Raw genomic sequence first — 109,123 nt, 5'->3', positions numbered from 1 at the left:
GGGTGCCGGCCCTTCTTCTTGTCTGCGTCTGCGTCTGTGCCTGCGCCTGCGCTTCTTGTCCGTGCTTCTTGTCCCTGGTGAAGATCAGCCGGGCGGCGATGTCGCGCAGGCTCATCTGCTGGTCGCCGCCGTAGCCGAGCGGAACGTCCATCAAGGCATCGAGCCATCAAGCGGAACCACAGGTCGCGCTGGGTGGGCTTTCCGGGCTGGTGGACGACCCGGGGCACCGTGGCATCGGGGCGGCGGACAGATGGCTCTCCGAACATGTTTCTAACGAACTTGCTCGCTACGAACATGTTCGTTACCTTGGATCGCGTGACAGCACGACCCAGAACCCCCGTCAGCCGGCGCGAGCGCCCGGCGAAGCCCGCCCTGACCCGCGAAGGCATCGTCGCGACCGCGGTTGCCGTGATGCGGGCCGAGGGCCTCGAAAAGGTGACCATGCGCCGCCTGGCGCAGGAGCTCGACACCGGCCCGGCCTCGCTGTACGTGTACGTGCGCAATACCGCGGAGCTGCACGCGGCCGTCCTTGACAAACTGCTCGGCGAGGTCGACCTTGCCCCGGTCAGGGCCAGGGGCGACTGGCGCGCCCGGCTCGTGCGGGTCCTGTCCTCCTACACCGCGGTGCTGTTCGAGCACCCGGCGCTGGCCCGCTCGGCCCTGGTGGCGCGCCCGTGCGGCCGTCACTACCTGGCGCTGATCGAGGCGCTGCTGGCGCTGCTGGCCGAGGGCGACATTCCCGATGGCCGGGCGGCGTGGGGGGTGGACGTGCTGCTGCAGTTCGCCACCGCGACCGCGGCCGAGCAGGCCACCCGGCACGCAGCCCCCAACGCCCGGGATGAGATGGATGCGCTCATGGCCGCGGTGCACGACGTGTCCCCGCGTACGCATCCGCGCCTCGCGGCGCTCGGTGACGAGCTGTTCTCCGGCACCGGCGAGGCCCGCCTGGCCTGGGGCTTCCACGTGCTGATCAACGGAATCCTACAGACCGGCCGTCCGGACGCCCCCGAAGACCACTGACCGGAACCTCTACACCTGGCCGGAACCTCTACGCCTGACCGGAACCTCGTCGTCCCGCACCACGCCAGGAGGGCCATCATGACCACCCATCACCCCATCGCGATCATCGGCGGCGGACTCGGCGGCCTCACCCTGGCCCGCGTCCTGCACATGCACGGCATCGAGGCAGCCGTCTTCGACCTGGAGGCATCCCCGGCAGCCCGCACCCAGGGCGGCATGCTCGACATCCACGACGACTCCGGCCAGGAGGCGCTGCGCGCGGCCGGCCTGTACGGCGACTTCCGCGCCCTCATCCACCCGGGCGGCGAGGCCATGCGCATCGTCGCCCCCGACGGCACCGTCCGCATGGCGGCGGAGGACAACGGCGACGGCACCCGCCCCGAGGTCGACCGAGGCCAGCTCCGCGACCTGCTGCTGAACTCCCTCCCCGCGGTCACCGTGCGCTGGGGGAAGAAGGCCACCCGGGCCCGCGCGCTTGGCGGCGGTCGCCACGAGGTGACCTTGTCCGACGGCACCACCGTCACTACAGACCTGCTCGTTGGCGCGGATGGTGCCTGGTCGAGGATCCGCCCGCTGCTCTCCGACGTCAGGCCCGCCTACACCGGCATCTCGTTCGTGGAGACCGACCTGCTGGACGCCGACACCCGCCACCCGGCGAGTGCGGCGCTCGTCGGCAGCGGCTTCTTCATCAGCCTCGGCGAGTCCAGGGGCTTCCTCGCCCATCGCGAGATGGACGGCAGCCTGCACGTCTACACCGCGCTGAAGATCGGTGAGGAGTGGCTCGACACCGTCGACTTCACCGATCCTGAGGCGGCGAGGAAGGCCGTCCTCGCGCACTTTGAGAGCTGGGACGAGGGCCTGCGGGCGCTGGTCGCCGATGCGGACGGGGTGATGGTGCCGCGCCGGATCCACGCCCTGCCCGTCGGCCACCGCTGGGAGCGCGTGCCCGGCGTGACGCTGCTGGGCGACGCCGCGCACTTGATGTCGCCCTTCGCCGGCGAGGGCGCCAATTTGGCGATGCTCGACGGCGCCGAGCTCGGGCGGGCGATCGCCGCCCATCCAGGCGACACCGAGGCCGCCCTGGCCGCATACGAGAAGGCCCTCTTCCCACGCAGTGAGGCATCCGCCGCCGAGTCCGCTGCCAACCTGAACCTGATGTTCGGCAACGACCCCCTCCAGCATCTGCTCGACCAGTTCGCTTCCCACCACGCCTAGGCACCCCGCGCCGAACCACCGCACATCCGGCCGATGACCGCGCCATCGGTGTCCATCACGGTTTGCGAACTCGTCGACATCACGCTTCAGCGACACCGGGCGCTGTCGCCACTGCCCGACACGCGGTGTCGGAACTGCCGGTGGTGCCGACGACGAGGTGGCTGCGGTTCCAAGGTTCGTACTCGCGGTTGACGATGCCCTCCCAGCCCGGCAGACACAGGTCGGGGATGTCAACGGTCCGTGTGGCCGCGCGCCGGCGACCGCGCGTCGCGGGCTAAAAGGCCGGGGGACCAGCGGATTCGGCGATGCCGGTGAGTCCTTGGCGGGGGTTCTTCCGCCTGTGCGTATCCGCCGGCGTAGCCGACCGGGCCGAGAGGCTGCGTGGCCAGTCCGGAACGGACGATCTCCTGCTCGATGGGTTGTCGATATCAGGGACCGATGTGGATATGGGAAGCCCACAGGGCAGGGAAGTTGCCGAACTTCTGGCGGAGGTGTCGACAGGCATGGTGCAGTGCGGCAGCCGGCTTGCCGTGCTCGTCGAGGAGGTGGCCGTAGAAGCTGTCGGCGAGCTCCGCCCCGACGTCGTCCCGGATCGCCCACAGAGTGGCGACGACATGTTGATACCCGGCGAGTTGGAAGGCCGATCCGAGGTGCACGGCCTCGTCGGCAAGCCCGTCGGCGGAGCGTGCGGTCTCGCAGGCGGACAGGTAGGCCAGCTCGGCATTGTCGAGGCGCAGACCGGCGATCTCACCGATGTTGAACGGACGGGCCTGGTGGTCGTGGAGCAGGAGCCGACCGGCTGCCGGGTCGACCGGGTCGCTCAGGCCGTGGCACGCGAAATGCGCCCAGGTGTGCTCGGGCATTTCGGCGCGAACCCGTTCGCGGGTCGCCTGCTGACCGGAGAGCGTGGCGATCTGGCCGAACCGGCCGGCGAGTGCGACAGCCTCCTGACCGGCGAACGGGAGTGGGGGTGCGCCGGGGGTGTCGGACATCGCCACGGCGAGGATGCGGCGTTGACGGTGTGCCGGCGCCCGGCCGCGTGCGACGCGAAGCGCACGGATGGTCGGTGTGTAGGAGGAGATCACCCGGTCCAGTGCACAGTGCTCGCCACGTTGGGCAGCGTGGAGCGGGAGCAGGCTCAACAGTCCCGTTGGCACCCACCACATGCGCGGCCAGGGCCGGCCCGGCGCTGGTGACCCTGCGATGTCCAGTTCACGGAGCACCGGCTCCGTAATCGCGTCCCAGAGCCAGGCCAGCACGGACCCGATCTCGCTCTGCGCTCGCAGTTGAGCGTCGCGGTCCCGTCTGCGCCACGCGGTCCCCGACCGGGTCAGCGCGCTGAACATGCTGCCGACCGCGTGCCGGAGCGCGTCGGGGGTGGCGTGCGGGAGTTCGACGACGCGGACTCCGGCGGCGCTGATGATCAGTGCGTCCGACCGGTATTCACTGATGTTGGGCACGACCACAGGGCCAGGGCCGGCCTGCGCGATCAGGTCGGCCCACTGCGCGGGGCGCAGGTACTGATCGAAGCCGGGCCTGCCACGGATCTCCGCCACGATCTCGTCGAACTGGTCGAGCAGGCGCCGCCGTTGCAGGCCGAAGTCCTTCCCCGCTGGTTCCGCGGGGTCCAGCGCGTACAGCCGCGGCACCGGGCCCGTGCCGAGCAGGGGCTCATCGTCGAGTTGGCGGCGCAGCTTTTCGAACCGGTCGGCCAGGTCCCCGTCGTGCGCCCGCAACTCGGCCAGGTTCTCCCGCAGGTCGAACGTGTGGGACAGCAGGACTCCTCGGCCGCGTTCCAGCATCACCGCCGCGGCCTGCGGATCTCCGGCGTTCAGAGCACTCGCGGCGGCCCGGTGAGTCAGGCGTGCCCATCGGGACAACCAGTACTGCCTGGTGTCCGGATGCCGGTCGGCCGAGGCCAACCGGGTCATCAGGTCGACGCAGGCGGCGCTCAGCTCCGCTGCCTGCTCCCATGCACCGTGGCGTCCGGCCCAGGACGCGCACTCGTCGACGATCTCGAGCCGTGCCGACGGCGAACCCACCTCGACGCGCAGGGCCCGCCTCGCCAGGTCGATCGCCTCGGCCAGGTCGGCGCCGTCCTTCGCACGGTCATGTCTGGCGTGCAGTGCCTTCATCAGGACATAGAGGCGCTCGATCTTGTCCGGGTCGTCATCCGATGCCCGCTGCGCCGCCACGCGCGCGAGATCGACGGCTCGCACGAGGTCGTCAGCCGCGCGGACCACCTCGTACCGCTCGAGCAGCGCATGCGCGAGACTGGCCAGCGCCCGTGCGCGGCGCCCTGGCACATCGCTGGGCGCGGAGTCCAGCGCCTCCTGAGCAGCCTGGATCGCGCGGTCGATATCCGCCACGTTCCGGCTGCCGGTGAAGCGCCGGGCGAGCACGACCGCCAGGTTCGACAACGCGATGCTGCGGCTCGGGTCACCGGGCCGCAGCATCGCGACGACTCTGCCGACGGCCTCGACCGCCAGGTCCAGGTCCGCACTGTCCCGACTGCGCAGGTGGCGAAGCGCGTAGATATTGCCGAGATGGCTCGTCGCCTCCGCTCGGCGCCTGACGTCAGTGGCGGGAAGCAGGTCGAGGGCCTTCGTGGCGAGAGTGATCGCGTCGTCCAGGTCGGCGAGGTCTCCGGTCTGCTCGTAGCGGGTGGTCAACGCGCCGGCGAGGACAGCGGTGAGAGTCGCTCGGGTCTTTCCCTCGTCGGGACGCTCCATCAGGGACTGGCGCCGGTCGTCGGGGCTGAGGAGGGGCGTGAGTTTCGCCCGGCCGGCGTCATCCCCGCGCACCGCGGCCAAGGCGTCCGTGTGGCCGATTTCGAGGGCTTCGTCCAAGGCCGCTATGTCACCGGTGCGGTCGAAGACTGCGACAAGTGCGATGCCCAGGTGGACCCGTGTCGAGTCACCGCCGAAGAGGTCCCCGATCCCGGCGGCGATGGCGACTGCCTGCCGCAACGTCTCGACGGACGTCTCAAGGTCGGCGGCGCTGCCGGAGCGCTCGTACCGCGCGAACAGCAGTCTCCCGAGATTCGCCAGGAACATCTCCCCCCGCGGGTCGCCGGCGGGCATGCTCTCCACCACTCGGCGATTACCGGCGATCTCCGCCTCCAGGGCGGCCTCGTCGCCGGTGTGCTCCGAGTGCTCGTTCAGTTCCGTGATGAGGGCGGCCCGGTACAGGTACCGCTCCGAGTCGTCGGGCTCCGTCTCCGCCACCGCCCGTTGCGCGAGGCTGATCGCTTCTTGCAGGTCGTCCAGCCGCCCGGCGCGTTTGAAGCGGGATCGCAGAGCCGTGCTCAGGTTGAACAGGATCCGTGCCGGGCGAGGCTGGCCGGCTGGCATGGTGTCCACAGCGAGTCGGCCGACGACGACCGCTTCGTCCAGATCGGCTGGGTCGCCGTGCCTGGTGAACCGTGCCTGGAGGGCCTCGCCGAAACGGGACAGCAAGCGGGTGCGCTCCATGAGGTCGTCGGAAGCCAGGCGTATCGCCCCTCGGCACAGTTCGATCACCCGCTCGACGTCCGCGACGTCCTGAGCGTGATTGAACTGGTGCCACAGCGCATCGCTGATCGCCAGGGCGAGTCGGAACTTGCCCGGACTGCTGTCCGGCACAAGGCCGATGGACCGTTGTGCGGTGGTGATCGCCTTGGCCAGCGCTCTGGCGTCCCCGGCCCGGTCCAACGGAATCCACGAGACCTTGAGCAGGTCGGTCACCAGGACGGGGTAGCCCGGAGCATGGGCGGGCGCCGCGGTCACCGCCCGGCTGAGAGCGTCGATGGCCTCACCGAGGTCCTGCTGCTCATCGGTGCGTTGGAACCTGGCGAAAAGCGCCCTGCCCAGCCATGACAGGGCGGCGTGCCCCTCCGTCTCCTGCGCGGCCCGGCGCATCATCCGGATCGCCTCGTCCAGGTCGGCCGGCGTTCCTGACTGCTCGGCGCGGGTCATGAGCAGGCTTACCAGGATCTGCTCGGACTCCCGATCGGGGCGGCGACGGGAAGCCGCCGCCACCACCTGGTACCTCAACGCGGTGATCGCGTCCGACAGCAAACCGGGATCGCGGGTGCGCATCCACTGGCGGACAAGGCCGATCGCGTGGTCGTCGTCGATGCTCATCCGTGCTGCGCCTCCGGCTCGTCGGGTGCCACAGGAGCCACCTCGGGTCCCGCGTACTTCGCAGACTGCAGGAAATCCACCATGTCGCCGGTCGCCCCGAACCTGACGAGAAGTGCGGCACTGAGATCCGTCAGGTAGGCGCGGCGCTGCGGATGGCCCGCCGGAACGGTGTCAGCTACGAGCCTGAACTGGGTAATCGCCTCGTCCAGGTCGGCAAGACGTCGGTGCCACTCGAACCGGGACCGCAGGGCGCCGCCGAGGGTCAGGCGGATCTGCCGGAGATTCGGATTCCCCTCGCGCATCAGCTGGATCGCTCGCTGTGCGTGCGTGATCGCCTGGTCCAGGTCCGCCGGCTCACCGAACCGTCCGAACCGGGACTGCAGCGCGCGGCTCAGGTTCGCCAGCACCGCGGCGTGCTCAGGGCTGCCGGCAGGCGCCGCCGACACCGCCCTTCGGCAGGCGTCGACCGCCTCGTCCAGCGACGCGAGCTCCCCGGTGTCGGCGAAGCGAGCCTGCAGTGCGCTGCTCAGGTTGTTGAGATACATGGCGCGGCGCAGGCCGGGAGATGATTCCCCGTCGACCGCGAGGCGGAAGCAGGCAATCGCCTCATCGAGATCCGAGTGGGCCCCGGCACCGCCGAAGCGATCCATGAGCGAGGTACCCAGGTGGGACAGCATTCCCGCATGGTCCGGCTGCCCCGGCCGAGTCATCTCCACCGTCTGCCGTCCGATCTCGACGGCCTCGTCAAGGTCTGCGGAGTCTCCGGTCCGTTCGAACCGGGATCGCAACGAGGAACCCAAGTCGCAAAGGATCCGGTGACGTTGAGGATCGCCCTCGGGCTGTGCCTGCCAAGCGCCTCGGAGCATGCTGATCGCCTTGTCCAGGTACCTGGTCTCCTCGGTCCGGTCGAATCGCTCGATGAGGGCGGTCGCAGCCAGCAGGTACATGCGACCGGGCGGACGGCCAGGCACGGACTGCTGGAGCGTCTTGAGCTGCATGAGCTCGTACAGGAGCTCAGGGTCAGCGGTCGCGCCGTATCGGCGCATCAGGTCGTGCGCACGCGATAATTCGGAGTCCGTCGGTTCTCCAGTCACGCTACTGGGCCGGCGTTTCGGCGGTCGAGGAGACGGGACCGGGCCCGGGCCCGGGTGGGGCCACGTCCGGCTCCCCCTCTTCATCCCCTTGCGGAGCGTACCCGCGATGTCCGATCTCCTCATCGAACAAGGCGTTCTCATCAGGCGTCAGTCGTGACTTCTGGGTCATGCGGTCCCCTCCGGCGAGACTGCAGGCGAGGAGTCGAGAATCTCAGGGAGATCGCGCCACCTCAAGGGCAACGTCGCGGACGTCGAGGCCTACGACCGGGCCGTCACCGAGGCCGAAGGCCGCTTCCGCTGCCCAGCAACGACCGCGACGGTGACCACCTCGCCCTGGTCCACGACCGGCAGGTGCTGCGCGGGATCCTCTACGTGCTGCACGCGGACACCCAGTGGGAGTACCTCCCCGCAGGAACTCGGCTTCGGCTCCGGCATGACGTGCAGACGTCGGCTGCGAGATGGGAACAAGGCTGGTTCAGTCTGGGATGGCGGCGTCGACCAGGGCGGCGGCTACGGCGCGGGCCGCCGTTTCGGCGCTGGGATCGCGGTCCAGCCAGGCGCTGATCCCGGCGCCGTCGTAGAGCAGTACCAGCTGGTGGGCGAGTGGCTTCGCATCCTTGGCGCCTGCCTGCTGGGCGAGGTCGAAGAACAGCTCATGCAGCCAGGTGCGATAGTCCTGTGCGGCCTGCTCGACGACGCCGCCGGGTGGGGCGTCGGCACTCGCGCTGATGAACGCGCAGCCACGGAATCCCGGCTCGGTGAACGACAGACCCTGCACCTCGAACGCGCCGACCAGGCGCTCCTTCGGAGTGTCGTAACGGGTCTCGAGTTCGTGTGCCATGCGCTCGGCGGTCGCGGCGTGCCGTGCCTGCAGGTAGGCGCGGACCAGGCCGTCCTTGCTGCCGAATGCGCTGTACAGCGTTGCTTTCGCGACTCCGGCGTGCTCGATGACGCGGTCGATCCCGACCGACTGGACACCCTCGGCGTAGAACAGCTCATTGGCGGCGGCCAGCAGCCGCGCCCGCGCTGCCGCGCTGCGTGCCTTCGGTGACAGCACCTTCTCAGACATACCCGCATAGTAGCAGACAGGTCTGTCTGTCTTTGATTTGGTCGCGCCTTCCCATTGACATATCCAGACAGGTCTGTCTAGGTTGGAAGTGTTACCAGACAGACCGGTCTGGATGACAGTTGTGGAAGGTGCATCCCATGTCTGTGGAGCACGAAAACCTCGACCTGCACCCCATTACTGCCCTGGTCACCGGGGCTACGTCCGGCATCGGCCGGGCGGTCGCCAAGCGGCTCGCTGCCGATGGAATGTCTGTCGTCGTGGCCGGCCGCAACGCTCAGCGCGGCGCCGAGACCGTCAACGAGATCACCACCGCCGGCGGCCACGCCCGGTTCGTCGAGGCGGACCTTGAGGACCCGGCCGGCATCGACCGGCTCGCCGGCGAGGTCGGCGAGATCGACGTCCTGGTCAACAACGCCGGGCAAGCCGTCTGGGCACCGACCGAGGAGATGAAGGTCTCCGAGTACGACGCGATGTTCGCCAGCAATGTCCGCGCGCCCTTCTTCCTCGTCGCCGCGTTCGCCCCGGCGATGGCGGCGAAGGGATCGGGCAGCGTGATCAACATCGGCAGCATGGCCGGCAGCCTCGGCCTGGCCACCGGCGCCGCGTACGGCGCGACCAAGGCCGCACTGGCGTCACTGACGCGGGGCTGGACCGCCGAGTACAGCGGCCGCGGCGTCCGCTTCAACACCGTCGCCCCCGGCCCGGTCTACACCCGGCCCGAGGCCCGCGACCTGTTCGACGCGCTCGCCGAGACCACCGCGATGAAGCGCGCCGCCGAGCCCGCCGAGATCGCCGAGGTCGTCGCCTTCCTTGTCTCGCCGAAGGCCGGCTACGTCACCGGCGCGACCATCGCCGTCGACGGCGGCCGCACCGCCATCTGAACCTGTCTGCCCTGAGAGGCAGACGCTCATGAGCAACACCGTGTACGGCCTGAGCGTCGACGCCGCTGCCGACGCTGACGCCGAAGCCGAGAAACTCGCCCACTTATGGGCCGAGGCACTGGGGCAGGACGTCGCCCAAGGCGCGAGCCCCCAACTCGCCACACTCGCCCCGGACGGAGCCACCCCGCGGCTGAGCTACCACCAGGTCCCCGAGCCGAAGCCGGTGAAGAACCAGCCAAGCAGTACGCACCCGAGTCCGAGCGAACGCGTCCGCGACCAGGTCGCCCGGCAGCACAGAAGCCCAGGAGTTGAAATGAACAAGCCCGTTATTCTGATCACCGGAGCGCTCAGTGGCATCGGCCACGCCACCGCCGTCGCCTTCGCCAAGAAGGGCGCGAAGGTGGTCGTTGCCGGTCGACGCGATGACGCAGGCAAGACGCTCGCCGAGGAGCTTCGCTCTTACGGTTCCGAGGCCGAGTTCATCAACGCGGACGTCCGCAAGGAGGATGACATCCGCGCTCTGGTCGACGAGACCGTCGCACAGTTCGGCCGTCTCGATGTCGCGGTGAACAATGCCGGCACCGAAGGCAAGGTCGGCCCGATCACGGACCAGACCGCGGAAACCTACGCCGCGACGTTCGACACGAATGTTCTCGGCGTGATCCTGAGCATGAAACACGAAGTGCGCGTCATGCAAGGACAGGGCAGCGGAACAATCATCAATATCTCCTCGACCTACGGGCACGAGGGTGCGGCGGGAGCCTCCCTCTATGTCGGCAGCAAACATGCCGTCGAAGGCATCACCAAGTCCGTGGCGCTCGAGCTCGCCAAGTCTGGAATCCGCGTGAACGGCGTGGCGCCAGGTCCTACAGACACCGGCATGCTGACCCGTTTTACCGGCGTACCGGAGAACAAGGCGGCTCTGGTGGCGGATGTTCCGTTGGGCCGCCTCGGCCTCCCGAAGGAGCTTGCCGACGCGATCGTTTTCATGGCATCGGACGAAGCTTCATTCATCACCGGACACATCCTCAACGTCGATGGCGGTCACACCGCCAACTGACCTGCCCAGACGCGGAGGTCGCTCCGCAATCAGCAAGGTGAGGCGCGCTGCGCCCCCGCAGCGGTGGCGGCGGAGAACGCGCCATCCAAGAGAGCTGATGAGCCTCGCGGCAGCCCGGTTCCCTATTGGACAGACATGTCTGCCGAATATCCGAGTCGGCGAGAATCAGCCGCGTGCGCTTGGCGGCGCGGTGGGTGCAGAAAACCATGTCAATCGACATGATGATGGGCGGCGAGGGGATGCAGCAGCTACCGCGAGGAGGACCACATGACTACTCCCGAACAGAACAAAGCACTGGTGCTGGAAGCGTTCGACACGCTGTTCAACAAGCGTGACTACGCCGCCGCCGAACATTTCTGGTCCGAGCGCTACATCCAGCACAGCGCGCACATCGCACCAGGACGCGCGGGTCTGTTCGACCTGATCCGCGCGCTGCCGGACACCCTGCGCTACGAGCACCAGCTCGTCCTCGCCGAAGGCGATCACGTCATGCTCTACGGCCGCTTCAGCGGCAATGGCAGCCCCGCCGCCTCGGTGGCGGCCGACGTGGTGCGCATGGAAAACGGCAAGCTCGCCGAACACTGGGACGTCCTGCAGGATGAGGCGACCCACGCCGAGACCGCCAGCGGCCTGCCGATGTTCGGTGACCACTTCCCGCCCGACCGCTGACCGGCTCGGCCGCATGAGGTTTCCGCTCACGACGGCGATCGACCGCGGATCGTCGCGAGCCGACTCGCCTCGCTCAGGCAGGTCCTCTCCCTCCGAAGGCATGCCCAACCAGGCCCGCATTCCGACGGCGGGCAGGCGTACGAGCAACGCTTGGTGACTCTCGTGGTATCCGTGCTCGGTGCCGCAACGGCGCCGGCGGTGTGGGCGCCGCCACAGATCGTCGGCCTCTACAGGCGGGACACTCCCAGCACTCACCAGGCTTTCGAGCTGACGGCGCCGACATGGATTCGGCGCACAGCACGGGTGGAGGGAAAGAGCCAGTGCGCTTACGGCTCCGACGCGCCGCTGGACGGCAGCACGTACGCCTCCCTCTGGCATGCGCTCTGCCGCAACGGTCAGGACAGTTGATCGAGCAGTTCCTGACGGTGCGTGGTGGCCCACGCACCGAGATGGATGGGCTCTCGGCCGAGCAGGTCCTGGACCGTGCTGGTGGTGACCGCGGAGTAGTCCATCCGGCCCTCGTAGGTCTGTCGTGCCCAGATCAGCGTGCTGGCAGCGTACGCGGCGTCCATGTTGGCGGGCGCGGTGTTCAGCCCCGCGTCGATCATGCGCTGCAGATCGTCCGGGGTCAGGACCAGCGCGGGGATCTCCCGACCGAGGGCGGCGGAGAGGACCTCGGCCACCTCGGCGCCATTGAGGAGATCGGCGGACAGGTAGTAGTCCTTACCCGCATGCGTCTTGGGGCCTTCGGCCAGGACCTTGGCCACGACCGCCGCGATGTCGTCGTTGGCGATCCAGCCGACCTGCTTGTCGCCCATCGGCCACACCATCTGGCCGTCGCGCAGCCGGTTGATGCCCAGCAGGTTCTCCATGAACACATGTGGATGCACATTCGCCCAGGCCAGCTTGGAGCCTGCGATATAGCGCTCCACCAGTTCGTGCCACGCGAAGTGCGGGTCGGTCGACCGCCCGTCGCTGAACACGCCCAGGTGCACCAGGAAGCCGACACCGGCGTCCTCGGCGGCGTCCACCAACGTCTTCGTCTGGTGGTTCATCGCCGAGGTGTATCCGGTCATCAGGAATACCCGGTCGATGCCCTCCAGCGCGCCGGGGAAGGTGTCGGGCTCATCGAGATCGATGCGGACCGCTTCCTTCCCCTCCTCGTTCCACTGCTCGACGGCCGCCTTGCTGCGTGAAGCACGCACCGGAACCGCTTGGCCGGCGGTCGCCTCCAGAGTCCTCACGACCGCCGCTCCGGTGCGGCCGGTGGCCCCGAGGACCAGCGCCCGCGGGACGTCTGCGTTCCGCATCTGTCTCCCTGGCCTCGTACGACGGCGATCACCGAGGTGGCTGTGACGTGGTCCCGTGAGGGCTTCGGTGGTGTGCGCGGTGGAAAACTGCATCGAAGCCGGCCGTACGCCTATTACGGTCGACGGTGGCGCAGGAGGGACCAGCGCCCGGGTGAGCCCTGGAGCGCCGTCAGGGCGCGGGGCGCCTCAGCCGGCGACCGAGGAGGACGGCTCCTGCGCCCGCGATCAACGAGGCGGCGGCGATGCCGGTGAGGGCGGTCTCGGCCCTGGATCCGGTGTCGGCCAGCCCAGGCCGGACGGAATCGGCCGCCGTGGCGGCTTGGAGAACGAGGTCGGTGACCGCTTCGGGGTGGGCGATCATGGCCACATGGGAGGAGTCGATCTCCACCGTGTGCGAACCCGCGCGCTTCGCCTCGAAGCGTTCCTGGTCGGGGTTGATGGTCTGGTCCTGCTTCGCGACGAGGAACCACGACGGTATGTGTTTCCAGGCAGCCACCGTGGCCTTCTCCGAGAACGCGGTCGTTGCCACGGGCCGTTGGGTCACCGCCATGACCCGCGTGGTGCTCTCCGGCAGGTCGGCGGCGAAGACCTGATGGAGCTTGTCGGGCTTGAGGTAGAGGTCGGTCCCGCTGACGCCGCCGCCGACCCGGTAGGGAACGGACTTCGTGGCGGTGCCGAGTTCGCTGGGGAACCTGGCGGCCAGGGACATGCCGCTCTCGCCCACGTCGGGCATCAGTGCCGATACGTACACCAGGGACTTCACCCGGGGGTTGCCCGCGGCGGCCGAGCTGATCAGGGCGCCGCCGTACGAGTGACCCACCAGCACGATCGGACCCTTGATGCTGTCCAGCACGGAGGCGATGTAGGTGGAGTCGTTGTACAGCCCGCGTAGCGGGTTGGCGGGGGCGATGACGGTGTAGCCACGGCGTTCGAGCCGCTCGACGACCCCGTTCCAGCTAGAGGCGTCCGCGAACGCCCCGTGCACCAGCACGATGGTGGGTTTGGTCGCGGTCGTGGTCGTGCCACCGTCCGCGGCGGCAGGGGCTGCCACGGTCGTGCACAGGGCCATGGCGCACCCGGCCACGATGACGTGGTTGCGACGTATTCGGCGCGGTGAGCCGGGGACCGCAAAAGCTGCCATTTGGTTCTCGCCTTCCGTGAGGCCTACGGCATCTGAGTGTTCACCCATCCGCACCGCCAGGCGCGGCCACGCACTCCAACCAGGTCACAAAAGTGGGCTGTGGGAGTGAATGCCGCGGTCAACGGGTTTCCAAGGCCTACGTCGTGAGCTGTGTGTATTCCGACGACCGTCCAGGGCCGTGCGCAGAGCACTGGCTCGACTGGCTTTCCGACGCAGAAACCGTGCCACTGCGCGTACTTCCGTTCGCCTCGGGGGCAAGTCACTCACGGGATCCGGTCTCCATCAGCCCTGAGCCATCGGTCATCGCGATCCGTGCGGCATATTGAACATCTACCACGGCCCGTTCCTCAATCTGCACGATAGCCAGGCGCTGAAACTCAACCACCGCTACGAGCGTCACCGGGCAACTACCTGGCCCTTCTTGGGCCGGCGGCCGCCCTCGACTGCTACAAACGCTTCCGCAACCTCACCATGTAGGGCACGCTCCTACGAGCCTTGCTCTGCGAGTGTGACCTTCCGGCCGGTCCGTGCCGCCTCTCGGATCTTTTCCAGCATGCCGTGCCGCCGGACCGCGTGCCGGAAGGTGGGAACGCCGTCCGCGTCCGGTGCACGGCTCCCGGTGATCTGGTCGCGCAGAAGCGCGTACTCGTGGGCGACGTTGTAGGCGGGCTCGGCGGATCGCTCGGTCCATTGCGTCAGCGACCGCTGGTAGCGGGCGGGAACCGGAAGTTCGGTCAAGATGCCGTCGTTGCCTCCGGCGCCGTACAACCGCAGCTGCCCGCACCACCACTGAGCCTGGTCGGCCTTGACGACGAGATCACCTTCGGTGCCGTTGATCTCCCAGTGAAACTCGGTGGCGCGGGAAGTGCCGCCACGGAAGTGCATAGCGGCCACGGCGCCCGATTCGAGCAGACCGGTGACGGCGATCTGGTCCTCGGCACTCTTGGCCGCGACCGCCCCGCTCGTCACGTGGGTGACCTGGGGACGCAGGTTCTCAATAAGGTCAGCGGCACCGCATACTTCTCGCCTGCCGCACGCGCCGACTCGTCGCTGCTGGCGCTGAGCGCCCGCAACTCGTATCCGTCGAGCCCGGCCAGCGCCGGCACATGGGCGGTGGCCGCCCACCCGCCCCTCGCGCTCAGGCCTACGACACCGACACGAATCGGTCCCTGACGAGGGGAAACGGACGTCATATATACACCCCACGCGTTCGCGGCCGCCTGCTCTCCCGCCAACGATCAACAGTCATGTAGGACACGGCCTTTAGGGCCTTGGCGCAGGACCGCCGATTGGCGCTCTAATTCGCCATTGGGCGTGGGCATATCGGCTTCAGCTGATCTCCCCGAACTATGATGTTCGCGGCATCCGGGATGAACTCGGACCATCCGACCAGTCATACTTGAGAATGTCGGGAGTGGCGGCCATGGGCAAGTTGCAGGGAAAGGTGGCGGTCATCACCGGCGGCACCGCGGGGATCGGACTGGCCACGGCAAAGCTCTTCGTCAGAGAGGGCGCTTATGTCTTCATCACGGGCCGCCGCCAGAAAGAACTCGACGATGCCGTGAAGGCAATCGGCAGCAACGTATCCGGCGTTCAGGGTGACGTCGCCGAACTGGCGGACCTTGACCGCCTCTACGAGACCGTCAAGACAAAGGGGCGAATCGATATTGTTTGCGCCAACGCCGGTCTAGGTGAGTTCGCTTCGCTGGAAGACGTCACGGAAGAGCATTTCGACAAAATTTTCAACATCAATGTGAAGGGTGCGCTCTTCACGGTGCAAAAGGCCCTACCGCTATTGAACGATGGCGCTTCTGTCATTCTCATGGGCTCCGTTGCGAGCGTCAAGGGAACCTCCGCGTTCTCGGTCTACGGTGCGAGCAAGGCTGCCATCCGAAATTTCGTCCGAGGGTGGACAGTGGAACTGAAGGATCGCCGTATCCGTTGCAATGTCCTCAGTCCTGGCCCGATCGAAACGCCGCTTGTGGCGATGCAACCTCAAGACGCCATCGCGAAGATCGCGTCCACCATTCCGATGGGCCGTATGGGGGAGCCTGATGAAGTTGCCAAGGCGGCGCTATTTCTGGCCTCGGATGACTCCAGCTTCGTCACGGGAATCGAACTGTTCGTCGATGGCGGCAGAGCGCAAATCTAATACCGCAACGACGCATCTGATCTGTCGTTCAGTTCGCGGGGCCGTCGTGGCCACATGCCGGCGTAGAGCTTCAGATTCAGACCCACACCCCAAGACGGGGATACAGATGAGTGCCTGTCGAGTCGCGCAGGTGACTGCCATCGGCGGGCCGTTCGAGATCATTGATCGTGAAGTGCCACAGCCGGCCCCGACCAGGTACGGGTTGCATGGGAGGTACGGGTTGCACGGGTTGTCGTGCGCGTCGGCGGAATCTGCCACAGCCACAGTGTTTTCGTGACCGCCAAGTTCCCGCCCAGCTCAGAGTCCCAGGGGTGATTCTGGGAGGTGGGATTTCCTTTCTCTCCAAGGAGCCTGACCGATGGACGTGTCCTGCCAGTTCGCCACATCTCTGCACTCTCCCGAACACATCGCCGTCGCTGAGCAGTTGGGCTACCACCGCGCCTGGCTCCACGACACCCCCGCCCAAAGCCCCGACGTCTGGGCGATGCTCGCGCTGGCCGCCGAACGCACCCACCGCATCGGCCTCGCCCCCGGTGTCCTCGTCCCGACGCTCCGCCATCCGATGGTCAACGCCTCCGGCGCCGCCACCCTCGCCGCCCTCGCACCCGACCGAGTGGCCCTCGCCTTCGGCACCGGCTTCAACGGCACGCGCGCCCTCGGCGCACCCCCGGCCACCTGGTCCTACCTCAGCAGGTACGTCCGGACGGTACGCAGTCTGCTGCACGGTGACACCGTGGAATGGGACGGCGCTCCCATGCGCATGATGCATCCCGGCACGAACGCACCGCAGCGACCCATCGACATCCCTGTGCTGGTATCAGCTATCGGCCCCAAAGGTCTCGCTGTTTCCCACGAGATCGCTGACGGCCTGTTCACCGTCAACGGCGAAACTGCCCACGCCCACGAATTCACCTGGGCCGCCCTAGCCATCCACGGCACCGTCCTGAGCGAAGACGAACCACTCGATTCCCCCCGCGTCCGCGCCGCCGCCGGCCCCGGCAACGCACTGGCCTACCACGCCGCCTACGAATTCGGCGGCGACCCCACCACCCTCCCCGGCGGACAAGCCTGGCTCGATGCGATCACCGCCCATCCCCGCACCGAACGCCACCTCGCCGTACACGATCAGCACCTCACCGACCTCAACGCAGCGGACAACGCCGCCTGGAACGCCGGAAGCTGGCAGGCAATCACCTCCACCACCGTCACCGGCACCCCCGACCGCATCCGAGACCAGCTCAGCGCCTACGCACGAGACGGCATCACCGAAATCGTCTACCAGCCCACCGGTCCCGACATCCCCGGCGAACTCGAACGCTTCATCTCCATCGCCCGCGACGTATAGCTGAATTGCCGGTCATCGTGGGGACGGGGGGTGATCGCTTACGGTGATTTTGCGGGCCGCCGCGCACGCTAGAAGACGGCATCTCGCGGATGCTCTCTCGACCTGCGTATGTGGAACCGTAGGAAACCCTCGTCGTTCCAGTTCAGTGGGCATACGTGTCGTCAAGTTCAGTGCTTGGAACGGCAATTGATCGGTGGAACGAGGCTAGCTGTCAGGGGCCGGTCACGGGTGTGGGGTGCCGACGGAGTGCTGGGGCTTCCAGCCCCAGGTGGTGAGCATGCCGGGGGAGAGGGCGGCGGAATCAGGGGAGGACAGGGCGTGCCGGGCCCGTTCGAGCTGTGGCTCGTCGACCTGGCCCGTCGCCAGGATGGCGCCCCGGGTGCGCTCCCAGGTGTCGGCCCAGAAGCGATTGAGCGGACTGTCGGGGAGCAGCGGCGGTACGTGGATTTCGGCGGCCACCGAGTGCAGGCTCTCCTCCAGAAGGAAGTACGGGTACTCCGGTACCCAGGAGATGTCCGTGCCGATGGTCTGCCGTAGCGCCTGCCACATCGCGCGCATGACCACGGTGTACGGGGTGGCCGGCGCGGAGGCGGTGGTCAGATCGACGGCGTCGCTGAGCACCAGCACTCCACCTGGGACGAGCAGGGAAGCCAGGCCGGCGATCATGCGCCGCCAGGAGCGCAGATGCATCAGGACGAAGCGGGCGTGGACGAGGTGGAAGCGGCCGGGGTCGAAGTCCGGTGCGGTGATGTCGGCGGTCTGGACCACCAGCCCTGGTGGGTGGTCGGCCGGCAGGAGCCGGGTGTCCCGGTCAACGGCGAGGACGGAGGTGACACCCGCCGACTCCAGCAGCCACCGCGCTACGGTGCCGGTCCCGGCTCCGACGTCCAGGCAGTGCCAGCCGGGGCCGGCGCCCAGTGCCGTCAGCCGTGCCGCGGTCACCTCGTCGTAGGCGAGCGCACCCAGATCGATGCGGGCGGCCTCGCCGGTCTCCTCCGGGCGGAAGGCGTCCTCGCCGTAGCGCCCGGTATGCCCATGCCGCACCACTCCAGTATGACCGCGAGGGTCAGAGCTTGCCTGCCGTGGTGACTGGCGCTGGCGTGCGACCCGCCATCCGGATGGTCGGCCCGTTGGCGATGCGACCGATACTCAGGGCCCGTACGCGGCGGGAGGTCGCGCCTCGGGGGCCCCGGTCCGTACCCCGCCACCGGACCCCATGGATCAGTCTCGCCTGCCGGTTGCCGGCCTACCCACCCCGGCAACCGCAACCGGCAACCGGCAACACCCGTTCCAGCAGCGCCCATTGTTCATGCGACAGGTCCCCACGTGCCATGAACTTGATCATCCCGGGCTGACCTCACCCAGGCCAGCCAGTTCCCAGACCCGTGCTGGGGATTCCAGGCAACCTTTGGCCTGCTCAGTGGGCATACAACAGTCAAGGGGAGGGCAACAGCGCTGTTGCCTTGCCGGTGCGGCGTCGGCGTGGCCACCACGGCGGCGGTCCCGAGCCCACGATCCTCGGCTACCGCGCCGCAACGCCCGAGGGCCTGCTCCCGCTCGGCCGGGTCGTCGACCTCCCTCACACCCGGATCGTCGACCTCTCTCACACCCGGATCGTCATCGGCGGCTGTCTAGGCCCGGCGCGGACCGCGCAGCCCAGGCAGACTCCTGCGCTGGCGGTCCTCATGATCGTCGGGCGGCGATCACGTTGTCCTGGTCGACGTCAGGAGCTCGTGAGGATGACGAGCTGCTGGGTCGCCCGGGTCATCGCGACATAGCGGTCGACCGCTCCTTCGACCCCCTTACCGAACTCCTCCGGGTCGACGAGGACGACCAGGTCGAACTCGAGCCCCTTAGAGAGCTCCGGGGTCAGCGACCGGACGCGGGGCGTCGCTCGGAACGTGGGATCGCCGATGACGCAGGCGATCCCGTCGGCATGCGCAGCGAGCCAGGTGCCGAGGATCGCGTCCAGATCCGCAACAGATCCGTGGACGACGGGGATGCCGCTGCTGCGGATGGAGGTCGGCACATTGGCGTTCGGGAGCTCGGCTCGGATGACCAGCTCGGCCTCCGCCATGACCTCTTCCGGCGTGCGGTAGTTGATGCTCAGGGAGGCCACGTTGATCCGGTCGAGCCCGATCCGCTCGAGCCGTTCCTGCCAGGACTCCGTGAACCCGTGCCTGGCCTGGGCACGGTCCCCGACAATCGTGAAGCTCCGGGACGGGCAGCGGAGCAGCAGCATCTGCCACTCCGCGTCGGTCAGTTCTTGCGCCTCGTCCACGATGATGTGCGCGAACGGGCCGGCGAGCAGGTCCGGTTCGGTACTGGGCAGTGCGGTCTCGTCGACCAGGCTGACCCCGGCGTCCTCACCGCGCAGCATCGTCACCAGGCCTTCGCCGTCGTCACCGTCGGCGCCGGAGTCGGCCGCGGCGTCGATCAGGTTGTCGACGACCTGCGCCATGCGCTCGCGCTGGGCGGCGAGGATGGCCTCGTCCCGACGCTTGCGCCGTGCCGCCTCCGGGTCGCCGAGCCGCTGCCGTGCCGCGTCCAGGAGCGGCAGGTCGGAGACCGTCCAGGCCTGGGCGTCCTCGCGCTGCAGCTTCCGAATCTCGTCGATGCTGAGCCAAGGAGCGCACTTGCGCAGGTAGGCGGGTACCGACCACAGGTCGCCGACGAGGTCGGTCGGTTCGAGCATCGGCCACGCGCGGTTGAGGGTCCCGACCAGCTCCCTGTTCTGCTGCAGCGACCTGCGGAACAGGTCGGGCGAGACGTCGTCATCGCCGTCGGCGTCGCCGTCGTGCTTGTCCAGCAGGATCGTGACCAGTTCCGCCCAGATCTGGTCGCGCGCTTCGTTGTGCGGAGTACCTGGTTCCGGTGCGTCGAACGCCGCGGCCCAATCGTCGGCGCTCAGCCAGATGTCGGACCAGTGGGTCGAGACGGTCATCCCCTTGGTGGGCGGCTCTTCGTAGATGCCGACGGCAGGCTCTATCGCCTTCACCATGTTCGCGGACGACTTCAGACGGGCCACGTCCGGGTCGCTCTCGAGCGCTGCTCCGGCTCCCTCGGCGACGAGGTCCCGCACGGTGCAGGTCTGCACGCCCTCCTCTCCGAGGCTGGGGAGGACGTCGGCGACGTAGGCCAGGTAGGGCTGGTGCGGACCGACGAACAGTACGCCGCCCCGACGGTGACCGAGACGAGGATCGGAGTAGAGGAGGTGGGCCGTGCGGTGCAGGGCGACGACGGTCTTGCCCGTACCCGGGCCGCCGTCGACGACCAGAGCGCCGCGGGATCCCGCTCGGATGATGGCGTCCTGGTCGGCCTGGATGGTGCCAAGCACGTCGCGCATCCGGTCCGACCGATTGCTGCCCAGGCTGGCGATGAAGGCGGATTGGTCGTCGAGCGCGGCATGCCCTTCGAGCCCGTCGGCGGTGAACACCTCGTCCCAGTAGTCGCTGATCCGGCCGCGGGTCCAGCGGTACCTGCGGCGGCTGGCCAGGCTCATCGGGTTGGCGTGGGTCGCCGCGAAGAACGGTTCAGCCGCGGGGGAGCGCCAGTCGAGCAGCAGCCGACGGCCCGAGCTGTCGGTGAGGCCGAGTCGTCCGATGTACACGGGCTTGGCGGCGTCCGCGCTGACGATGCGCCCGAGGCACAGGTCCAGGCCGAAGCGACGCAAGGCGCGCAGGCGACCGGTCAGCCGGTGGATCTCCGTGTCCCGGTCCATCGCCGCCCGGCCGATGCCGCCGGGAGCCCTGCGCTCGGCCTCGAGGCGGTCGGACAGCTCGGCGATCGCTTGCTCGAGGCTCTCTGCGATGGCCGCGAAGTGTTGCTCGTCGCCGTCGATCAGCGCCGGATCGGCCTTGTGGGAGAGGCGGTCGGGAAGGTCGAACGCGGTGGTGGTCAGGGGGTTCATGTCATCAGCTCCGATCCGTGGTCGCTGCCGCGACGTTCGACGGCGCGCACACCCGCATCTCGGTGTCGAGTGCCCGCACCCGCAGTGCGCGTCCCACCACCGACTCGACTTCACTGCACGATCCATAAACCGACAACAGCGCACACACTTCGCGAATCTCTCATTTCTGCAGGTTCTGGCCTCGGCCCGCGATTGTGCCCCACGACCAGGGCCTTGCCGCAAGCCCCCCAGTGCGCTATAAGTTGAAAGTGGCAAGGAGTGGGTACTCCTCCCTGCCTTCCCGGCGCGACACCGGCTCAGGTCCGCGTCGGCGGTGGTGCCGGGCAGCGGGTGGGCCGCGGCGACCACCAGGCGGTTGTCGGCATCGATGTCGATGATGACCTGTACGTTTACGAGAGCCGGTAGTGACGTGAGGAGGCGCCGCCCTTCCGGTCGGGGACCGGGATCAACGGGCCGTCCTCGCTCCACAACCGTTCCAGCGCGTCGGCTGGGTGCAAGGCCGGTTCCAGGGCCAGAAGCGGCCGGTCCGCCAGCGGCAGGCGCCAGGGCCTGACACCATCACCGGGGCCGTTCCCGCCACGCTCGCGCACGACCCCCCAACTCACCGCGAGCTGACCCGACTTGGATGCAGGTCGATCTGATCCTGAGCCACCTGGGCGTCGGTGAAACCGGCCCCGAACCGGCACTCCCCTCGCCGACGTGCTGGGACGCGCAGATCCACAGGCATCCGCATGACCTGACCGAGTGGTGCACAGGCGGCACTTGATCCGCCACCTCTCCACAAGATCATTCACGCAACTGCGGTCAGAGCCCTGAAATTCCCCAGCCCTGTGCACCCTGCGCCGGACCCTGTTCGCCAGACGTGCTCTCGTTCCCCATCCCGTGGGGTGGGGAACGTCGGTGAGGCGAATGCGCCCGGCCGAGGGCGCGGGAGCGGGCCAGCCGCTCAGCCGTGCGGGCGGAGGTGGATCTCCAGTCCGTTCGTCCCGGGTGCCTCCACGCCCGGCAGCAGCCGCATGTCGCGGTCGTAGTCGCCGCCGACGAGCGACCGGAACGGGACCGGCTCGTCCGTGAAGAGCCCGTCGAGCCGTTGCCCGTACTCCCGCTGCGCCGCCGCGAACCGCTCCGTGGGCAGCTCGTTGGCGCCGTACACCGCGAACGGTTCGAGCGGCGCCATGCCGGTGAACCAGAACAGGCCGTGCTGCACCGGATGGAGGACGTCCGCGAGCCGCCCGTGGATGCCCCGGTCGGAGAACCCCGACTCCTGGGCGCCGATCGTCGCCGACACCAGCGCACGCCGCCCCGCCAGGGCGCCCTCACTGTAGGGCGGGCCGACTGCCGGGCCGTGAGCGAACCCGAAGGTGAACACCCGGTCGAACCAGCCCTTGAGTATCGCGGGCACGGAGAACCACCACAGCGGGAACTGCAGGATCACCGCGTCCGACCAGCGCACCTTCTCCTGCTCGGCCGCGATGTCGGGCGAAAGCCGGCCCGCCAGCGTGGCCCGCTCGTGGGCGGCCAGCACGTGCAGCCGCTGGTCCGCGGGGTGGTCGGGGACGTCGTCGGCGTCCAGCGCCGCCTTCCACTTCATCGCGTAGAGGTCGGACACCCGTACCTCGTGCCCTGCCGCGCGCAAGTGCTCGACCGCGAAGGCGGTCAGAGAGGAGTTGAGCGAATGGGGTTCGGGGTGGGCGCTGACGACGAGGATCTTCTTTTGCCGCTGCTGCTGCGGCGTGGCATCGGTCATGCCGTCACGTTCTCGCAGGCCCGGACGGGTAGCCAGCACCCCGTTCGGCCGGTGGACCCCCGGTCCTGGTACTGCGAGGACCACCCATACTTGAGCGCATGGACGGCGTGGACCAGATCAAGCAGACAGACGGCATAGCCAACCCCACCGAGAACGGCGACGGAATCGATCGCACCAGGAACGCCGACCGGATCGACGGGGTCGACGGGATCGGCGACACCCGGCGGGCACTCGGCGGCTTTCTGCGCGCCCGCCGTGGGCGCGTCGCGCCGGAGCACGTCGGGATCGCCGGCGGCGGCCGTCGGCGCGTGCGCGGGCTGCGCCGCGAGGAGTTGGCCCAGCTGGCTGGGATCAGCGTGGACTACTACGTACGCCTCGAACAGGGCCGGGCCACCCAGCCGTCCCCCGAGGTGCTCGATGCACTCGCCAGGGCGCTCGGCCTGGACGCGGCAGAGCGCAGGCACCTGGCCACCCTGGCCGGCGCCCGGCGCGAACCCGCGCCCAAGGCCCGGGTCAGCTCCGTGCTCCAGCGGGCCCTGGACGCCATGGCCGACCTCCCGGCCTTCGCTACGAACCACCGCCTCGACGTGGTGGCCTGGAACGGTCTGGGCGCCGAACTGATCGGCGGCCTGGGCGACCCGGGCCGCCGCGGCCGGAACAACGCCAGGTACCTCTTCCTCGACCCCGCCTCCCGGCTCGTCCACCCCGAGTGGGAGGACAGGGCAGCCGAGTCCGTAGGCCAGCTGCGGGTCTCCGCAGGGCGTTACCCCGACGACGCGGAACTGGCCGCACTCATCACCGAACTATCCGCGCACAGCGCCGAGTTCCGGCGAATCTGGGCCACCGGCGAGATCGTCATGTGCGCGGCGGGGCGCAAGCGGCTGCGGCACCCGGAGGCCGGTCTGCTCACCCTGGACTTCGAGACCCTGCACGTGCCGGCCGCGCCCAGCGAGACGGGCCTGGTGGTGCACGTGTTCAGTGCTGAGCAGGACAGCCAGGACGCCGTTGCCCTCGCCAGGCTGGCCGTACGGCTGTAACGGAGGCGTCCGGCCTGCCGAAGTCGGGCAGGGAGTCCCCAGGTGCGGCGGGCGGTGCGGATGTCGTTCAGTGGCTTGGTGCCGTTCGGGTTGGTCCTCGGCCTGGGCAACAGCTTCGGCCTCTCCGGTTCGGTGGTGGGGGAGTGCTCTCGGACGCGCTGCTGGAGGCAGTCGTAGCCGAGGGTGAGGACCTCGCCGGGGCGGCGGCCGGTGTCGGTCGACAGCCCGGTGGCAACCGGGTCTCGGTACTGTTCATCGCCTCCAGCTCGTCGCGGTGGGCGCACAGTTGGCGCAGCACCTCCTCGGGCAGGTCGCGGCAGGCCTCGGTGTCCTCCGGCTCGTCGGGCATTTCGTTCGGCGGGAGCGGTGAAGTCGGGTGGCATCCCGTCCAGCAACTGGCCTGACTCGGTGAGTACCAGGGTGCGTGGCCCTGGTGTCTCCTGTGCGACTTCGCGCGGTCTGCCGGTTTCGGCAGCGCGGAGTTTTCGACGGCATCATGCTCTTGGGGCCGCTGTCGTAGACCTCATCCCCGGTGCCCCAGCCCCTGTGATGTCAGGCGCCCAGGAGCCGTCCGGTCATCGTGCGGGCCAGTTCCGGCCTGGTCACGAAGCCGGTGAGGGTGTCCTTGCTGAGTCCTGCTGCCTGGCAGCGGTCCGGGGCGCACGTCCACGAGCGCGGAACGGACAACTCCCGGTAACCGGGCGAACCGTCCCGCGATCCGGCCCACGGCCTCCTCGAACGCCTCCAGCCATCGGGCGGGATCTATGCGGTGACCTGCGGCCACCATTGCCTCGTCTGCCTCGTCTGCCTCGTCAGTCCATACGACTCACGATGATCAACGGTGGCCGCACTCGTCTGCCCACCGGACCCGGCCACCAAAATCACGAGCTACGAACGTTCTGTGAGCAACTCCGCCAGGCGGTCGGCGAATTCGGTGAGCCAGTCCCGTCGTGCTCCGCCGCGGGAGATACGGAAGCCGTGGCGGCGGCCCCAGAACGCAGCCTGGATGGCATGGAATTGGGCCCAACGCTGGACGCGCTCGCGGTCGAGTTCTGCGGAGTCGGCGAAGACGTCCAGTACGCGGTGGACAGCCTTGCGCAGGTCGTCCGCTTCGAGGAGCGTCAGCGCACGTGACTTGAGCAGTGTGCCGCCGTCGTAGGCGGGGTCTCCTGCGTACCCCTTGGGGTCGACAGCCAACCACGGCTCGCGGCCGGCGCGCAGGATGTTCCGGGCATGGAGGTCGCCATGGATGAGGGTGTCCGGCTGGAGGCGGCCCAGTTCCCGGACGGTCGCCAGGGCGGCATCCAGCACATGGCGCGACAGCGTATGTGCCAGTTCCTCGGCGTCCTCGCGTATCTGCTCCTCCCAGGCGTCGGCCTGCTCTCGTAGCCGGGGCAGGCCGGGCGGTGCGGGGATGGCCAGGCGGCGATTGAGCCGCCCGGCGACTGCCACCACCTCGTCGCCGTCCTCAACCTCCGCCAGAGTCGATGTCTGAGCCCGCTCCAGCAGCATCGCGAACCGCTCGTCATCGCGCTCATGCAGCAGGACGGCGCCACACCCGGCCCACGCCGCCAATGCGTCCGGCTCATGGACGTTGCCGGGATGTGGAAACGACACCTTCAGCACAGCGGTTTCCTCTGCCCGCCGCCGCACCGGGACGATGAGGCCAACGCCCCCGTGCATGACCTCGCCATCCGGCACGCACCCCCAGCGTCCCCGCAACTCCGCCACGATCCCGGGCAGTTCGACGAGCCACGCCGCTCCGGCCTCCCCCTCGCGCTCGATGGTGCTCCGTGTGAACTCCTCTGGCATCGCGGTCATCCCGGCACCATACGCACCGGCCGCCGCAACCACCCAGCCCAAGCCGACAGCCACCGCCGCCTGGCAGACCTCCCACCATGAAGATCACGATCTGCGGCTGGAGTCTAGTGATCTGAGTCGGAGATTCATCGATGGTTGTAGTTGGTTGTATTTGGTTGTACGTGACTTGTGTGACTCGTCCTGGACCCAGGATTCCGCAGTTGTCGGTAACTGATGCCCAGCGGACTGTGCTTGAGGGGTGGGTGCGTCGGCGCTCGACGGCTCCGGCGTCGGCTGTGCGGTCGCGGATTGCGCTCGAGTGCGCGTATTGAGCACGCGAGGAAGGTGGACGTGGAGGTGCTCGGCGCGCTCGTACGACAGTCAGCCGCGGCCGGTCTGGGGGCCGAGGCCGGCGGCTGTGGGTGTGCGGAGATCATGTCGCCGCGACGGTTGACCCTGACGCAGGGGCAACCTCTCAGCATGGTCGGCATGACCACGAGAACCAGTGCGATCGAGGTCGCCGGACTGCGCAAGGCGTACGGCGACCATGAGGTAGTCGGCGGAGTCGACCAGAGACCTCACCAACGGACGATCACCGACATGCCGACTGGCGACGAAGGGGAGCGGATCGAGAGAGGCGACGACGGGGAGCGGATAGAGAGAGGCGACAGGACGATGCGGCACTTCACGGTCCACCACGACGGCGTCACGATCCCGGTATCCCGCGGTGGCCGGGGACGGCCGCTGGTCCTGTGCCCCGGCCTGAACTCGACGCAGGCCGACCTGCGCGACCTGACCGAGCTGCTGCGGCGCGACCACGACGTGGTGACCTTCGACCTCAGGGGCCATGGCCTGGCCTCGGCCGCCGACCGGTACTCCTTCGAGGCGTTCCTCGGCGATTTCGTTGCCGTGCTGGCGGAGCTGCGCCGCCTCGACCTGCCCGAGGCGCCCGTACTCGTGGGCTACTCGCTGGGCGCGGACCTGGTCGTGCACTACGCCTCCGAGTGCCCTGACGCCGTCGCCGGGCTTGTCCTCATCGACGGGGCGAACCCGTTGCCCGAACCGTTCATCACCGACGCTGACCTGGCGGAATTCCGCACGATGGCGGAGGACCTGGCGACCCAGCAAGAGGCCGAGCGGGCCAGGGGCACTGCGCGTCAGGTGTCGCTCACCGCACAGGACATCCACGACCTGAACCTCGAGATCGATGTGGTCCGGTCCGGAATCCTCGACCGGTACCGGAAGATCGACCGCCCCATCAGCATGATCATGTCGACCTCGATCGCCGGCGACAGCGACGAAGGGCGTGCACCGCGGCACAACCAGCTCTGGCACGCCGGCATCGAGCGACTCGTCCGCGAGCGGCCGCACATCTCCACGTCCTGGCTCGACGCCGATCACCGGCTGGTCTTCACCCACGCCCCGGACATCGCGGAGATCATCCGGAGCGCACATCACCCAGCCGGCAGGCCGATTTCTTGAACAACTCCCAGGAGACTGGTCCGATGCTGACCATCGGCGAGCTGGCGTCGTACGCCGGAGTCACGGTGCGCGCGGTGCGGCACTATCACGCCAAGGGGCTGCTGCCGGAGCCGGAGCGGGACCACTCCGGCTATCGGAGGTACGGCGCCGGCGCCGTGGTCGAGCTGATCAAGATCCGGACCCTCGCCGAGGCCGGGGTCCCGCTGACGCGCGTGCGGGAGCTACTACAGGCCGACGAGGAGAAGTTCGCCGCGGCGGTCGCAGACATCGACAAGCAGCTGCGGGCGGAGATCCGGGCGCGGCAGCGGCACCGCGAGCGGATCGCGCGCCTCGCCGCCGGGGACAACCTGGCCCTGCCCCAGGAGGTGGTCGAGTTCCTCGACCGACTGCGGGCGCTCGGGGTCGACGAGCGGATCGTCCAGGTCGAACGCGACGGCTGGATCCCGCTGGCCGCGCACTCACCCGAGCGAGTCCCGGAATGGATGGCACGCAAGCGAGAGCAGATCGCCGACCCGCAGCTCATCGACTTCTATCTCACCCTGGGCCAGGCACTCGACCGCACCGACGACGACCCAATGCTGGGCGAGCTGGCCGACAAACTGGCCGCCTACATCACGCAGATGGCCGACGAGCAGGGCGAGGACTACGTAGACGATGCCGACATCGAGCCACCGTTCGTCAAGCTGATGGACACCTTGGCGTTCGACTCCGCGCCGCCGGCCCGTCGACTGATCGAGCTGCTGAAGAAGCGAGGCTGGACGGGCTGGACCAAGCTTGAGCGCGTGGATCCCACACGGGGTGCGGCCGGAACACGGCAGGAAGACACTGTGGTGCAGCGTTCCCGGCGTGAGCGGTGACGGCGGGCGGAGGCATCCTCACCACGACGCGCCGGGACCACACGTACCGTGACGCACGCGAGGCCTTCTCTTGATTCAGTTGCCTGGTCGCTGCTGATCCTGGAAGGCCCACTCCGTCTCGCCCCCGCGCTACGCCGTGGACGCGGACACGGAGAGACGGCTCACCCAGGTCCCTCTACGCGACCCAAAAAAGATTTGGACGGCGATGTCGAGAACCCGTGACTGGCTCCGTCCCCGTAGTGAACGCGGCCAGAATGGGTCGCACCAGTACCGAGGAGAACCACGATGGCCAAGTACTTGCTGCTCAAGCACTACCGCGGCGCCCCGGCTGCGAACAACGACGTGCCCATGGACCAGTGGACGCCGGAGGAGATCTCGGCCCACGTGCAGTACATGAACGACTTCGCGGCCCGGCTCGAGGGGACCGGCGAGTTCGTCGACGGTCAGGCGCTCGCCCCCGAGGGGACCTGGGTCCGGTACGACGGTGAGGGGCGCCCGCCGGTCACCGATGGCCCGTTCGCCGAGACCAAGGACCTCATCGCCGGCTGGATGGTGATCGACGTCGACAGCTACGAGCGCGCCGTCGAGCTGGCCGGGGAGCTGTCGGCCGCCCCCGGGGCGGGCGGGAAGCCGATCCACGAGTGGCTCGAGCTGCGCCCGTTCATGGGCTCGCAGCACACCATCATGGAATGACCTCGTCGATGAACGAGGCCCTGATCCGGAGCCTGACGCCGAGCGTGCTCGCTGTCCTCGTCCGCCGCGGAGCCGACTTCGCGGCGGCCGAGGACGCCGTACAGGACGCGCTGGTCGAGGCGGTTCGCGTCTGGCCGGCCGACCCTCCGCGGGACCCGAAGGGCTGGCTGGTCACCGTGGCCTGGCGCAAGTTCCTCGACGCCACCCGGTCGGACGCCGCCCGGCGGCGGCGTGAGGACCTCGTCGACGACGAACCGGCACCCGGACCCGCGCCCGCGGTGGACGACACGCTCCAGCTCTACTTCCTGTGCGCCCACCCGTCGCTGACGCCGTCGTCCGCGGTCGCGCTCACGCTGCGCGCCGTCGGCGGGCTCACCACCCGCCAGATCGCCCAGGCCTACCTGGTACCCGAGGCGACCATGGCGCAGCGCATCAGCCGGGCCAAGCGCACCGTCGCCGGCGTTGGGGTCTCCCCTGCTCTGGGGGCACCTCCCGGCCGAAGGCTGGGGGAGAAGCCGAGAGCTCGGGGAAGGTTCGACCAGCACGGCGACGTCGCCACCGTGCTGCGCGTCCTCTACCTGGTCTTCAACGAGGGCTACTCCGGCGACGTCGACCTCGCCGCCGAGGCCATCCGGCTCACCCGGCAGCTCGCGGCAGCGATCGACCATCCCGAGGTGGCGGGGCTGCTCGCCCTCATGCTGCTCCACCACGCCCGGCGCGCCGCCCGGACCGCGCCCGACGGCAGCCTGGTGCCGCTCGCCGAGCAGGACCGCGGCCAGTGGGACACTGCGTCGATCGCTGAGGGCGTCGAGATCCTGCAGGCGGCCCTCGCTCGCGACCGGCTGGGCGAGTTCCAGGCCCAGGCCGCCATCGCGGCACTCCACGCTGACGCGCCCACCGCTGAGGAGACCGACTGGGTGCAGATCGTCGAGTGGTACGACGAGCTCGCGCGCCTGACCGACAGCCCGGTCGTCCGGCTCAACCGCGCGGTGGCCGTGGGCGAGGCCGACGGACCGCGCGCCGGCCTGGCGGCGCTCGCGGCACTGGACGACTCACTACCCCGCCACGCCGCGGTGGCGGCGTACCTCCACGAGCGCGACGGCGACCTGGCGGCGGCGGCACGGCTGTACGCCGAAGCGGCCCGAAAGGCACCCAACCTCGCCGAGCGCGACCACCTGACCCGCCAGGCCGCCCGGCTCAACGCCCGCGGGTGTAGCTGACGGGTCGCGCTCGGATTTTCCCGCAGCGTTTGGCGCGGCCCCGTGGCCAGAGCGGTCGCCTCACAGTGAGGAGGCGGGCCGAGAGCAGCTGCACGACGCGTTGCCGGCGGGGAGGCCCAGCGGCGACGACCGGCCTCGTTCCAGTCCCGCAGCCCGCGCCGGCAGGTCATGCTTGAGCCGAAGCCCAGCTCCTGCGGCAGGTGCTCCCACCGGATACCCGGTATGCAGCACGTACAAGATCCCGCACAGCACATCACGGTCAGACAACGGCTTGCGGCCCGGATAGCGGAAGCGCCGCTCACGCTGCGGCGGCAGTGGCGGCAGCAGCGGCAGTGGCAGCAGCGGCTCAAGGCGATCCCACAGCTCATCCGACACGATCCACGGCGGCATCCCCCCACCGGATCGAACGCTCAACTCCCGCGCCGGACACGGTGACCAGGACCGCTCCACCTCATTGCGTAAGCCCTTGTAACCGCGCCACAGCGTGACGCTTGGATCCAGAGGTTCGGACGGGCGGCGCCGGCACGAATGCGGCAAAGAATCCGGGGAAGGCCGGTACGAATCCCGCGAGGAACATCGGGGAATCTTGGGGGAGTTGTAGCGTGAGCCACGGCGATGAGCGACTGTTGCGGCGTCTGTGGCAGAGCGTCGACGGGGGTAGGGATGGAGCTGTCCGGTCTGACGCTTGCGGGCCGTTACCAGTTGCAGGAACTGCTCGGCCGCGGCGGCATGGGCGAGGTCTGGCTGGGGCGCGACTCTTCGGTGCTGCGACGCGATGTGGCCGTCAAGGTGATGCCGTCTCTTGTCGGTTCGGCGGCGGTGCGGCGTTTTCAGCGGGAGGCGTCCACTCTTGCCGGGCTCCAGCATCCCGGGATCACCGTGGTGCACGACGCCGGAGAGCACGACGAGTTCCTGTTCATCGTCATGGAACTGCTGCGTGGTCGCGATCTGGCCCGGATGCTGGCCGACCACCCGGGAACCTTGCCGGTCGGGCGGGTGCTGAACCTCGTCCGGCAGGCCGCCGGGGCTCTGGAGGCCGCGCACCGGTCCGGGGTTGTCCATCGTGATCTCAAACCGGGGAACCTCTTCGTGCAGCCGGGCGATCACCTGAAGATCTGCGACTTCGGGATCGCCCGCTCGGCGAACGCCTCGGTGGCGCTGACCACGGCCGGGGGCATTCTCGGCACGCCGCTGTACATGTCACCCGAGCAATGGCGCGGGAGAGACATCGACGCCCGCACCGACATGTACTCACTGGGCTGCGTCCTGTACGAGCTTCTTGCGGGGCACCCTCCGTTCTCCGCCGAGGGGTCTGTGTTCGCCGTGATGCACCAGCACCTGGAAGAGGTCCCGGCACCGCTGCGCGAGCTACGGCCCGATCTGCCGGAGCAGCTCACGGACCTGGTCTCGGCGCTGCTGGCCAAGGACCCCGCGGAGCGTCCGGACGCGCCGGCCGTGGCCGACCAACTGTCCGGGATGACCGATCATGCCCCCGGTGGTGAGCCGCCGGCCGTGTTCGGTCCCGCGTCCGCCGAGCCGACCGCCCGGCAACGCCCTGGCAGACAGGCCGTCCACGGTGAGCAGTACCGCACCCTGTCCGGCCACCGGAGCGAGGTCTACTTTCTGGAGTTCAGCCCCGACGGCCGCACACTCGCCACCGGGGGATGGGACACATTCGTACGGCTCTGGGACGTGGACAGCGGGGAACCACGCAACCCCCTTCCCATGGGCAGCAACCTCCGAGCGGCCGTCGCCTTCAGCCACGACGGCAGCACGCTCGCCACGGGGTGCGGCAAGTTCATGCGACTGTGGGACGCGCACACGGGCGACCAGCGCCTGACGCTGAAGTATCCGGGATGGGCCACGTCGGTCGCCTGCGTCGCATTCAGCCCCGACGACAGCACCCTTGCGACCGGCGGCAGTGACGGCGCGATCCGCCTGTGGGACGCGCACACCGGTGCACCCGGCCATGTGATGAAGTGGTCCGGAGGCTGGGTGACATCGGTGGCGTTCAGCCCGGACGGACGCAATATCGTCGGCGGCGGCGACGCCAAGACCACGCGCCTCTGGCACGTTCCAACGGGCCGGCTCCGCTGGAAGGTCTCCGGCCGGACCCCTTACACCAGCCTTGAGTTCAGCCCGGACGGTAGCGTTCTGGCGTCGGCCTGTGGCGACACCACCGTGCGTCTGAAAGACGCCCGCACCGGCGAGGACTTGCGGGTGTTGGAGGGGCAGCCAGAAGGCTCGACGGCTGTGGCCTTCACCCCCGACGGCCGTACGCTGGCCAGCGGCGCCCCTGACGGTGTGATCTGCCTGTGGGACACAGTCACGGGCGACCAACTCCTCGCTCTGAACGGGCACGCCGGCCCGGTGTACTGCATGGCCTTCAGCCCCGACGGCCGAACCCTGGCCAGCGGTGGGCGGGACCGGGTGATCCGCCTATGGAACGTGCGCATCCCGTAGAGGGTGCCGTTCGCGGAGCGGATGAGGATGCCTGCGAGGTGCAGTCCGGCCCGAACATACTCGACAGTGATCACCAGGTTGCGGTCACGGGGTCGTAGCGGGGAAGCGCCACTGAGGGGACGACGACCATTTGACGGCTGGCGCTCGCTGACAACCACCTACCCTGGACTCGCCTATCAGCTCGGGCAAATGACGGCTGCGACAATGACGGGTGCCGCTCGCGCGCCAGCACGGCCGGGGTGTCAATCGTCTTCCCGGTCCCTCTGTCTTCCGGCCTCCGCTCCTGGTGCGGCCGCGACTTGCCGGTACCGGCCACTGTCACGATGGTTCCGGGCGGATGCACGGGCCCGGACACGCGTCCAACGAACACCTCTTCGTCCATGGACACATGCTCATGGAGCCACCTGCCGGGCGCCGCAAGCCACGCCAGGGGACTGCCCCAACGGACCTGTCATTCACCCGCCGACGTGGACGGCTGGTCCAGCGGCCGGGTGGTTCAGCCGGCGTTCGCGAGCAGCTCCTCCGAGAGCGTCCACAGGCGCCGGGCGTTGTCCGGGGCCACGGCGTAGCGGGCCACGCCGTGCAGGGTGCCGGTGCGGCGGTCGACGGTCTCGGTCTCATTGCAGTCGACGAAGTACCGGCCGCCGACGCCGTCCAGCAGGGGTGAGGTGGCGAGGAGTACGGAGGTGGCGGCGCCCTGCTCGACCGTCTTGATGAACTCGGCCGGGACCTTGCCGCTGCCGCGGCCGCCGGTGTGGCGTTGGAGGTTGGTGTAGATGGCGCCGGGCATCAGGGCGTTGGCGGTGATGTTGTCGTCGGCCCAGCGGCGGGTGGCCTCCACCGCGAACAGGACGTTGGCGGTCTTGGACTGGCCGTAGGCGAGCCACGGGTCGTAGCGGCGGAAGGCGAAGTGGACGTCGTCCCACACGACCGGGGACTGCTGGTGACCGGTGGAGCTGACGACGACGATGCGGGCGGCGCCGTCGGCGGCGAGCGCGTCGTGCAGGCCCGTGGCGAGCGCGAAATGGCCCAGGTGGTTGGTGGCGAACTGCCACTCCCAGCCCTGTTCGGTGAACTGCTCGGGGCAGGCCATGACGCCGGCGTTGTTCACCAGGACATGCAGCGGGCCCTGCCAGGCCGTGGTGAACGCGGTGACGGACGCCGGATCGGCGAGGTCCAGGTGGGCGACATGCACGTCCTGGTTGCCGGTCGCTTCGGCGATGTCCTTGGCGACGCGCTCGCCGGCCGCCACGTCGCGGACGGCCAGGGTGATGGCCGCCCCCGTACCGGCCAGGACGCGGGCCGTCTCCGCGCCGAGACCGGAGGCGGCGCCGGTGACCAGCGCGCGGCGGCCGGTGAGGTCGATGCCCTGCGCGACCTGCGCGGCCGTGCTGGAGAAACCGTAATGCGTGGTGATGAGGGACATGCGTGAACTCCTCGTGCTTTGCTGCGAGTTGAGGCCGGGGCGGGGGTCTGCTCAGGGGGTGAGCATGCGGTCCTGTTCCACCGGGGGTGTGCCGCCGTGCCAGTCCAGGGCCTTGCCGAAGCGGATCAACTCGCCGTACAGGGCGGGGTCGACGTGCTCGGCAAACACGACGTCGAGCACGGCCCGGGCCGCCTCGGACGGCGACTGGGCCTGGCTGTAGTCGCTGAACCACGGCCGGGAGGTCGCGGTGTCGACCATGCCGGGGCAGACGGAGGCGATCAGGGTGTAGGTCGCGAGGTAGCGCTCGCGGCGTGCGGCGGCGACCGCGCGCACGGCGGCAACCTGAGCCACCTTCGAGGGCACGTTCAGCCAGCGCGGCCAACCCGCCTCTTCTGCAGTGTTGTTGTGCAGGGCGGTGCGCCAGGACTCGACGGCGTACTCGACCTGGTCGAGACTCGCGCCGTCGAACAGGTGGCGCACCCGGGAGTCGAGGTGGCCGAGGGTACCCAGACTGCTGGCCACCACGAGCAGCCGGCCGCCGGGGCGCAGGACCGGGTCGAAGGAGCGCAGGACCGCGTGGGTGGCGGTGTTGGACACGTCGATGAACTCGTCGGCGCGCGCGACCTGCGACTCATCCGGCATCAGGCGGGCGACGGCGTTGGAGATCACCACGTCGACTCCGCCGTACTGGGCCTGCAGTTCGTCGGCGAGCCGGCCGATCGCATCGGTGTCGGTGACGTCCAGGACCCGGCCCCGCACCTGGGCGCGGGTGCCGGGCAGCTGCGCCACCTCGCGGGCGGCATCGGTGACGCGCCGCTCGCTGCGTCCGGTGAGCAGGACCAGGTCGTCCGTTCCCATGCGGGCCGCGAGGCCTTCGACGAGGGCTCGGCCGAGGCCCTGGTTGGCGCCTGTGACGAGGGCGATGCGGGGAGCGTTCATGCCTGCAACGGTAGGAACGCCCCGTCCATGAGTCCAACGAAACTTGCGCACGAGTAGTATGCGCAAACGTCATGGACTTCACGGATGTGTCGCTGACCGCGCTGCGGGTGTTCCGCGCGGTGGCCGAGCACGGGACCTTCACCGCGGCCGCGGCGTCGCTGGGGTACACGCAGTCAGCGGTGTCCCGGCAGATCGCCTCGATCGAGCGGGTCGCGGGCGCCGAGTTGCTGGAGCGACGGCGCGACGGCGTACGGCTGACCGCGGCCGGGCGGGTCGTCATGCGCCGCGCGACGGTCGTGCTCGACGAGATCGACGCGACCGCCCGCGAACTGTCCGGCCTGCCCGAGCAGGGTGGAACCGTGCGCCTGGGCTGGGTCCCCAGCGCCGGCGCGACCCTGGTGCCGCACGCCCTCGCCGCGCTGCGGCGCAGCGATCCCGGCCTGCACGTGGTCAGCCGCGAAGGGGGCACCCCGGCGCTGGTGCGCGCCCTGCGGGCGGGCAGCATCGATCTCGCCCTGCTGGCGTCGGCGCCGCCGTTTCGTGCACCCGACACCGAGTCGCCCCCGCTGGCGCTGCAGACGCTCACGGAGCGTGCCCTCTGCTTGGCTCTGCCCGCGGCGCACCCGCTGGCCCGGGGAGAGTTTGTCGACGTGGCCGACCTGCGCGGACAGCGGTGGATCGCCGGTTCGTCGTCCGGCGCGGACCGGCTCATGGGGGTGTGGCCGGGTCTGGACGAGCGGCCCGAGATCGTGCACACGGCCCGGGACTGGCTGGCGAAACTGCATCTCGTGGCCGCGGGCTGCGGCCTGACCACCGTGTCCTCCGCGCTCGCCCCCGCCGCGCCGCCCGGCGTGCGCATTCTGCCGGTGCGCGGCGGACCCCAGGAGCTGCGGCGCCTGCTCCTGGCCCGGCTTCCCCAGCCGCCGACCGAACCCGTCGTCCGCCTCGCGGCCGCGTTGCGGGCCGCGGCCCTCGGCACCGACACCGTCCCGAATCCGTGACGCACGGCCGCCGGTCGTGTGGTGGCCAGGCCCTCCGGGGTGCCTTGGGCGATCAGCTCGCGGAGGGACTCCACCAGGCGGCGAAGACGCGGAAGACCGGCCTGGGACACCGGCACAGCGATCAGCCGTAGCGTCGATTCCGCTCCTGGCCCCCGCTCGCAAAAGTCCCCTCGGAACCCGCACGTTGTGCGAGGCCCTTCCGAGAGACAGACTGCCGCACTCGTCGCTGATCCGCTGCATCCACGTGATTGTTCGCACGGTCCTGGCCGTACGGGCCCGCTACGCCGAGCTGTGGCGGGAAGTCAGGTGGTGAGGTTCAGGTGCATCACCTGAAGCTCGCGTGTCGCGGCCGGAAGATCGTACTCGGGAGCGGTTGTGGCGTCTTCCCAGTGGCAATACATCTGGCCCGATCGAGTCCAAGCCAGAAGGTCGACAATCTGCGTGAACGTCGACGGAGCGAACAGCGGGAGCAGATCCTCGTCGTCGCCCTCAAGGTATCTCGTGGCACGCAGTTTCCGCCCTGTCAGCAAGCGCAGCCAGGCCGCCGACACGTAGGCCGACTGGGACACAATGTGCCGCTCCGGGTCCTGGTCCTCGGAGTAGCACAGACCCACTTCGGTCAGCTGCTCATGGACCGCATCGACGTCGGTCAGCTCGCCGGCAGCAGCTTTGCGGACTCCCCGCACGGCATCCGCGGTCGAGAGCACGGGCTCATCGCTCAATTCTTCGTCCTCCTGCTCAACGCGGTCGAGCAGGGGAGCGATCAGGCCGTAAAGGCAGGCCACCTGCTCATGCAGGTCCAGCCTTCCAGCGAACTCATCGATAGTTCCCAGCAATTCGGAGTACGTCGTATCCGTCATACAAGCCTGGATAGCACGAGGCACTGACATCCCCTCCAGGGCCTCCCCGCCAGTCAGGCTCCCCATACTTGCAGGGCAGGCAGAGCCGCGCAGGATCGTGGCCTGCTCAGCTTCCTCGGCATCGCTCCAGAAAGATCGTCCTGGATTCCGGAACGCCACCGTGCACCAGGAACACGCGTCAGTGATGGCGTACCTTCCCCCCGCTGCCGCTGCCGCTGCCGCTGCCGCTGCCGCTGCCGCTGCCGCTGCCGCTGCCGCTGCCGCTGCCGCTGCCGCGGCTTGGCTGGATGGGCTGCAGATTCGCCCTCAACGCCCATCCGATGCGGTTTTCTCGCATTGGGTGCGAGTGGTGGAGGGCGGCGGCCAGTAAGAAGGGCACCGTCGCCACCGCACGGCGGCGGCCACTCCCGCCAACTTTCGGGCACCCCGTACTCCCTGAGTCGGATGCAGGTGTGTCTTTAGGTCTGACAAGCGGGCGATGGAGCGGTGTCAGACTGAAGAGATACTTAGAGATACATACAGCCTTGCATCGTGGGCAGCGGGGACATCGTCCAGCACCCAAGCAGCGTGCACAAAGAGGGGGGCCAGCGTGGCCAAATCGCTGACTGATCGGCTCATCTGCGCCATATACGAAGAGAGGACTGAGCGGGTGGAGAAGCTCCTGCGCAGAGGGGCCGCCCCGTCCGCGGCGAGTGCCAACGGCGAGACCCCGGTGTACCTGGCCGCGGTGTCGGGAGCGGCAGACATCGTGCGCCTGCTCCTGGAAGCAGGCGCCTCAGCCGACGCGGAGAGCCGGGGAGAGCCCGGGACCCAAGGGCTGCCGCTGTGTGCTGCGGCCTGCTGGGGCCACAGCGCGGCGGTGCGTGAACTGCTCTCCCACGGCGCGGATCCCAATCTCAGGGAGGACGACGGCGCCGGCTACACCGCTCTGTTGTGGGCGGCCACCGGTGGTCACCACGAGACCGTCCGGCTCCTGTTGGAGGCGAACGCCGATCCCGATGCCGGCAACCGCCACCGCACTCCGCTGATGGCCGCGGCCGAGTTCGGAGCGACAGGCATTGTGCGGAGCTTGCTGCGCCACGGCGCCGACGCCCGCCGCACCGATGGGCAGGGCCGCACGGCGCTGGACCTGGCCCGCGCGTGGTGCGGCAAGGACATCGAGACTGAGCTGCGCAAGCAGGTGGAAGCCGGGCCGGACGACACTTGCGAGGTCTCCCGCAGCACCCGGCCCGAAGGCACCGAGCTGATCGTGCTCAGCGTCAGCTCGCCAGATTCAGGTGGAGCGTATCGGGAGAAGGAGACAGGCCACGCCGCCATCGTGGACCTGCTGACTGACAAGCAACTCGCGTGAGGGACGGGCATATGGGCACGGTGCTCGGCACGATCGAGCGGATCTGGCGGTACCCCATCAAGTCCACCGGCGGTGAGCTGATGGACGAGGCCGCCGTGGATGCCCGGGGCCTCGTCGGCGACCGGCTCTACGCCGTGCGGGACCCCGAGGGCAAGTTCGGTTCGGGCAAGAACACGCGCCGGTTCCGGCGCATGCCGGGACTGTTGCAGCTGCAGTCCCGATACCCGGGGGAGCAGCCACGGAGATGCCCGAGCTGCTGGACCCGGACGGCGACCTGGTCCCGGACCCCACCTCCTACGTGCGGCACTACCTGGACCGGAACGACATCGAAGTGGCCCGCGAGGGTGCGATCTCGCACTTCGACCAGCTCCCCCTCAGCGTCCTGACCACCGCCACCCTCGACTGGGTCCGCGCGACCGTTCCCGGCGTGCCGGTCGACGAGCGCCGGTTTCGGCCGAACCTGCTGGTGCGGACACCGCCGGACACGCCTGCGTTCGTGGAGGACAAGTGGTTCGGCAGCACCGCCCGGATCGGCGGCGTCCTGTGCATACGGTTCGAGCGTTCCAGCGAGCGATGCGTGATGACCAACGAGGCCCAGCAGGACCTGCCGCACTCCCCGCTTATCCTGCGAGCCATCGCGCAGAAGCACGACATGCGGCTGGACGCCCTGGCCACGGTCGCACAGCCGGGACGTGTACGACTCGGGGAAACCGTCGAAATGACCTGAACCACCATCCCTGATCACGTAATTCCCCGCGATGAGCGTCACTCAATTACCCAGGGCGCCCGCCCCTTCGCTCAGCGACCCCTCTGCTCGTCCACCTCGTGCCCGTCGGGAACTGATACAGCTGGTTGGTCGTCTCCCTGGGCATGCCTTCTGCTCTCGTTCTCGGAATCGACCCGCACACCGTGCCCGGTATGGACGGGGACGCCATGTGCGCCGCCCTCGACCAGGAGCTGGCGCGCTTCGGCGACCATGCCATCGATGCCTCCATGGCGCTGCTCGTGTTGGATGAGTCGGCCGAGTCCACGCTGGTCGCCGCAGTGTCCGAGCGCGACTGGGACGTTGTCGTCATCGGGGGCGGGATCCGCAAGGCGGAGCCTCTTCTGCAGTTCTTCGAGCAGGTCGTGAACTTGGTGCGACGTCATGCGCCACAGGCCGCGATCGCATTCAACACCAGCGGGGGCGACAGCGTCGAAGCGGCCAAGCGGTGGGTGTGAGGGCGGGGTAGGAGGTCGTTTCGTTTGGTGAGAGGGATTTCGTACGTGCGGTTGGCAGTGCCAGGGCGGCCTTCAGTTGACTTGGGGAACGTGCCGTCAATCGCGTTCATGGCCCACCGGATGGGGCTGGAGGCGAGCGCCCAGGTGGCAGTGATGGCGGCCGTCGCCGGGGGCTGTCCGCGGCCCTGCGCGACGCATCGCCGACGCATGCCGTGCCGGGCAATGCTGCCGGTTCAGGTGTGCCTGGTCGTAGAAGCCCACCGCCGTGGCGACCTCGGCCGGCGGAGCTGAGCCCTCCGGCTCACGCGGGACACGTCCTGTCCCTGCTCAAGGCTTGTCCGGTCGGGGCGGGGGAGTTGAACAGCAGGCGGGCGGCCGGTGACGGGCCACGGCGGCGCGCCCTGGTCCATGTCACGGGCGGCGCGCCGCAGCTCGGGGGTGATGCCGCTGCTCCAGTTCGTCCGCCACCGATCGCCGCCACCTCGCAAGCTCAGGGTGGGCGTCTCGGCATCTGAGGTGAGACGTGCGCCTTGGCGGTCGCCTTGGCCACCAGGAGCACGGCGAGCAGCCCGATGCCGATGAGGACATATCCCGAGGTGGTAAGGGAGCCCAGGGTGCCGAGCACCGCGACGCCGAGCGCAGAGCCGGACTGCCGGATCCCGTTGAGCGCGCCCTGGCTTGTGCCGGCGTAGTCGAGTGGAGCGGCGACGGCCATCGCGGCCGCGGCGCCCGGTATGGAGAGGGTGCCGGTGGTGGCCAGGGCCAGCTCGGCCGCGACCACCAACGGAAGGGATGGATGGTGGCCGACGCAGCAGGCCAGCAGAATGCCGGAGGCCACGGAGGCGGACATCCCTGTCAGCAGGATCGGACGCCGACCGAACCTGGCTACCAGGCGACCGGTGAAGAACGGCATGACGCAGACCGGGAAGGCAATCGGCAGCGAGGCCAGACCGGCTCGGAACGGCGTCAGCGCGTACGTGTGCTGCAGCCACACCGCGAACATGTACATGGCGCCGAAGTAGGCGAAGCACGACACTGCCGCCGCCACCATGGCCGCGCGGACCTTGGGCAGGGCGAGCAGTGCGGGCGGCGGCACCGGGGAGGCGACCCGGCGCTCCACCAGCGCGAGCACGGTGAAGCAGAGCAGCGCTGCGACGATCGGCACGACGGCCGACGGCGCGCCCCAGCCGTCGATACCCGCCTCGACCAGACCGAAGGTGAGCACACTGAGGCCGAGGGTGGACAGCACCAGACCCGGGCGATCCAGACGGCGCGTGGCCCGTAGGGGCGGGACCGGCAAGCGCCGGGCGAGGAGCAGGGCCGCCAGCGCGATAGGCGGATTGACCAGGAAGACCAGGCGCCAGCCACCGAGTTCGACGAGTGCGCCGCCGAGCACTGGACCGGCGGCGGCTCCCAGGCCTCTTAGCGCGGTCCACGCGCCGATGGCCCGCGTGCGACGCGCTGGGTCGGGGTTGAGGTGCATGAGCAGTGCCAGAGAAGCCGGTACGAGTCCGGCGCCCGCGGCGCCGAGCAGGGCGCGTCCGCCGATCAGGCTCCGACGTCGGGTGCGGCGGCGCACAGTACGGACAGCGCGGCGAACACGTCGAGCGCCGACACGCGACGACGACCGGCGCGGACCGGCCGCAGTGTCCTGGTCGAACATCAACCCCTGCGTCACCTTCCGGCTGGAGATGGACAAGCGGCTCGACCTTGGCCTGCCGGTCACCGCACCCCGCCCCCGTACGCCGGCGAGTGACGACGGCCAACCCGTGATGGAGTCGGCCATGTCCGTTGAACCGTAAGGCCGTTGGACCAGCGCGGACGGCACCAACCTCTCGTACGACGACAGCCTGGCCGCCGCACTCGCACTCGCACTCGTCCGCAGCCTGGAAAGACCCGGTAACAGCTTCTCCCGCTCCTTCGCGGTCGAGCCCGACGAGTTCACAACGGGCGATCGGCGCCGTCTGAAGAAGCGGTGGTGGCTGAGCGCAGACGCGACTGGAACGGCATCTGGCAGGCGGCCCGCGCGGACTCCGCGCCCGCCTCGGCCACCGATCCGAGGCTGGCGGCCTACCTGCAGGCCGCGCGCTGCGCTGCCGGAACCCACCCTTACCGTGGCCTGGACGACGACTTCGACCCGCCGCCGTTGTTCGGGCAGACCGGCTTCTACGAGGCCCAGGACCGGACGCGGACACGGCCCCGACCGATGCTTTTGCCACACCTACGGGTATGGCGATTGGCGACAGCGAGCAGCTGATGATCCCCGGCCGGCTGTACTCGATCGTGGCCGCGCTGGAAACCGGGCGACTTCATGGACGGCGATCCTGGAGCCGTCCGGCTCGTGGTCGACGCCGGCTACGACGCCCGGAGGTTCGCCCGCTGACGGGCCTGGCTGATGGCGATTCGCATGTCGATATCGGGCAGTCCCGCGACTGGGTGTTGGCCTGGGCCGATGCGGCGGCGGGAGCAGTGTCCTGTCGGTGTACCGCCGGTAGCCCCTTGGTGTGTCTGGGTGCGTGTAGGGGGCGTCGCGTTGAGGGTGGCATGCGCGGGGGAGTGCGCGCCTGGCGTGGTGAGGTTGTGTATATGTCCGTGTTTTGTAACACCAAAATGGTTTTCTACCGGTAAGGCGTGAGGTGCCGTCACTGTGTGGGGACCCGGTTAAACCGGCCGGGTATCCGGTTTCTCGGCACCCCGATGTGGGTGCTTTCTGGAGGGGTTTCGTGTTCCGTCACGCCTCGCGTATCGCCGCTGCCGTCCTTGGCTCCGCGGCTCTCGCCTCCACCGCCGCATTCCCGGCCGCCGCGGCTGACCGTCATGGCCATCATGTGCCGGCTCCGCATCACCACGTCCGCTCCGCGGTTGTGCTCGGGCCGATCCAGTACGACAGCCCCGGCCGCGACGACCGTTCCAACCGGAGCCTGAACGCCGAGTGGGTGACCGTGAAGAACACCGGCCGCTGGCCGGTGACCATCAAGGGCTGGACTCTCTCCGACAAGTCCGGCCACAGCTACCGCTTCGGCAACGTCCGCCTGGCCGGCCACAGTCAGGTCCGCGTCCACACCGGCACCGGACGCGACACCTACCGTGACCTCTACCAGGACCGTCGCGTCTACGTCTGGGACAACAACGGCGACACCGCCACCCTGCGCAACGACCACCGTCGTATCGTCGACTCCGAGAGCTGGGGCCGCCACGGCGGCCACCACGGCCACAACCACTAGGCTGACTTGCCTGGCCGGTCGGTAGGACCTGGCCGCTCCAACCGGCTGGAAACGGTGCGCCGCAGGGATCTGCGGCGCACCGCTGTGTTGCGGCCACTTTCAGCCGCGAACCCGGGGAAGGTGCTGGTCGCTGCTGCTGTCATCGGGGCGTGGTGGCGCCTGGGGGTGTTCTGGGGCAAGCACCGTCTCCGGCGCCGGGGCGCCCGGGGCCGGAGCACGTGTCTCCGCCGGAGTGCTCGTTGACGGCGATGGGTGGCGATGGGTGAGGTCGTCGGCGACTTGGCGGGCGTCGCGTCCTTCGGTGCGGTGGCGGGGGATGAAGCAGACGAGTTTGGCGTCCTTGAAGAGGGGCCCCGGTCCCGACCGTTCCCCGGCCGTCGGCGCCGTGCTTCTTGGATGGGGGAGCGCGGGCCTGTGCCCCGATGTGCTCCGACACGGTGGGGTGATTCCGGGGGGCATCTGTGGCGCGGGACGACCGGACGCTGGGATGCTCAACCGGTGGTGTCGAGCTACCAGTTGATCGTCGAACAGGTCCTGGCAAGGACGCGTCCTACCGGATCCTGGCAACTGCGGAAGAGCGATACCTGGTGTATGGCGATACCCCCGCATCACGTCAGCAGGCGGCAGGGCTGGAAGCTGCATCTGTCGTCGACCGCCTTGTCCGCGCCGCAGATGCTGGAGAACGCGGCCCGGGTTCTGGTCTCGCACGGCTGCGCGTTCAAGTTCGCGGTTACCCCGCAGGCGGCCGCCGAGATGAATGCCCTGAGGGCGGTGCGGGCTCTGTCCGGCAAATTCATCACGGCCTATCCGGCCGACGACGGGCAAATGGCTGCGGTTGCCGCGGAGTTGTATGCGGCAACCGAAGGTTTACCAGGGCCTGCCATCCTCTCGGATCGCCGGTACCGGCCGGGCAGTGTGGTCCACTACCGCTTCGGCTGCTTCGCGCGGCCGCGCGAGCTGAACGACGAGGGTTTCTACGAAGGCCGGCTGGAGGCACCCGACGGCACGTTCGTGACGGACGAGCGCAAACCCTGGTTCTCACCGCCTTCCTGGGCGATCGACCCGCTGCCCGCGCCCGCTGCGCATCGTTCCACGCGGCAGCGTGGCGCCCCTGTCCTTCTTGCGGACCGGTACCGAGTCCGGGAGGCGATCAGGCACTCCAACCGCGGCGGTGTCTACCGGGCCCGCGATGAGCGGACCAGTGAGGACGTTTTGGTCAAGGAGGCCCGTCCGCATGTGGGCGCCGGGCTGGACGGCCGGGACGCCCGGGACTGGTTACGTCATGAGGCCGAGGTCCTGGCGCTGCTCGCACCGCGGGGTATCGCTCCGGCGGTGCGGGAGGTGTTCGAGAGCGGCGGGCATGTCTTCCTCGTCGAGGAGCTGATCGCAGGCGGCAGTCTGCAGCAGTGGACCGCGGACAGGCTGGAGCGCAAGCACGACGCCGACGGCCGAATCCCGGTGGCCGCCGCCTGGGAGCTCGCCCACGAGCTCACCCGCCTCGTCACCGAGGTGCACGCAGAATCCCTGGTTCTGCGCGACTTCAAGCCGGGCAACGCGGTGATGACGCCGCAGGGCCGGCCCATGCTCGTAGACCTGGAGTGTGCGGTACGCACCGGAAGCCGCGTTCCTGTCGCCGGCACCCGTGGATTCACCGCACCCGAGTACCTCGCTTCGGGCGCAACCGAGAGGGACGGGCCGGCGCCGGCTCCCGGGTTCGAGGCGGACTGCTTCAGCCTGGGCGCGACCCTGCTTCATGTCACCTCCGGGATCAGCCCGGTCCTCGCAGCGGACGGCGAGCCCGTACGGTCTGCCGGGGAACGGATCGCGGCGATCGTCGCGGCCGCCTCGCCCACACTCCCCGCGCTGCGCGCGCTGGCACCGCTCATCACCGGGCTCACCGCAGATGCCCCGGAGCGGTGGACGGCGGCGCAGGCCGCCGGCTTCCTGGCCGCCGAGCCCGCCCCGGCCCGCCGGCGCGCGACCTCTCCGCCGGCCGTGGCCGGGCCCAACCGACTGCTGGAGGACGGGCTGGCCCACCTCACGCAGACGATGGACCCGAACGCCGAGTATCTGTGGCCCGCCCCGCGCTCGCTCCCGGACAGTGATCCCTGCAATGTGCAGCTCGGCGCCGCCGGAGTTCTCGCCGTGCTGGACCGGGCCGTACGCTGCGGCCACCGCCGCGCGGAGCCGGCGCTGCGGACGGCCGCTCGGTGGCTCGACCACAGGCTGACCCGTCCGGAACGGGTCCTGCCCGGCCTGTACTTCGGGCGCTCCGGCACCGCCTGGGCCCTGTACGAGGCGGCACGAACACTGGGGGATGAACCACTGGCGGACCGCGCGGCGGCATACGCCCTGGCCATCCCCCTGACCGGTGACAATCCGGATGTCTGCCACGGCCTGGCCGGCGCCGGTTCGGCCCAACTCCACATGTGGCACGCCACTGGCGACGGCCGGTTCGCCGAGCGCGCCGCCCAGTGCGCGGACGGCATGCTGCGGCTGCTGAAAACCAGCGGCGGGGTGGACTGGCCGGTGGGCCCCGAGGCCCGGGACGAGCTTGCCGGCTCGTCCCTATACGGCTTCGGCCACGGCGTAGCGGGGAACGCGGCATTTCCGCTGTCAGCGGGCCGTGACCTGGACCGGCCCGACCTCGTCGACATCGCGGTCGGCGGCGGACACGTACTGAAAGCTGTCGCCGACCGGCACGAAGGCGCCGCGTACTGGCCCAAGGGACCCGGCCGCGCCGAGCGGCAAGGACTGAATTTCTGGTGCAACGGCACATCCGGCATCGGCACGTTCCTGGTCCGACTGTGGCAGACCACCGGCGACGACCAGTGGCTCGGCCTTGCCGAAGGAGCGGCATTGGCCGTCTACGAGGACCGCTGGCGTATGGCCCCGGGCTCCTGTCATGGCGTTGCCGGAAACGCTGAGTTGCTGCTCGACCTGCACGCGGCGACCGGCGACGACCGCTACCGCGCCTGGGCGAAAGACCTCGCCGCCTGCATCGCGGTACGAGCCGCCCGCCGGCACGGCAGGTTGCTCGTCCCGGACGACACGCGCCGCGAGATCTGCGCCGCATACGGCGTCGGCATGGCCGGCGTCCTGGACTTCCTACTCCGCCTCGGCCACGGCGGACCCCGTTCGTGGCTGGTCGACCGGCCGGTCCACAGGCATCACCCGAGCCCCGGAAAGGGGAGATGAACCATGGAGAACACGGTCCTGGAACTCCAGGAGCTGCCGGAGACCGACGAGCAGCACCTCGAACCCATGATGTGCTGCGACACCGGTCACCACAGCTTCGAGTGGTCCGACCTGTGTGTGGCCACACAGGACTGACACACCATCCGGATTCTGTGCGGGCAGTCTGACAGCCCGCACAGAACTTGATGGACACAGCGGACTCGGCTGCGGCGGGCCGGTGAGGGATGACGGCGACGGCAGACGTACCTGCTCAGGCGGTACCAGGGTCCGTTCCTGATTGCGATCACGGGTTGGCTCTGAGGCTGCGGAGCCAGATGACGGCGCCGCGTAGGTGGAGGCCGGCGAGGTAGCGGTCGGGTGTCTTGTCGGAGCGCCTGGCCAGTGCCCGCCAGTCTTTGATCTTGTTGATGCACCGCTAGGCGGTGTTCCGCCCTTTGTGCAGCGCGGCAGTTGTGGACGGCGGGCCGTCCGCCCCGGCGGCCCTTCCTTGCGGTTGGCGGCCTGATCGCTCTTCTCGGGGATGACGGCCCGCGTGTGGCGTCTGTGATACCGGGCAGCGCCGCCTTCGTGACCGTCGCTCATGCCGACGATGCCGCCACATCAACAGGATCGGGGGCGCTCTCCCGGGTGGTCTCGTCGCCGGTCTTCCTCGCGGCCCATGCGGCACGCACACGGTCCACCATGGCGGCACACGCCGCGCAGTATCGGGCCCTCGGCCGGCGGCAGCCTCGGTCACCCCTGCGGCAGGCGCCTCAGCCATTCGCGCGGGCGTCGGCTCGAACAGGTCGACGACCCCTTCGCCGGGGCGGGCACGTCCCCTTGCGGGAGACGATCCGCCCGAGTCTGCTGGATCAGGTGCGCCGGTCGGAGAGCGACGCTAAAGGCGCCCCGGAGCGCTGGCGGATCCCTACGAGCGGTCGCGCGAGTTCGACGTCAACAAGGTCGGCCGCGACGAGCTCCACCACATCGCCGGCGTCATCGCCAAGCAGTACCACCAGGAGTCGGTGCTCGCCTTCCGCTGTCTGCCGCGGACGTCGCCGGAGACCGACGCGGTCGAAATCCAGGTTCCTGGCGTCAGCCGAACCCACCTGCGCGACGCGCTGCTCGCTAACCCCAAGGCCCGCGACGAGCTCGGCGGCGGCTCGGTCACCCTCGACGGTCGGCTCATCCTCATCGCCCCGCTTGCCGACCTGCCACTGGCCCAGAAGTTCACGCGCGCACTTGGCGTCGACTGGAACAAAGCCCAGGTGCGCTACGGCGACAAAGAGTTCGTGAGTTGAAGCAGCAGTGCGCGGGTGTCGACGGCCCCACCGCGTGAGGGCGCGGCATCCGTGAGGGGCGCGGCCCTCAGTGTGAAGAGACGGGGGAGCCTGGCGCACGCATACGTCAGCCGACGAGGGCCTCGGCGTCTGGTGTGCCCAGAGCCGAGGCCTTTCTTCGTTCCATCCCCGTGTGTGGACCTGCCATGCGGCAGGTCGCACCTGTTTTGCACGTCCGTCAGTCGACGGACAGGCCGTACGCAGGGCCGATCCGGCGGATCTCCTCCAGCGGGTATGGGGTATGCCTGCTCTCGCGCTGGAGCTTGCGGTTGAAGTCCGAGATCACGGCGGCGATTGGCGCGTGCCGGGCGATGATCGCTGCGGCCTCCTCTGGGATGCCTGTGGGGCGCTTGCCCTCCGCGAAGGCGCGCACCAGCGCGTAGCGGCCCTCCCGGTCCCCCCTCTGGTATCCGTACAGAGCGGTGACCAGCCAGTTCACCAGATACGTGGCGGTGTAACAGCGGTCGTAGGTCTGATGCCGGTCGAAGAAGTCGGCCTCGTCCTGCGACAGTGCGAAGCGGGAGGAGATGGCGAGGCCGTAGTCCGCGAAGTAGAGGCGCTGGCCGTCGGTGAGGATGTTCTCGAAGTGCGCGTCGAAGTGTGTGAGCCCGCGGTTGTTCATGAATGAGGTGCCAGCTGCCAGTTCCCTCTCCACCATGGCGCAGGCCCGGTTGGCGGTCTGGTCCCCTGCTTCGACCTGAGTGCCCAGCCACTGGTGCAGGTTCTGCGGGACGTACTCCAGGAACAACGCGACGCTCGCCGAGGACTGTTGGAGAGCCTGGATCCGGCGGCGTACCTGCGATCCGCCGCCCCAGTACGCTACAGCCCGTTCGACGTCGGCCAGTTCCTCGGGCAGGGGCGTCGAGTCGGGCAGCACCCTCCAGTGGTACATCAAGGGGAAGCCGTCGTATTCCCCCGCGAGTACCCAGTTCGTCGTCATGGTGTGCACGGCGAGTTCTCTCCAGGCTCCGAAGCCCGGCCCGCCGATGGTGCCGATGCCGTACTGGCAGAAGACGGGCAGCTCGAACAGGTTCGCCGTGGACCGGACGTGCTCAGGCTGCCTCTCCAGGTCAGTGAGGGGCACCCGCTTCACGAAGACCGGGGTTCCGGCGATCTCCATCAGGGCTGACTTCCCGCCGATGCCGGATCCGATCGGCACGGCCGTGTCCACGAGCTCGTGCAGGGCACGATCACTGCACAAGGCGAGGGATGTGGAGACGGCGCCATGGGCGGTGAGCCGTGCACCGTGTGACATGTCAGGAACTTCCACTGCTGCCTCCACATCCACATCCAACTCAACATCCACCTCGACCTCGACCTCGATCCTGCTATGGCTGCGGGGCTCCGCCGGGCCGCGGCTCCGCTCGACACACGGCTCTGTGGTGTGGCCTCCTGAGCGGGTTAACGGGTGCCCAGGAATCGTGTGTGATGACAGGCGCGATTGCCCCGTTGACCGCAGGTGATTCGCTCATGGCGCCGGGGCATCGCCGGCAGGGGGCCGGAGCCGCTTGAACATCTGCTCCATGACAGGGACGGGCAGCGCCGGGTGCTGGGCGGCAGCTTGTGCGGTGTCGGTGTCGCGCAACAACCGGACCAATACTCGCGCGGGCAGCCGGGGGTGCGCGGCCGCCGCGTAGCGTACGCGCTCGTGCGGGTCATCGAGCAGCCGCACTGCCGACGCTGCCGTCAGCCGCGAGTCGGTTGCGGCCCGGTGCCGTACTTCTTCGTTGATGTCCCGACTGAACCGCTCGACCAGGTCAGCTGTCGACTCCGGGTCGTCCAGGGCCAATTGGCGCATTCGCGGGTTGGGGTCGGTGGCGTAGCCGAGCAGGTCGCGGCGGGGGAAGTTCGGGTGGCCGTGGGGGCGGTCGGGTGTGCTGAGGCTGCCGGTCCACCACTGCCATACGTCAAGGAGCATGTTGGCGGGGGCGTCGTCGCAGGATTCGGCGAGGAAGAGCTGTACGACATGGTCTTCGTCCCGGGCGAGGAGTTCGATGACGTCCTGCGGGAGATGCCTGGCCCGAGCGACACTCCTGCGCACGAGAGGGTGGGAGGAGACGGCCAGACGGCGCAGGGCGCCGTGATTGTCGTGCAGCGCCATGACCCAGCCGAGCGGGTGGTGGCGGACGCGCGGATCGAAGTCGATGTCGATGCCCGCTCGCTGCTCCTCGGTGAGATCAGGACGCGTGGAGACCTCGAAGCGGACGTTCTCGTCGGGGTCCTGGGCGAGGAGGTGGACCAGGTCCGGTTCCAGACGCGGGTTGCCTGCGAGGGCACGGCGCTGGGCTGGATCGCCGTCGTGGGCCAGGTGTTCGGCAAGGCCTCTTTCCAGGCGACAGGTCTGCACCGCGCGCTCTTTGAGTCCCTCGGCGTCGAAGACCGACCGGGGCATCGGGTGGTCCTGGTGGTACTGGAGCAGTGCCTCGATGCGGACCTCGCTGCAGGGGTCGCCGAGGAGCGCGAGGCGAGCCGGCTTGTCCAGATGAGGCCAAGCACTGCGGCAGGCCGCGGTCCGTACGGACGGATCAACGTCGGCGACCAGGGCGGCGAGTATCCGTGCGGGCAGTCCGGGCAGGCGAGCGGTCTCTTCGCGGACCCGTGCGGACGCGTCCGCGGCGAGCTGCTCGTACGCGGCGGAGGTGAGCTCGGCGTGTCGGTCCGCCGCGAGCATGGTCAGGATCCACCGAGTGCGGGCGCCCGGCTCGCCCAGGATCAGGCGAGTCCACTGCTCAGCCGTGATGTTCGGCTGGACTTCGGCCAGCAGCTGCCGCACCTTCCATTCCGGGTGGGCTATCGCCGCCTCGACGACCTCAGTTGGCAGGCGGCGCCACATCAGGAAATGCGACAGGCCAAGGAGGCCGGCGCGCAGGCCATCAGGTGTGGCCGGGTTGAGCGCCAGACCGTGCGCCCACTTCTCGCGCAGCCGTTTCGAAGGTCGCGGTCCCTGAAGCAGCGATGCCCAGGCGGCTCTGTTCTCCGACGGAGTCTCCTGGGCCGCTGCCTGTGCGGCCTCCTCTTGCCGCTCCTTGATGCGGTCCACCGTGATGAGCCAGACCTCATACTCCTCGGTGGTCGCCCCCAGCAGGGTGTTGCCATCCGCCGAGAGCGTGACGAACTCCGGCTGTCCGGGCCGCTCGCCCAGCACTCCGGCGAGGTCCCACTGGCCGGTGAGTCTCACCCGGGTCCAGCGTCTGGGCGAGCAGCCCGTCCAGTTGCCTGCGACGTCGATGAGGAACACGCCGTCCTCGCCCAGGATCCCGCTCGCGGCCGCGAGCCGGTGCCATTGTGCGTTGACCTCGGCGACCAGGTCCGGCAGATCTGCCCGTACGGCCACGGTCGGCTTGCTTTCGAACGCAATGACCGGGCGCCATGCGGCCCGGGGCGGCAGTACCTCCTCGGTCTGCCAACCCCCCACCATTTCCAGCCCGGCACGCTGCAGCAGCTCTTTGAGCTCGTCTCTCCCACCCGTCATGGAAGCCCATCCTGCCGGAGCCGGTTCCGTGTCCTCCCAGCGGCTGGTGGGGTGCGACCGGCAGCTATACACCGCCCCTGCTCGCCTGTGCCGGCGCACTCGCCATCGCCTGCCTCCTGTCTCACAACTCTGCCCCTCCAGAAGCCCGACCTCCCCGACCCAGTCGACTCCTCGAAGCGCCAGTCCACCGAATTGGCCGTCTGGTGTTCAGTGCGATGCCCGGATCGTCCGGAAGGGAGCCAGCGGCCTGCCACCTTGCCGTGGAGTGCTCCACGAGTCGGCGTGTGGCGGAGCAACGCCCAAGCCGGCTCTTTCTGTTACCTCCTCTAAGCTGAGCCAGGCACCTTGGCAGCGATCTTGTGGAGGCTGAGACTGTGCCCATGGAAATATCCCTGCGCGATCTTCAGGACAGTGATCTGTCGGTTTTCTGGAACCAGCTGACGGACCCCCAGCTGCAGCAGATGGCGGCTGTGACCAGGAAGTACCACTACGACCGAGACCACTTTGACCAGCACTGGGCAAAGGTACGCTCGGATCCAGGCGTGATCTTGCGAACCATTCTCGCCGACGGTGTCGTAGCAGGGCACGCCGCTGTGTTCGGACCGCCGTCCGAGCGCGAGGTCACATATGTCGTCGGGCGGACTCACTGGGGTCAAGGCATTGCCACCGCGGCGCTCGCCGGGCTGATCGAGCTGGCAGGCACCCGACCGCTGCACGCCGACGCCGCTGCTGACAATGCCGGCTCGATCCGTGTGCTGGAGAAGTGCGGCTTTGTCGTCACGGGGCGCAGCCGGTGCTTCGCGCGGGCTCGTGACAAGGAGATCGAAATGGTGCACTTGACGTTGAGCTGAGCACGGCCCGCCAGCGCATCCGCGGCCTTGTCGTCCGCAGCACTCCGCACCACGAACCTTGAATCCCGTCGCAACCTGTCACCGCACAGGTCAACAGGCCTTTTCTGCAAGATCTGATGAGACGGGACACTGGAGTGCTCACCCTGACGGAAATCGCCGAGGATCCGCTTGTCCTGACGCGCCGCCTGAACACGAATGACGGTTCGGAGATCGTCTTCCGCCCTCTCGCTCACGCCGAAGCGGAGGGCCTGACAGGATTCCTTGAGGGGCTGTCCCCCCGAATCGAGGCGACTCAGTGCGTTCGACGGGTACGACCTCACGGCTGCCCGGGAGCTGTGTGACGCGAACGCGCGCTACGACAAGCGCAGGCTGGTGCTCGAGGAATTGCCGTCCAGCAGGATCGTCGGCCTCCTCGCATTCAGTCTCGGATTACGCCCCGCGGACATCGCGCGATATCGGGAATCCGGCATCCATCCACCTCGCCAAGGCGACCGACTGTTATCCGGTAGACCATTCCGGTAGACCACCTCGACAGTCGCATGAAGGGCGGTCGCTGCCCAGCAGCGTGACCGGATACGGCTGCATGGCCTCACGGCACGCTGTTTGAAGGTTCCCATTCAGAATATTCCATTCCGGTGTGGTGGCCAGGGCTTTGCGGCCTGGCTCCTTCGCGGGCCACGGCATCGTGTCTCGCGATCTTGTCCCTCTCTCGTGGCCTACGGTGTGTGCCGGCCGAGCGGGATCTCTGCCAGGTGCTCCTGCTCCCATGCGAGGGGTTTCTCCGCGCTGTCTGCGGTGAGTTGACGCGCCTACAAGTGGCTCTCGGTACGAGACAGGCACCGAGGTCCAGGACGTTCAGGGCTGGACGGCGTCCCTGCTGCGCTGATCGACGGTGCCGGGAGGGGAGAGCTGGCGGAGCGCGAGGAGGCCTCCGATGCCGGGGATGACTGCCGTGGCCTTGGTGGTGGCCGTAGCCGGCTTGAGGCGCCAGGTCGTGGCCACGACGAAAAGGTAGGCGCAGCCGTGGGTGGGGCCCATCAAGGAGGAGATGGGTTTGAGGTGCGCAGTGGCGAGGTTGGCCAGCATGATGACCAGTGAGATGAGTTCGACGTGCGCCGCGATGCGCAATGGGCGAAGGTGCACGGTCATGCTCCTGTGGTGGACCCGGGGCGGATGATCATCAGGACGGTGACCGTTGCCCACAGCAGGTTGAAGACGCCGGTGAGCATGGCGAGGCGGCCGGCGGATCGCGCGCCGGGGCTGGGGCCGGGCGTCTGCGCGGCGGCAAGAGCGCTGTCCTGGGCGGGAAGGATCAGCAGCGCCAGGATGGCGGCGGCCGCGGCGGTCAGCAGTATCGAGGTGATCAGCCATCCGCTGCCGAGGACTCCGAGGCTGCTGGCCGTGGCGAACCCGAAGACGGGAACCGCGATGCCAACGGTGGCGTAGACGCGGCAGATGCGGTGCAGCATCCGCAGGGTCATGAGCGCCTCGCGGTCACTCGGGTTGCTGTCGGTGCGACGCAGCGCCCTGGGGAACATGCTCGCGGCGACGGTGACCGGACCGATGGCCAGGACGGCGGCCAGAACGTGCAGGGAAAGGAGAAGTTTCGTCACGGTCAGTGTTCCGTGGCCGCTCGGAGGGCACGGCGGTGGCCGGTGACCTTGGATGCTGGGAGGCGTCCGGCCTTGGAGGTGCCGGTCAAGGTGTTGCCGGTGACCGTCACGGCAAAGGCCAGGTTCAGGCGCAGGGGCTTGGTGACACTCTGCTTCCAGGCGAGCCGGTCGCCGTCGAGGGCGAAATCGCTGAGTGGGACTTCCTCTCCCGTCCCTCGGGCGACCCCGGTCAGGACATCGTCCTGGCGTAGGAGTTCGACGACCGCCTTGATCTTGCCGATGGGAGTGGAGATGGTCAGGTCCCAAGTGCCTTCAACGGACATGCTGTTGTTGATTCCTCACGGTGCGATGCGAGCAGAAGTGATGCGAGCAGAGGTGCGGGGGGGTGAGGCGTGTGGTCAGAGGCCGGCGGGCGCCGGGCTCTGATTGCGCCAGACGGTGCCGCGGCGTTCATGAGCGAACAGCTCTTCGACGGCGTGAGCGATCTGGGGGCCTACCTCGCGCTCCAGCAGGTACAGGCCCAGGTCGAGTCCGGAGGTGACACCGGCGCCGGTGACGAGGTCGCCGTCATCGACGACGCGGGCGCTCACCGCGTGGACGCCGGTGGCATCGAGCATGTCCAGGCCCATGTGGTGGGTGGTGGCGTGGCGGCCTTCCAGCAGGCCGGCCATGGCCAGCACGAGCGAGCCGCCGCACACGGTGCTGACCGTCACCTCCGGGTTGTCCATCGCGGCCTTCAACAGCGTGGGCAGCTCGGTGGTCAGGGTGCGGCCCAGCAGCACGGGGATGAATTCGTCCTGCTGCCACTGCCCGACGCCCGCGTCATGGTCAGGGACCTCGCCGGGCTCCCCGACACGGCCCGAGGCGCCAGGAACCAGAATCAGGCCCGCACGCCCGGCGTCGAGGGCGCCCGTGGCGCGCAGCACCAGGCCCCCGGTGCCGCTGACCACCTCGCGCGGCCCTTCGGCAGAAACCAGTTCCACGCTCACCGCGCCGCCGGAGGCGGTGCCGCTGGCGTACAGCACCTCGTAGGGGGCGATGACATCGAGCGGATCGAAGCCATCGAACAGGACAATCTGGGCGTGCATGAAGGTTCCTTCGAGTACGACAGGTCCGGTCTGCGCCGGGCTCACTCCTGACGCTAATCGCGTACCGCTTCGTGCCCCAGTGGCATTAGTGCCACCTTTCAACGGAATAACGCCATGGCTGAGAATGAGGCCTCTGAGCTGGCCAAGGAAGAGTCATCAGGGTGCGGATACCAAGTTTCGGCACTTGGCGAGCAGGTATCTTCTGGCCATGCACACTGTCGCCGTACTCGCACTGGACCGGGTGATCCCGTTCGACCTTTCCACCCCGATCGAGGTCTTCACCCGCACCCGCCTCCCGGACGGCCGCCCTGGCTACCAGATCCGCGTGTGCGTGGAGAAGCCGGAAATCGACGCGGGTGCCTTCACCCTGCGCGCGCCCTGGGGGCTGGAGGGGCTCAAGGCTGCGGACACGATCATCGTGCCCGGTACCGACGCCCCTACGGCCCCGCTTACCCCCGCCGTCCGCGACGCGCTGCGCACTGCGGCCGAGGACGGCACGCGCATCGCCTCCATCTGCTCGGGCACCTTTCCCCTGGCCGCCACCGGGCTCCTCGACGGCCTACGTGCCACCACCCACTGGATCGCGGCCGACCTCCTGGCCGCCACCCACCCGGACATCAAGGTCGATCCGGACGTCCTGTACGTCGACAACGGCCAGATCCTCACCTCCGCCGGCGCTGCCGCCGGCCTGGACCTGTGCCTGCACATGATCCGCCGCGACTACGGCTCGGCCGTCGCCGCCGACACGGCCCGGCTGTCCGTCATGCCCCTGGAACGCGAGGGCGGACAAGCGCAGTTCATCGTCCATGATTACGCGCCCACCCCCCAGGGCTCCGCCCTCGAACCCTTGCTCAACTGGCTGCAGGACAACCTGGGCTCCGACCTCACCCTCGCTGACATCGCTGCCCACGCCGGAACCAGCACCCGGACCCTGATCCGCCGCTTCCGCGAACAGACCGGCACCACCCCGCTCCAGTGGCTCCACCGCGCCCGCATCCGCCAAGCCCAGCACCTCCTGGAGACCACACACCACTCCGTCGAACGCATCGGCACCCAGGTCGGCTTCGGCTCACCCACCACCTTCCGTGACCGCTTCAAGCGCACCACCGGCGTCAGCCCTCACACCTACCGGCGCACGTTCAGCTGATTGCCGGACGGCCTGTCCCTTGCATCCGAGTACGGATTGTCAAAACATCGCCGGTCACGAGCGGCACGCCCAACCCCGAGCAGCAACAACGGGGGGCGAAGGCACGACGTCGACCAGCTGAGAAACCTCTACGATCACGCCGGAGAACACCGCTGCACAGATCGGGACCGGGATCAGCACGACTGCGGGCGGGCAACGATAAGACGGGAGTTGTCCTGTCGCACCAGCGTAATTGGCGGGTGCCAGGATGCTGAACTGCGTTGTTGCCATGCCGGTTGGGAACCTCAGGATCCCTGTTCTCAATCGACACGGCATTCGCGGAAGAGGCGGAAGTTCTGTCCCTACCGGGCCCGGTCGACGGGGGCGTCGCCAAGGCGAATGCTGAGCTGGGCGCCCAGTTCCCGGAACCCCAGAGCTACAGCCACCCGCTGTGATGGATAGGGCCGTGCTCTCCACTGCAGCAGCAACCCGGCGTCGAGGGCATCGACCACTGCTGCGGACGCCACTGTCCGGGCCAGGCGCCGGCCCCGACAGCGCGGGGCAACCAGCACACTCAGGTGGGCCACCGAGCGCGGCCACGACCGGTACCCGGCCGCGGCCACCACCTCGTCGCCCTGGCGGAGCAAGAATGCGGGAGAGGAGATGTCCTCCAGGCCGCTCTCGCCCGCCTCCTCCTCCCCGGCCAGGGCCAGCAGCGCGGCAAGGCCGCCGTCACCGATCGGCAACTGCTCCACCCCTGCACCTTCATGCGCAGGAAGAAAGCCATCCCGCCCGAGAGAGAAAAGCGAAGCCGGCCCGAGGACATCGAGAACAGGTAGCACCGCACGGAGACGAGAGACGTCGACGAGCTCTTCGTGGGACATCGTCCGCGCGACGTCGTACACCATCCCGGCGGCCCGCACGCTCGGCGCAGTGACGATGGCAGCGTCACCGATCCGTGTGCCCCCGGAGCGCGCTGCCAGCGCACCGGCAGCGGTAAGGGATCCTGAACCCGCCGTTGCTCCTCGTCACGCACCCAGCGGGAGAACTCCACGCGCGAGCTGCTCGGCGCCATCCGCCACGACGGCAGTGCTCAGCAGCCCCTTGCGCTCTTCGGGGTGCAGCTCCAACACATCGGCCACCAGCCCTGCGTCAACTCCAGACCACCTCACCCGCCGTTACATGCCTTGCGGCCCCTCAAACGGGTTCCGGGACTTGTACTGCCTGCGCCGCTCCTCCAACACTCTGTCAACAGCACTGCGCACCCGGCTCTCCTTCCTGAGCCGCTCTTCCTCCCGCCGGATCGCCTCGCGCCGTGACGCCTCGCGAGACTGTCGCACCCTCGGTGTTTGTGCTCCCCGCCACTTGTCCGCCGACCACCACAGCTTCCGCCGGTCCCCCGTCTCGACGACGATCACCCCCCGTAACCCGCCGATCAGATTGGTCACCGCCTGCGGCGCGGCCGGCGCGAAGGCAAGCCGCCGGGCTTCGACGGTAAGACCTACAAGCAGCGCAACACCATCGAACGGTGCATCAACCGCCTCAGGCAGTGGCGCGGCCTGGCTATGCGACCGACAAACCCGCCACCGCCTACCGGGCCGCACTCCACCTCGCCGCCATCCTCATCTGGACCCGACGCCGGCCAAAGAGACAGACCTAGGCACTGCCCGTTGGGCTGATGCCCAGGCCGAACACGAACGGCTGTCTTCCATCGGTCACATTTCTCTGCCGCGATCCGTCAGGGCAGTGACAGCGACATGAAAGTCCGAAGGAGACGGCGATGGAAACACGTTCAATCACGGCGGAGGTCCCGATGGTCCCGCGGATGGCCGAGGACCCTGCGGAGCTCGTACCTGAACTGGCAGCGGTGTCAGCGGCGTTGTTCAAGGTCACCGGCAACGGTTCGGTACCGCGCTCCACGATCAGCCTGGTCCAGCTGCGTGCGGGCCAGATCGTCGGCAGCACCTATCTGACCGTTCTGCATACGGGCTTCCTGCGCAAGGCCGGGGAGTCGGAGGAGCGCATCACGTCGGTGGCCTCCTGGCAGGACTCTCCGTACTTCACCGGTGCCGAGCGTGCCGCGCTGGCACTCGTGGAAGCCGTGCTGCAGCCGTCCGCGCATGGCGAGAGGGTCTCTGACGAGCTGTACGCCCAGGCAGCAAAGCACTATGAGGCCAAGGCGCTTGCGACCCTGATGTTCGCGATCGGCCAGGTCAACTTCTTCATCGCCGTGGCGCTCATAGCCAAGCCGGTGCCCGGCCGGTCGTTCACCGACCCGTGGAAGTGAGACCACCTGGGTAAGGGTCGACGTTCGGATCCCGGGCGGGATCCGAACGGGCCAACCCTCAGACGCATCGAGCGCCAACCGGCGCGTCATGCGCCCCCTTGGACAGGCCCTAATCGCAATACCACTTACTTAGCTGGCCTTTGGCGGTCGGTGATGAGGGCATCACCGCAGACCAGAGGCTTGGAGCACGCCGTAAGTAGGTGGTATTGGGGCTAGGGGGTGTCTGCTGGGGCGACGCCGGCCCGTCGGCGAATTGCCATGGCCTGGGTGTGGTCAAGGCCGTCGGTCAGCGTGCGGGTCGGCAGCGGCGTACGTAGTAGGCGTAGGTCAGTGCCAGCACCAGAGGGCCCCACAACATGCCTGGGGCGATGCAGACCTTCGCCAGTATCTCCCACCAGATGTTGGAGAACCCAAGTCCCTCGAAGCCGGGGACGTGAAGCCAGTGCAGCAGCGTGGGCGCCCAGAAGGCAGTCGCGCCCAGGCCGCCGAGCGTGGCGGGGACGATAGCTACGAAGGGCGGAATGCGCCTTCCCCCGATAACCGGCAGCCAGCGGGGCGCCACCTCGCCCCAGCCTCGTACCAGGCCGAAGGAGAGCAGCGCCAATGCCTCCGAGACGATGCTGAGTCCGAACACGTAGGGGACGGCCCACCACACCCACTCCGGTGCGTTTGGATCGATCATCCCCATGTCGAAGTCGAAGGCGTAGGGCAGGCGCCACAGGCACTGTGGCAGCAGCAGAAGCGGGATTGCGTGCGCGGTCATGTCCGCCCATCTCGGGACGGGACGCTTCGTGCCTTGCGGAAACGTCACACAGCGCTCGGGGTTGATCGTCGTCATGCCCGTCAGTCTTCGCGATCTCTGGTGAATGATCGTCGACCTACGGTTGTAGCTTCCCTCCCCTGCAAGGATGAACGCACGTCAGCATGGGGAATGACTTCTGGAGACAGTGATTCGGCTCCGTGACCGGCAAGCCGCAGCAAGTTCCTCCCCCGGAACGATTCGCTGGTGCGCCCGTCCCCGACCCGTCGTACACCCCCTAGCCCCAATACCATTTACTTAGCTGGCCTTTGGCGGTCGGTGATGAGGGCATCACCGCAGACCAGAGGCTTGGAGCACGCCGTAAGTAAGTGGTATTGGCCCTAATCGTCGTCCGTCGCGCCGTCTCCGTCGGCCGCTGTGGCCTGCTCACCGTCGGGATCGATCAGGTCGTTGGTCTCGAAGGCCTCGGGGGGTACCTTGTCAAAATCGCGCATGATGACGTCCACTCTCGCGTGCTGGGCGAGTGCCGGGGCAAAGCCCGCCTGCCGTCAACGAGTGCCATGAGCCGATGGAGACGACACCGCCTGGTTCTGCCGGCGGAATGGGAACTGGAGGGGGCTTCAGAGCGTGCGAACCCGGTCCGCCTGCGGGCCCTTCTGTCCCTGGGTGACCTCGAACTCGACCTTCTGGCCTTCGTCCAGGGTCTTGTACCCGTCCGACTCGATGGCGCTGTAGTGGACGAAGATTTCCTGGCCGCCCTCGACTGCGATCCACCCGTAGCCCTTCTCCGCGTTGAAGGATTTCACTGTGCCCTGAGCCATGACGTCTCCTGCCGGCCTGTGCTTGAGCGCTCTGATCTGACGATCGGAGGCATACCCGTCGGCGCCTCGACGGAACGAGGGCTCACCCGGACGGCGGGTACTGGCGTCCTCGGACATGAGGGCCGGCTTGTAGCCGAGCCTGGCTGGTTGTCGATACTGGGCCGTTCCGATCCCTTCCAAGGGGCAGGACCCGACAACCTCACACCCAGATCCGCCGCCTCAACCGCTCCGTGACTTTGATTGGCGAGTGTCCTGGAAGACGCAGGTCGGGCGTTCGTGTCACATCCTGCGGAGCTGTGTCGTCATAGGTGTGTAAGCACCGACAACGACAGAGGAGATCACCATGAGTGCCCGTTTGGACGTCTTCAGCAGCCCGACCGCAGTCAAGGTCTTCAAGCACATCATCGCGGCGGGCAAGGTGCTCGAGGACTCGACGCTGCCTGCCGCGACTCAGGAGCTGGTGAAGCTCCGCGCCAGTCAGATCAACGGGTGCGGTTTCTGCACCGACATGCACAGCAAGGATGCCGCCGCGGCCGGTGAGAGCTCGGTACGTCTCAACCTGGTCGCGGCGTGGCGGGAGGCCACGGTCTTCACCGAGGCCGAGCGTGCCGCGCTGGAGCTGGCGGAGCAGGGCACCCGCATCGCGGATGCGGCCGGTGGGGTCACCGACGAGGCCTGGGCGAACGCCGCCAAGCACTACGACGAGGAGCAGTTGGCCGCCCTGGTGTGCGGAATCGCCCTCATCAACGCCTTCAATCGGGCGAACGTCATCATCCAGCAGCCCGCCGGCGACTACCAGCCAGGCCAGTTCGCATAACTCGCAGTGCCTGGCCGGGCTGCTGGTGCCCCAGCGGCCGCGGCGTCACACGCCCCGGGCGCCCCTCACCGGGGCCCGGGGCGTTGCTGTGCTCCCCGGCGGTCCGACTGGTCCAGCGAGTCGGCCTGCCCGGCGCAGTTCAACCGCTGCCCCTGATTCAAGCTGCTCGTTTACTGCCCGAGGTGATGATGAGAAAGGCGATGATGATTCCCACCCCGGCGAACCCTGCTGCGATGGAGAGCGCAAGCTGGACCCCCCCGTGAGGGCAGCCGTGTTCCCGGAGGGTTCGGCCTGAGCTGGGTCTGTGCCGGCGCCAACCCGTGCGAAGGCGATGGCCGGGAGCACTGCGATACCGATCGCGCGGCCCAACTGCTGGGTGGTGCTGAGCAGACCGGACGCGAGTCCCGACTCTCCCTCGCCGCTGAGGGCGTGCGTGACTGTGCTGACAACACTGACCAAGGTCGTCCCCAGCCCGATCCAGGCAATCATGGCCGGCCAGAGGAGATCGGAGAAATAGCTGCTGTTGACGTCGATCTGCGCGAGCCACAGCAATGCTCCGCCGATCGAGGTGAATCCCGCCATCACAACGGGCTTGGCCCCGAAACGGTCCACCAGGTGAGAGGCCAGTCCGCCCGCGGCCAGGACCACCGTGGCCGACATCGGCACATAGGCCAGGCCGGCCTCGAACGGGCTATAGCCGAGGACCCGCTGCATATACAGCGTGAGGTAGAAGAACATGGCGAGCATGGCGCCGGCCGGAAGGATCCCGCAGACGATACCGCCGCAGGCATTGCGCCGACGAAACACTTGCAGGCGCAGCAACGGCGTTCGGTCGCGCACCTCAACGACGATGAAGAGGACAAGCAGCGCCGCCGCCGACATCAGCGCCGCTCCGGCGCCCTGCTCGGTTCGGGCAGGGGAGCTATGAGTCTCACGCTGTAAGAAATCGCGTGCACGGGGACGTTCGGGCGCCTCTAAGTACCCGACTTTACCCTCAAGTTGGACCCGTTTGAGTTGGTGGGTCTCCCTGGACGACAGCCTGCTGTGGGCTCTGAGCGGCAGGGGCGACCTCGTCACCGGACACCGCCGCTATGCGCTCGTCGGCCGGTCCCTGCGCGTGACATTCAACGCCACAGCCGGTGTGCGAACGCCGGCCTGGGTCCTCGCGCTGCATCGTGGATGCGCACACGTTAATGCCGCGTACAGATCCGCGACGCGAGCGTCAGGGCAGTTGGCGGACAGCAGATATAACGCAGGAATGAAAGAAGAACCCGGCCTGTCGCCCAGCCCGTCGCTGACCGTCTTCGGCCTGCTCCTTGCCGCAGGCGTGATCGCTCTGGCCGCATGGTTGGTGTGCTTGGTCTGGGGCCCGTTCACCTATCGCGCGGCCCTGGCCGGCACTCCGGGCACCCTCACCGCGGCCCACTGCCACGTCACCAGCAGCGGCAAGTACAGCAGACGCGATTGCACCGGCACGTTCGTCGCCCTGAAGGGCACATTCACTGATGCCTCGGCGCACGCCTACGAGGTCGCGCGCATCGGCGACAGCCCCATACGGCTGCAGCGCCGGTCCGACGGCGGTTACACCCAGCCCCTTTCGTCGCGCGCCGCGATGATTCTCGCGGTCGTCCTCGTCATCGTGAGCGGCGCGGCGGCGCTGTTGCTCTTCCTGTGCCTGATGCCCCTGCGCGTCGCCTTCGGGAAGGGCGTACGGCTGGGCGCGAATCCGCAACCCTGGGGTGCACTGCTGTGGCTGCTCAGCAGACTGTCTGTGGGTGCGGCGGTCGCGGCAGCCGCCTCCCTGGCGATGATGGTTGTGCTTCCGTTCGCCGAGCGGCTCCTCTGACGTCCGCACGCAGAGGGGCGGACAGGGAAGGGCAGCCGAGGTCTTCTCAGCACCCTCCGCGAGACCCAGCTGCTTATCTGCGGCAGAGGGCCGGGGCGGCGGACCACTGAACACCCGCCAAGTGAAGTGCTCAGCGCTCGTGTTGGCGGGTCCAAGTGCATCAGTTGGCGGGCCGTGCGGGTAGGTGGCGAGCGGTGTCGGCCAGTCTGCGGAATTCGGTGGCGACGCTCTCCCCTGCGGGCTCGGGAACGTCATGACCGCCTTCCGGCAGGAGGACCAGGCGCGAGCCGGGGATCCGGGAGGCGATGACCTTTCCCGCTCTGGGTTGGATGAGAGGGCCGACCTTCCCGTGGAGCACAAGGGTGGGCTGGGTTGTGGCAACGATCTGCTCGCCGTGCCACTGTGCGCCGATCTGACGGCCCTGTGCCTGCTGGTCCTGACGCCGCCGTCGACGTTGCGCGCGGCGCCTTCTTGATGTGGTCACGCATGCTGGAACCGGGTGATGTCAGCTCCGGAGCCGATACAACTCACGTTCTGCAAAAGCCCGGAAGCTGCGTGGTGGGCGGCCAGTGAGGCGCTGGACGGTGTCGGTGGTGCGGTCCTCGGCGCCTTCGGCGATGGCGTGGTCCATGCCGGCGAGCATCGCGGCGAACTCGGCGGGCATGTCGGCGGCCAGGCGGTGACGCATCTGCTCGTAGGTCAGCCGACGGTGGGTGATGGTCCGACCGGCGACCTGAGTGAGGATGGCCGCGACGTCGCCGTAGCTCAACGCTTGCGGTCCGGTGATGATCAGGTCGGTGTTCGGGGCCTGCGCCTCGGTGAGTGAGTGCACGGCGACGGCGGCGATGTCGTCGGCATCGATGAACCCGACACGGCCCTCGCCGGCTGCCGTGCGGATGGTGCCGTCCGCTCTGATGGTCCGGGCATGGGCGTGGTTGCCGGTGAAGTTCTGCATGAACCACGAGGGCCGCAGGACCGCCCACTGGGAGAACAGGCCGGGCAGGATCTGGTGAACCTGTCCCACGGCAGGGCCGCCGGCGGGGATCGCCGACGAGCTGAGCAGGACCGCGCGGTGGACTCCTGCGGTGCGGGCCTGTTGGAGGAAGGGCAGCATGACGGCTGCCGGGCCCGCAGAGCCGAGCGGCGGGATGAGATAGACCCGGTCCACACCCTTGAGGGCGCCTTCGAACGACGTGGGGTCGTTCCAGTCGAACCGCACGGGATACGACCCGTCCACGGGGGTGGCATGTCGGCTGGCGGCCTTGACGCGCCGGCCTCCGGCGGCCAGTTGGGCGGCGACGCGGCTGCCGGTGGTGCCGGTGGCCCCGATGACCAGGGTGAACTTCTGGGAGCCGTTCATCGGTTGGCCCCGGCGAAGTTGGTGGCGGGGTTCTGGACGGCGAGCGGATTCCAGTAGTCGCGGTAGCGGGTGATGAGGCCGTTCTTGACGGTGACAACGGCGATGTACGACATGTCGAAGGGGCTTTGGGCGTGCACCAGACGGCCCACACCGCGCATCTCAACCACGATGGTCTCCGGGGCGATGGTCTGGTGAATCTCGACGTAGGGGAAGTCGTGAAGGTCTATGTGGTCGGGATAGGCGCGCATGTACTCGGCTACGGCTGCCTTGCCCTCCAGCCGCTTCGGCCAGCCTTGCGGCGCGAAGGGGAACTCGAGGATCCCGTTCTCGTCCCACAGGTCCACCCAGGCAGGGATGTCCTTGTCCAGCAGTAGTTGCAGGCCGTGGCGGTACAGGTCCACCGGTGCGGTGCTCGAGGTCATGGGTTTCTCCATCCCGTACGATACGGACCCCAGGTCCGTTTCACGCGATGGACGATACGGACCAGGGGTCCGCTTTGCAACCTGAGGAGCCGCATGCCCGAACGCAAGCCACGCGCGGACGCCACTCGCAACCGGGAGGCCGTCCTTGTGGCCGCCGACGCACTCTTCGCCCGTTGCGAGAGCCCTGAGGCGGTCACCATGGCCGACATCGCGGCAGCAGCCGGCGTCGGCAAAGGAACGCTCTTCCGCGGCTTCGGTGACCGCACCGGCCTGATCCACGCGCTGTACGAGATGCGGCTCGCACCGATCAGGCTCGCCGTGGAGGAGGGGAAACCACCCCTGGGCCCCGCCACCCCGCCACTCCAGCGCGTACCCGCCCTCCTCGACGCTCTCCTGTGCTTCAAGATCGACAACCGTCATCTCGCCCTGGCACTGGAGGGAACCGGCGGCGACAGCCCTTATGCGGCAGAACACTACGAGCGGTGGCACAGCACACTCCAGGCCGCGCTGGAGCAGATTCCCGGACTCACCGACAGCAATTTCACTGCGCATGCGCTGCTCGCCGCCACCCGCGCCGACCTCGTCGAACACCTCGTCAGCCAGCAGCGGATGACTCGCGAGCAGATGCGGGCTCGCCTGACGGCCTTCACCGCCAGATTCCTGGGATCCCGTACACCACTGGATTGAACACCCCGGACCGACCTCGAATGCCACCAGCGAAGACGCCCACGCTCTTCTCCAGCGGGCTCCGGCTCCCCGGAACGGGTTCCCACGCTTCCGGCAACTCACCGTTGCTTGCAAGAGCTTCAACCATCTGGTTCCCACAAGCGCGTCCCGCAGACCGGGGAGTCCCAGCTCGCCGGTGCTCCACTACAGCCCCACGCGTGCGAGGCTCGGCTTCCTGCCGGCCGCCTTCGCTGTGATGATCGGCGCTCAGGCGGCCGGACGCCTCACCCCGCGCTGGGTACCCGGCGCACCGCCGCCGTGGGAACGGCCGTCTCGGCTGCCGGCTTCCTCTGACTGTCGGGCATCGGATCCCACAGCGCGTTCCTGACGGACATCGCGCTGCCCTCATCCCTCATACTCTTCGCCCATACTGTTCGGCCTCGGAGCCGGCATGGCGTTCACACCCATCACCGTGGCGGCCACCGGCGGTCTCGCCCCCTCGATGACCGGGCCCGCCTCGGGCCTGCCGAACACGACCCGACGACCCGACGGGTGGCCACTGCAGTCGGCATCGCCGTGCTCACCACCCTCGCCGAGTCCCGCGGTGGTGCCCCCGGCTACGCTCTGGCCTTCGCGGTGTCCGCGGCTCTGGCCCTCCTCGCCTCCCTCGCCGCCGCGGTGTGGATGCCGCCCCACGCCGAACCTCCGTACCCCTCGGCTGTATGACGGGGCCCTGGGCCGCCCTGCCGGTGGGTTACGTGACAGGCCAGTTGGTGAGTCGTTCCGTCCCATGTGGGGAGGGGCGATCCCACCGAGACGACGAAGGTCTGGGCCGGTCCAGAGAAGGACTGACCACCAAGATCCACCTGGCCGGCGAAGGACCGTGATGACGGAAGGCGAAGGACTGGCCGTCCTCCAGAGCGACGGGGCGTTCGAGCGTGACCGTCACTGCGGCCATATGAAGCGGCTGCTGCGCGTCCATTCCGTGAGGCAAAGTCACGACGCCCCTCACGGCTCCAGCGTGAATGGAGAATGCATGGAGAAGTCGAGGCCCTCACCTGGTGAGCACCTCCGCACCGCCCTGACCTTCCGGCAGCGGTGCGATGTCCGCAACGAATGCGACGGGCGCGCCGACCGAGCCCGGTGCTGCGAGCACCTGCCCCCGCTCAACCGTTCCCGTCGCTGCATGAGGCAGCACCAGTCCCACGTTCATGCCCGCATTCGCCCCCTCGACGGGCAGTTGGCACGCGTCGATGCCGGTGACGCGGATGATCGCGCCGCCGCCGAAACCGACGCTCTCCACCTCGTCGGCCGTGCAGACCCGCCCGCGCTCGATCCGGCCGGCCACCCCCTACACATTCCTGAGAGGCAGCAGGCCGGCGGAGGGCCCGCGCATGCCCTGGGAGCACTGGACAGCAAGGTTGCTAACGCCCCTTTCCCGCCGTGATCACATGGGCCTAGGGTGCACACCATGAACGTCTCGAACAACATTTCGCCCGATGCGCAGCTCCACGGGACCGTCATCCAGGCCGGCCAGTTAGGCGGCACCCGCGTCCCTTCGATCGACACCACCAGGATGGCCGCGAAGCTCGCGCAGAAATTGGATCAGGAGGGACCTCTGCTGGCTCTGACGACTGCGGGGCAGGCCGAGGCGACCATCAGGCTCCTCGCATTGGTGGCCGAAGATCACCCCCCGCTCGCAGACGTGGCGGACAGGTTGGCCGAAGACCTGCAAGCCCGCCTCGACGCACACAAGTAGCCCAGCAGGCAGAGTGAGGCCCCACCAACTAGGGCTTGTCCGGCGGGTTACGGGCGGAGCCAGATGACCAGGGCTGCGACGGTGCCGGGGAAGACGTAGCCGCGTTTGTCGTAGCGGCTGGCGACGGCCCGGACCGCCTTGAGCTTATTGATGGCCCGTTCCACGGTGTTGCGCTTTTTGAACCGCTCGCGATCAAAGTCCGGAGGTCTGCCGCCTCGTGACCCCCTGTGCAGTCGAGCGTTCATGTGGTCCAACTTCTTCGGGATCACGTGCCGGAGACCGCGACGTCGCAGGTAGGCGCGGACGGTGCGGTTGGTGTATGCCTTATCTGCGCTGCCGCTGTCTGGGCGCCGACGCGGACGGACCAGTCCGGTCCAGGCCGGTCCGTGGAACGCGGATCTTGTTCATGACTGGCTCGAACTGTGTGCAGTCAGCTCACGGTCCCGGGATGATGGCCAAGGACAAGGGCAGACAAGTTCCGTCCGCGCTCAGATGCAGCTTGGTGGTGAATCCGCCGCGCGAGTGACCGAGTCCCTCGCCCGCCGCGACGCACCGCCCGGCGGCCCCTCAGGCTCAACCACCGCCTTTCACCCTGACGTTCGGAATGAGTGCCCCGTTTGTGGCGCCGGGTGCCTGGGGTGGTGTCCTGGGGGCGCCGGCTGTGTCTTGGTGAGCGCGCATCACCGTGGAATCCACGTCGGTCCCGGAACCCGAACCCGCTGCGCCGTCGGAGTACGTCAAGGAGCCCGCACCTGGCCAGGGCCCGCGTCCAGTGAGGGGCGCGGGCGGCTGCCCGTCATGCGCAACGACACCTGGTCTACCGGTTCGGTCCGGGTGGTCGTGGGGTCTGCCTGGGCCGTGTCGTTGGGGTCCTCTGATCGTGGGGCAGGGTGTGTCGATGACTGACGCGCAGTGGGTACGGATCGAGCAACTGCAACACGCTTCAGGCCCGCCTCGTCCAGCGCTGGGATGCTTCCCCGGTGCATGTCTGCGTCACCAGGCCGCTGCTCATACCGAGGTCGAGGCACCCGCCACCGTAATCGCTCCGGAGGCTGCCGCCTGAACCCGTATGCCACAGCCGGCCGGTGCTCTGGGCGCAGTCGCCCACGAAGACCGCTTGGCCGAGCCCGTTGGAGTACAGGCACTGGCCGGTCTGCCGATTGACGAGCTTGAAGCTACCGTCTGACCTGCTCTGCGCGGTCCAGCGGGTGGTCGAGTCCGAGCAGTCCCGGTAGTCCGCGGCGCCGTAGACCTGGCTGATGCACTTGCCGTTGTCGCCATTGCTGTAGCGCTGGGTGCCGGAGGTGGGAGGGGTGGACGCGCCGCCGCCGGAAGTGCCGGAACCGCCCGCGTCGCCCGCACCCCCCGAGCTGCCGGAACCGCTGCTTCCGCCCGTGCCGTCCTGCGCGCCGGTCCCCGCGCCCCCGGCGGCCGCGGCCTGGGACCCGCCTTTTTCTCCGGGCCCCTTGTCGTCATCCTCCGCGGCCTTGCCCTTGCCCTTCCCCTTGGCCGGTGGCTTTGCCGGTGATGCCGTACCCGACGGGCTCCCGCCGGCCGTCGGCGCCGGCGGGCCGCCCGGCGCCGGAACGGAGGGGGACGGGGTGGACTGCCCTTCAGCTTGGGGTGAGGACGTGTACGGCAGGTTCTGGAGGGCGAGCGTCGTACCGCCGGCGACCATCACGACGGGGAGGACAGTGAAGAGGATGCGGTTACGGCGGCGGCGTTCCGGCCGCTCGGGTCGTTTCGGACGGGACGCGGTCCCGGGCTCCGACTCCGACTCCGACTCCGACTCCGACTCGAGATTCTTCTCCGGGTCCGGCTCTCCTTCGGTGAGCGGGGCCGTCGGTGGGTCGATCTTCTGCACGTCCGCGGCGAAGGCGGCCCGCTCGGACAGGCACTCGGTGATGGCCGCCGGCCACAGCGGGGCGGTGAACGGCCCGTGCTGCGAGGCGCGTTCGAGAAGTTCGGTGGCGGTGGGTCGGTCCTCGGGGGCCTTGTCGAGGCAGGCCGCGACGACTTCGGCGAGTTCCGGTTCCAGCTCCCGCAACGGCTCCAGGTCGGGCTGTTCGTGGACGATGCGGTACAGCACGCCGTGCCCCGACTCGTCGCCGAAGGGTGGCCGGCCGCACGCCGCGTACGCGAGTACCGAGCCCAGCGCGAATACGTCGGTGGCGCCGCTCAACCGCCCTGAGGTCGAGGCCTGCTCGGGCGCCATGTAGGCGGGCGTGCCCACGACCATGCCGGTTCTGGTCAGCTGGCTCTGTTCGGCGGCTCGGGCGACGCCGAAGTCGATGAGGGTGAGACCGTCGAGGGTCAGCATGATGTTGGACGGCTTGAGGTCCCGGTGCACCATATCCAGTGCGTGCACCGATGCCAGGCCCGCAGCCGCCTCGCGCAGCAACAGCCACAGTGCGTGCGCGGGCAGGGGACGGCCGTGCAGCTCGATGGCTTCCCGCAAGGTCAGCCCAGGCACGTACGCGGTGGCGAACCACGGGGGCCGAGCGGTGCGGTCACTGGCGAGCAGCGGTGCGGTGGCCTGCGCAGGCAGCCGGGAAAGGTTGTCCAGCTCATGCCCGAAACGGCGTACAAAGTCCCCGTCCTCGCCGACGACGGAGGGCAACAGTTGCTTGACGGCGACATACCGGCCCTCTCGGACTCCGAGGTACACCCTCCCCATGCCGCCGGCTCCGAGCCGGCCCGCCAGCGGAATCGACCCGATCCGGCGCGGATCCTCCGGCTCCAGCGGCTCGGCCCCGCTCCCACTCAGCTCCCACACGTCAGCCCCGTTAGAATTGGAATCAGTTTCTAGAAATCTACTCTAGAACCAGAGAAGGAACCGATGAGCCCGAAACAGCAACGGGGCGAGGCGACGGCCGACTTGCTCCTCGACGCCGCACTGCGCGTCTACGTCGCCGAGGGCGAGGGCGGCATCACCGTCGGCGCGGTCACGCGGGCCAGCGGGGTCAGTCCGGGAAGCCTCTACCACCACTTCGGCAGCATCGACAACCTTGCCGCCGCCCTGACGCACCGCTGGCTGAGCCGGCTGCTGGGCGATCTGGCCACGTCACTGCACAGTGCCCGCACCGCGCGAACCGGCATCCGCGCCCTCGTCCGGACCTACCTGGCGTTCATCCAGGAACACCGGGACGCCGCCCTGCTCCTGCACTCTTCCACGGCCGACCGTTACGGCATGGCCCAGGGCAAGGAACTCCGCGACGCCCAGGAGGCCCGTCTCTCGGACTTCGCCCAGTGGATCCAGCCCCGGGTCGAGGCGGGCGAACTCGCCCCGCTGCCACTGCCGTTGATCGAGTCCTTGGCCCTCGGCCCGGTCGTCGCCGTCGCCCGCCGTTGGCTCTCGGGCATCGAGGACGTCGATCTCGACGAGGCCGCCCGGATCCTGCCGGATCGCATCTGGCGGTCGTTGGCCCCGTGACAGGGCAGGGCATGTGCGGCAGCGCAGCGCAGCGCACGGCCCGCCCCGTGCGACCGACAACCTTCAGGCTGCTCGACTGCTCAGCCTCTGAACGTCTCGTCGACATCGGGCATCGGCTCCCCACCCGGATGCCAAGTGTCGAGAAACGCGGCTTGTCGGCCGGTATCAACAAGCTCGATGCGTGCGCCGATGCTGTCCATGCGGTGATAGACGAACGGCCGGCCATGGGGGCAGCCGGAGAAGTCCACAGGGAGGCCCTCCTTCTCCAAACGCCGGGAGCCCTTACGGACATCGCTGGACCAGAAGCCGATGTGGTCGAACCTGGCTCCTCCCGCCGCATCCCATGGGCTGCCCGCGGCACCTTCGATGAGTTCGATGAAAGGGGGTCCGCCGGTGGTGAACACGATGCGGTAGTCCCACTCGCCAAGTCTGTCGGCCACCGGGGCACTCCACTCGACCCCGGCTGAACGCTGAAAGTCCTGCATCGCCCGTTCGAGATCCGGGACCGCAAAGCACACGTGGTAGAAGGCAGTCATGCACCCATGATCAGCCAGATCGCCGTGGAGCCGCAGAGAATAAACGACCATCTCTCTCCAGGGGTGACTCGCCGAGACGCGCCGCGCCTTGAGGTGACACCCAAATACCCGACTTCACCATTCGCGACCGCGGCAGGCAGATGCGGAGATGGCGATCCCAAGCCGGGGCCGGTAGGTGTGCATCGCCTGGTTGGCGGGGACGAGGCTGTCCCACAGGACGAAGGCGCCCCTGGTGAGTAGGGCGTGGCGTCGCGTCGCGTGCACGTCCGCATGCCGTATGCCGTTGACTGCTCACTGAGCATCGCGGCGAGATCTTCGCGTGTCATGCCCTGAGCTTGCCCGTGGGGCACGCTTCGGGAGCCGGGCGGGTCCAGAGCGTGAGGTCGCTGCTGGTGGCGACGGCGAGGGTGCGTCCTGACGGTGAGAAGCCGACGGCCCGCAGTTCGGAGTAGTTGGAGTCGAAGATGTGCCACCAGCGTTCACCGTGTGGTCCGCTGTGGGGCATTCCTCCGTCCGTGGAGAGCAGAACACGGTGGTGGGGCCACTCGGGGCTGACGACCTCCAGGCTCCAGCCGTCGACGGTGGTGGTGTGGAGGCCGCCTCCGAAGAGTCCGGCGATGCGCACTCGGGTCCCAGTGACGGGTCCGAGTCCGGGGCAGGTGAGATCGGGCACGGAGTCTGGGGTGCTGTCGTCGGGATCAGGGTCGCGGTCGCGGGCTATCTTCGCCCCGGTGTCGGTGTCGAAGAGGCCGTGCCCGTTGGCGGAGACCACCATGACGAGGTCGCGACCCGTTTCGGGAGCGATGGCGAAGCCGATGCCGAGCAGGCCGCCAATGGGGGTTCGTCGGTCCAGGACTGTGCGCCAAGGGGCCGGCGGTGGAGCCTCGGGGACGGACAGAAATTTTTCACGCAGTCGCTGCTGGTACTCCGAAATCATGGTGTTCTCTCGTCGAAATGGCCGGTGCTGACAAGTACGGTGCCTCACCCGTGACAGCCAACGTGCTTCAGGGGGCTCGAAAGGCCGGCTCACCCAGTCTCAAGGTGGCACCTATCGTGCTGTGGCTCACCTGGCGCCCTACGGCCAGGACCGCGCGTGCGGTAGGCCTGCCGACAGGCATGTTCGTGCCTGCCATCGTGCCGACCACCGATCCGACCACCGATCCGGCCATCGATCCGGCCATCGATGTCATGGCCGGGATCACGCGGCGTGAAATGCCTTACGCAGGGCAGGGGTTGGCCAAGAGGGCCAAGAGCGGACCACCCGTGGGCCAAGAGCGGACGACCCGTGGGCCAGGAATCGGCATGGATGCCCGTCGTTCACCACCAGCCTTTCCCCGCGTAGACCAGGGTGCTGGTGGCATGGCGTCAAGTGCCCGGACCCCGCCGGGCCCGAGCACGGAGCCCCCCCCGGCTACTCCGACACCACCGCAGCCGACTACGACGAAGGGGCTTGAGCTTGAAGGGGTCATCGGCATGGCGTTCGGTGAGAGTGGCGAGCCGGACTTTCGCCCCCAGGATGGGCCGCGAGGGGGAAAGCCGATGCATCCGGACGAACGGTTCGATCTCTACACGCCGCCCACGCTGCTTTGGCGGGTGCTCTGCGTTCCACGAAACAGCGAACTGCGGCGTGGCTCATGGTCGTTCTTCCGGGGCGGGGACACGGCCCGGGGGCTCCGTATCGGCTGTGGGAAGGAAATTGCCGATGAGGAATTTGTAGAATCCGGCGCCAAGCACACCACCGATCAGCGGCCCGGCGATGGGCACCCAGAAGTACAGGTTGCCCCATTGATCTCGCCAGGCGCCTCCGTAACCGGTGATGAAGCTGGCAAGTCGGGGGCCGAAGTCGCGTGCCGGATTGATCGCGTAGCCGGCGTCGGTGCCGAAGGCCATGCCGATTGCGACCACGACCAGGCCGATGATCAAAGCCGCCAGGTTGGCGCCGGGGGGCGTGTTCAGCAGATCCGTGATCGCGAAGATGAGGAGCAGCAGCAAAGCGGTGCCGATCACCTGGTCACGGAATGCACCCCATTCATGAATTCCTGCTGTGGTAGATCCGTTCCCCGGCAGTGTGGAAAAGACGAACTGTGTCTTGATGGTGTGCGTAGGGTCCGCCCTGGCCAGTACTTCGGTGTAGTTCCAGCGCACCAGCAGTGCAGCAACGAAGGCGCCGGCCGTCTGCGCGATGGCGTAGGGCACGACCTTGGGCCACGGAAAGTTCTTGAAGACTGCCAGGGATAGCGTTACGGCCGGGTTGAGGTGGGCGCCGCTGAGGCGGGCCGCGACGTAGACACCGAGGGTGACACCCAGGCCCCAGGCCCAGGCGATGCTGTCGTGGTTTCCCAAGCCGCCCTTCGGATCGGTGAGGGCACCTCCGGCTACCACCTGAGCCACTACCCCGCACCCGAAGAGGATGAGCACCATCGTGCCTACGAACTCTGCGGAGAGTTCGTAGATCAGCTGTGGTTTGCGAACCGGTTCGCTCATGGATTTCGGCGTCTCCTCGACGATTTACGGCTATGTCTGGCGGCGTCAGGTTCAAACATGGCCATCATCGGACTGCAGACGTGCACGAGGTACAGAATTGTCTCCGACAAGGCATATTTACTCCGACCGTGTGACACTGTTGCTCCGTCTGAGATGCCGTGTGGCATAAGAAAATTCCGCCTGCGCGGGTAGGATCCCGGACGAGCCTCGGTATTGCGCCGAATTACGGTGGATAGGGATACGGAAGCCGCGATGCGCGGACTGCGCATCATCAACGGCCCCGCCTGGCTTACTCTTCAGGGCTGTTGGACCGGAGGCGAAGAGGTATGTTCCTGCCTCTCAGTTCCGCTTTCCTCTTTCCTCGATATCTGTCGCGGAGACCCGGCGGCAGTGCGACGCATGTCCATCACCGCGCTTTGTCGTGAAAGGGAGCTTTCCGCATGTCTCTGCTGCTGACGTTGCTGGGCGGATTGAGCGGAGTGGCACTGCGGTACGGAGCAGAGCGGAGTCTTCGCTCGCACAGCCGAAACTTTACGCACTGGGGTCCGTTCGCCATCAATTTCGCCGGGTGCTTCCTGCTCGGGGCGCTGATGGGATGGGCGCATCTGCACCAGATGACCAGCGGCATGATTCTGCTGGGTGGGATCGTCACCACGTTCAGCCTTTGTGGCTACGAAACCGGCCGGTTGCTTACCCGCGGCCGACCCGCTGTTGCACTGCTCAACGCCATGGCCGGCTGGTGCATCGGACTGACCGCCGCAGCCATGGGCGCCTTCCTGAGCGTCAGCTGACACTGCATCCGGCCCGGGAGGGACTGTCCGTAAGCGGTTTGCTCAAGCGGCTGGCGCATCACGGTTTCGTGTTCTCGGGTGACGCATGTCAGTCCCGAAGGCAGCCCAAAGGGTCTCGGGGCTCACGACACTAGCAATATGGCAAACATGCAGGCCGGAGGGATCTGTATCTGATGTAAGCCTTGGGGCGTACTGACTAGGTGCCGACCTGGAGCCATCCCTCAGCTCCTCTCGTCATCTGTCGCGTACTGGACTCGTACTGGACTCGTGCTGGCCACGGGCTTCGTCAGGGGTACCAGCGAGGTTCCAGCCGGCTGATTTCGGGCTTCCTGCTCTTCTCGGTATCGGTAAGTGTGCGATGCCAGTATCGTCGTGCCCCACAATCTGACATGGGCCGGCGGCGAATCCAACATGCGTCGAGGCGCGAGGCCGGTCAGCGACTAAACGATGGCGAGAAGCCCGAACGTCGAATTTCATCGAGAGTGCCAGGAATACACGGCACAGCCAGCACTACAGAAGATCGCGGTTGGTCATGGGTATCTATCGAGATGGGCATCTCGGGCGCGGGAAATACGGCAGGCACGTCGAGGAAGAGTTCGTCGTCCCCAGGCTGGGCCAACGGAGCAAGGAGAGGCGGCAGGAGGGCGGCGATGGCGTCCCAGTCGATGGTGAAGTTCTCACCCGCCTGGCGCTTGTCGTTCGAGTCCGTTCCGGCATCGTAGAGTTCCCGAAGTTCGGCAAATGTTTGGATGACTCCGTCAGTACAGCGGGTGCGGATGAGCGGGTTGAGGTCGAGGCCGTGTGCGAGTACCCCACGCTGAGCCACCCAGAGGCATGCTTGCTCACCCATACCAGTAGTTAGGTGCGTGCCGCTGTACTGGTCTTCCAGAGCGGCGCGGATCTCCACGCGTCGCGTTGAGCTCACGTCGGCCGGAGAGGCACTGTTGCCGCGGGTGCGTGCAGTGGTTGACGCTGTTGAGGAGTTGAACGGTGCTACTGATGCGGCGGCTCACGCGCATACGGACCGTGTAGTGCTTGGTTCGTACATCTCCGCTCTGCCCGCCCTGCGGATGTTCCTCGATCGGCTGTGTGAACGGCATCCTGGCCCCGAGGTTGAGCTGCGGGGCGTGGACTACGTCGAGCAGGTGAGCGCTCTCCTGGAGGGACAGGTCGATGCGGTCGTATGTCACGGGCCGATGCCCGAGGGCATCCACACGCTCTGCCTGGGCACCGAAGCACGCTTCGTCTGCGTGCATGACACCCATCCGCTGGCAGACCGCGAGCGTCTGACCCTCGCGGAGCTGGCCGATCTACCCGTCATTGGCTTCTCGCCTCATGTACAGCCGGAATGGCGCGATTTCTGGTCTGCTGACCCGCGCCCCGGTGGAACTCCCGTGCAGTACACCCACCACGCCTCAACCACCGCGGAATCCTGCATCGCCCACGCCGGCCTGGGACACGGCATCCGCTTCGTCTCCCAAAGCTGCCGTGCACTCATGCCCCGGCCCGGCCTCCGCTACATTGCCGTCACCGACCTCCCCCCCCATGCACGTCGGTGCTCGCCTGGTTGGGCTCCCGCCCCCTGACTCCGGCTCTCAGCTCACTCCAGCGCCTGCTGCGCAACCATTCCCGCATCACAGACACGCAGACCCTTCAGAACACCAACGGGAGCTGGTGGAACATGGCCTGAGAAGCCGATGTCGTAGGAGCCGATCGTCTTCGGGCAGCCTTCGTCGACCTTGTAGGTTTCAAGGCTGTAGCGCACGTATTGGCCGCCCCTGAGTAATCCCGGCGAGTCTGAACGGCGCCACTCATGGTGGAGCCCGGTGAAGGGTGAGTTGGGCCTGGAGTCTGTTGGGAAAGTGCTGGTCACAGCCACTCGTTGAGCTTTGCGACCAGCACGGTCGCCTCGTAGTGCTCTGACCGCATAGGTTCGCCGGGTTGATCTTCAAGGTGGGGCTATTGGGGCGTTTGGATGCGAGCATCCGATGCGGGGCTCAGGAGGTAGTTGTGTACGAACCGGTGCGAGTGCGCTGGTAACGCGAGGGTGTGGTGCCCACGTGGCGTGTGAAGTGTCGGTTCAGGTGGGCTTGGTCGTGCAATCCAACGGTTGTGGCGACCTCGGCGGGCCGGTGGCCGTCGAGGAGGAGGCGACGTGCGTGTTCGATCCGCTTGCCGGTGAGGTAGGCGTGTGGCGGAAGGCCGTACGCCTGCTTGAAGCAGCGGATCAGGTGGGTGGGGTGGGCATGCAGGGTGGCCGCGGCCTCGTGCAGGGAAAGGCCAGAGTGGGTCCGTGAGTCCAGTAGTTCCCGCAGCTCAGCGGCGAGCCGGTTTGCCTCACGCCCCGGTGCGCGGGGTTGGAGCGCGGCGAGGTGGACGTGGAGCCGTTCTCGGATGAACGAGAGGCGGGACTCGGCTTCGAAGCCGTCTCCGGGATGGACGAGAGCGGTGTGCAGCTGGTCGATCCGGCAGCGCAACAGTTCATCGTTGAGGACTGGAGTGTCCACTGCCCGGCCGGCCAAATGCTGAGGGAGTACGGAGTCGTCGAGGTAGAGGTTGCGCTTGCGGAACCCGGACTCGGTGACGGTCCGCCCGTCATGGGGGACGCCGGGAGGCAGCAGGAGGACGCTGGCTCTGCCGGTCGCCCCGTGGCGGTGACGGTCGAGTGCGAAGTCCACGGAGCCGTCGTCGAGGATCATCAGGTCCCACGTGTCGTGGGTGTGGGCCGGGTACGCGTGGTCGGTGAAGTGGGCGTGGAAGACCTCGGCGATCCCGGGGACCGGCGGCCGCCAGGCGCTGATGAACGTGCGGGGGCGGTCAGAGGCCATGCCAGGAACGTACAAGACTCGCAGGGCTGGGGCGCGGCAGGCTCGTAGCACCAGCCGGAGGGCCTGAGAGGTCGCTCCCCATGCCCGGTCCTAAGGAAGGACGCCGCATGTCCAAGTCAGCTGTTCCCGTCAACCTCGCCGACAAGCTCGCGCAGTTCAGCGAGCTGTGGTCGCAGAAGAAGGTGGCGCTGCTCAACGACTACGAGGTCAAACTGGCCAAACTGAAGGGGGAGTTCGTCTGGCACACCCACGAGGACACCGATGAATTGATCCTGGTCATCAGTGGGCGGCTCACCATCCGGCTCAGAGGTGGCGATGTGGTGCTGGAACCTGGCGAGCTGTTCGTAGTTCCCCGTGGACTCGAGCACTGCACCGTGGCAGACGAGGAGACCGCGATCCTGTTGCTCGAACCAGCGGGAACGATGAACACCGGTGATGCAGGAGGGCCGATGACCAAGGCGGCCGAGATCCTCAGCTGAGGCGCGGCGTCAGGCCGCGGCCTTGAGTGGTCGTCTGCCCCAGCGGATGCCCTTCTTGCTGCGGACGCGGGCGCGTTCGCGGTGTTGGGCGGCCAGGACGTCGGGGTGAAGCACAACTCGACCTTGTTGCGCGACGCCCAGCGCAGGATGCGCGCGTTCTTGTGGGCGGACAGGTTGTCCAGGAACACGTAGATCGGGGCGCCGTCGGGACGCGCTGACCGGATGGTCTTGAGTGCGGCCCAGGTCGGATTGATTCCCTTGCGGCGCCGATTGATGCCCCAGAGCGTGTCGTCGCCGACCGAGTAGCAGCCGTGGAAGTACGTGACCCCGTGGGTGCGGTGGTAGGTCGCCGGCGACCGGTCGGGCCTGCCCGCCTTCGTCCAGCAGGCCCCGGCGGTGGGGCGGATGCCGAGCGGCCCGAACTCGTCGAAGGCGAAGGTGCGATCGGCCGCTCGTTGATCGCGTACTCGATCCGGTCCAGCTTGGCGTCGAAGTCCGGGTCGCTGGATTCCTTCCAGGTCTTGGTCCGTTGGGACGTCACGCCGCGACGGTGGAGCAGGCAGCGCAGGGCCTCGCGGCCGATGCGTATCGGACGGGCGACGTTGCGCCGCAGATGTTCGGCGAGCTTGCGGATCGACCAGCGGGTGAATGGCTTGCCGAACTTGGTGGGTCGGGTGGTGGCCGTCTGGATGACGAACTGCTCGTCGTCATCGCTGAGCAGGCGGGGACGGCCGCCCGCCCACCGAGGGCCCAGGCAGGCCAGCCCGATCTCGTTGAAGCGGTGGATCACGTCACGGACGGTGTCCTCGTCCGCCTGCACCAGATTCGCGATCACCGGCACGGTGTTCCCGCCCGCCGAGGCCAGCAGCATCATCGCCCTGCGGGGCAGCACCGTACTGGTGCTGCCCCGCCGCGCAATCCGCTGCAGCTTCTCCTACCAAGCCGCGCCCACCTCGCCGCCCGCCATCCTCGTCTGCACCCACGCTGATCAAAGAAGCCGATCAGAGAAGCCGATCAAAGAAGCAGAACCTAACCGATGTCGGGCTCGGACCGTACCTCGATGGGGTCTCCCGTCCGCTCCATCTCCAGGACGACGAGCTCGTTCCGCCCCCGCCGCCACAGATGGCTCGGCGCGTACAGGGTGACCTGCGGCCCGAGGGACCAGTACCGGCCGAGCGCGAACCCGTTGAGCCACACCATGCCCTTGTCCCAGCCAGGAAAGGCGAGGAACCCGTCCGCGGGGGTGTCGACATGGACCCGCGCCCGGTGGAACGCGGGGCCGGTCGGCGTGTCTCCGCTGCCGAACTGCAGAGCCGAGAGGTTGTCGAGAGGCAGCCGGCGGATCTCCCAGTCGCTCAGTTCCTCGTCGTCGAGGAGGACCTTGCCGCTGATTCCCTTGGGGTCATTGAGCCCCTGGCCGAAGTTGACCCGCCCGGTGGGATCGACCAGGAGGTCGAGGGTGCTGGACGCGCCGGCCACGGTGAAGTCGACGGTGTGGTCCGGTTGGTTACGGTCGAAGGTGCCGATGCGCTTGCCGTCGCCGAACACCAACGCCCGGTCGCCCAGGCCCGTGACCCTCAACGCCTTGGTCCCCTGCGGTCCGCGCACCCGGGTGCGGTAGTGGATCAGTCCGTGCGGCTGCCCGAGCGCCTCCATGTGGACGGGAGCGGTCCGCCGCACCGGTGTGCTCAGCACGTCGAGCGCCTCCATCAACGGCATCGACTCAAGGACGGCGACCCTCTGGGCCGGCATACGGCGCGGCGTGGCCGGCAGGGGCGTACTCGGCAAGGTGGTGTACTTGGCCAGCACCTCACGCACCTTGTGGAATTTCTCGGTGAGTTCGCCGGATTCGCTGATCGGGGAGTCGTAGTCGTAGCTGGTGACGGTGGGCTGGTAGGCGTTGCCGCTCAGGTTGGCACCCGCGGACCAGCCGAAGTTCGTTCCGCCCACCGCCATATAGAAGTTGATGGACGCTCCCGCTTCGAGGATCTTCTCCACGTCGGCGGCGGTCTGCGCAGGGTCGGTGGTGTGGTGCCGTTCTCCCCAGTGGTCGAACCAGCCGTCCCAGAACTCCGTGCAGAACAGGGGCTTGTTCGGCTGGAATTTTCGCAGCTCCGCGAAGGGCCCGGTGGGGTCCCCGTCGAAATTGACGGTCGACAGGAGATCGGGAAGGCTGCCGGCCTTCAGTGCCTCCTGGGTGGCCCCGTTGGAGCAGAACAGCAGGCTGTCTATGCCCTGCGCCCTCATGGTGTCCCGCAGATGTTCCAGGTACGCGTGGTCGTCGCCGTAGCTGCCGTACTCGTTCTCGACCTGCATGGCGATGACGGGCCCGCCGCGCGTGGCCTGCAGATCGACGAAGCGGGGCAGCAGTTCGGCGAACCAGGCGTCAACCGCCCGCTCGTACGCGGGGTCGGAGCGGCGCAGCGGCGCGTCCTTGTCCTTGAGGAGCCAGGCCGGTAGGCCGCCGAAGTCCCATTCCGCGCAGATGTACGGTCCCGGCCTCACGATCACCTTGAGCCCGACCTCGTCCGCGGTCCGTACGAAGGCGGCGACATCGCGCCACCCGGTGAAATTGGCCTTCTCCTCGTACGGTTGGTGGAAGTTCCAGGCGACGTAGGTCTCCACCGTGTTCAGGCCCATGGCCCGCATCCGCAGCAACCGGTCGCGCCAGTCCTTGGGATGCGTCCGGAAGTAGTGGAACGCACCCGAGAGGATCCGGAACGGCTCGCCGTCCAGCAGGAATTCGTTCCCGCGGATGGTCAGTCCCCGCGGGCTGTCGGCCTGGGCGAGGGTCGTACGACCGCTGCCCAGGGCGATACCCGCGGACGCGGCCCCCACCATGGCCGCGCTCAGAAATCTACGTCGGCTGAACTGCGTCATTTCTGCTCTCCTCGACTCGACCGGCCGTCACCCAAGGTTCGAAGATGTTCAGTGGTGCGCGTTTCTGTGCATAGAGAGTGTTGTGGAGAACAGAATCGAGCACAAGGGTTCGTGAGTGAGCGCGGTGAACCGGGCGGGTGGGGACATGGTCGTGCGGGGCGCCGGGCAGTGCGACAGCAGTCAGGCCTCCGCGGAGGAAGAGGAGAACCGAGCAGTGGGAGCTGCGACTTCAGCGGAAGCGGGATGCGGATGCGGACGGTGGCCGCGCCGGCAAGGTGATCCGCTGAACAGCCCCACTGTCCGCTTCATGGACACAGTGATCCACAGACCATCGGTCTGGCGTTCATCGGCTGCCTGGCGTGCCTGTCGCTGGACGGGCTACGCCTCGCTCAGCGACAGGCACGCCTGGCCCGGGTGAACCAGCAGTTGAGCGACTTCTACGCCCCGCTGTTCGCCCTCGCGGAGGCCAACAGCCGTGCCTGTGACCCCAACGCTGCCTTCTTCAACGGTGTCCTGGGGCAAGGGCTCCGGAGGGGCATCGTCGATGCTGGTGAAGGCCCTCGGCAGGTGGCGCAGGGCGAAGATGCCAAGTGCGGCGTGGAGAATACCTGCGATGACGGCAGCGGCGTGCAGACCGGTGACAAAGGCTGACTTCGCATCACCGACCACCGCGGCTGTGAGGCCGGGGGCTTGCAATGTCTCGTTGAGGGTACCGGCGAGGCCAGGTCCCTGGAGCCGGAAGATCAGGGCGGCCAGCGAGCCGAGGAGCGTGATGCCGAGGGCGTTGCCGATCTCGTTGCTGGTCTCGGCGATCGCGGCCGCGGACCCGGAGCGCTCGGCGGGGACCGCGGCGATGGCAGTGTCGGCGACGACACTGAAGGAGATGCCATAGCCGATGCCGGCGATGACGGTGGATGCCACGTACCAGCCGATGCCGCTGGAGACGCTGGTGGCCAGCAGCAGGAGCAGCCCTGCGGTGATGAAGAAGTGGCAGGTGATGAGCGCTGCCCGGGTGCCGATATACGCGACCAGTGCCGGTGTCACGATGCAGGTGACTGTGAGCACAACGGCACCGGGGAGCGTCACGAGAGCCGCGTCCAGGACGGTCAGTCCGAGGACGGACTGGAGGTAGATGCCGCCGAGGTACGCCGCTGCCGACCACGCGGCCAGAGGCAGAAGCCCGGTGATGGCCGCGATCGTGAACACCCGGTCGCGGAAGAGGCGGAAGTCGATCAGCGGGTGTTCAAGGTGGAGTTGCCGCCGGACGAACCACCACAGGGCGACAATGCCGACGATCCCTGCGAACAGCGGGGTCGTGGTCAGCCCCTGTGCCGCCGCGTGCTTGATCGCGTAGACGGTCAGCAGGATGCCCGCAGCGGAGAGCAGAACGCTCAGAGCGTCGACGCGGCCGGTCCGGGTGGCACGTACCTCGCGCAGCAGGACCGGGGCCAGAATCAGGAACCCTACGACGACGGGGAGATTCATCAGGAAGACCGACCCCCACCAGAAGCGGTTCAGCAGCTGTCCGCCGACGACCGGGCCGATCGCGAAGCCGGCGGCAAAGGTGGCTGCGAAGATGCCGATCGCCTTCGCCCGCAGGCGTGGGGCGGTGAACAGTTCGCTGAGCACCGCCAGAGCCGACGGCAGCAGCGTGGCACCGGCCACGCCCATCAGCGCCCGGAAGGCGATCAGCAGTTCCGGCCCGGGGGCGAACGCCGCTCCCGCCGAGGCCGCGCCGAACACCGCCGCGCCGGCCATCAGCAGCTTCAGCCGGCCATACCGGTCGCCGATGTTCCCGAACGCGATGAGCAGGGACCCGACGGCGAATCCGTAGACGTCCAGGATCCACAGCGCCTGATCGGCGGTCGGCGACAACGCCTCGGAGACCTTGGGCATCGCCAGGAACAGGACCGAACTGTCCATCGCGACCAGCAGTACCGGGCCCAGTACCACCAGCAGACCGAGCCAGGCCCGCAGGCCGGGTGAGTGAGAAACACGCTGTTCATTCATGGTTGGGATGGTGCGGTGTCGTCCGCTCGGCGACCATCCCAGCGTCATGGGTACACCTCGCAGGGACACCCAGAACCGGACCGTTCCGCATACGCTCGTGATCATGGAGTTGGAGAGCCTCGGGGCCTATCTCAAGAACCGCCGCGACCGGGTGACGCCCGCCGACGTCGGACTGCGCGTCTACGGAACCGTCCGCCGCGTGCCGGGTCTGCGCCGTGAGGAGCTCGCCCAGCTCGCGGGCGTGAGCGCCGGCTACTACACGCGGCTGGAGCAGGGCCAGGCCGGTACGGCCTCCCAGCAGGTTCTCGACGCGCTCGCCAAGGTGCTTCAGCTCGATCAGGTCGAGAGGGCCCACCTGCACAACCTCGCCCGTCAGCCCACCACTTCACGCCTGGTCCGCCCCCGCCCGGACAGGCCGCACTCACGAGTACTGGCGCTCCTTGGCTCCTTGGGAGAGACCACGCCGGCCATCGTGCTCGGCCGCCGTGGCGACGTGCTGGCCTGGAACCGCACCGGACATGCCCTCGTCGCAGAACACATCGACTTCGACGCGCCCAACGATCTCGCGCGACGGCCGTCCATCCCTCGGATGTTCTTCCTCGACCCCCTCACCCGCGACCTGCACCGAAACTGGGATGAACTGGCCCGAGTTCATGTCGCCTATCTGCGGCTCACGGCAGGCAGGTATCCCACCGACGCCCGGTTGGCCGAACTGATCGGTGAACTCGCCATACGCAGCGGCGACTTCGCGAAGCTGTGGGCCAATGGCGACGTCGCGGACTGCACCGTGGGCACCATGCGCCTGCAACACCCAACCGTCGGAGGGATCGACGTCGACTACCAGGTGTGGCTCCAGCCCGAGAGCCCCGACCACCGGCTTGAGGTCTATACACCCAACGACACCGCCTCCGCCGACGCGCTGCGACTGTTGTCCAACCAAGTCGCCGATCAGCGGGAACCTGAGATCGCCCTCTCAGAGGCGCCCCAGTATCTGGACAGGTAACTGCTGCCTGCCACCCTCATGGCAGCGGTGGGTCTATGCCCCGGAGGGGCGTCAATAACGTCCTGTCCCGCTTGCACTCGGTGAAGTCGGCATGCTGGGGCTTGATTCTGGCGGTGATGCGGGCCATCGATGGCTCCTTGTCTCGGCAGAGGGCAGCGGGGCGTCGTGTCCGCTCGGGAGAACGGGCACGGCGCTCGGGGTGCGGTGCTACTTGGTCGTGGTGTTGGTGACCACGAGGACTTGGTCGCTGGGTCTTTGGGATGTCCGCCAGCCACCCGGGACCTCGACGCCGTCATCGCGGGCACCCTGCCCTGGAACCGAGGTGTTGCCGAAGGACACGTCAACCGCATCAAGATGCTCAAACGCCAGATGTTCGGCCGCGCCGGCTTCGACCTCCTCCGCAAGCGTGTCCTGCTCTCCTCATAGGACAGACCAGGCTCAGGTCGCCATGACGCGGCCCAGCTCGCGTGACTTCTGCTGAAGGGCGGCTGCCCATGCCCCCTCAGAGGAATCCGGGGCTTTAGGGACCTGCACATCCTTGAGCCCGCCGCCCCTGGCAACGTCGGTCGGCTGCCAGTTCACCTTGATGCCCGCTCTCTCCGCCAGGACCAGCACCGTGGCAACGAACCCCTCGGACAGGGCGGCCATGACGCCGTGGCTCGTTCTCCGGTGCCACGCGAGCAGGGCGTCGACGAACGTTTTGAATACGGTGGGGTCGATCTGGCACTCGTCAGCCTGCATGGGTCCGATGCCGGACGGCAGGGCCAGTTCGGCTTGATAGACGCTCACCTGGCTCATGAACAGCCGGGAGGCCCCGTTGGACGGGTTCCACAGTGTCTGGTCGCCCATGTCGTAGTACTGGCTCAATGCGGCCTCTCCCTGCTGGTCATACCAGTCAGCGTAGTGAGCACATGACGTTACGGTCAGTCAGGCCGCCACGGAAAGTGACCCCCACGGAAAGTGAGCCAGAATCCATTCTCGTGAACGAAGCCACCTGCGTGATCACCGTGCGCCGGGTAGGGCTCACTGATGATGCCGAGCCGAACGGCACTACGACCGCGCCTGCCTCTTCCGCACCGCCGGTGTCTGCGCCGGGTGCCCCGACAGGCACATCGCGGTAGCCGTCACCATTGAAGTCGTCCTGCACTCTCGTGGTGTTCGCCCCTAAGCGAGTTGGCCGACCGCGAAACACGGGACATTGCGACCGCCGACCGCACGCATGGACATCGTTCACCACTCGCCAGACACGACACACAACCTGAGCGCATGGTGGTAGGCGCCTCGACCCGAGTCCTGCAATACGCCATGGAGCCCATCGCAGGACAAGGTCTCGCGCCGGCCGCGGACTCGCTTGCGGCCGTCCAGCCGGGCGCCACAGACTGGGCCGTGTTGGAAATGGCTGGTTCGTGAGTGTGGGCTTGCCGGTCGTGGTGAGGCGAATACTGTCGGCCACGCGGTTCTCTAGAGTGCGTGGAACGCCAGTGAAGTGCACGAAAGGGATGTCTCGATGAGCATCGTGGTCACGACACCGACCGGACACGTGGGATCGCGCGTGGTGCGGCTGCTGCTCCAGGCCGGCGTCCGTCCCCGCGTTCTGGTCCGTGACCCGGCCCGCCTGGATGAGGCGACCCGTACGCGGGTCGATGTGCGCCGGGGTGATCTGACGGACGCCGGGTTCGTCCGCGACGCGGTGGCGGGGGCGCGGTCTGTCTTCTGGCTCGATCCCACTCCGCACTCGGCGGCGGATCCGATCGAGACCTCGCTGCGGACCGCGGCGCCGTTGGTGGAAGCCGCCCGGGTCGGCGATGTGGCGCGGGTGGTGCTGTTGAGCAGTATCGGTGCGGAGAAGCGGCACGGGGTCGGCCACATCGACGCACTGGCCGGGATCGAGGAACAGCTCGATGCCACCGGGGTGGATGTGCTGCATCTGCGGTGCGCGTACTTCTTCACCAACCTGCTGTTCGACCTCGAAGGACTCTCCCAAGGCGTCCTGACCACGGCGTTCGATCCCGACCACCCGATGCCATGGGCCGATCCGCGCGACATCGGCGAGGTGGTCGCGGCCCGGCTGCTGAGCGACACCTGGCGAGGCCGGGTAGTGCAGGCTGTCCACGGGCCGGAAGACCTCACGTTCAACCAGGTCGCGCAGATCCTCACCGAGGCGCTCGGGCACCCGGTCCGGCTCAACCTCGTCAACGACGATGCGGTGCGGGACGCGTTGCGCGCAGCTGGGCTGCCTCCCTCGGCGGTGGAGGGCATCGTCGGAATGACCGCAGGGTCGCGCCACCTGGTGCCCGAGCAGCCACGCGACCTGCTCACCACCACCCCCACTCCGCTCAGCGGATGGGCTCATGCCCAGCTGCGTCCGCTGCTGGAAAGGTGACAAAACGCCAGCGCGGTCGAGCATGACCATGGAACGCTCTTGGGATCGGTATCCGCGTCCCCCGTCGGGGCAAGCTGTGGACGGCCCCGTGTCCGCCCGGACTACCTACTGGTCGACCGCACCTGCTCCTCCGCCTGCTCCTCCCGAGCCATCCGTGACTACTGTGACAACGGCACATCCCGCACACCATCCCCGAGAAGCGGGACCACGTAGGACACCGGCTCCTGAGTGGCTCGGCGAGAGGACGCCCACCTGGCCGAGGCGCAGCCGGTAGACCGTCTACGACTCCTCTCTCAGTCGTGCCCAGGTGTGGGTGTCCAGGCTGTCGTGGGGGCCGATGCGGGAGAGTTCGATGCCGTCACGCCCCAGAGCCACGATGACGGGACGAGCTTCGCTGCCTGCGTGGGGGGACATCCAGGCAGCGACGAGCTTGCGCTGCTCGGGAGCGTCGATCCGGCGGCTGCCGATGAGGAGATGGCCGACATCCTGCCCGAGGTGAACTTCGACGTAGCCGATCCATGGGGCTGTGGTGATGGAGTGCGGTGGGTTAAGGCTGCGGGTGAGGCTGAGCGCGCCCCCGCCGCCGCGGATCTCGATCACGTCGACATCGGCAGGATCATCGTCCACCGGGCCACTACCGCCGCCCACGTGCTGCCACTGCTCATCGTGCCACTCCAGGAGCGCGGTGTGCGCACGCGCCCGCGCGGACTTCGGATGCCACACGATCCGGACCGCCCCAACGCCGGCGGTGGTGTCGACATCGGCCGACACCACCGTCAGCACGCGCCGTGGCATCCATCGCGGCTGAGGCTCTGCACCCTCCAGCACACGCCTTATCACGCCCGGCAAGAGAGCTTCCGCCCAGCGCTCCGCCCAGAAAAGTTCTCCCCATGCCCGCATATGCCTGCGGTACCCGGTGCACCAGGACATCAAGCCCCAGAACGCTGGGGCAATGCCGTACAGCCACTGGTGGATGGCCCTGGTGGATGGCCGCGATGTGGACGGTCGCTGCGTAGCGGACGGCGAGTTTGTCGTATCCGAAGCCATGGATCGGTGCTGCTTGAGGCGGCTGATGCCGCACTCGACCGCGTGCCGTGGCCTTGCAGTCCTCCCGGTCGCAGGCGGGCGGGCGGCCATCTGCGCTGCCGCGGCGTTTGCGGTGGCCGATCTGGTCGGCCGGCTCGGGAATGGTGCACCGGACCCCGCACCTGCGCAGGTAGGCGCAATTGGCGTGATAGGCGCGATTGGCCCCGAGAGGAGTAGGCCTTGCCTCCCCGCACTCGCAGGGAACCACTTCCCGAACAAGCCCTGGTACTCCAGCCGTAGATCGTTATGTGCCCTGGTCTTGGGGCTGTCCGCCGCTGGCGGAAACTCAGGTGGCCTCAGCGCACGATCTGGTTAGAGTCGGGCAATGCCCGAGCTGAAGCGGCTGCATGCCGGCCACGCCCCGGCGGTCCTGGCCTTCGAGCTGGCGAACCGCACCTACTTCGCTGTCTCGATCTCCGACCGCGGCGACGACTTCTTCGACCAGTTCGCCGACCGGTACGACGCCTCGCTGGCCGAGCAGGAGGCCGGCATCTGCGCCTTCTACGTGCTCGTCGCCGAGGACGGCTCGGTACTCGGCAGGTTCAACCTGTACGACTTGGAGGACGGCACTGCCAGACTCGGCTACCGGGTCGCGGAGCGGGTCGCCGGCCGCGGCGTGGCGACCGCGACCGTCCAGGAGCTGTGCCGGATGGCGACAGCGATGCACGGCCTGCGCACACTGCGGGCAGCCACCTCCCACGACAACGCCGCGTCCCAGAAAGTCTTGGCCAAGGCCGGGTTCGTCCCGGTTGGCCCTGCCACCCCGGCCGATCTCGGCGGCAAGTCAGGCACTTGGTACCAGCACGACCTCCAGCCATAGACCTTGATCTTGCTCGTGGGTCGGCTGCGGGAAGGCTGCGGCCACCGCTGATCATCAGTGTGTGAAGACTAACGATCTTGCGGTGGCCGCAGGTCACAGCGTAGACCCCGACGACAAGCCGCGAATCAGACATGAAGATCACGATCTACGGCTGGATTACGGGACAGCCCTTAGCCGTCCTCCCGGCCGGGAAGTGGCGTCCCCTGGAGAAACGCTCGGTAAGCGTCTGCGGCGTCATCCTCTACGGTCGGCCATTCCGGTCCGTACCGTGCGTCACTCCGGTCGCGTTTCGGTCCAGAGATCCAGAAATCCTCATCGGTTTCGACGTCGTAGAAATTTGCGTCGATCAAGCCGAGACCCGTACCACGGCGCAGGGTCCGCCCTTGGAAGTAGGCCGTTTTCCAGGTCTTGGAGAAGTCCACCCACCCAATCCACGAGGGTCCGCGGTCGGTGTCGTGGCCCGTTTTGAGCTGCACGAACATGATTCTGCGAGGCATGGTCTCAGCTTGGCGGATCGTGGTACTCCAGCAAACCGATTTTGTGGATCGATCCGATGATCCAAGAGAAACGGCTTAGTGACGTGAGTTGGAGATTCGGTGGCAGTAGGCGGCGACTAAGAACTGTCCCGTAAATGATCTCCGGAGCGCCGGCTGCCTGCTCGCGGTGGTGGTTACTGGGCACCGCTGAGGTGGGGCAGGGGCGGTGATGCTGAGGCGTCAGTGCTGGTTGACCGGCCAGATGGCCGCCGGATCGCAGCGGGCCGGGCACGCCAGCAGGTAGACCTCGTTGCCCAGGAACAGCCAGTAGGTGTCGGCCCTGACGCTGTAGGGCTGTTCTGGCTGGCCGGGGTGGACAGCGAAGTCCATACCCTCAGGAACCTGGCAGACATACACCAAGTCCGCGCCGCACGCGCACCTGTAGTCCTCGGGATCCTGCGCCCAGGACGGGGTACCGCCCACCTTGAAAGTCTGGGTCGCGGGGGTATCCACGAAAGGCCGCAGAGCCAGCGGCAGCGCGCACAAGGACGGTTCGGCTTCCGAGTCCGGCAGCGCCGCGCGGCTCTGAATCAGTACCCGCCAGAACGGAGCCGGGTAGGGCGGCTGCGGAGCGTCCCAGTACTTCGGTACGAGCCGGCCATCAGCAAGCTGGGGGTCGGACGCGTCGTTGTGCGCACGGCAGTGAAAGACAAGGAGGTGGTCTCCGCCGAAGGGCTCCAGGTCCCAGGGGATGTCGAATTGGAAGAACAGTGCCATCCGCTCACCACAGAAGCACTCGGGCCAGTCCTGGGCCTGGTCGAAGAAGGGCCAGCCTCCCACCGAGTTCCGCGCTGGACGGACCAGCGGTTCGGTTCCAACCTCGACCGCGTAAGCAGGCAGCACCGTCCGCATCCTCCTTGTATTGTGTTCGAACATCCGCTCAGCCTAATAGCGTCCTGTGACAGCCGGTCGCGGATGAGATGGTCTTGATCTGGCTGGTGTGATCACGGCGTCGGAGCCGTCTTGGACAGCCCCGTTCACCGGGCTGAGCCCTCGCTTGTTCGGCAAGCTGGTGGGGCTGCTGCGGCGCGAGGGTGCGGATGTGGTCCGCAAGGGCCGACCGTAGGGCATTCCGCTGGAGGACCGGGCACTGCTGGTCGCGGCGTACTGGCGAACAAACTCGACGATGCGCCAGCTCGCCCCGCTGTTCGGGGTGTCCAAGTCGGCGGCGGACCGCATCATCGATCACCTCGGGCCGGTGCTCGCGCTCCAGCCCCGCAAACGGTTCGCCAAGAACACCGTCCTCATCGTGGACGGCACCCTGGTCCCGACCCGGGACCATGCCGTCGCCACGCAGTCGAAGAACTATCGGTACTCCACCAACCACCAGGTCGTCATCGACGCCGACACCCGCCCGGTCGTGGTGGTCGGGCGCCCCCTGCCTGGCAACCGGAACGACTGCAAGGCATGGGAGGAGTCCGGCACGAAGGCCGCGGTTGGCAAGACCACAACCATCGCCGACGGCGGTTATCCGGGCACTGGGCTAGTCATGCCCCACCGCCGCCGCAAAGGTGAAGAACTGCCCGACTGGAAGCAGGCCCACAACAGCTCCCACAAACAGGTCCGCGCCCGCGTCGAACACGTCGTCGCTCGCATGAAGACCTGGAAGATCCTCCGTGACTGCCGCCTCAAAGGCGCTGGAGTCCACCACGCCATGCTCGGCATCGCTCGGATGCACAACCTTGTCCTCGCTGGATAGGCCAGGATCCCTCGCGGCCAACTACGTCCGAGGCAGCCCAGAGACCATTTACGGGACAGTGCTTGGGCGAATCACCGTTCCACCAGGTTCAGTCAGGATGATCTGGTGGGGGTGAAGTGCAGGTGGAAGCGGGGGTGGGTCACCTCGAGGCCGTCGGGGACCTCGCACAGGACCAGGGCCTTCTCCGGCGGAACGAGGTAAAGGCCGACGATGTCGCGGACCTTGTCGATGAACAGCGGGTCGGTGGACAGTTTGAAGGTCTGGGACCGGTGCGGGGCCAGGGCGAAGGCCCGCCAGATCCGGGAGACGGCTGGCTGAGACATCCCCGTCGCCGCCGCCATCGACCGGGTTGACCAGTGCGTGGCGTTCATCGGCTGTTCCTCCAGTGTCTTGACGATCACCCGCTCGACGTCCGCGTCGGTGATCTTCCGCGGGACACCCGGCCGGGGGTCGTCGCGCAGGCCATCCAGTCCACGGTCCAGGAACCGCCGGCGCCAGGTGCGGACCACATCGGGAGCGATCCCGAGACGACACGAGACCTCTGCGATCGCCTTCCCCTCGGCGCACTCGAGAAACGATCCGCGACCGCACAGCCAACGCCTGAGCCATCGAGCGCCGACGCACCCACCCCTCAAGCACAGCCCGCTGGGCATCAGTTACCGACAACGGCGGAATCTTCGGTCCAGGACGAGTCATACAAGTCACATACAACGAAAGGGGAATCTCCGACTCAGATCACGAGGCCGTGTTTGAGAACTCCGCCTGGAACTGTGCTACGTCGACGAGAGGACCCGGCAACGGCAAGAAGGGGCATCGCCGAACTGCTCCTGGAGGCCGAATCCTTCGGCATGTGGGAGAAGCCGGACGCGGAGACGCTGGCGGCGCTGTGAGATGCCCTCCTGGAGACCGGGGGGAGCTGGAGGGCGAGGGCTGAGGGGGACGGCCGCTCGCCCCGGGGCAGGGAGGCCGGCCCGGGCGGTTCCGGACTGGCCCACCAGGAGGAACATTCCCCGCGTTGCCGCGTTGCTCCATCCGGGGGAATGTTCCACCCTGGAAGTGCAGGCAACGCGACGGCGGTGCCGCCTTCGGCCGGTCTCCTCGGTCGGTGGGAACCCTCCTCGGGGGTCGCGCGGACAGAATGGGGTGGAGCCCATGCAAGCGCAACACGTAAGGCGCTCCTTCGCCGTGGCCGCAGCCGGCGTCATGCTGGCCGGGGGTGCGGCGATCGGTACAGCGGGCGCGGCCACCGCCGCCCCCGCGCCCTCGACCACGGCCGTCTCGACGCTCCACCGCCCCCATTGCAACTGGATCGGGGGTCACTGGGAGCGGCACTGGGTCGGGGACCACCACGGCAAGGACCACCACAACCACGGCGGTCACGGCCACTGGGTGAAGGTGTGGGTCAGGGGCCACTGGAGCACCAACTGCCACCACCGCTGACGTCCGTGCGGCGGATCGTCCGACGTACGGGTGGGGGGTTGTCACGTGCCTTACCCGAGTTCTCACGCGCCGGTGCTCGGCATTGTCGGTTTCCTCGCCGGGTAGCAGTGGCCGGCCAGGGTGTTTGCGGTGCGGGACGACGAGGCCCGTATTGGTGTATGCGCTGTCCTCGAGCACGGTCACGCCTGAAGCGTGCTCGGCCAGGCCGGACTCCCGCCACACGAGGGTGTTGGCCCTGTTGCCCGGAACGGGCCGAGCGGTGGCGATCACCAGCCTCGTGTCCGCCTCGATGATGACCTGCACGTTCGCCGGGAACCGGTAGTTGCGGGAGGAAGCACCGACGCTTCGGTCTCGGGCCGGGGATCAACGTGCCGTCCACGGTCCACAGCCGTTGGGCCGCGTCGGGGGGACGCGTTGCCGGCTCGAGGGCGCGGAGAGGACTCAGCCGCTGGATGACTTGGCACACGGTTGCCGGGGAACAGCCGAACAGCGGCGCGAGCTGCCGCATCGTGAGGTTCGTGCGGTAGTACACGGCCGCCAACAGCACCGGATCCGCAAGCGGCAGACACCAGGGCCGACCGCCACCCCGGCCGTTGCCGCCCCGCTCCCGCACCACCTTCAACAACCGCCCGAACTGCCGCATCCGCAAACCGTGAACGTCTCCACCCACAAACGACTCAGCCCTCAACACCCCACCCATACAGGGAAAATGCCTGGATCACAGCCTTCTGCAACACGCTTAGGGCCTGTTGCGGAAGTTGATCTTGGCCGTTCCACGTCGATGCCGCGATGCGCGAGCTGATCGCGGCCCGCAGCTGGCTGACCGTCTTCCGTTCCCCTCGTACACACCCGACCTCAAACCGAAAACCTCAGTAGCCGACGGGGCCGGGCCGGGCCTGGGCCCGGTCGCGGAACCACGCAGCCGCCCCCACCACCATCGCCTCGGTCCCGACCATCCCAACACCCCCATCGCCCGAAGCAACCTCGCCCGCTGGCGTGGGGAGGCGGGGGAGAGGTCCCATCTTCGTCGCCACGAACACGCCAGCACCTGGACGTTCCCGCAGCTAGCCGCCGGTCAGCTGCTCGCTGCGACCATCGCCGTACCCATCCGCCGTGTCGAAGAATGTCACGCCCTCCGCGACCGCCGCGTCCAGCACGGCGAAGGCGTCCTCCTCGCGCACATCGCCCCACCCCTCTCCCAGCTGCCAAGTCCCGAGTCAGACAACGGACACCTTGCGGCCCGTCCTGCCCAACACGCGCTGCTCCGTATGGCGATCCTTTCGGGAAGGGGTGGGGGAGGGGATCAAACCACCGTCGGTGCCGCCGTAACCCCCATGACCAGCGAATAGAGCGTGTCGTTCGCCGTGATGAAGAGGCGGTTCCTCTTCGGGCCGCCGAAGCGGATGTTGGAGACTGTGTTGGGCACCAGGATGCGGCCGAGCAGGGTCCCGTCCGGGGCGTAGCAGTGCACTCCGTCGTCCATGGCCGCGGCCCAGAGGTGGCCGGCGTCGTCGAAGCGGATGTTGTCGAAGCGACCGTCGCCCGCGCTCTTGTTCTCGGCGAAGACCTTGCCGTCGGAGAGGGTGCCGTCCGTGCGCACCTCGAAGGCGCGGATCTGGCGGGCTCGGGTGTCAGAGACGTACAGCTCGCTCTCGTCGAGCGAGAAGACCAGACCGTTGGGGGCGCCGAAGCCGTCGGCCACGAGCCGCACCTCGCCGGTTTCCGGGTCGATCCGGTAGACGTTGTTGGCACCGATCTCGCTCTCGGCGCGGTGGCCCTCGTAGTCGCTGGTGATCCCAAAGTCCGGGTCCGAGAACCAGATCGAGCCGTCGGACTTCACGGCGGCGTCGTTCGGGCTGTTGAGCCGCTTGCCCTGGTAGCGGTCGGCGAGCACGATGACCGAGCCGTCGTGCTCGGTGCGGGTGACCCGGCGGTTGCCCTGCTCACACGTGATCAGACGGCCCTCGCGGTCGAGGGTGTTGCCGTTGGAGTGGCCCGCGGGTGAGCGGAAGACGCTGACCGCGCCCGTCGTCTCGTCCCAGCGCAGCATCCGGTCGTTCGGGATGTCGCTCCAGATCAGCTGGCGCCAGGCCGGTACATACAGCGGCCCCTCGGCCCAGCGGGAGCCCACGTGGAGCGTCTCCAGCTGCAGATCACCCGCGGCGCATTTCTCCGTACGGAACCTGTCGTCGAGCACTTCGTACAGCTCGGGGCGGCCGGTGGTCATGTCCGTTCTCCTTCAGTCGTTCTGCGTTCCAAGGCCCTGAACAACATCCTGTCGTCGATGAGTATTGCAGGATGCCGTATGGTCGATGCACGCTATCGGGCGGAACTGGTTTGGAGAAGAGCGTCATGGACGATGTGGACCGGAAGCTGTTGAACCTGCTGCAGGAGGACGCCACGCAGGCGTACGCCGCCCTGGGCAAGGCCGTCGGACTCTCCGCGGGCGCGGCCCATGAGCGGGTGCGCAAGCTGCGCGAGTCGGGGGTGATCCGCCGCACTGCGGTCGAGGTGGACCCCGCCGCAGTCGGCGTCGGGGTGCTGGCCTTCGTCATGGTCGACTCGTCCGCCTGGATGGGCGACTCCGGCACGTGCTTCGCCGCGATCCCCGAGCTGCAGGAGGCCCACATCATCGCGGGCAGCGCATCGGTCCTGGTGAAGGTCAGGACCGGGACGACCGAGCAACTTCAGGACGTACTACGGCGGTTGTACGAGATCGAGGGCGTGAGTGGCACTCAGGCGACGGTGGCCCTGGAGACGTTCTTCGAGAGGCCGGTGTCGACGGGAGCCTGAAGCACCCTCCATGTGGGTCCACGACGTCTTGGCAGCGCACCGGGCAGGCGATTGTGCCGCCGAATCCGCCGGGCCCCGGACAACAACCGGCCAGTAGCGCGGTGCGGATGCAGAAGTCCCAGCTGCGCTGCCGGGGGGAGGTGGTGAGGCGCGTGGCCGGAGGTGCAACGTTGATCGCCATGCCGGGACATGGGAACGAGGACTAACCGGGCAAGGCGGTGGTCTGGTAGAGCCATTGGCCAAGCGTGCGTCGCAAGCGCATACGACTTGGGGCGGCGAAGCCGGCTTCGGTCAGCCACCCGGTCAGCTGCCCGGGACTGTGGAGTGTGCCGTTTGATGTGAGCTGGAACAACAGCTCCAGGCCGCATTCATCGGCGCGTGGCGGCCTGCGGCCGGATTCGAGAAGCATGCCTACAAGTGCGAAGTGACCGCCCGGTCGCAGGGCAGCGTGGATTCGGCGGAAGAGGGCGGTGATTTCGTCGGGCTGGAGGTGGTGAATGAGGTTGAAGCACAGGACGAGGTCGTGGTTCGTACCGAGGTCGCAGACGCGCGCATCTGCCTCCTGGTACGTCACCGCGTGGTTGGCTCCCTGTGTCTGGAGGATGGCTCTTCCCACGGCGGCGCTGCCTGGCAGATCGATGACTTCGGTGCGCAGCAGCGGGTTGCGCCTGCACAGTTCGGCTGCGAAGTAGCCGTGCCCTCCCGCGATGTCCAGGGCTGTGCGTGCTTGGGGTGGGACTTTGAGCGCTGCCATGATCTCCGGTGCGGCGAGCCGGGCCATCTCGTACTGTCCGGTGATGTAGCGGTGCCAGTATGCGTCCGTTGCCGCGGTGGTGTGATGGTCGATGACCTCCCCTCCTCGTGCCACTTCCGGGAGGTTCAGCCAAAGCGGCCACAGGTCTTGTGCATAGTCCAGCAGACCGGTGATGGCTGTGTCGCAGGACGGCACCAACCAGCGCTTGGCCCGGCTTTTCAGTGCGTACCGGCCACGGCGGTGACGCAGGTAGCCGAGCGACCGCAGGGCCTCCAGCAGCAACCGCACCGTGTCGCTGCGGAGGGAGAGCCGGGATGCCAGGGACTCGGTGGTGGCGGCCCCGGCGGCCAGCTCCTGCACGAGTCCTAGGCGGACGCTGGCGATCAGCGCGCCCGACAGTGCCATGCCGCCCATGACCTGCACGGCTGGCAGAGGGACCAGTCCTGTGCCCAGCGCTAAGCGCTCCAGCGGTGTGTCCCCGCGGACGACAAGGCGCATCCTCACTCCATATTGCGTAGTTGGCCGGCCGGGCTGCCGGTGGCGGACGGCGGGGGTGTGGCGTTTCGCGGGGTGTCCCCTGCTTGTGCCGGTCGGTCAGTAGGGTGCCTGGCTGGTGCATGGCCCTGTGCTTGTGTTGGCTGGGTTCGGACCAGCCCCAAGGCTTTGCGGTGCTGCTCCAGGCGGTCGGCGTCCGGATCAGCGAGGTTGCTCGACGGTTGAATGTGGTACGCGCCGGGCGAGGCGGATCAGTGCATCGGCGTGTGGTCCGCGGGGCAACCCGTCCAGGGCTTGGCAGGCCAGTTCCCCGTGCTGGTCGGCGACCTTGTGAGCGGTTGCCAGGGCCCCGGTTTTGTGGAGCAACGTCTGTAGGCATGTGTAGGTATGGGCGGGATCGGCTTCGGCCGTCAACGCGTTGATCAGAAGATCACGGTCAGCGGCACCGGCCCGCTCGTAGGCCAGCACTACAGGGAAGGTCGGTCGGTGGTTGCGGATGTCGCTGTGGGCCGGCTTGCCCATCGCCGCAGCCATGGTGCGGTCGTACGGCAGAAGGTCATCGCGCATTTGGAAGGCCAGCCCGAGATGTTCGCCGAAGGTTCCTAACGCGGCGGTCTGGGCTTCGTCCGCGCCTGCGAGGACGGCGCCCACTTGGCAGGCGGCTGAGATCAGTACCGCGGTCTTGCGGCGCGCCATGGCCTCATAGCGATTGATGCCGCACGCCACGTCACCCGACATTGCCAACTCTTCAGTTGCCCCGCGGCATGCCTCGTGGCCTGCGGTGGCCTGGATAGCGAGGGCTCGCGTGATCTGATCGGGGGTTGCGCCGCGTGCGGCGCACTCAGGCAGTGCGGAGAACCAAGCGAAGTACAGGGCATTGCCCGCGATGATCGCCTGGCCGGCCGGGAATCGTGCGTGTGCGGCTGGTCGGCCCCGGCGGACTGTGTCGTGATCGATGATGTCGTCGTGCACCAGGCTGCCGGCGTGTGCGCACTCGAAACCGATGGCCGCCGGCAGGACGCGTTCCAGCTCTCCGCCAACCGCGAGGGCGCTGAGCGCGACCAGTGTGGGGCGCAGCAGTTTGCCTGCTGGTATCAGGGCGTAGTGCAGGACCGCGTCCAGGCCGGTGGCCTTGGCCGGCCACCGGACGGCGAGCTCCGCGGCGAGGGCTTCTGCGATCCCGTCAGCAGTGGCCTCTCGCTCTGGTGGCCACGTCGCCTGAACAGTCATAACGTTCCTCTCCCGGTGTGGGCGCCGCTTCTTGTGACGTGGGCAGCCTGACGCTCAACGAGTGTGGTCGGCCGGGGTTACCGCGTACGGGCGCGCGATACTCGCAGGAGCCGAGGGCGGCCGGCGGGGGTGCGGGGTGTGGGCGTGGCGGTGGCGCCCACGAGAGACGAGTCGGAGGTTTGCGCCGGCCATGAGGGCGGTCAGCTCGCGGCACCGTCGTCTGCCGGTGGCCGGTGCGGTAGGTGCAGCATGGGCAGCTGAGCGGGGACGCTGATGGAGTGCGGTAGTTGACGCGGATAGCGGCGAGTACGGGCGTAGACGCATCCGAGTCCAACGGTTGTGGTGGCGGTGAGCCACAGGAGGCCATGTCCGAGTTCGCGTAGGGGAAGCGTGTCGGTGAAGCCGGCCGCCAAGGCGGTTTGCATGGGCCCATACAGCGGGAGCACGGGCACTTCCGCCACACGGCGTGTCATGGTGGGGTTCTGCAGCCCGAGGTCGACCAGGCTCGTCATGAGGACCACGAGGATGCCTTCCAGCTCAGGCAGTACCGAGCCGAGCATGATGCCGAGGCCGCCGTATTCCAGCGCGGCCATGAACACTGCGCCGGCCATCAATGCGGGATGCTGCACCGGCCACGACAGGTGCATCAGCCACACCGCGTATGCGGCGACGACGGCTGCCGCCAGCAGCAGGATCGCCATCTTGGCCATCTGCAGTGCCGTGCGGGGGAAGCCGGCCAGGATCAGGCGCTGGTCGAGTTCCCGGGTGGCGAAGGTGACCTTCAGCATGATGAAGCCGGTGATCAGTGTGACGGCGTTCAGGGCCCCGGTGATCTGGCTGACGTGATTGCTGCTGGCGGCCAGGTCACCACTTACCGCGTGAAGGCGGAAGAACACTGTGACATCCAGCGCGGCCCAGCGGACGACCGCGATCCAGAGGGGAAGGAAGAACACCACCATGCACAGGGCGAGACGGTTCCGGCTGACTGCCACCAGCGTCAGCCAGCCTGCCGTACCCAGGGCCCGGCCACCGCGCCTCACCGTCAGCACCGGCCGCTCGCCCCGTCCATCTGAACGGCCTGGACCGCGTGGACCTGGCCATTCCGCAGTTGCCCGAGCAGGTCGAACCGCTCGGCGTCGTGCGCGAGGTGGGAGACCACCACGACGGAGCGGCCTCGCTCACGCAGGTGCTCGGCGAGCCGCCAAAACCGCAGGTAGGTGTCCCAGTCGAAGCCCTGATAGGGCTCGTCCAGGACCACCGTCGGCGGATCGTGCATCAGGGCAAGGGTCACGTTGAGCTTCTGCCGGGTACCGCCACTGAGGTCTGCCACGCGGCGCCGTCCGGGCTCCTTGAATCCGAGTGATTCAAGAAGCTCATGGGCTGACGCCAGGGTAGGCAGCTCGTAGGCCACCTGGAAATACCGAAGATGCTGATTCACCGTCAACACGTCATTGAGTAAGGGCTGTTGTGGGCAGTACCCCACCCGGCCGCGGCGGTGGACCACCCCCGCGTCCGGTGACAACTGCCCGCTGATGATCCGCAGGAGAGTGCTCTTGCCGGCGCCATTCTCTCCGACCACCCCCACCAGCGCTCCGGCCGGCACATCGAGACACGCACCCCGCAGCACCTCATGCTTTCCGTAGGACTTCCACACGTCTGTGACCTGTAGATTCATGCGCTCCACCCCGGCACCTCACTGATCGGGAACAGTGCCCGGATCAACGACGACCGCCGGCACGGGATGCGGACCATGCGGAGCGGTGTCACCGCGGTGTGGCCGGTCGGCGCATGCCTCGGTGCCCGGTACGGGTGCAAGGCGATCTCAGGGCCGGGCCGTGAAGCACGACGCCGCTCGACGAGCAAGTCCCACGATGACGTGCGGTGACGCCGGTGCCGGTGCCGGTGCCGGTGCCGGTGCCTGGGTCTGCTACTGCTACTGCCCTTTGAAGACCGTTGAAGGCGATCTCGAAGGTGTCACTCGCTGGACTGTCACCGATCGCGGCGACGGCACAGTGATCGCTCAATTCTTCGAAGACGTCGAAACCCGCGAACCACTGCTTCGCCGACCTGCCCTCCCCGCAAAGCCGTTGGACGGCTGGCTGCTCGGCAGGGGCAGCGCCAACATGCCGCTATTGGCGTAATGAGCCTTTCGGTCCGGTTGGCCGGTCACGCTGTGCGGGTTGATCACGGTGGTTTCAGGAGCCTGTGTGCACAGATCGCATGAGTGGATCTGCGAGCGGGCCCTCGTGCGGCTGGCGGCCGAGCAGGGCACGAGCTTGTGTCCCAGATCTTCACCGAGCGGGACGAGCGGACGAGCCGCAGCGGCCTCGAACGCTCGGTCCGGGGAGTGGCACAAGACTCTCTCCCACACCTTCATTGACCCACGCCTGTGCTCAGCCATCGCGGACCGGTTCGCCTTCCCATACGCCTTCATCCAGCCCCGCACACAGTGCTGCAGCCGCCAAACCACAGAAGCCGCGCACCGGGCCCCCGGTGGCCGACCCGTTGCAGACAACCGGTCCAGCGGGTCAAGGCGGAATGAGGCTGCTGGCGTGAAAGGGTACGGGTACGGGTATGGCGGCAGGTGAGCGGCAGCCAGACAACGGCATGGTGGACCGGTCGGAAGGGTTCGGCGAGCGACTGCTGGGGGTGCTGCTCGACCGGGCACACGAGATGCCCCCGCAGCTGATCGCCCCGCTGATCGCGGAAGAGGTGGCCAGGGTCGGCGGCCGGGAGGTCTCGATCCTCCTGCAGGACTATGCGCAGCTGCTGCTGGTACCGCTGCCAGGTAGGCGGCTGACTGTCGGTGAGCCCGAGCCGATCGGTGACTCCCACGCGGGCACGGCCTTCCTCTACGGGATCCCTGTCGAGGTGCCACAGGCCGACGGCGTCCGGATGTTCCTGCCGTTGCTGGACGGCAGCGACCAGGTGGGAGTGTTGACTCTCACCCTGGACACCGTTGATGACGACGACCGGCGCTTGTTGCGCAGACTCGCGGGTCTCGTCGCCGACATGCTGGTCACCAAGCACAGCTACACCGACCAGTTCTTCCTCGCCCGGCGCCGCGAACCGATGAGCCTGGCGGCTGAGATCCAGTGGTCCTTGCTCCCGCCGCTGGCGATGTCCGTCCCGCAGGTCGCGGTGGCCGGAATCCTGGAGCCCGCCTACAACGTCGCCGGCGACAGCTTCGACTACGCCCTCAACGAGGACATCCTGCACGTGGCCATGGTCGATGCAATGGGCCATGGCCTGGATGCCGCCACGATGGCTACCGTCGCCGTCGGCGCCTACCGGCACGCCAGACGCGCCGACGTCGCGCTGTCCGAGATCTACACGTTCATGGACCGGGCCATCGCCGGTCAGTTCGGGCCCGACCACTTCGTCACCGCGCAGATGATGCGCTTGAACGTCACAACGGGGCACCTGCAGTGGGTCAACGCGGGCCACCCCGCACCGCTACTGATCCGTAACCACCAGGTCGTTCGGCAACTGGAGAGCCCGACCACTTTGCCGGTCGGCTTCGGCGGTGAAGAGCCCCAGATCAGCGAGCAGCTGCTCCAACGCGGCGACCGGGTGCTGTGCTTCACCGACGGCCTTATCGAGGAGCACGAAGCCGGCGAAGAGCAGTTCGGCGAGGAACAACTCATTCACTGGGTCAACCGCATCGAGCACACAGAGAAGGGGGTGCGGGCGGTGGTGCGCTCGCTCTCTCACACCCTGAAGCAGGAACGGGGAGGGAGCACCAGCGACGACGCGACCCTCTTCCTGATCGAGTGGCGCGGGGGCGGCGCCGACCACCTCGCCGTCCTGGAGTGAGCCGACAGCCCAGCTGCGTGAGCAGATCCGACCGCACGCCGCACGCCGCACGCCGCCCTTCGGTCAGGTCGGCAGTCTCGGAACCCAGCGCACTGCTGAAGTCAGCGGCGAGGCGGCACATGTCCTGTGCCGGCGCATCGCTCGGCAGGTAAGCGCTGACGATGATCGACGCATGATCCTCATCTGTGGACGGCGGGAACCTTTCGGCCTCGGCGCGACTCCTGGCGTGTTGATGCGGAACCGACAGCGGTCCGCAGCGATACGAGAGGCGTTCCTCATGGCATCAAGCACGGCTGCATCCGACAGACCGCTGCCGCAGGATGAAGGGGTCGAGCACCGCTGGCTGGAGGTACGTGGTACCCGGCTGCATGTTGCCGAGTACGGCACCGGCGAACCGATCCTGATGTTGCACGGCTTCCCGCAGCACTGGTTCGCCTGGCACAAGGTCGCCGCTCTGGCCGCCAGCCAACACCGCCTGATCTGCCCGGACTTGCGCGGCTTCGGCTGGTCCGGGCAGACGCGTCGGGGCTATGACATGGATAGCCTGGCCGAGGACATACTCGCCCTCCTCGACGCGCTCGGTCTCGGCCGGGTGGGACTCGTCGGCCACGACTGGGGCGCCCACCTCAGTTTCCGTCTGTGCCTGCGGGCACCGGACAGGTTCCTCGGCCATCTGGCCCTCAACATGCCTCACCCGTGGTCGCGTCATCGGGCGGTACTGCCGAACCTATGGCGGATGTGGTTCACCGCCTTCATCGAGTACCCGGTGATCGGCCGATCCGTGCTCCGCCACTGGCCCGCCTTCATCCGCTTTCTGCTGCGGCATCAGGTCGCGGACCCGTCGGTCTGGCAGGAAGCGGAACTCAAGGAGTTCACCGCCGCAACCTCCGCCAGTGCGCACGCCGGCCAGACCATGTTCTGGCAATACGTCCTACGGGACATCCCCGCCCTGGTACGCGGCACCTGGCGACGCCATCGGCTGACGGTCCCCACCGTCCTCCTCGGCGGAGAGCGCGACAACGTGATCGTGCCGTCGCTGCTGGCCGGAGCCGAGCGGTATGCGGACGACCTGACCGTACAAATCGTTCCTGATGCAGGCCACTACCTGCCTCAGGAACGCCCGCAGGTGGTCGCTGATGCTCTCAAGGAGCTGTTCACCGGTCGGTTCTAACGCAGCGCAGCCCGCTGCGCGACCGCGTGGATGAAGGCCCGGCTGCGCCGTTTGCCGAACAACCTCCCGTACATCCACTGGCCCGGTTGCAGGACGGCGGGACGCGCCGCACCAAGCACCGCGAAGCGCGTTCCGCCGTCCTCCGCCATGGCGGCCATGCCGCCCACAATCAGTCCCGACTGCATCAGGCACCAGCCGGGCGCGAGTCGCACCTCGAAGGCGTCCTGAAGGCCCAACCCAGCGATAGCCAACGCCGACTTGCGGTCACTGTCGCCCGGACAGACACGGAATTCCCGCAGAAACGGGATGAGGTGTGGCAGCTCGCCCTCCAAATCCGCAGCGACCGCCCACACCCGGTCGTACGGCAGGTCGATCCGCTCCTCGGCGTACATCGCGGCCCGCAGTCCTACAGCCATGACCCGCAGCCGGGCCACCGGATCACCGTTCATCGCGACCACGCCTTCCGGAACGAGGCGCGCGCACGGTGCAGGCGGGACTTGACCGTGCCGGGAGCGACCCGAAGCAACTCGGCCGCACTGCGTTCATCAAGCCCCTCCAACTCGCGCAACACCAGGACCGCACGTTGCTGGACCGGCAACCGAGACAGCACATCACGCACCTGGACGGACAGCTCCCCGTCATGGTCCGACAGCAGCCCACTCAGTCGTGCGATGTCATCGGGATCGGCTGGCTGCTCGACTGCCACGCGCCGTGCTACCCGAACTGCCTCCCGAACGGTGACGGTGCGCACCCAGCCATAGAACGCCTGCGGATCACGCAGCCCCCGCAACCCCCTGAACACCGCCACCAGTGACTCTTGAGCCGCATCCGGCCAGTCGAACGGAACAATGGGACGGCACAACCGCCTCACATACGGCGTCACCAACGCCAACAGGTCGTCCATGGCCAAAGCGTCCCCGCCCTGCGCGGCCTCGACCAGCGCAGCAGCAGCATCCCACGGCTCCACGCCGCTCGCACCGTCCCCCGTGGAGTCGCACACGTGATCACACTACATCCCAGGCCACGCCTGGACATGGGCGATGAGTGGACCGCGACGGCTGTCCTTTGTCAGCGAAGCCAGTGGCTCGTCACACAGCCTTCGCCGGGTATGCGGTCCACTGGCGGATCGATGAGTCTGGGGCGAAGTTGGTCTTCGGCTCGGCGCGGGCATTGCACCAGCGGACGCAGGCGGCGATGGCGGCGATGGCGGCGTTCTGCTCGCTGTGGCTCACCGCTCTGCATGCCCGCCTCGATTGCGGCGCTCATCTCGTCGTTGAAGTACGGGAAATGCCAGTTGGTTCTGTATGCGACGAGGGGTTCTGTCTCAAGTTATGTGGTCGGTGACGGACAGTGGTTGATCTCCGGAAGGAGCCTTGAAGGTTCCGCTCACGGTGTGTCTCGTTGTGGCCATGAAGTGCCTAGGTCAGCACGCATGGCGACTTGTGCTTCCTCTGCTGCGTCTATGTAGTCCCGGACAAGCAGGCGGAACTCTGGACTGCTCGTGGTGAAGCCTCTTGCCACGAGGTCCCGTAGATCTCGGATCTTCCAGAACGCCTGATTGGTGGGTTCGACGACGTTCCAAGGGGCAATGAGTACGAGCTGGTACCTCAGTGGGTAGAGGTTGCTGCCTGCGAATACCTCATGAGCCCTGGTCTGTGCTTCGCTGTGATCATGTTCCCCACGGGCGACGTCGTGCAGCCTTTGAAAGACATCCGACAAGGCGCCCATGAACGCCGCGTAGGACTGCCTGCGGGCGTCCTGGCTGGCGTTGACTCGATCCCGGCGCCATCGAAGCCGGTCGGCAAGCAGAGTGGATCCGACACCGATCCCGGCGCCGATCAAGGTATTCAGCGGTGACAGCCAGTCCATGACCGGACCATAGGCCTGCTGCCACCTGGCGATAAAGCCTCTCGGTGAGCATCTTCGCGAAGGAGCGGACGTGCCGGGTGAGGGCGCCCAGTTCGGGGCAGTGGGCCCGGACGATCTTGAGCCGGAGCTGTTCGGGCTCGGCGAGGCTATCGGTGCGGTGGCGCCCGTACGGGACGAGCCGCGGGGCCGCGGCGGCGTCGCTCAGTGGGTCAGGCCGAGGGTTTTCTTGGCCAGCTCGAACGCCGGGAGCATCGCCTTGTGTTCGCCTGTGTTGAGTCCTCCGAGATGGATGACCACGCCACCGTGCTTGGTCATCACGGCTAGCGCGCGTTCGGGCCTGACCTCGCCGGCGGACAGGTCGGTGACGGTGTAGCTGGCCTCGGTGGCGGGCAGGCCACCCGTCTTGACCTCGCGGAATTTGATGTTGCTCTCGAAGTTCTCAGCGTCGACGAACTTCTTCATCAGGGCGCGGGATGTGCCGCCGGGCGCGGCGGCACCCTTGGTGCCGGACCACACGGTGAGGAAGCCGATGTGCCCGGCGGGCTTGGCGTCGAGCTCGCAGGCGGGCGTGAGCGGCCCCTGATGGCCGAGCGGACCCATCTGGTCCACCGTCGCCTGTGTGATGGCCTCGGCTTTCCAGGACGTCGCGAGGGTGAAGTGCACCGGCAGTACGCACTCTGTGCCCTTGTCACCGAGCTTCTTCTCGGCGACCTTCTTCTTCTCATCCCCGCCCCAGCCGAACGAGCAGCCGTTGAGCACGCTCATCGCGACCACCGCGCCCACCACGGCCTGCGACACCTTGCGCATTCCGGAAATCCCCCACCTCTGAGCATGAAGTTTCGAAAATTCGCCGCAGCTTATACGACAAATTTGATCTCGAACCACACTGTTTCCCGAGGCCGCAGGGGCGGGGCGCGCATCTATCCGTCCGACGGTGCGGCGGCGAGGCCTGCCCGCCCTCAAGCGCCCACCTGGAACCCTCACATCCGCGCCGCACTCATCGGCAAGGCCCGCACCAACATGTACCGCAAGATGACCAAGCTCGCCGCCGTGGGGCCGCTCCCGGTGCGGGCCCTGTCCGACTGCGCCGTCGTCTACCTCTCGGATGGACCCGGCCCGCTGGACTTCCTGCCGCACATCGCCGACGGCAAGCCAGCCCCCAGCAGCTTCCGGCTCGGCGTCTCGCCCGGCACGGTCAAGCACGAAGGCACTCAAGAGCTGCTGCGGGCCGTGCAGATGCTCGACGAGGGCCACAATCCCGCCCGGCACATCAAGGTCACCGACGTGCAGGTACGCAGAATCCGCGTTGTGTTCTCGCGAATGACCCAGTGCCCGTATAACTGTCCTGCGGTCAAGGTCAGTTACGCGGGTACTGGGAGCGGATGGTGGATGTAGAGGGGTGTGTTCGGCTTGCCGAGGACGAGGTGTCCGAGAGCCTCTCCTGGGAGTCGGTGCCGATGGAGATGCTGTACGCGGCCGAGCCGTGGCGGACGTTCCGTTGGTACAGGGGACAGCAGCAGTACTCGGGTTCGTACTGATCGAGTACGCAGTCGGACCGTGTGAGCTACGAGTCGCGGTCGAAGCTGACGCGGGTGTGCTACGCCGACTTCGAGATGTTCTGCACGGACCGCCGCCGCCTCGGCCGACAACTGCCGTTCAGGCCACATGATCGACGGTGTGAGTTCCTTCACGAGCAGATCATGGTTGTACGCGCAGAGTGACTTGGCCGGAGCCGAACCTCGCTGAATGTCGCCCCATGAGGGCGGGGTCGCGGGTTGAGTCCGGTGCCGGCGCGGGATCTGCGGGAGCGGCGGGTGCCGGCGAGCACTCCTGGTTTCGACTGGTTGGCGGTTGTGGCCTGAACCGGTCACGGGCGGTTGCGCCGAGGTGGTAGGACGGACGTGATCTGCGCCGGACGGCGGTGCTCGGGCGAGGTGAGGGGGTGGCCTGAGGTGTCCTCAGGCTTACGGGCGTTCGCCCGGCTGGTCACGGCGGCCGCGATCGTCACGGCCTACGTCGCGCTGCACTTGGCGATCACCGCGGGCATGGACCTGCGGGCCTGCGACCGCTTCCGCGGCGCCCCGGCGCGGGCCGCCGCGTTCACTGCCGCGCTGGACCGCTACGCCGACGGGGAGGTGTCCGCACGCGCTGAGATCCGTGAGGGCGACGCGTGGTTCGAGGAGAACGCACCGTCGGGAAGAAGCCGGTCCGTGGTCTCCTCTGCCACCGGCAATGCTGTGAAGGGCCGGTTGTCACTTGCCCGCGAGCGTGCCGCCCGACTGGCAGCCGATGTTGAGCAGGATCAGGCGCGGCTCGACCGGGAACTCAGCTCGTCGACCGCGACCGCGCTGTATTGGGCGGTGCCGGCCGTGGTGCTACTCGTGCCGGCGCTGTGGCTGCGGCGTCGCCGCCGGTCGGGCGCCGCGGAAATCATCGGCGTGGTCAGCCAGTTCACCCCGCGTCACCCGTGGTGGCGGCGGCCGCTGTTCCTAGTGGCCAGCGGCGTCGGATACGGGCTGTTCGCGGCGGGCGTCATCGCCACCACCGCGGCGCAGCGGCAGGGCTACAAGATGCCACCGATGGCGTTCATGCTGTTGCTGGCCGGCGGCCTGGCCGCGCTGGGGGCCGGGGTCCTGATCCTGCGCTACACCCGCCCGAACTCGGCGCGCGGCGCGGCCCAGGCCCTGCTGGCCGACGGCCGCGAACCCGTGCTCTACCTGCGCAGTTTCGCCGACGACGACACCGCAGCCCAGGTCGACGACTCGGCGGCGTACGTCAGTATCCACTCGCGGGAGGAGCAGCTCACGGGGGCGTTGGGCGCCGTCGGCCCCGTGATCACGGTGGGCAGACCCGGGGAGCCGCTGCCGCGGCTGGGGGCGGCGCGGTTCTACCTGCCGCTCGACGACTGGCAGCCCGCGGTGCTGCGGCTGATGGAGCTGTCCCAACTCATCGTGCTGCGCCTGGGCTTGGGGGAGGGGCTGTGGTGGGAGGTCGAGCAGGCCCGCGCCACCCAGCCCGCGCGAAAGCTCGTCCTGCTGGTGCCGGGCGGGTTGCCGGAGTTGGCCGAACGGTTGGACGAGCACCTGCCGACCCCGTCCCGGCTGAACGAGGTGGCCGGGGGCGATCCCTGGACCTCCGCCGTCATTACCTTCGACCGTGATTGGACGCCCCGTGTGCACCCGGTGGGGCCCGTTGCCGGTGCCAAGACCCCGCGGGGCGCGCTCGTGCGCCGCGGGGCCCGCGCCATGAAGGCCGGCCTGGTGTCGATGGCCGTGCTCACGCCCACGCACCACCTGGCCCGCGCCATGAAGGCCGCCCTGGGGTCCGTGGGGGTCCGTAAACGGACGATGGCCTGGAGGGCCACCATCGCCACGCAGACGTCGTTGTGGAAAGGGTTCACTCTGGTCACGGCCTTGGCCCTGCTGTCCTGGCTTGTGTTCCGGGCGCTGCAACTGTTCGGCCCCCGGTAGCGCCATTCCCGCATGATGCTCCGAGAAACCGGGGACACAACGGGGCAGAGCCCACTAACATCCCGACCCCAAGGAAGGCGTAAAGGCAGTGCGAAGCGGGTCGAACGGTCTTCGGGGGGAATCATGGACGGTTCACAGCAGGGCACACCACAGCAGGGCACACCACAGCAGGGCATTCCTACGAGCGCAAGCCCGGCCGGTGCGGAGCAGCGCAGGACGGTGACCGTCGCGGCCACCGTCGCGACGATACTGATCTCGTTGGCGCTGGTGCGTGAGGTATTGGTCTCGGCGGGCAACTGGCAAGGCTACGTCGTCGTTCACGACTACCTGGCCGGGAGGGCGACGACCGCGGACCTGGAGGAAGCCGACTCCGGTGCCCTCGCGACGCTGGGGTCATGGCCAGGGGTACTGCTGTGGATCGCGGCCGGCATAGCGTTCCTCGTCTGGCTGTGGCGGGCTCGGATCAACGCCGAGCTGATGAGCGGTGCCGCCGCGCACCGCCGGTCCCGGGGCTGGGTGGTGGGCGGCTGGGTTGCCCCAGTGGTCAACCTGTGGATCCCCTACCAGGTCGTGTCGGACATCTGGCGGGCCAGCGCACCCCGGCGGTCCGTCCCCGTCACCCTGATCAACGCCTGGTGGGCGCTGTTCGCGGCCGCCACCATCGTCGTAAAGCCGATCCAATGGCGCATGGCCTCGAAGTTCGACAGCGAGCAGGACGTGCTGTCCAACGCGAATGTGTCCACCCTGCTCACGGTGCTCTACCTGGCGGCCGGAACGCTGCTCATCCTCATTGTCAGGCGAATCACCGCGTGGCAGACCCACGGGCATGCCCAGAACGCGATGTGAGGGAATGGGGCGCAAGGCCCTGGGGCAGCGCACCGTGGTCGTCGCTCGCCGGTGCGCACGGCCCTGGATTCGCGGGTGGCCAGCTCTCGTTAGTCCAGTGCTCCCTCACCGAGGTCTGGCCGTGCCCGCTCGGGCCCCGCTCAGCTGACCAGTGCGGCGAACCCAGTGACATAGGCCGCCGCGAAGATGGCGGGTACCCACTGCACGATGTGAGGGAGCGGCAGGTAACGCCGCCTGTCGCGGCCCTCGCCCAGCGCCCCCCACTCCCCACGGGAGTAGGCGAAGGCCGGCAGCAGCCACTCCTCAAATGCCCCGATCACAGCGAACTTCGCGGAATTCAGCAGCCGGTACGAGCGCACGATGACGAACCACGCGGGGCACTGGGGGAGCAGGATCACCAGTCCCGCGCTCAGCACCCACACCCACACCCACACCCACACCGACGCCCGCCAGCCTGCCCGCCTATGGCCGCGACAGGTTTGGCGAGGGTAACGACTACGGAGAGAGGCCTCCATGGCCGGAATCAGTGACTCGTTGTGGAACGAGGACATAGACACGAACGAATCCCGCGACATGGCTGGGACGTATCGCACCACAGTCTTCGAGCAGTACAAGCTGTGCGTGGAGATGGCCGATCGGGTCAGTGCCCGACGTAATCTCGCCAACACCTTCTTCCTGACCCTCCACAGCGGTCTGCTCGTCTTCCTCAGCGCCTGGCTGTCCCAGGAACACCACCGCCGGGCTCCGGTCGTGCTGGCCCTTGCGGCACTGCTGGTCCTCCTGGGCATGTGTGCCACCTGGTGGCTCACCATTCGTTCCTACCAGCAGTTGAACAAAGGCAAGTTCGCGGTGATCGGAGCGTTCGAGGAGCAGTTGCCGGCCCGCGCCTTCGTGGCCGCTGAATGGCGCGCTCTCAGCGAGGGGCGGGACTGGCGCGTTTATGTCCCGCTCAACCGTGTCGAGCGCTGGGTCCCTCTCCTCTTCGCGTTGGCCTACGTCCTGGGATTCGCCGCCGTCGCGCTGTGACGGAGATTCGGCCTGGCCGGAGCCACGCCAGAAGCTGCCGCACTGGGCGACCGCCCTGGATCCGTACACGCCGGTGATCGACGATTTGAGGGGGCGGGGGAGGCCGGGTTCCCTGCTGTGGCTACCGTTGCCCAGCACCCACCGAACCGACTCCTGGAGAACCCCGTGCCCGTACCCCTCGGCGAGGACGTGGTGGCGCTGCTCCGCGGCCCCAGCACCTGCTACATCGCTACAACGATGCCCGATGGCTCGCCCCAGCTCACCCAGACATGGGTCGACACCGACGGCGAGCACGTCCTGATCAACAGCGTTGAGTCGCATCAAAAGACCCGAAACATCGCGCGCGACCCGCGGGTGGCCGTCGCAGTCTCAGACCCTTCGGAACCGACCTCCTACGTCCAGATCCGTGGCCGTGTGGTGCGTGTGACCACCGAGGGGGCGGTCGACCATATCGAGGCGCTCGCGCAGAAGTATCTCGGTGGGCCTTACCCGTGGTTCGGCGGCCGCGACCAAGTCCGGGTGATCTATGTGATCCAACCCGAGCGGATCAGCAGCCCCCGCGGCTAGTGATCGCGAGGTCCATGACCTCGGCGTCGGCGTCGGCGAATACGTCGGCCAGGGTGCGTAGCCGCAGGCCGGATCGGTCGGGGGCGGCGTAGCCACGGTCGGCGAGCAGGGGGCGGATCTCGCCGATGGCCTCGGTGACGGTGGAGCGGCTCACGCCGTACAGCTCGGTGAGCGCGGCATGCGGGAGCTGGGTGCGCAGGGGGACCAGGGTGACAAGGGCCCGGTCAATGAACACCAGCTCGTGTTTGCGCCGGGCCCCGGCCCCGGCCCCGGCCGCACGGGCCCGCTTCGTCAGCACACTCGGAGAACCCGTGCAGCTGCCTCTACGTCACGGCCATGGCTCCCTCGTGAGACGACGGCGTGGGACACGGCTTCTCAGTATGGTCCGGCTATGGCATATACCTTCCAAGTGACTGTTGACTCGGCCAACCCGCACTCGCTTGCCGACTGGTGGGCTGATGCTCTTGGCTGGGAAGTGGAGCCGAGTGACGAGGCGTTCATTCGCCGGATGATCGCTGAGGGCCATGCGAGTGAGGACGACACCACCACCCACCACGGCACCCTCGTATGGAAGGCCGGCGCCGGGATCCGTCATCCGGAGGACCTGGACCGCGCGCCGCGCATCCTCTTTCAGCTCGTGTCCGAGCCCAAGACGGTCAAGAACCGCGTCCACCTGGACGTGCGCACCGGTTCCGACGATGCCCAAGCCGTGGTCGAGCGGCTGATTGCCAAGGGGGCCACGTTCCTGCACCACGGCAGGCAGGGACCCTATGCATGGACCACACTCGCTGATCCGGAAAACAACGAACTCTGCGTATCGCAATGATCCCCAAGGGCCTGGGTGAGAAATGCCCTTAGAACTCCTAATGACCTGAGTCGGAGTTTCGTCGTTGGTTGAGTGTGAGTCGTCCTGGACCGAAGATCCCGCCGTTGTCGGTAACTGATGCCCAGCGGGCCGTGCT

At 68.0% G+C, this 109,123-nt stretch carries 105 protein-coding genes and 10 pseudogenes; 53 read left to right on the top strand and 62 right to left on the bottom strand.

Annotated features, from left to right (window positions below; translation table 11 throughout):
• The first annotated feature begins 315 nt into the window (after positions 1-315).
• Together ACZ4S3_RS30135 and ACZ4S3_RS30130 are read left to right on the top strand one after the other, a co-directional pair.
• Positions 316-1,020 carry a TetR/AcrR family transcriptional regulator gene (locus tag ACZ4S3_RS30135; RefSeq protein WP_467939678.1) on the top strand — a complete coding sequence of 235 codons (705 nt, stop codon included), beginning with the start codon at positions 316-318 and terminating at the stop codon, positions 1,018-1,020.
• Positions 1,021-1,098: 78 nt separating this feature from the next.
• Positions 1,099-2,235: an FAD-dependent oxidoreductase gene (locus ACZ4S3_RS30130; RefSeq protein ID WP_467939677.1), complete on the top strand. Its 1,137-nt coding sequence runs from the start codon at positions 1,099-1,101 to the stop codon at positions 2,233-2,235.
• 428 nt (positions 2,236-2,663) lie between these two features.
• Here ACZ4S3_RS30130 and ACZ4S3_RS30125 read toward each other — a convergent pair whose 3' ends face one another.
• The 4 genes from ACZ4S3_RS30125 to ACZ4S3_RS30110 form a co-directional block, all read right to left on the bottom strand.
• On the bottom strand, positions 2,664-6,359 hold the full coding sequence (locus ACZ4S3_RS30125; protein WP_467939675.1) for a CHAT domain-containing protein: 3,696 nt from the start codon (positions 6,357-6,359) through the stop codon (positions 2,664-2,666).
• Positions 6,356-7,357 (bottom strand): tetratricopeptide repeat protein, encoded by a 1,002-nt coding sequence (locus ACZ4S3_RS30120; protein WP_467939673.1) that lies wholly within the window; start codon positions 7,355-7,357, stop codon positions 6,356-6,358. The genes ACZ4S3_RS30125 and ACZ4S3_RS30120 overlap by 4 nt, the downstream gene beginning before the upstream one ends.
• Before the next feature lie 354 nt (positions 7,358-7,711).
• Positions 7,712-7,834: a hypothetical protein gene (locus ACZ4S3_RS30115; RefSeq protein ID WP_467939671.1), complete on the bottom strand. Its 123-nt coding sequence runs from the start codon at positions 7,832-7,834 to the stop codon at positions 7,712-7,714.
• A 94-nt stretch (positions 7,835-7,928) separates the two neighbouring features.
• Positions 7,929-8,522, bottom strand: coding sequence for a TetR/AcrR family transcriptional regulator (locus tag ACZ4S3_RS30110; protein ID WP_467939669.1), 594 nt, complete (start codon positions 8,520-8,522; stop codon positions 7,929-7,931).
• 137 nt (positions 8,523-8,659) lie between these two features.
• Here ACZ4S3_RS30110 and ACZ4S3_RS30105 point away from each other — a divergent pair, with 137 nt between their 5' ends.
• The 3 genes from ACZ4S3_RS30105 (at position 8,660) to ACZ4S3_RS30095 (ending at position 11,132) form a co-directional block, all read left to right on the top strand.
• Complete coding sequence (locus ACZ4S3_RS30105; RefSeq protein ID WP_467939667.1) at positions 8,660-9,403, top strand: SDR family NAD(P)-dependent oxidoreductase; 744 nt, start codon at positions 8,660-8,662, stop codon at positions 9,401-9,403.
• A gap of 28 nt (positions 9,404-9,431) precedes the next feature.
• Positions 9,432-10,463, top strand: a complete 1,032-nt coding sequence (locus tag ACZ4S3_RS30100; protein WP_467939665.1) for a glucose 1-dehydrogenase — start codon at positions 9,432-9,434, stop codon at positions 10,461-10,463.
• A 267-nt stretch (positions 10,464-10,730) separates the two neighbouring features.
• Positions 10,731-11,132 carry a nuclear transport factor 2 family protein gene (locus ACZ4S3_RS30095; protein ID WP_467939663.1) on the top strand — a complete coding sequence of 134 codons (402 nt, stop codon included), beginning with the start codon at positions 10,731-10,733 and terminating at the stop codon, positions 11,130-11,132.
• Between the two features lie 395 nt (positions 11,133-11,527).
• On the opposite strand, the gene ACZ4S3_RS30090 is transcribed toward ACZ4S3_RS30095, so the two are convergent.
• The 4 genes from ACZ4S3_RS30090 to ACZ4S3_RS30075 form a co-directional block, all read right to left on the bottom strand.
• On the bottom strand, positions 11,528-12,442 hold the full coding sequence (locus tag ACZ4S3_RS30090; RefSeq protein WP_467939661.1) for an NmrA family NAD(P)-binding protein: 915 nt from the start codon (positions 12,440-12,442) through the stop codon (positions 11,528-11,530).
• A 169-nt stretch (positions 12,443-12,611) separates the two neighbouring features.
• Positions 12,612-13,583, bottom strand: coding sequence for an alpha/beta fold hydrolase (locus tag ACZ4S3_RS30085; RefSeq protein WP_467939659.1), 972 nt, complete (start codon positions 13,581-13,583; stop codon positions 12,612-12,614).
• A 259-nt stretch (positions 13,584-13,842) separates the two neighbouring features.
• Positions 13,843-13,983: a hypothetical protein gene (locus tag ACZ4S3_RS30080; protein WP_467939657.1), complete on the bottom strand. Its 141-nt coding sequence runs from the start codon at positions 13,981-13,983 to the stop codon at positions 13,843-13,845.
• Positions 13,984-14,069: 86 nt separating this feature from the next.
• Positions 14,070-14,552: a hypothetical protein gene (locus ACZ4S3_RS30075; protein WP_467939655.1), complete on the bottom strand. Its 483-nt coding sequence runs from the start codon at positions 14,550-14,552 to the stop codon at positions 14,070-14,072.
• Positions 14,553-15,006: 454 nt separating this feature from the next.
• Here ACZ4S3_RS30075 and ACZ4S3_RS30070 point away from each other — a divergent pair, with 454 nt between their 5' ends.
• Positions 15,007-15,735, top strand: coding sequence for an SDR family NAD(P)-dependent oxidoreductase (locus ACZ4S3_RS30070; RefSeq protein ID WP_467939653.1), 729 nt, complete (start codon positions 15,007-15,009; stop codon positions 15,733-15,735).
• A 358-nt stretch (positions 15,736-16,093) separates the two neighbouring features.
• The gene (locus ACZ4S3_RS30065; RefSeq protein WP_467939651.1) at positions 16,094-17,080 is read left to right on the top strand and encodes an LLM class flavin-dependent oxidoreductase; all 987 of its coding nucleotides are present in this window, start codon (positions 16,094-16,096) and stop codon (positions 17,078-17,080) included.
• 222 nt (positions 17,081-17,302) lie between these two features.
• On the opposite strand, the gene ACZ4S3_RS30060 is transcribed toward ACZ4S3_RS30065, so the two are convergent.
• From ACZ4S3_RS30060 to ACZ4S3_RS30045, 4 genes and pseudogenes are all read right to left on the bottom strand, one after another.
• Positions 17,303-18,124, bottom strand: coding sequence for a class I SAM-dependent methyltransferase (locus ACZ4S3_RS30060; protein WP_467939649.1), 822 nt, complete (start codon positions 18,122-18,124; stop codon positions 17,303-17,305).
• Between the two features lie 679 nt (positions 18,125-18,803).
• Positions 18,804-20,990, bottom strand: a complete 2,187-nt coding sequence (helR, locus tag ACZ4S3_RS30055) for an RNA polymerase recycling motor ATPase HelR (RefSeq protein WP_467939887.1) — start codon at positions 20,988-20,990, stop codon at positions 18,804-18,806.
• Positions 20,991-21,293: 303 nt separating this feature from the next.
• Positions 21,294-21,580: pseudogene (locus tag ACZ4S3_RS30050) on the bottom strand (IS5/IS1182 family transposase); the annotation flags it as partial.
• Between the two features lie 356 nt (positions 21,581-21,936).
• Positions 21,937-22,737, bottom strand: coding sequence for an NAD(P)H-dependent oxidoreductase (locus ACZ4S3_RS30045; protein ID WP_467939647.1), 801 nt, complete (start codon positions 22,735-22,737; stop codon positions 21,937-21,939).
• Between the two features lie 98 nt (positions 22,738-22,835).
• Between ACZ4S3_RS30045 and ACZ4S3_RS30040 the strand changes: the two genes are divergently transcribed.
• On the top strand, positions 22,836-23,774 hold the full coding sequence (locus tag ACZ4S3_RS30040; protein WP_467939645.1) for a helix-turn-helix transcriptional regulator: 939 nt from the start codon (positions 22,836-22,838) through the stop codon (positions 23,772-23,774).
• A gap of 888 nt (positions 23,775-24,662) precedes the next feature.
• Here the strand turns inward: ACZ4S3_RS30040 and ACZ4S3_RS30035 are convergent.
• On the bottom strand, positions 24,663-25,595 hold the full coding sequence (locus ACZ4S3_RS30035; RefSeq protein ID WP_467939643.1) for an aminoglycoside phosphotransferase family protein: 933 nt from the start codon (positions 25,593-25,595) through the stop codon (positions 24,663-24,665).
• Between the two features lie 468 nt (positions 25,596-26,063).
• On the opposite strand from ACZ4S3_RS30035, the gene ACZ4S3_RS30030 reads away from it, so the two are divergent.
• The 4 genes from ACZ4S3_RS30030 to ACZ4S3_RS30015 all read left to right on the top strand — a co-directional run bounded on the left by ACZ4S3_RS30030 (position 26,064) and on the right by ACZ4S3_RS30015 (position 29,826).
• Positions 26,064-27,056, top strand: a complete 993-nt coding sequence (locus ACZ4S3_RS30030; protein ID WP_467939641.1) for an alpha/beta fold hydrolase — start codon at positions 26,064-26,066, stop codon at positions 27,054-27,056.
• 23 nt (positions 27,057-27,079) lie between these two features.
• Entirely contained in the window at positions 27,080-27,913 is an 834-nt protein-coding gene (locus tag ACZ4S3_RS30025) for a MerR family transcriptional regulator (protein ID WP_467939639.1), read from the top strand.
• Positions 27,914-28,198: 285 nt separating this feature from the next.
• Positions 28,199-28,606, top strand: a complete 408-nt coding sequence (locus ACZ4S3_RS30020; protein ID WP_467939637.1) for a YciI family protein — start codon at positions 28,199-28,201, stop codon at positions 28,604-28,606.
• Positions 28,607-28,614: 8 nt separating this feature from the next.
• Positions 28,615-29,826, top strand: a complete 1,212-nt coding sequence (locus ACZ4S3_RS30015) for an RNA polymerase sigma factor (protein WP_467939885.1) — start codon at positions 28,615-28,617, stop codon at positions 29,824-29,826.
• Positions 29,827-29,954: 128 nt separating this feature from the next.
• Here ACZ4S3_RS30015 and ACZ4S3_RS30010 read toward each other — a convergent pair.
• Positions 29,955-30,216: pseudogene (locus ACZ4S3_RS30010) on the bottom strand (transposase); the annotation flags it as partial.
• A gap of 273 nt (positions 30,217-30,489) precedes the next feature.
• On the opposite strand from ACZ4S3_RS30010, the gene ACZ4S3_RS30005 reads away from it, so the two are divergent.
• The gene (locus tag ACZ4S3_RS30005; RefSeq protein ID WP_467939635.1) at positions 30,490-32,289 is read left to right on the top strand and encodes a WD40 repeat domain-containing serine/threonine protein kinase; all 1,800 of its coding nucleotides are present in this window, start codon (positions 30,490-30,492) and stop codon (positions 32,287-32,289) included.
• Positions 32,290-32,785: 496 nt separating this feature from the next.
• Here the strand turns inward: ACZ4S3_RS30005 and ACZ4S3_RS30000 are convergent, their stop codons facing one another.
• Both ACZ4S3_RS30000 and ACZ4S3_RS29995 read right to left on the bottom strand, forming a co-directional pair.
• Positions 32,786-33,715, bottom strand: a complete 930-nt coding sequence (locus ACZ4S3_RS30000; RefSeq protein WP_467939633.1) for an SDR family NAD(P)-dependent oxidoreductase — start codon at positions 33,713-33,715, stop codon at positions 32,786-32,788.
• 51 nt (positions 33,716-33,766) lie between these two features.
• The gene (locus ACZ4S3_RS29995; protein ID WP_467939631.1) at positions 33,767-34,654 is read right to left on the bottom strand and encodes an SDR family NAD(P)-dependent oxidoreductase; all 888 of its coding nucleotides are present in this window, start codon (positions 34,652-34,654) and stop codon (positions 33,767-33,769) included.
• Positions 34,655-34,725: 71 nt separating this feature from the next.
• Here ACZ4S3_RS29995 and ACZ4S3_RS29990 point away from each other — a divergent pair, with 71 nt between their 5' ends.
• Positions 34,726-35,655: a LysR family transcriptional regulator gene (locus ACZ4S3_RS29990; protein ID WP_467939629.1), complete on the top strand. Its 930-nt coding sequence runs from the start codon at positions 34,726-34,728 to the stop codon at positions 35,653-35,655.
• Positions 35,656-35,957: 302 nt separating this feature from the next.
• Here the strand turns inward: ACZ4S3_RS29990 and ACZ4S3_RS29985 are convergent, their stop codons facing one another.
• Positions 35,958-36,515, bottom strand: a complete 558-nt coding sequence (locus tag ACZ4S3_RS29985; protein ID WP_467939627.1) for a hypothetical protein — start codon at positions 36,513-36,515, stop codon at positions 35,958-35,960.
• 589 nt (positions 36,516-37,104) lie between these two features.
• Between ACZ4S3_RS29985 and ACZ4S3_RS29980 the strand changes: the two genes are divergently transcribed.
• From ACZ4S3_RS29980 to ACZ4S3_RS29965, 4 genes and pseudogenes are all read left to right on the top strand, one after another.
• Positions 37,105-37,866, top strand: coding sequence for an ankyrin repeat domain-containing protein (locus ACZ4S3_RS29980; protein WP_467939625.1), 762 nt, complete (start codon positions 37,105-37,107; stop codon positions 37,864-37,866).
• Positions 37,867-37,877: 11 nt separating this feature from the next.
• Positions 37,878-38,027: pseudogene (locus tag ACZ4S3_RS29975) on the top strand (MOSC N-terminal beta barrel domain-containing protein); the annotation flags it as partial.
• Positions 38,028-38,110: 83 nt separating this feature from the next.
• Positions 38,111-38,593, top strand: coding sequence for an MOSC domain-containing protein (locus ACZ4S3_RS29970; protein ID WP_467939623.1), 483 nt, complete (start codon positions 38,111-38,113; stop codon positions 38,591-38,593).
• A 143-nt stretch (positions 38,594-38,736) separates the two neighbouring features.
• Positions 38,737-39,087 carry a hypothetical protein gene (locus ACZ4S3_RS29965; protein ID WP_467939621.1) on the top strand — a complete coding sequence of 117 codons (351 nt, stop codon included), beginning with the start codon at positions 38,737-38,739 and terminating at the stop codon, positions 39,085-39,087.
• A 490-nt stretch (positions 39,088-39,577) separates the two neighbouring features.
• On the opposite strand, the gene ACZ4S3_RS29960 is transcribed toward ACZ4S3_RS29965, so the two are convergent.
• The gene (locus tag ACZ4S3_RS29960) at positions 39,578-40,666 is read right to left on the bottom strand and encodes an MFS transporter (RefSeq protein ID WP_467939619.1); all 1,089 of its coding nucleotides are present in this window, start codon (positions 40,664-40,666) and stop codon (positions 39,578-39,580) included.
• Between the two features lie 67 nt (positions 40,667-40,733).
• Here ACZ4S3_RS29960 and ACZ4S3_RS29955 point away from each other — a divergent pair, with 67 nt between their 5' ends.
• The 6 genes from ACZ4S3_RS29955 to ACZ4S3_RS29930 all read left to right on the top strand — a co-directional run bounded on the left by ACZ4S3_RS29955 (position 40,734) and on the right by ACZ4S3_RS29930 (position 46,789).
• Positions 40,734-40,889 carry a hypothetical protein gene (locus tag ACZ4S3_RS29955; protein ID WP_467939617.1) on the top strand — a complete coding sequence of 52 codons (156 nt, stop codon included), beginning with the start codon at positions 40,734-40,736 and terminating at the stop codon, positions 40,887-40,889.
• Between the two features lie 176 nt (positions 40,890-41,065).
• Positions 41,066-41,344 (top strand): hypothetical protein, encoded by a 279-nt coding sequence (locus ACZ4S3_RS29950; RefSeq protein ID WP_467939615.1) that lies wholly within the window; start codon positions 41,066-41,068, stop codon positions 41,342-41,344.
• 466 nt (positions 41,345-41,810) lie between these two features.
• Positions 41,811-42,311 carry a lamin tail domain-containing protein gene (locus tag ACZ4S3_RS29945; protein WP_467939613.1) on the top strand — a complete coding sequence of 167 codons (501 nt, stop codon included), beginning with the start codon at positions 41,811-41,813 and terminating at the stop codon, positions 42,309-42,311.
• 498 nt (positions 42,312-42,809) lie between these two features.
• Positions 42,810-45,509: a class IV lanthionine synthetase LanL gene (gene lanL, locus ACZ4S3_RS29940; RefSeq protein ID WP_467939611.1), complete on the top strand. Its 2,700-nt coding sequence runs from the start codon at positions 42,810-42,812 to the stop codon at positions 45,507-45,509.
• Positions 45,510-45,512: 3 nt separating this feature from the next.
• Complete coding sequence (locus ACZ4S3_RS29935; RefSeq protein WP_467939609.1) at positions 45,513-45,644, top strand: hypothetical protein; 132 nt, start codon at positions 45,513-45,515, stop codon at positions 45,642-45,644.
• An 869-nt stretch (positions 45,645-46,513) separates the two neighbouring features.
• Positions 46,514-46,789: a hypothetical protein gene (locus tag ACZ4S3_RS29930; RefSeq protein ID WP_467939607.1), complete on the top strand. Its 276-nt coding sequence runs from the start codon at positions 46,514-46,516 to the stop codon at positions 46,787-46,789.
• A 217-nt stretch (positions 46,790-47,006) separates the two neighbouring features.
• Here the strand turns inward: ACZ4S3_RS29930 and ACZ4S3_RS29925 are convergent, their stop codons facing one another.
• Together ACZ4S3_RS29925 and ACZ4S3_RS29920 are read right to left on the bottom strand one after the other, a co-directional pair.
• Complete coding sequence (locus tag ACZ4S3_RS29925) at positions 47,007-48,083, bottom strand: BUD32 family EKC/KEOPS complex subunit (protein WP_467939605.1); 1,077 nt, start codon at positions 48,081-48,083, stop codon at positions 47,007-47,009.
• Positions 48,084-48,296: 213 nt separating this feature from the next.
• A complete protein-coding gene (locus ACZ4S3_RS29920; protein ID WP_467939603.1) occupies positions 48,297-50,300 on the bottom strand; it encodes a PE-PGRS family protein in 2,004 nt (667 codons plus the stop codon).
• A gap of 380 nt (positions 50,301-50,680) precedes the next feature.
• Between ACZ4S3_RS29920 and ACZ4S3_RS29915 the strand changes: the two genes are divergently transcribed.
• Positions 50,681-51,151, top strand: a complete 471-nt coding sequence (locus tag ACZ4S3_RS29915; RefSeq protein ID WP_467939601.1) for a GNAT family N-acetyltransferase — start codon at positions 50,681-50,683, stop codon at positions 51,149-51,151.
• Between the two features lie 855 nt (positions 51,152-52,006).
• Here ACZ4S3_RS29915 and ACZ4S3_RS29910 read toward each other — a convergent pair.
• From ACZ4S3_RS29910 to ACZ4S3_RS29895, 4 genes are all read right to left on the bottom strand, one after another.
• A complete protein-coding gene (locus ACZ4S3_RS29910) occupies positions 52,007-52,300 on the bottom strand; it encodes a hypothetical protein (RefSeq protein WP_467939599.1) in 294 nt (97 codons plus the stop codon).
• Entirely contained in the window at positions 52,297-52,764 is a 468-nt protein-coding gene (locus tag ACZ4S3_RS29905) for a DUF2269 family protein (RefSeq protein ID WP_467939597.1), read from the bottom strand. The genes ACZ4S3_RS29910 and ACZ4S3_RS29905 overlap by 4 nt, the downstream gene beginning before the upstream one ends.
• A gap of 2 nt (positions 52,765-52,766) precedes the next feature.
• Positions 52,767-53,087, bottom strand: coding sequence for a hypothetical protein (locus ACZ4S3_RS29900; RefSeq protein WP_467939595.1), 321 nt, complete (start codon positions 53,085-53,087; stop codon positions 52,767-52,769).
• A 75-nt stretch (positions 53,088-53,162) separates the two neighbouring features.
• A complete protein-coding gene (locus ACZ4S3_RS29895) occupies positions 53,163-53,852 on the bottom strand; it encodes a DJ-1/PfpI family protein (protein WP_467939593.1) in 690 nt (229 codons plus the stop codon).
• A 208-nt stretch (positions 53,853-54,060) separates the two neighbouring features.
• Between ACZ4S3_RS29895 and ACZ4S3_RS29890 the strand changes: the two genes are divergently transcribed.
• A complete protein-coding gene (locus ACZ4S3_RS29890; RefSeq protein ID WP_467939591.1) occupies positions 54,061-54,999 on the top strand; it encodes a GlxA family transcriptional regulator in 939 nt (312 codons plus the stop codon).
• Between the two features lie 341 nt (positions 55,000-55,340).
• Here ACZ4S3_RS29890 and ACZ4S3_RS29885 read toward each other — a convergent pair whose 3' ends face one another.
• Positions 55,341-55,733, bottom strand: a complete 393-nt coding sequence (locus ACZ4S3_RS29885; protein WP_467939589.1) for a GNAT family N-acetyltransferase — start codon at positions 55,731-55,733, stop codon at positions 55,341-55,343.
• A gap of 672 nt (positions 55,734-56,405) precedes the next feature.
• On the opposite strand from ACZ4S3_RS29885, the pseudogene ACZ4S3_RS29880 reads away from it, so the two are divergent.
• Together ACZ4S3_RS29880 and ACZ4S3_RS29875 are read left to right on the top strand one after the other, a co-directional pair.
• A pseudogene (locus tag ACZ4S3_RS29880) lies at positions 56,406-56,638 on the top strand (IS5/IS1182 family transposase); the annotation flags it as partial.
• 120 nt (positions 56,639-56,758) lie between these two features.
• Positions 56,759-57,265 (top strand): carboxymuconolactone decarboxylase family protein, encoded by a 507-nt coding sequence (locus ACZ4S3_RS29875; protein WP_467939587.1) that lies wholly within the window; start codon positions 56,759-56,761, stop codon positions 57,263-57,265.
• A 286-nt stretch (positions 57,266-57,551) separates the two neighbouring features.
• On the opposite strand, the gene ACZ4S3_RS29870 is transcribed toward ACZ4S3_RS29875, so the two are convergent.
• Together ACZ4S3_RS29870 and ACZ4S3_RS29865 are read right to left on the bottom strand one after the other, a co-directional pair.
• On the bottom strand, positions 57,552-58,028 hold the full coding sequence (locus tag ACZ4S3_RS29870; protein ID WP_467939585.1) for a hypothetical protein: 477 nt from the start codon (positions 58,026-58,028) through the stop codon (positions 57,552-57,554).
• Positions 58,029-58,645: 617 nt separating this feature from the next.
• The gene (locus ACZ4S3_RS29865) at positions 58,646-58,846 is read right to left on the bottom strand and encodes a cold-shock protein (protein ID WP_467939583.1); all 201 of its coding nucleotides are present in this window, start codon (positions 58,844-58,846) and stop codon (positions 58,646-58,648) included.
• Positions 58,847-59,189: 343 nt separating this feature from the next.
• Here ACZ4S3_RS29865 and ACZ4S3_RS29860 point away from each other — a divergent pair, with 343 nt between their 5' ends.
• On the top strand, positions 59,190-59,663 hold the full coding sequence (locus tag ACZ4S3_RS29860; protein WP_467939581.1) for a carboxymuconolactone decarboxylase family protein: 474 nt from the start codon (positions 59,190-59,192) through the stop codon (positions 59,661-59,663).
• Between the two features lie 45 nt (positions 59,664-59,708).
• On the opposite strand, the gene ACZ4S3_RS29855 is transcribed toward ACZ4S3_RS29860, so the two are convergent.
• On the bottom strand, positions 59,709-60,545 hold the full coding sequence (locus ACZ4S3_RS29855) for an MFS transporter (RefSeq protein WP_467939579.1): 837 nt from the start codon (positions 60,543-60,545) through the stop codon (positions 59,709-59,711).
• A 376-nt stretch (positions 60,546-60,921) separates the two neighbouring features.
• Between ACZ4S3_RS29855 and ACZ4S3_RS29850 the strand changes: the two genes are divergently transcribed.
• The gene (locus ACZ4S3_RS29850) at positions 60,922-61,509 is read left to right on the top strand and encodes a hypothetical protein (RefSeq protein WP_467939577.1); all 588 of its coding nucleotides are present in this window, start codon (positions 60,922-60,924) and stop codon (positions 61,507-61,509) included.
• A gap of 505 nt (positions 61,510-62,014) precedes the next feature.
• Here the strand turns inward: ACZ4S3_RS29850 and ACZ4S3_RS29845 are convergent.
• Positions 62,015-62,869 (bottom strand): NAD(P)H-binding protein, encoded by an 855-nt coding sequence (locus ACZ4S3_RS29845; protein ID WP_467939575.1) that lies wholly within the window; start codon positions 62,867-62,869, stop codon positions 62,015-62,017.
• Positions 62,866-63,291 (bottom strand): nuclear transport factor 2 family protein, encoded by a 426-nt coding sequence (locus ACZ4S3_RS29840; RefSeq protein ID WP_467939573.1) that lies wholly within the window; start codon positions 63,289-63,291, stop codon positions 62,866-62,868. Before ACZ4S3_RS29840 ends, ACZ4S3_RS29845 begins: the two co-directional genes overlap by 4 nt.
• A gap of 93 nt (positions 63,292-63,384) precedes the next feature.
• On the opposite strand from ACZ4S3_RS29840, the gene ACZ4S3_RS29835 reads away from it, so the two are divergent.
• Both ACZ4S3_RS29835 and ACZ4S3_RS29830 read left to right on the top strand, forming a co-directional pair.
• Positions 63,385-63,978: a TetR/AcrR family transcriptional regulator gene (locus ACZ4S3_RS29835; protein WP_467939571.1), complete on the top strand. Its 594-nt coding sequence runs from the start codon at positions 63,385-63,387 to the stop codon at positions 63,976-63,978.
• A gap of 531 nt (positions 63,979-64,509) precedes the next feature.
• The gene (locus ACZ4S3_RS29830; protein ID WP_467939569.1) at positions 64,510-64,683 is read left to right on the top strand and encodes a hypothetical protein; all 174 of its coding nucleotides are present in this window, start codon (positions 64,510-64,512) and stop codon (positions 64,681-64,683) included.
• A 328-nt stretch (positions 64,684-65,011) separates the two neighbouring features.
• Here the strand turns inward: ACZ4S3_RS29830 and ACZ4S3_RS29825 are convergent, their stop codons facing one another.
• The gene (locus ACZ4S3_RS29825; protein ID WP_467939567.1) at positions 65,012-65,305 is read right to left on the bottom strand and encodes a hypothetical protein; all 294 of its coding nucleotides are present in this window, start codon (positions 65,303-65,305) and stop codon (positions 65,012-65,014) included.
• 123 nt (positions 65,306-65,428) lie between these two features.
• Between ACZ4S3_RS29825 and ACZ4S3_RS29820 the strand changes: the two genes are divergently transcribed.
• The gene (locus ACZ4S3_RS29820) at positions 65,429-65,716 is read left to right on the top strand and encodes a hypothetical protein (RefSeq protein ID WP_467939565.1); all 288 of its coding nucleotides are present in this window, start codon (positions 65,429-65,431) and stop codon (positions 65,714-65,716) included.
• A 47-nt stretch (positions 65,717-65,763) separates the two neighbouring features.
• Here the strand turns inward: ACZ4S3_RS29820 and ACZ4S3_RS29815 are convergent, their stop codons facing one another.
• Positions 65,764-65,961 (bottom strand): hypothetical protein, encoded by a 198-nt coding sequence (locus ACZ4S3_RS29815; RefSeq protein ID WP_467939563.1) that lies wholly within the window; start codon positions 65,959-65,961, stop codon positions 65,764-65,766.
• A 698-nt stretch (positions 65,962-66,659) separates the two neighbouring features.
• The gene (locus ACZ4S3_RS29810) at positions 66,660-68,492 is read right to left on the bottom strand and encodes a serine/threonine-protein kinase (protein WP_467939561.1); all 1,833 of its coding nucleotides are present in this window, start codon (positions 68,490-68,492) and stop codon (positions 66,660-66,662) included.
• Positions 68,493-68,555: 63 nt separating this feature from the next.
• Between ACZ4S3_RS29810 and ACZ4S3_RS29805 the strand changes: the two genes are divergently transcribed.
• On the top strand, positions 68,556-69,149 hold the full coding sequence (locus tag ACZ4S3_RS29805) for a TetR/AcrR family transcriptional regulator (protein ID WP_467939559.1): 594 nt from the start codon (positions 68,556-68,558) through the stop codon (positions 69,147-69,149).
• Positions 69,150-69,229: 80 nt separating this feature from the next.
• Here the strand turns inward: ACZ4S3_RS29805 and ACZ4S3_RS29800 are convergent, their stop codons facing one another.
• The 3 genes from ACZ4S3_RS29800 to ACZ4S3_RS29790 all read right to left on the bottom strand — a co-directional run bounded on the left by ACZ4S3_RS29800 (position 69,230) and on the right by ACZ4S3_RS29790 (position 72,169).
• Positions 69,230-69,685 (bottom strand): VOC family protein, encoded by a 456-nt coding sequence (locus ACZ4S3_RS29800; RefSeq protein ID WP_467939557.1) that lies wholly within the window; start codon positions 69,683-69,685, stop codon positions 69,230-69,232.
• Between the two features lie 322 nt (positions 69,686-70,007).
• Positions 70,008-70,622, bottom strand: coding sequence for a hypothetical protein (locus ACZ4S3_RS29795; protein WP_467939555.1), 615 nt, complete (start codon positions 70,620-70,622; stop codon positions 70,008-70,010).
• Between the two features lie 695 nt (positions 70,623-71,317).
• Positions 71,318-72,169, bottom strand: a complete 852-nt coding sequence (locus ACZ4S3_RS29790; protein ID WP_467939553.1) for an MIP/aquaporin family protein — start codon at positions 72,167-72,169, stop codon at positions 71,318-71,320.
• 440 nt (positions 72,170-72,609) lie between these two features.
• Between ACZ4S3_RS29790 and ACZ4S3_RS29785 the strand changes: the two genes are divergently transcribed.
• Positions 72,610-72,960, top strand: a complete 351-nt coding sequence (locus ACZ4S3_RS29785) for a fluoride efflux transporter FluC (protein ID WP_467939551.1) — start codon at positions 72,610-72,612, stop codon at positions 72,958-72,960.
• A 433-nt stretch (positions 72,961-73,393) separates the two neighbouring features.
• Here the strand turns inward: ACZ4S3_RS29785 and ACZ4S3_RS29780 are convergent, their stop codons facing one another.
• Positions 73,394-73,810, bottom strand: a complete 417-nt coding sequence (locus ACZ4S3_RS29780; protein ID WP_467939549.1) for a hypothetical protein — start codon at positions 73,808-73,810, stop codon at positions 73,394-73,396.
• Positions 73,811-74,087: 277 nt separating this feature from the next.
• Here ACZ4S3_RS29780 and ACZ4S3_RS29775 point away from each other — a divergent pair, with 277 nt between their 5' ends.
• Positions 74,088-74,546 (top strand): LysR family substrate-binding domain-containing protein, encoded by a 459-nt coding sequence (locus ACZ4S3_RS29775; protein WP_467939547.1) that lies wholly within the window; start codon positions 74,088-74,090, stop codon positions 74,544-74,546.
• Between the two features lie 14 nt (positions 74,547-74,560).
• Here ACZ4S3_RS29775 and ACZ4S3_RS29770 read toward each other — a convergent pair whose 3' ends face one another.
• Together ACZ4S3_RS29770 and ACZ4S3_RS29765 are read right to left on the bottom strand one after the other, a co-directional pair.
• Complete coding sequence (locus ACZ4S3_RS29770; protein ID WP_467939545.1) at positions 74,561-74,725, bottom strand: hypothetical protein; 165 nt, start codon at positions 74,723-74,725, stop codon at positions 74,561-74,563.
• Between the two features lie 232 nt (positions 74,726-74,957).
• On the bottom strand, positions 74,958-75,788 hold the full coding sequence (locus tag ACZ4S3_RS29765) for a helix-turn-helix transcriptional regulator (protein ID WP_467939543.1): 831 nt from the start codon (positions 75,786-75,788) through the stop codon (positions 74,958-74,960).
• A gap of 107 nt (positions 75,789-75,895) precedes the next feature.
• Between ACZ4S3_RS29765 and ACZ4S3_RS29760 the strand changes: the two genes are divergently transcribed.
• Positions 75,896-76,267, top strand: a complete 372-nt coding sequence (locus tag ACZ4S3_RS29760; protein ID WP_467939541.1) for a cupin domain-containing protein — start codon at positions 75,896-75,898, stop codon at positions 76,265-76,267.
• 9 nt (positions 76,268-76,276) lie between these two features.
• Here the strand turns inward: ACZ4S3_RS29760 and ACZ4S3_RS29755 are convergent.
• From ACZ4S3_RS29755 to ACZ4S3_RS29745, 3 genes and pseudogenes are all read right to left on the bottom strand, one after another.
• A pseudogene (locus ACZ4S3_RS29755) lies at positions 76,277-77,195 on the bottom strand (IS630 family transposase).
• Positions 77,196-77,296: 101 nt separating this feature from the next.
• A complete protein-coding gene (locus tag ACZ4S3_RS29750; protein ID WP_467939539.1) occupies positions 77,297-79,147 on the bottom strand; it encodes a glycoside hydrolase family 35 protein in 1,851 nt (616 codons plus the stop codon).
• Positions 79,148-79,525: 378 nt separating this feature from the next.
• On the bottom strand, positions 79,526-81,157 hold the full coding sequence (locus tag ACZ4S3_RS29745; RefSeq protein ID WP_467939537.1) for an MFS transporter: 1,632 nt from the start codon (positions 81,155-81,157) through the stop codon (positions 79,526-79,528).
• Positions 81,158-81,260: 103 nt separating this feature from the next.
• On the opposite strand from ACZ4S3_RS29745, the gene ACZ4S3_RS29740 reads away from it, so the two are divergent.
• Together ACZ4S3_RS29740 and ACZ4S3_RS29735 are read left to right on the top strand one after the other, a co-directional pair.
• Positions 81,261-82,160: a helix-turn-helix transcriptional regulator gene (locus ACZ4S3_RS29740; protein WP_467939535.1), complete on the top strand. Its 900-nt coding sequence runs from the start codon at positions 81,261-81,263 to the stop codon at positions 82,158-82,160.
• 255 nt (positions 82,161-82,415) lie between these two features.
• Positions 82,416-82,586 carry a hypothetical protein gene (locus tag ACZ4S3_RS29735; protein WP_467939919.1) on the top strand — a complete coding sequence of 57 codons (171 nt, stop codon included), beginning with the start codon at positions 82,416-82,418 and terminating at the stop codon, positions 82,584-82,586.
• Between the two features lie 12 nt (positions 82,587-82,598).
• Here the strand turns inward: ACZ4S3_RS29735 and ACZ4S3_RS29730 are convergent, their stop codons facing one another.
• Positions 82,599-83,027, bottom strand: a complete 429-nt coding sequence (locus ACZ4S3_RS29730; RefSeq protein WP_467939533.1) for a DUF6086 family protein — start codon at positions 83,025-83,027, stop codon at positions 82,599-82,601.
• Positions 83,028-83,055: 28 nt separating this feature from the next.
• Positions 83,056-83,307 (bottom strand): integrin alpha, encoded by a 252-nt coding sequence (locus tag ACZ4S3_RS29725; protein WP_467939531.1) that lies wholly within the window; start codon positions 83,305-83,307, stop codon positions 83,056-83,058.
• A gap of 360 nt (positions 83,308-83,667) precedes the next feature.
• Between ACZ4S3_RS29725 and ACZ4S3_RS29720 the strand changes: the two genes are divergently transcribed.
• Positions 83,668-84,543, top strand: a complete 876-nt coding sequence (locus tag ACZ4S3_RS29720) for an NmrA family NAD(P)-binding protein (protein ID WP_467939529.1) — start codon at positions 83,668-83,670, stop codon at positions 84,541-84,543.
• A 279-nt stretch (positions 84,544-84,822) separates the two neighbouring features.
• Here ACZ4S3_RS29720 and ACZ4S3_RS29715 read toward each other — a convergent pair whose 3' ends face one another.
• Positions 84,823-85,326, bottom strand: a complete 504-nt coding sequence (locus ACZ4S3_RS29715; RefSeq protein ID WP_467939527.1) for a hypothetical protein — start codon at positions 85,324-85,326, stop codon at positions 84,823-84,825.
• Between the two features lie 628 nt (positions 85,327-85,954).
• On the opposite strand from ACZ4S3_RS29715, the gene ACZ4S3_RS29710 reads away from it, so the two are divergent.
• Positions 85,955-86,449 carry a GNAT family N-acetyltransferase gene (locus ACZ4S3_RS29710; protein WP_467939525.1) on the top strand — a complete coding sequence of 165 codons (495 nt, stop codon included), beginning with the start codon at positions 85,955-85,957 and terminating at the stop codon, positions 86,447-86,449.
• A gap of 170 nt (positions 86,450-86,619) precedes the next feature.
• Here ACZ4S3_RS29710 and ACZ4S3_RS29705 read toward each other — a convergent pair whose 3' ends face one another.
• Positions 86,620-86,931 (bottom strand): hypothetical protein, encoded by a 312-nt coding sequence (locus ACZ4S3_RS29705; RefSeq protein WP_467939523.1) that lies wholly within the window; start codon positions 86,929-86,931, stop codon positions 86,620-86,622.
• A 234-nt stretch (positions 86,932-87,165) separates the two neighbouring features.
• The gene (locus tag ACZ4S3_RS29700) at positions 87,166-87,765 is read right to left on the bottom strand and encodes a hypothetical protein (RefSeq protein ID WP_467939521.1); all 600 of its coding nucleotides are present in this window, start codon (positions 87,763-87,765) and stop codon (positions 87,166-87,168) included.
• Positions 87,766-87,916: 151 nt separating this feature from the next.
• On the opposite strand from ACZ4S3_RS29700, the pseudogene ACZ4S3_RS29695 reads away from it, so the two are divergent.
• Positions 87,917-88,684: pseudogene (locus tag ACZ4S3_RS29695) on the top strand (transposase).
• A gap of 167 nt (positions 88,685-88,851) precedes the next feature.
• Here ACZ4S3_RS29695 and ACZ4S3_RS29690 read toward each other — a convergent pair.
• A pseudogene (locus ACZ4S3_RS29690) lies at positions 88,852-89,337 on the bottom strand (helix-turn-helix domain-containing protein); the annotation flags it as partial.
• A 499-nt stretch (positions 89,338-89,836) separates the two neighbouring features.
• On the opposite strand from ACZ4S3_RS29690, the gene ACZ4S3_RS29685 reads away from it, so the two are divergent.
• Positions 89,837-90,124, top strand: a complete 288-nt coding sequence (locus tag ACZ4S3_RS29685) for a hypothetical protein (protein ID WP_467939519.1) — start codon at positions 89,837-89,839, stop codon at positions 90,122-90,124.
• Positions 90,125-90,169: 45 nt separating this feature from the next.
• On the opposite strand, the pseudogene ACZ4S3_RS29680 reads toward ACZ4S3_RS29685, so the two are convergent.
• From ACZ4S3_RS29680 to ACZ4S3_RS29670, 3 genes and pseudogenes are all read right to left on the bottom strand, one after another.
• Positions 90,170-90,824 (bottom strand): annotated as a pseudogene (locus tag ACZ4S3_RS29680) (transposase family protein); the annotation flags it as partial.
• Positions 90,825-91,191: 367 nt separating this feature from the next.
• Positions 91,192-91,377 (bottom strand): annotated as a pseudogene (locus tag ACZ4S3_RS29675) (aldo/keto reductase); the annotation flags it as partial.
• 50 nt (positions 91,378-91,427) lie between these two features.
• Positions 91,428-92,351, bottom strand: a complete 924-nt coding sequence (locus tag ACZ4S3_RS29670; RefSeq protein WP_467939517.1) for an SMP-30/gluconolactonase/LRE family protein — start codon at positions 92,349-92,351, stop codon at positions 91,428-91,430.
• Between the two features lie 125 nt (positions 92,352-92,476).
• Between ACZ4S3_RS29670 and ACZ4S3_RS29665 the strand changes: the two genes are divergently transcribed.
• Complete coding sequence (locus ACZ4S3_RS29665; protein WP_467939515.1) at positions 92,477-92,917, top strand: Lrp/AsnC family transcriptional regulator; 441 nt, start codon at positions 92,477-92,479, stop codon at positions 92,915-92,917.
• 202 nt (positions 92,918-93,119) lie between these two features.
• Here ACZ4S3_RS29665 and ACZ4S3_RS29660 read toward each other — a convergent pair whose 3' ends face one another.
• The 4 genes from ACZ4S3_RS29660 to ACZ4S3_RS29645 all read right to left on the bottom strand — a co-directional run bounded on the left by ACZ4S3_RS29660 (position 93,120) and on the right by ACZ4S3_RS29645 (position 97,071).
• Positions 93,120-94,169 carry a class I SAM-dependent methyltransferase gene (locus ACZ4S3_RS29660; RefSeq protein WP_467939513.1) on the bottom strand — a complete coding sequence of 350 codons (1,050 nt, stop codon included), beginning with the start codon at positions 94,167-94,169 and terminating at the stop codon, positions 93,120-93,122.
• 198 nt (positions 94,170-94,367) lie between these two features.
• A complete protein-coding gene (locus ACZ4S3_RS29655) occupies positions 94,368-95,396 on the bottom strand; it encodes a polyprenyl synthetase family protein (protein WP_467939511.1) in 1,029 nt (342 codons plus the stop codon).
• A gap of 200 nt (positions 95,397-95,596) precedes the next feature.
• On the bottom strand, positions 95,597-96,355 hold the full coding sequence (locus ACZ4S3_RS29650) for an ABC transporter permease (protein ID WP_467939509.1): 759 nt from the start codon (positions 96,353-96,355) through the stop codon (positions 95,597-95,599).
• Between the two features lie 83 nt (positions 96,356-96,438).
• Positions 96,439-97,071 (bottom strand): ABC transporter ATP-binding protein, encoded by a 633-nt coding sequence (locus ACZ4S3_RS29645; RefSeq protein WP_467939883.1) that lies wholly within the window; start codon positions 97,069-97,071, stop codon positions 96,439-96,441.
• A 160-nt stretch (positions 97,072-97,231) separates the two neighbouring features.
• Between ACZ4S3_RS29645 and ACZ4S3_RS29640 the strand changes: the two genes are divergently transcribed.
• The 3 genes from ACZ4S3_RS29640 (at position 97,232) to ACZ4S3_RS29630 (ending at position 100,383) form a co-directional block, all read left to right on the top strand.
• Positions 97,232-97,537 (top strand): hypothetical protein, encoded by a 306-nt coding sequence (locus ACZ4S3_RS29640; protein ID WP_467939507.1) that lies wholly within the window; start codon positions 97,232-97,234, stop codon positions 97,535-97,537.
• A 433-nt stretch (positions 97,538-97,970) separates the two neighbouring features.
• Positions 97,971-99,212 (top strand): PP2C family protein-serine/threonine phosphatase, encoded by a 1,242-nt coding sequence (locus ACZ4S3_RS29635; RefSeq protein WP_467939505.1) that lies wholly within the window; start codon positions 97,971-97,973, stop codon positions 99,210-99,212.
• A 277-nt stretch (positions 99,213-99,489) separates the two neighbouring features.
• Positions 99,490-100,383, top strand: coding sequence for an alpha/beta fold hydrolase (locus tag ACZ4S3_RS29630; protein WP_467939503.1), 894 nt, complete (start codon positions 99,490-99,492; stop codon positions 100,381-100,383).
• On the opposite strand, the gene ACZ4S3_RS29625 is transcribed toward ACZ4S3_RS29630, so the two are convergent.
• From ACZ4S3_RS29625 to ACZ4S3_RS29605, 5 genes are all read right to left on the bottom strand, one after another.
• The gene (locus tag ACZ4S3_RS29625) at positions 100,380-100,832 is read right to left on the bottom strand and encodes a hypothetical protein (protein WP_467939501.1); all 453 of its coding nucleotides are present in this window, start codon (positions 100,830-100,832) and stop codon (positions 100,380-100,382) included. The two genes, ACZ4S3_RS29630 and ACZ4S3_RS29625, sit on opposite strands and share 4 nt — an antisense overlap.
• Positions 100,829-101,350 (bottom strand): RNA polymerase sigma factor, encoded by a 522-nt coding sequence (locus tag ACZ4S3_RS29620; RefSeq protein WP_467939499.1) that lies wholly within the window; start codon positions 101,348-101,350, stop codon positions 100,829-100,831. Before ACZ4S3_RS29620 ends, ACZ4S3_RS29625 begins: the two co-directional genes overlap by 4 nt.
• Positions 101,351-101,471: 121 nt before the next feature.
• The gene (locus ACZ4S3_RS29615) at positions 101,472-101,615 is read right to left on the bottom strand and encodes a hypothetical protein (RefSeq protein WP_467939497.1); all 144 of its coding nucleotides are present in this window, start codon (positions 101,613-101,615) and stop codon (positions 101,472-101,474) included.
• Between the two features lie 154 nt (positions 101,616-101,769).
• Positions 101,770-102,252: a hypothetical protein gene (locus ACZ4S3_RS29610; protein ID WP_467939495.1), complete on the bottom strand. Its 483-nt coding sequence runs from the start codon at positions 102,250-102,252 to the stop codon at positions 101,770-101,772.
• A gap of 201 nt (positions 102,253-102,453) precedes the next feature.
• On the bottom strand, positions 102,454-103,059 hold the full coding sequence (locus ACZ4S3_RS29605) for a lipoprotein (protein ID WP_467939493.1): 606 nt from the start codon (positions 103,057-103,059) through the stop codon (positions 102,454-102,456).
• 24 nt (positions 103,060-103,083) lie between these two features.
• Between ACZ4S3_RS29605 and ACZ4S3_RS29600 the strand changes: the two genes are divergently transcribed.
• From ACZ4S3_RS29600 to ACZ4S3_RS29590, 3 genes are all read left to right on the top strand, one after another.
• A complete protein-coding gene (locus ACZ4S3_RS29600) occupies positions 103,084-103,647 on the top strand; it encodes a hypothetical protein (protein ID WP_467939491.1) in 564 nt (187 codons plus the stop codon).
• 557 nt (positions 103,648-104,204) lie between these two features.
• Positions 104,205-105,722, top strand: a complete 1,518-nt coding sequence (locus ACZ4S3_RS29595) for a transferase (RefSeq protein ID WP_467939489.1) — start codon at positions 104,205-104,207, stop codon at positions 105,720-105,722.
• 123 nt (positions 105,723-105,845) lie between these two features.
• Positions 105,846-106,568 carry a DUF4328 domain-containing protein gene (locus ACZ4S3_RS29590; protein ID WP_467939487.1) on the top strand — a complete coding sequence of 241 codons (723 nt, stop codon included), beginning with the start codon at positions 105,846-105,848 and terminating at the stop codon, positions 106,566-106,568.
• 140 nt (positions 106,569-106,708) lie between these two features.
• On the opposite strand, the gene ACZ4S3_RS29585 is transcribed toward ACZ4S3_RS29590, so the two are convergent.
• The gene (locus ACZ4S3_RS29585) at positions 106,709-106,984 is read right to left on the bottom strand and encodes a RipA family octameric membrane protein (RefSeq protein WP_467939485.1); all 276 of its coding nucleotides are present in this window, start codon (positions 106,982-106,984) and stop codon (positions 106,709-106,711) included.
• Between the two features lie 97 nt (positions 106,985-107,081).
• Here ACZ4S3_RS29585 and ACZ4S3_RS29580 point away from each other — a divergent pair, with 97 nt between their 5' ends.
• Positions 107,082-107,594, top strand: a complete 513-nt coding sequence (locus ACZ4S3_RS29580; protein ID WP_467939483.1) for a RipA family octameric membrane protein — start codon at positions 107,082-107,084, stop codon at positions 107,592-107,594.
• A gap of 165 nt (positions 107,595-107,759) precedes the next feature.
• The gene (locus ACZ4S3_RS29575) at positions 107,760-108,161 is read left to right on the top strand and encodes a PPOX class F420-dependent oxidoreductase (RefSeq protein WP_467939481.1); all 402 of its coding nucleotides are present in this window, start codon (positions 107,760-107,762) and stop codon (positions 108,159-108,161) included.
• Here ACZ4S3_RS29575 and ACZ4S3_RS29570 read toward each other — a convergent pair.
• Positions 108,151-108,447 (bottom strand): annotated as a pseudogene (locus ACZ4S3_RS29570) (helix-turn-helix domain-containing protein); the annotation flags it as partial. The gene ACZ4S3_RS29575 and the pseudogene ACZ4S3_RS29570 overlap by 11 nt on opposite strands.
• A gap of 105 nt (positions 108,448-108,552) precedes the next feature.
• Here ACZ4S3_RS29570 and ACZ4S3_RS29565 point away from each other — a divergent pair.
• Positions 108,553-108,987 carry a VOC family protein gene (locus ACZ4S3_RS29565; protein ID WP_467939479.1) on the top strand — a complete coding sequence of 145 codons (435 nt, stop codon included), beginning with the start codon at positions 108,553-108,555 and terminating at the stop codon, positions 108,985-108,987.
• Positions 108,988-109,123: the final 136 nt, after the last annotated feature.

Source organism: Streptomyces sp. NPDC028368 (genome assembly GCF_055565615.1).
The sequence above is the reverse complement of the archived record's forward strand: the minus strand, read 5'-3'. Positions and strand labels throughout refer to the sequence as shown.

Excerpts from the sequence above, each read along its gene's own strand:
- ACZ4S3_RS30130 (WP_467939677.1), top strand. The coding sequence starts at position 1,099 with ATGACCACCCATCACCCCATCGCGATCATCGGCGGCGGACTCGGCGGC.
- ACZ4S3_RS30125 (WP_467939675.1), bottom strand. The coding sequence starts at position 6,359 with ATGAGCATCGACGACGACCACGCGATCGGCCTTGTCCGCCAGTGGATG.
- ACZ4S3_RS30120 (WP_467939673.1), bottom strand. The coding sequence starts at position 7,357 with ATGCAGCTCAAGACGCTCCAGCAGTCCGTGCCTGGCCGTCCGCCCGGT.
- ACZ4S3_RS30110 (WP_467939669.1), bottom strand. The coding sequence starts at position 8,522 with ATGTCTGAGAAGGTGCTGTCACCGAAGGCACGCAGCGCGGCAGCGCGG.
- ACZ4S3_RS30105 (WP_467939667.1), top strand. The coding sequence starts at position 8,660 with ATGTCTGTGGAGCACGAAAACCTCGACCTGCACCCCATTACTGCCCTG.
- ACZ4S3_RS30100 (WP_467939665.1), top strand. The coding sequence starts at position 9,432 with ATGAGCAACACCGTGTACGGCCTGAGCGTCGACGCCGCTGCCGACGCT.
- ACZ4S3_RS30095 (WP_467939663.1), top strand. The coding sequence starts at position 10,731 with ATGACTACTCCCGAACAGAACAAAGCACTGGTGCTGGAAGCGTTCGAC.
- ACZ4S3_RS30090 (WP_467939661.1), bottom strand. The coding sequence starts at position 12,442 with ATGCGGAACGCAGACGTCCCGCGGGCGCTGGTCCTCGGGGCCACCGGC.
- ACZ4S3_RS30085 (WP_467939659.1), bottom strand. The coding sequence starts at position 13,583 with ATGGCAGCTTTTGCGGTCCCCGGCTCACCGCGCCGAATACGTCGCAAC.
- ACZ4S3_RS30070 (WP_467939653.1), top strand. The coding sequence starts at position 15,007 with ATGGGCAAGTTGCAGGGAAAGGTGGCGGTCATCACCGGCGGCACCGCG.
- ACZ4S3_RS30065 (WP_467939651.1), top strand. The coding sequence starts at position 16,094 with ATGGACGTGTCCTGCCAGTTCGCCACATCTCTGCACTCTCCCGAACAC.
- helR (WP_467939887.1), bottom strand. The coding sequence starts at position 20,990 with ATGAACCCCCTGACCACCACCGCGTTCGACCTTCCCGACCGCCTCTCC.
- ACZ4S3_RS30045 (WP_467939647.1), bottom strand. The coding sequence starts at position 22,737 with ATGACCGATGCCACGCCGCAGCAGCAGCGGCAAAAGAAGATCCTCGTC.
- ACZ4S3_RS30040 (WP_467939645.1), top strand. The coding sequence starts at position 22,836 with ATGGACGGCGTGGACCAGATCAAGCAGACAGACGGCATAGCCAACCCC.
- ACZ4S3_RS30035 (WP_467939643.1), bottom strand. The coding sequence starts at position 25,595 with ATGACCGCGATGCCAGAGGAGTTCACACGGAGCACCATCGAGCGCGAG.
- ACZ4S3_RS30030 (WP_467939641.1), top strand. The coding sequence starts at position 26,064 with ATGACCACGAGAACCAGTGCGATCGAGGTCGCCGGACTGCGCAAGGCG.
- ACZ4S3_RS30025 (WP_467939639.1), top strand. The coding sequence starts at position 27,080 with ATGCTGACCATCGGCGAGCTGGCGTCGTACGCCGGAGTCACGGTGCGC.
- ACZ4S3_RS30020 (WP_467939637.1), top strand. The coding sequence starts at position 28,199 with ATGGCCAAGTACTTGCTGCTCAAGCACTACCGCGGCGCCCCGGCTGCG.
- ACZ4S3_RS30015 (WP_467939885.1), top strand. The coding sequence starts at position 28,615 with ATGAACGAGGCCCTGATCCGGAGCCTGACGCCGAGCGTGCTCGCTGTC.
- ACZ4S3_RS30005 (WP_467939635.1), top strand. The coding sequence starts at position 30,490 with ATGGAGCTGTCCGGTCTGACGCTTGCGGGCCGTTACCAGTTGCAGGAA.
- ACZ4S3_RS30000 (WP_467939633.1), bottom strand. The coding sequence starts at position 33,715 with ATGTCCCTCATCACCACGCATTACGGTTTCTCCAGCACGGCCGCGCAG.
- ACZ4S3_RS29995 (WP_467939631.1), bottom strand. The coding sequence starts at position 34,654 with ATGAACGCTCCCCGCATCGCCCTCGTCACAGGCGCCAACCAGGGCCTC.
- ACZ4S3_RS29990 (WP_467939629.1), top strand. The coding sequence starts at position 34,726 with ATGGACTTCACGGATGTGTCGCTGACCGCGCTGCGGGTGTTCCGCGCG.
- ACZ4S3_RS29985 (WP_467939627.1), bottom strand. The coding sequence starts at position 36,515 with ATGACGGATACGACGTACTCCGAATTGCTGGGAACTATCGATGAGTTC.
- ACZ4S3_RS29970 (WP_467939623.1), top strand. The coding sequence starts at position 38,111 with ATGCCCGAGCTGCTGGACCCGGACGGCGACCTGGTCCCGGACCCCACC.
- ACZ4S3_RS29965 (WP_467939621.1), top strand. The coding sequence starts at position 38,737 with ATGCCTTCTGCTCTCGTTCTCGGAATCGACCCGCACACCGTGCCCGGT.
- ACZ4S3_RS29935 (WP_467939609.1), top strand. The coding sequence starts at position 45,513 with ATGGAGAACACGGTCCTGGAACTCCAGGAGCTGCCGGAGACCGACGAG.
- ACZ4S3_RS29925 (WP_467939605.1), bottom strand. The coding sequence starts at position 48,083 with ATGTCACACGGTGCACGGCTCACCGCCCATGGCGCCGTCTCCACATCC.
- ACZ4S3_RS29920 (WP_467939603.1), bottom strand. The coding sequence starts at position 50,300 with ATGACGGGTGGGAGAGACGAGCTCAAAGAGCTGCTGCAGCGTGCCGGG.
- ACZ4S3_RS29915 (WP_467939601.1), top strand. The coding sequence starts at position 50,681 with ATGGAAATATCCCTGCGCGATCTTCAGGACAGTGATCTGTCGGTTTTC.
- ACZ4S3_RS29910 (WP_467939599.1), bottom strand. The coding sequence starts at position 52,300 with ATGACCGTGCACCTTCGCCCATTGCGCATCGCGGCGCACGTCGAACTC.
- ACZ4S3_RS29900 (WP_467939595.1), bottom strand. The coding sequence starts at position 53,087 with ATGTCCGTTGAAGGCACTTGGGACCTGACCATCTCCACTCCCATCGGC.
- ACZ4S3_RS29895 (WP_467939593.1), bottom strand. The coding sequence starts at position 53,852 with ATGCACGCCCAGATTGTCCTGTTCGATGGCTTCGATCCGCTCGATGTC.
- ACZ4S3_RS29890 (WP_467939591.1), top strand. The coding sequence starts at position 54,061 with ATGCACACTGTCGCCGTACTCGCACTGGACCGGGTGATCCCGTTCGAC.
- ACZ4S3_RS29875 (WP_467939587.1), top strand. The coding sequence starts at position 56,759 with ATGGAAACACGTTCAATCACGGCGGAGGTCCCGATGGTCCCGCGGATG.
- ACZ4S3_RS29870 (WP_467939585.1), bottom strand. The coding sequence starts at position 58,028 with ATGACCGCGCACGCAATCCCGCTTCTGCTGCTGCCACAGTGCCTGTGG.
- ACZ4S3_RS29865 (WP_467939583.1), bottom strand. The coding sequence starts at position 58,846 with ATGGCTCAGGGCACAGTGAAATCCTTCAACGCGGAGAAGGGCTACGGG.
- ACZ4S3_RS29860 (WP_467939581.1), top strand. The coding sequence starts at position 59,190 with ATGAGTGCCCGTTTGGACGTCTTCAGCAGCCCGACCGCAGTCAAGGTC.
- ACZ4S3_RS29855 (WP_467939579.1), bottom strand. The coding sequence starts at position 60,545 with ATGTCGGCGGCGGCGCTGCTTGTCCTCTTCATCGTCGTTGAGGTGCGC.
- ACZ4S3_RS29850 (WP_467939577.1), top strand. The coding sequence starts at position 60,922 with ATGAAAGAAGAACCCGGCCTGTCGCCCAGCCCGTCGCTGACCGTCTTC.
- ACZ4S3_RS29845 (WP_467939575.1), bottom strand. The coding sequence starts at position 62,869 with ATGAACGGCTCCCAGAAGTTCACCCTGGTCATCGGGGCCACCGGCACC.
- ACZ4S3_RS29840 (WP_467939573.1), bottom strand. The coding sequence starts at position 63,291 with ATGACCTCGAGCACCGCACCGGTGGACCTGTACCGCCACGGCCTGCAA.
- ACZ4S3_RS29835 (WP_467939571.1), top strand. The coding sequence starts at position 63,385 with ATGCCCGAACGCAAGCCACGCGCGGACGCCACTCGCAACCGGGAGGCC.
- ACZ4S3_RS29820 (WP_467939565.1), top strand. The coding sequence starts at position 65,429 with ATGAACGTCTCGAACAACATTTCGCCCGATGCGCAGCTCCACGGGACC.
- ACZ4S3_RS29815 (WP_467939563.1), bottom strand. The coding sequence starts at position 65,961 with ATGAACGCTCGACTGCACAGGGGGTCACGAGGCGGCAGACCTCCGGAC.
- ACZ4S3_RS29805 (WP_467939559.1), top strand. The coding sequence starts at position 68,556 with ATGAGCCCGAAACAGCAACGGGGCGAGGCGACGGCCGACTTGCTCCTC.
- ACZ4S3_RS29800 (WP_467939557.1), bottom strand. The coding sequence starts at position 69,685 with ATGACTGCCTTCTACCACGTGTGCTTTGCGGTCCCGGATCTCGAACGG.
- ACZ4S3_RS29795 (WP_467939555.1), bottom strand. The coding sequence starts at position 70,622 with ATGATTTCGGAGTACCAGCAGCGACTGCGTGAAAAATTTCTGTCCGTC.
- ACZ4S3_RS29790 (WP_467939553.1), bottom strand. The coding sequence starts at position 72,169 with ATGAGCGAACCGGTTCGCAAACCACAGCTGATCTACGAACTCTCCGCA.
- ACZ4S3_RS29785 (WP_467939551.1), top strand. The coding sequence starts at position 72,610 with ATGTCTCTGCTGCTGACGTTGCTGGGCGGATTGAGCGGAGTGGCACTG.
- ACZ4S3_RS29780 (WP_467939549.1), bottom strand. The coding sequence starts at position 73,810 with ATGGGTGAGCAAGCATGCCTCTGGGTGGCTCAGCGTGGGGTACTCGCA.
- ACZ4S3_RS29765 (WP_467939543.1), bottom strand. The coding sequence starts at position 75,788 with ATGGCCTCTGACCGCCCCCGCACGTTCATCAGCGCCTGGCGGCCGCCG.
- ACZ4S3_RS29760 (WP_467939541.1), top strand. The coding sequence starts at position 75,896 with ATGTCCAAGTCAGCTGTTCCCGTCAACCTCGCCGACAAGCTCGCGCAG.
- ACZ4S3_RS29750 (WP_467939539.1), bottom strand. The coding sequence starts at position 79,147 with ATGACGCAGTTCAGCCGACGTAGATTTCTGAGCGCGGCCATGGTGGGG.
- ACZ4S3_RS29745 (WP_467939537.1), bottom strand. The coding sequence starts at position 81,157 with ATGAATGAACAGCGTGTTTCTCACTCACCCGGCCTGCGGGCCTGGCTC.
- ACZ4S3_RS29740 (WP_467939535.1), top strand. The coding sequence starts at position 81,261 with ATGGAGTTGGAGAGCCTCGGGGCCTATCTCAAGAACCGCCGCGACCGG.
- ACZ4S3_RS29720 (WP_467939529.1), top strand. The coding sequence starts at position 83,668 with ATGAGCATCGTGGTCACGACACCGACCGGACACGTGGGATCGCGCGTG.
- ACZ4S3_RS29710 (WP_467939525.1), top strand. The coding sequence starts at position 85,955 with ATGCCCGAGCTGAAGCGGCTGCATGCCGGCCACGCCCCGGCGGTCCTG.
- ACZ4S3_RS29705 (WP_467939523.1), bottom strand. The coding sequence starts at position 86,931 with ATGTTCGTGCAGCTCAAAACGGGCCACGACACCGACCGCGGACCCTCG.
- ACZ4S3_RS29685 (WP_467939519.1), top strand. The coding sequence starts at position 89,837 with ATGCAAGCGCAACACGTAAGGCGCTCCTTCGCCGTGGCCGCAGCCGGC.
- ACZ4S3_RS29670 (WP_467939517.1), bottom strand. The coding sequence starts at position 92,351 with ATGACCACCGGCCGCCCCGAGCTGTACGAAGTGCTCGACGACAGGTTC.
- ACZ4S3_RS29665 (WP_467939515.1), top strand. The coding sequence starts at position 92,477 with ATGGACGATGTGGACCGGAAGCTGTTGAACCTGCTGCAGGAGGACGCC.
- ACZ4S3_RS29660 (WP_467939513.1), bottom strand. The coding sequence starts at position 94,169 with ATGCGCCTTGTCGTCCGCGGGGACACACCGCTGGAGCGCTTAGCGCTG.
- ACZ4S3_RS29655 (WP_467939511.1), bottom strand. The coding sequence starts at position 95,396 with ATGACTGTTCAGGCGACGTGGCCACCAGAGCGAGAGGCCACTGCTGAC.
- ACZ4S3_RS29650 (WP_467939509.1), bottom strand. The coding sequence starts at position 96,355 with ATGGTGGTGTTCTTCCTTCCCCTCTGGATCGCGGTCGTCCGCTGGGCC.
- ACZ4S3_RS29645 (WP_467939883.1), bottom strand. The coding sequence starts at position 97,071 with ATGAATCTACAGGTCACAGACGTGTGGAAGTCCTACGGAAAGCATGAG.
- ACZ4S3_RS29635 (WP_467939505.1), top strand. The coding sequence starts at position 97,971 with ATGGCGGCAGGTGAGCGGCAGCCAGACAACGGCATGGTGGACCGGTCG.
- ACZ4S3_RS29630 (WP_467939503.1), top strand. The coding sequence starts at position 99,490 with ATGGCATCAAGCACGGCTGCATCCGACAGACCGCTGCCGCAGGATGAA.
- ACZ4S3_RS29625 (WP_467939501.1), bottom strand. The coding sequence starts at position 100,832 with ATGAACGGTGATCCGGTGGCCCGGCTGCGGGTCATGGCTGTAGGACTG.
- ACZ4S3_RS29610 (WP_467939495.1), bottom strand. The coding sequence starts at position 102,252 with ATGGACTGGCTGTCACCGCTGAATACCTTGATCGGCGCCGGGATCGGT.
- ACZ4S3_RS29605 (WP_467939493.1), bottom strand. The coding sequence starts at position 103,059 with ATGCGCAAGGTGTCGCAGGCCGTGGTGGGCGCGGTGGTCGCGATGAGC.
- ACZ4S3_RS29600 (WP_467939491.1), top strand. The coding sequence starts at position 103,084 with ATGAAGTTTCGAAAATTCGCCGCAGCTTATACGACAAATTTGATCTCG.
- ACZ4S3_RS29590 (WP_467939487.1), top strand. The coding sequence starts at position 105,846 with ATGGACGGTTCACAGCAGGGCACACCACAGCAGGGCACACCACAGCAG.
- ACZ4S3_RS29580 (WP_467939483.1), top strand. The coding sequence starts at position 107,082 with ATGGCCGGAATCAGTGACTCGTTGTGGAACGAGGACATAGACACGAAC.
- ACZ4S3_RS29565 (WP_467939479.1), top strand. The coding sequence starts at position 108,553 with ATGGCATATACCTTCCAAGTGACTGTTGACTCGGCCAACCCGCACTCG.